Below are 113,182 nucleotides of genomic sequence, written 5' to 3'. Positions count from 1 at the left end.
TCATAACGGAGCTCGGTATTCTGGACGTAGAGCCATTGGAAATCTGTGTCCTGCCGCGCGGTATGATGTTTCGTGTGGAACTGGTGGACGGATCCGCCCGTGGCTATATCTGCGAAAATTACGGCCCGCGGTTCACCCTGCCTGAACGCGGTCCGATCGGTGCGAACAGCCTCGCAAATCCACGCGATTTCAAGTATCCCACTGCCACTTACGAAGAAAAAGAATCTCCCTGCCGGGTTGAAACCAAATGGGGCGGGAAGTTCTATGGCACAGATATCATGCATTCTCCCCTTGATGTGGTGGCCTGGCATGGAAATTATGCCCCTTACAAATACGACCTCCGTCACTACAACACCATCGGGTCGATTTCCTTTGATCATCCCGATCCGTCAATTTTCACTGTCCTGACAGCCCCAACGGGTGAACCCGGGACGGCAAATGTGGATCTGGCCATCTTCCCGCCGCGCTGGCTGGTGGCAGAGGATACCTTCCGCCCACCCTGGTATCACCGCAACATCATGAGCGAGTTCATGGGGCTTATCCAGGGTCAGTATGACGCGAAGGAGGAAGGATTCGTTCCCGGCGGCATCAGCCTGCATAACATGATGCTCCCGCACGGGCCGGACAGCTTCGGGTTCGAGAAGGCCAGCAATGCGGACCTGGCGCCGCAAAAGCTCGACGAGACGATGGCGTTCATGTTCGAGACGCGCCTGCCGCAACTCGTCACCGAATTCGCCGCCTGCCACGACAGCCTGCAAAAGAACTATATCAACTGCTGGGACGGGCTTGAGAAGAAATTTGATGGAACGATCGAGGGAAAGAAATGAAGCTAGCAACACTAAAAGACGACAGTCGCGACGGCTGCCTGGTCGTGGTCTCGAAAGACCTCACCCGCTGCGTAAAAGTGCCAGACATAGCCGCCCATTTACAGGGTGCGCTCGATAACTGGGACGTTTCCTCCCCGAAACTACAGGAAGTGGCGAAACAACTGGAAAACGATAGCTCTTACGGCGAGAAATTCGACCAAAGCGCAGCCCATTCGCCGCTTCCTCGGGCCTTTCAATGGGCGGATGGTTCGGCCTATGTCAATCATGTAGAGCTGGTGCGAAAAGCAAGGCGTGCGGAGATGCCCCCCTCTTTCTGGACCGATCCGTTGATGTATCAGGGCGGGTCAGACAGCTTTCTGGCACCCCATGACCCGATCCGGATGGCGGATGAAGCCTATGGCATCGATATGGAAGGTGAAGTGGCGGTGATCGTCGATGATGTCCCGATGGGCGCAGGTACTGATCAGGCCCGCGACGCGATCCGGCTTGTCATGATCGCCAACGATGTATCCCTGCGCGGCTTGATCCCGGCAGAGCTTGGCAAGGGGTTTGGTTTTTTCCACTCCAAACCGTCGAGCGCCTTTGCTCCCGTCGCTGTGACGCCCGATGACTTGGGCGATGCCTGGGACGGGGCGAAACTCCACCTCCCGCTGCTTGTCGACTATAACGGCGCGCCCTTTGGCAAGGCCAATGCGGGCATCGACATGACCTTCAACTTTGCCGAGCTGATTGCCCATGCAGCAAAGACCCGGCCGCTGTGTGCGGGTTCGATTATCGGTTCAGGAACGGTTTCCAACAAGCTGAATGACGGACCGGGAAAGGCAATTTCCGAAGGCGGGGACGGTTTTTCCTGTATCGCGGAAATCCGCATGATCGAGACGATTAATGGCGGGAAGCCCGTCACACCTTTCATGAAATTCGGCGACACCGTCCGGATTGAGATGAAAGACGCAAACGGCGCCTCAATTTTTGGCGCGATTGAGCAGACTGTCCAAAAATACACGCCCAAGGGCGCGTAACTTCAATAAAGGGAAATCAAGATGAGCAAAGCGTTTGCCTCACAAGGCGACATGGAAGAAAAAACCATTTCATTTACGGAAATCGGTCCCGATCTCTGGGCCTTCACCGCGGAGGGAGATCCAAACACCGGGGTTATAATCGGCGACGATTCCGTCATGGTTATCGATACCCAGGCGACGCCCCGCATGGCGAATATGGTAATGGAGCGCATCCGGTCGGTCACCGACAAGCCGGTCAAATATGTTGTTCTGTCTCATTATCATGCGGTCCGGGTTCTCGGTGCCTCCGCCTATAACGCAGAGGAAATTATCGCGTCCGATAAATGCCGCGCGATGGTCGCCGAGCGTGGACAGGAGGACTGGGATAGTGAGTTTGAACGCTTCCCCCGCCTGTTCGAAGGACATGAAGGCATTCCGGGGCTGACCTGGCCAACCATGACCTTCTCCAAGAAGATGACTGTTTACCTTGGTAAACGGCGGGTCGACCTGATGCATCTGGGTCGCGCCCATACTGCAGGCGACGTCGTCGTCCATGTCCCGGATTCAGGCGTGATTTTCTCCGGCGACGTTGTCGAGTATCACTCCGCCTGCTATTGCGGAGACGGGCATTTCAACGATTGGGGCAAGACACTTGACGCCATAGCCGCCTTCAACCCGAAATCCATCGTGCCCGGACGTGGCGATGCACTTGTCGGGGATGAGCTTGTAAATGCGGCGCTCACCAACACCCGTGATTTCGTCGAGAGCACGTATCGTCCCGTTGCCGCCGTGGTCGCACGCGGCGGAAGCCTGAAGGAAGCCTGGGACGCGGTTCGCGCCGAATGCGACCCCAAATTTGCCGATTATGCAATCTATGAACATTGCCTGCCGTTCAATGTCGCCCGCGCCTATGACGAGGCGCAAGGCATCGACACGCCGCGTATCTGGACGGCGGAACGGGACAAGGAAATGTGGGCCTCCCTGCAAGGATAGTCGGGCAATGCATTATCAGAACAGGAAATATCCATTTCGAACTCCGCCAGAGCTGATGGGCGAGGGCCGTGGCAGATACCCCGTCGCCATCATCGGCGCGGGCCCTATCGGAATGGCCATGGCAATAGACCTTGCCCTGCATGGTATCCGCTCCGTAATTCTGGACGACAATAATATGGTCTCCGTCGGGTCCCGTGCCATCTGCTGGGCCAAGCGCACCCTGGAGATCTTCGACCGGCTCGGTATCGGTGACCGGATGCTGGAAAAGGGCGTGACGTGGAAAGTCGGTCGATTGTTTCATGGGAAGGAGGAGGTCTATAATTTCGATCTTCTGCCCGATGACGCGCATAAGATGCCCGCCTTCGTCAATCTCCAGCAATATTATGTGGAGGAGTACCTTGTTGACCGGATTGCGGATTTTCCGGATCTGATTGATTTACGCTGGCTGAATAAGGTCACAGGTGAAGAGATCACCGACGACGGTGTCGCGCTTCATGTGAAGACGTCGGAAGGTAATTACTGGCTCAGTGCGGACTATGTTCTTGCCTGCGATGGATGCAAATCACAAATACGCCAGCGCATGGGATTGGCGTTCGAAGGGCAGACCTTTGAGGAACATTTCCTGATCACGGATGTTGAAATGCCCGAGCCTCCATTTGAAAGCGAAACGCCAGAGCGCTGGTTCTGGTTCAAGCCGCCCTTTCATTCGGGACAATCCGCTCTCCTTCATAAGCAGCCGGATAATATATACCGCATTGATCTTCAACTTGGTCCGGATACTGACCCCACGGAGGAGGCAAAGCCCGAGCAGGTGATCCCGCGTGTGAAACAGATTATCGGCGACCGTGACTTCAAGATCGACTGGGTCAGCGTGTACAGCTTTACCTGCGCGATGCTGGAAAAGTTTGTTCATGGCCGGATAATTTTCGTCGGAGACAGCGCCCATGTGGTCTCTCCCTTTGGCGCGCGCGGTGGCAATGGCGGCATTCAGGATGTGGATAACCTCGGCTGGAAGCTGGCCGCCGTTCTAAAAGGGGAAGCGGAGCCAGCCCTCCTAGAAAGCTATGATGAGGAACGGCGGCACGGCGCGCGCGAGAATATCAAGAACTCCGCCCGCGCGACCAATTTCATGACCCCGAAATCGAAGATGGAGGCAATGTTCCGTGATGCCGTGCTGAACCTCGCAAGCGATCTCCCCTTTGCGCGACGGCTTGTGAATTCCGGCCGCCTGTCGTTCCCCTGTTCGCTGGAAGGTTTTACACTGCAAAGCCCTCATACCGCACCGCGTGGTCTTGCGCCCGGCACCCCCTGCCCCGATGCACCGCTGGAGGATGGCTGGCTTCTCAATCAGCTCGGAAAGGAATTCATTCTTCTCACTATTGGAGCCAGGGCAAAAGCGCTTGCCCCATCAGGAGTAAAATCCCTGCATTTTGAAAATAGTCCCGGCGTAATCGCCCAATATGGCGACGACATGATCTACCTCATCCGCCCGGACCAGCATATCGCCGCGGCGTTCGAGGCCGGAACGGATAGCAAAGCGATCGAACGGGCGCTTGTTCGCGCCACCGGCAGCCTTGCCCTGGAGACAGCAATATGAGCCAGAATTTAGACCTCCGCGACCGCCTGCATCCACATGGCGATGATTTTTACGAACTGCTGATGGCCGCGCATGACGGGCTGGAATTCGATCAATCTGCCGCGCTCAACGCCCGGCTCGTCCTTATACTCGCCAATGAAGTCGGGGATATCAACAGCCTTACCGCCGCCATTGAGCGTGCGGCAGCCTCTTAATAAAGGGGTTCCGCGATGACAGAAATTATTCTCTATGATTATTGGCGATCCAGTGCGAGCTATCGCGTCCGCATTGCGCTTAATATCAAGGGTATTGCCTATAGAGCCGTGCCGGTCAACCTGCTGACGCAGGAAAACCTGTCCGAGGCTCACCTAGCGCGCAATCCGCAAGGCTACGTTCCCGCACTGGAAATCGACGGGCAGGTCATGACCCAATCCGTCTCTATTATCAATTACCTGGAGGAAACACGGCCAAAGATCCCCCTTCTACCTGAAACACCAACAGCGCGGCAAAAGGCGCGGGCCATGGCCGATGTCATTGCGATGGATATACACCCGGTCTGCAACCTCAATGTGGCGGCCCATGCGGTGGCTTTGATGAAGGGTGGCGATGCAGACAAGGCCAACTGGATGCGCCATTTCATCACCAAGGGCCTATCCGCTCTCGAAATTATGGCAATGGAAGCGAAAAACGGCGATTTCTGCGTCGGAAATCATCCGACAATAGCCGATATCTGCCTGGTTCCGCAGCTTTATAACGCCGAACGCTGGGGGGTCGATATGTCCGCGATGCCGCGACTTCGCGCGATTGGCGATCATTGCGCCACAATTGAAGCATTTCGGAAAGCCACGCCCGAGGCCGTTCATCAACCTGACGCCGGGTAGCAATTGGCCAAAAAGAAATGGGGCGTTACTGCCGTCTAAATGGCGCCAAGCTCACACCGCCATAGCGCAACCGACTCCGCCGAGCCAGGGATCTGCTGCATCGGTTGCTCCGTAAAGCCGTCTTTCAACTGGCCGGTAAGGTCGGTTTCACTGACTTTCGACATCATGTTTTCGGAAACGACCACACCCGCGCCCTTTGCGGCGACGGTCTTGTCCAAGCGGCTTGCGAGCCCGATCGTATAACCGGACAGGCTAACCTCGGGATCCTCTCCGTCGCCATTAAGATGTACCTTTACAGGGCCATAGTCCGCGCAAATGCAGAAATTTGCGGACTTACCCGCCGGAAGGCCCTGCTTCTCCCCCCAGTCGCTAAGAGCTGACGCCAACTCCCGCGCAGCCCGCAGGCTATTCTCGGCATCATCGGAGCTTCCCTCGGGCAATCCGAAGACTGCCACCACATCACTCTCGCCGAACTGTTCGAGAAAACCGGTATGTTTCACCACCGTTTTCTCGATCAGGGTATAAATCGCATGGAGGAACTGGGCCGAACGCGTCGGCCCAAAGCTCTTGGCCAGGGTCTTGAATCCCGACATGTTGATAAACAATACGGCGACATCAAATTCATTGTTAGCCTTAGATGCACTGGACATTTTAGCCGCTGGCGATTTCGCCATTTTTGACGCGGTGGTCAAAGAAATCTTCTCTTCGCGGGCGGGTGTGTCCAATACCGGGATCAGCGATGCCGGCTTTTTATTCTTCTGCGTCGCAGCGGCCGATTCTTTCTGCTTTTGGGTATCCGGTGACTTTGGCACGGTAGGTTTGGGCGGGACCGGTAGGGAGTTTGGACCCGTAGCCGTTTTTCGCGGCGGAAAAGGCGTTACATTTTGTGCCGCGGACACATCCGTCATTTCTTCCTCTTCTTCAAGCCTGTCTACCGTAGCCGCCGAGGCGGTTTCCTTAAGAGGGCGCTCATCCGGCGTCTTGGGTTGCTCGTCGGCAGGGGTGAGAGTTAGATTATTCTCTGTCTCCTCCTCTTCCGGCACCGGTTCCGGTTCCGGCTCAGTATCTTCTTCCTCCGCCTCCGTCGGCGCCGTTTCTTCTGGCGCAATCTTGGCAACACGGTCGAATGTCCAAGGGGCCGCGAATTGCGTTTCCTCCGCCTCCTCCGCGACTTTTAGGGCAGCACGGCGCCGTTTTGAGACATGCTTTGCCGTCATCAGTACGGCCGTGCACAGGATCATCGCCATTAACGGGAAGGTGAGGCCCAGCCATAGGTTAAAGAGAATAAAGGCCTGGATATTCCCGGCGACGAACAATACCGTCGCGATCACCGCAAGGGTCAACACCGCCCAAATGCTCCGTGCAGCGGCAACCAGCGCAAAAAAGAGACCAATCAAAGCGAGCAGCAGAATATCGAAGACAACAACCTGCTGCGAGCGAATCAACGGGTTCATCCGGTTGAGGTTGTCAATGACGTTGGCGAGATACTCAACTTCCGACATCGCCGAGTCAAATGGCGTGGAGACATGGCTGGCGCTAATATTGGCCGCAAGCCCGACCAGCACCAGCTTGTCCTTGAACTTGTCCGCCGGCAGGCTGCCATCCAGCAGGTCGGAAAAGCGGGTCCGTTTATAGCTGCCGCCGGGTCCATGATAGTTGACGGCGAGGCGCATCCTGTTATCCGTTGGCAGATACAGGGAACCGATATTCAGGCTTTCCCCGAAATTGACCTCGATCGCCTCCATCGGCAAACCAACCCACCGCCGATAAGCTTGCACGGCGAGAGAGGGGTAATAGGATCCGCCATAGCCGACAATCGGGTAGGCATATTGCCGACTGGAGGTTTGCAGCGGTTCATTTATGACATGGCCCGGATGGTTCGACTGCAGCAATTCAGGCGATGGTATCAGATATCCCCCTGCCTCTGCTGGCCGCTTAATCGATGCGGATTCGCGCTGACGGAACACGCTATACGCCGTTTTCTGAATGGGAATAGGCAAGGCCGAGCGGGCGCCAGACTGGCGCTGCAAGGAAAAAGCATAAGGTACGATCACCTCGTCGAGGCCGGCAAGCTTTCTGGCAAGGGAGTCTTCCCCGGCAGTATCTGTCACCTCTCCCGGTGCACTCATGGGTAACATGGCCGGATCAAGAACGACAATCCGCGCTCCGTTGGCGGCAATGGCGTCTATTCCCGAAGACAGGTCCACAGCGGCGATCGCCATATCACCTTCCACCTTTTCTGGCGTTTTCTCAATCAGAACGAGTTCGATGTCAGGGTCCACTGCAATCGGGCCGCGTAGAACAAACCGCCAGTCCAGCAGCTGCCCTTCGATGAGCTGAATGAATGGTTTATCGCGCAAGTTTACAAATGCCACAATCAACGCCGCGCAAATCCCCAGAACGATCATCGCCTGGCTCATTCGGGTTATTGGGGAAGGAAGGCTTTTCGTCATTCTCTACAATACGAAGCTGTTGGCAATTTGTTCATTATCTCAAAGAATTGTCCGGGTAATAGAGTGTCTTAGCCTATCAGCATAGAACAAATTTACTACTGATTTTTTGTTTCCCCAAACAAGTAAGGCGTCCTGACGCCATCGACAAGGAGGCCTTTACCTCCTACCATTATTTTGGAATAATGCACCGGCCGGTTAAAAACAATCAACAACAACCGGTCTGTCCCGCCAGGGAGGGGGAAAAAGATGGCATCCAATAACTATGTCCGGCTCCGGCAAATTTGCCTTGTTGCCACCGATATTGCTGAAACAGAACGGGTACTCAGCCAGATTCTCGGCCTTGAAGTCTGTCACCGTTCCGTGCTCGCAAATTTCGGACTGGAAAATATCATGTTTGCGCTGAACGGCTGCTTTCTTGAAATTGTTGTGCCGACGAAGCCCGACACTGCCGTTGATCGATTCCTCGCGCGCAATAACGGCCGGGGTGGATATATGGCTATTTTTGATTGCGCCGATATCGACCGGCATAAATCGCTCGCCGACGAGGTCGGGGTTGCCCCGATTTACGAGCGGCGCAATGAAAAGGCTGACTTGTTGCAGCTTAACCCCAAACAGACGGGTGCCACCATGATGGAATTCGACCACCATTATGGTGATGATACAATGCTAGGCCACTATGAGTGGGCCGGGGACGATTGGCACAAATATGTTAATACCGAGGTGTCGGGCGATATTCTCGGCATTGAAATTTCCAGCCCCGATGCAGCGGTCCGGGCCAAGCACTGGGGCCATATCTGCGACCGGCCCGTGACGATGCAGGACAAAGTACGCGAAATCGGTCTTGATTACGGCTATATTCGCTTTGTCGATACCGCCGGACAGGGACCGGAACTGTTTACCGCCATTGATATGACGACACATAATCCGGAGGCAATGAAAAACCGGGCGAAAGAAGCCGGCTGTTTGGTCACTAATACGGGGTTCGAATTTTGCGGCGTCGAATTCCGTCTCTCTCCCGCCGCCTGAATACAATAACAGTAAACCGCGCCAAGGCGCCAATAATCTCCCGGAAAGGGGAAAATATGACAATTTTGGATCTCGATAATTTCGAAACCGATTTCTGGAAGGACGTGGATAAACGCGCGACCTGGGATCAAATCATTCCCGGCGAATTGCGTGATACAACCCCGGTAACGCTCACTAAAGAAGTGATTGCCCGTTTCGCCAAGGGCGTAGGGGAAGATAACCCGCTCTATTTCGATGAAGAGTATGCGAAAACGACAATCTACGGCGGAATAATCGCCCCTCCCTCCATTCATATCCTTCTGATGTTCGCCTGCACCACGACAGAGGACTGGATGCGCTCCCCCGGCACCATCAATGCGGGACAGAACTGGTCCTATCATGTACCGATCCGCCCCGGCGACACCATCACCATGCGCGGCACCGCGCTTGACCGCTTTATCCGCAAGGACCGTTTATTCGCCGTCCATGAAAACAGCTTCACCAACCAGCATGGCGAAATTGTCTGCACCGGCCGTGGCCAGACCATCCGGCCCGCATAAATAATAAAAAGGATACTAAAATGACGGCAGAAGAACAGTTTAACAAGGTTGACGAGGGCGAGGTTATCACCGGGCGGCCCTTCACGGTCTCGCGCGATACCATCCAGGCGTTCGCGGACGCCTCACTCGACTACAACCCGCTTCATTTCGATGACAACTATATGAAGAACAAGTTCGGCAAGACCAGCTTTGACGGCGTCATTATGCACGGGATGCAGAATTTCGCGCTGATCACCCGTACGCTTACTGACTGGCTGATCCCACGTGGCGGATTTCATCGGCGGCTGGAAACGCGCTGGCTGAAGCCGGTACAGCTTGGCCATACCATCACCCCGGTAGTTACCCTGCAGAGCAAGAAGAAGACGGAAAAGGGATACTGGCTCCTCTTCGATGTGGAAGTGACCAACCAGGACGGCATGCTTGTCGCCATGGGCAACGCCATGGCCGAATTCATCGATATAATTCCTGGAAAAAGATAAGACCGTCGCGTTACGCGTTGGTACGGTTTCTTAGGATGGCGGCCAAGTCATCCAACCCGTATCGTTCGGCATCCTCAAGCGCGGAGGTATAGGCATCGATCCGCGTCTTGAGATGCGGATCGGCGCCGTGCGCGATCAGGATTTCAGCCGCCTTTAGATCCCGCTGCGCGACTGCATAGTGCAGCGGGGTCCAGTCGTTTATTCCCCGCTGATGAATATCGGCTCCGTGATCGAGCATTAGGGTCAGCAGGTCGTATTTATCTTCCCGATCCGTTTCAAGAAGCGTGAAAAGTGCCGGAAACCCATCCACCACACTGTAATTCACATCTGCCCCAATCTCGAGAAGTTCCCTGATCAGGGACGCAGGCGACCAGCAAAATGCGTACTCAAGCGGTGTGCCGGCACACCCCAACTCATAAGGTTGCTGGCTATTGGGGAAACCCGGTGGGTCATCGAGAAGTTTTCGGATCGATTTGAGATCGCCGGCGTGATAAGCGGCATGCAACGCAATGGCCCGCCGCTGGAATTCGGATGGGTCCTCTGCCATGGGCTGTACTATATCAGGTATAAGGGTATAACGCAGCGTAAAATTCGCCTGTGAATTATTCTGCGGTTGGCGCCGGATAAGCACGGGTTATCACCTCTTTCCATGCCGGATCGGTCCAGAAATCAACTGGCCGGGAGACGGAAATTCCACGCGTTGTAAGGTCATCACAAAAGATATCGACAATCAGGTCCGCATTCAGGTCATGACTGTGGTCATCATAGGCCGCAGCTTCCGCTTCATCCTTGAAACAATATCCTTTCCACAGGACGGAAAGCCGCACCTCCTCAAAGGCGAGATCGGCGAAAGGCTTGCCCTGATCCATGACTTGCCAGCGTTTGTCTTCCATCAGGGTGAGCGTCGCGTCATAGTCGAGATTGTCATAGCGATGATGTTCTGCCGCCGGGCCAACGCTGCCAACCCGGTGAAACATATATTCGTTGTCCGCCAGCACGCAGCAATTGTTATAGGGCGGCTGCTCTGTTTTCGAGGGCCCGCCCAGGCCATCCGGCCAGTATTCAAACTCTCCGCCCGCACCGTCATAGAACCAGGTAATCGCCGAGGCAACCGGAACCGCCCAATCGTGAAACAGGCCGGAATATCCCATTGGCGCCAGCATCCAGCTTGGTACCTCTCGGTTTTGGGCGCCCCGGAAAAAAGGCAAGTCCTGATGCGCCGGAAGGCCTTTTGCCGGCAGGTTGAGATTGGTCATCATGGCGACCGGGCGGATTACCTCCGCCGTAAAGGATTTTTTCGCCGCCTCAATAAATTTCTGGTTATAGAAAAACGGCTCCGCCCCATCGAATACGACCCTGCCGCCAAGTGCCCAGAAATTGCGGAACCACCCGCCGGATGTCTCCCCGACGTTCTTGTGTACGGCGGAGAGTGTCTTGTACGGGCTGCCCTTCCTGATGAGATCGACCACGCCTTCTGGATCGTCAAAGGCTGGATCCAGCCGGACCGGCGGTGCCAACAAGTGTTTTGGCCGCACGGTGATTTCAACACCCATGATCGTTCTCCCTTATTCTTGTTCTTTCAGAGAGTGTGCCACAATATTAAATGCCCCGCAAACGCCGGTATCGTTCTTATTCAGCAGGGCTGACCCGTTGTTGTAGGGTCCGGCGGACACGCCCCGGCAGAAGAAGTGCGGCCAGAGAAATAAGCGCGGCAACAATGGCGACAACGGTAATCACGCCAGAGAAACCGGCCCCCGCCTCCAGGATATAGCGTGCTGCCAGCAGGGACAGCGCGCCAATCACCAGATTGAGCAGCAGCTTGACGGACATGACTTTTGCCCGCCATGCATCCGGCACATAACGCGAGATAACGGTATCGGTAATCGGAATTTGTCCAAAGACGAAGGCCATGGCGAGCAGGGTCGCAAAGAACAGCGCATAGTTCACCTGCGTCGCCATAATCCCGATCAGGACAGGCTGCGCCAGTGCAATAATGAACAGTACCGGCTTGATCCGGTATTTATCAATCAAACGACCGACCACAAGCTGGGCAAAAGCGGCAATCGCATAAACCAGTGCTGCCAGCAGCCCTGTCGTTGCGATGTTTGAGGTGACATCCGGCAGGCTGACTTCAAACATCCGCGGGATGACAAAGGTCATGGTACCAAAGACAAACCCGCCAGCAGAAGTGACCAGCGCGATGGCGATCAGGGCCCGCTTCCATCCCGGAGCGAAACCGACAATTTCCTTTTCCCCGGCGGGAAAGGCAGGCGGCCGCGCGCCGCCCCGACGGGCGAACATGTAAAAGCCGATACCGGTCAGAATGGCGACGATTCCCGGAAGGATAAAGGCAAGCTGCCAATTATAGTCCGCGAGGATAAACCCCGTAATCAGGGGCGCGGCGGCAACGCCCATATTGCCCCAGACCCCGTTTATCCCGACGCGCCAACCAACCCGGCCGCCGCCCTGAACCACCATCGCCAGGCCCACCGGGTGATAAATCGATGCAAACAGTCCGATTGCGGCCAGGCCAAGGGCAATTTCGATCGGGGATCGGGCAAAACTGGTGCCAATGGCGGAAAGACCAATCCCGATGAAAAAGACCGTGATCATGCCGACACGGTTCCATTTGTCGGCCAGATGAGCGGCAATTGGCGCCCCGGCGCCGAAAAGGATAAGGGAGGGAATGCCATAGGGCAGCATTTCCGCATACGCACCATCCTCGGCAAGTCCAAAAAACAGCCCCGCGCTGAACGCCGCCTTTGCGAAAATCAGCATAAACAGATGATCAATAAAGTGACCAAAATTAAGAAAGGTAAACCGCATTTGCTGCTGGGTCACGGAACTTATCCTGTTCTGGGGCGCTACCGCCGGTCGGTAACCGCGCTTTTTATTATCCGCCTAATTTATCATAATGACAAACGGTCTGTCACAATAGTTTTTCTACCTTGTCGTGTTAGGAAAATTGTTCCCATTTTCGCATTGCATTGCGAGTCAAAAGTCCTAATATAGCAACTGCTCATCGGGGTGCCTTTAGAGGCTGAGAAGCATTCGCTGACCCGCAGAACCTGATCCGGTTAGCACCGGCGGAGGGAATTGAGGCCGGTTCATCGTAATAAATGCACATCGCGCCCTTCCCTTCAACGAACGAAAGGAAGAATGACGGTATGCACGAGAACATATCTAAACAGCTCTTGCAGGAAATGAAAATCCGCCGTCCGGCTGTTCACTGCCTTACCAATACGGTGGTACAGGCCTTGACCGCAAATACGCTGCTTGCCGTCGGGGCCATTCCGTCCATGTCGTCGGATATTGCCGAGGTCGCGGATTTCACGAAAAGCGCAGACGCCCTTCTTGTCAACATTGGAACCTTGGACGGGGACCTGAAAACCTCGATCAAGGCCGCCATCGCCGCGGCGCGAGACAACAACATTCCCTGGATATTTGACCCTGTTTTTATTGACCGTTCACGGCCGCGCGCCGCCTATGCGAAAGAACTCCTCTCACTGGGCCCGGCACTGATCCGCGGAAATAAAGGGGAGATTGCGCTTTTGGGTGGAAGTCCCGCCGAACTTGCGCGGAAAACCGGAGCCATCGTCGCCATGACAGGCGTAACCGATATCGTCACCGACGGCAACATGGAAATCACTGTAGAGGGCGGGCACGAACTGATGAGTCTGGTTACGGGTATCGGCTGCGCCGGGACAGCTTTGCTCGGTGCGTGTCTCGCTATCGTCCCGCCGGAAAAACGACTGCAGGCGGTTGCCGCGGGCCTTTCTCTTCTGGGCGAGGCCGGAGAAAAAGCCGCCACGCAAGCGGCGGGCCCGGGCACCTTCGCCGCCCTGATCCTCGACCAAATATACCAGATTAGCCAATCCAGCCTTCAGGAAAGGAAGGAATGATGACGAAACAACCATTCTCCCGCCGAAAATTTCTTGCCGCCTCCAGTGTTGGCGTTGCGAGTGCCGGCCTCTTCCCCGCGCCCGCACTTGCCAGCGGAAAGAGGCAATGGAAGATGGTCACCTCATGGCCAAAAGGTGCGCCCGGTGTCGGCGTGACAGCCCAACGCCTCGCGGACCGTATCACCGCCATGAGTGACGGAAAGCTTTCGGTTAAGCTTTATGCCGCCGGTGAACTCGTCCCGGCACTGGAGGTTTTCGGAGCGGTCGGTGGCGGCACGGCGGAGCTTGGCCATACCGCGTCCTTCTTCTGGCAGGGCAAGGCGAAAGCAAGCGTCTTCTTTACCACGGTTCCCTTTGGCCTGACCGCGTTGGAGCATATGGCCTGGGTCAATCAGGGCGGCGGGCAGGAGCTTTGGGACAAACTCTATCAACCCTTTGATATCAAACCGTTTATGGCCGGAAATACGGGCATACAGATGGGCGGCTGGTTCAAGAAGGAAATCACGTCGCTGGACGATATAAGGGGCGTGAAGATCCGCAGCGCGGGCCTTGGCGGGGATCTGTTCGAAGAACTGGGGGCGACGGCCGTGCTCTTGGCGCCCGGCGATATTTTTCCCGGGCTGCAGAACGGCCTGATTGATGCCGCCGAGTTTCTTGGGCCCTGGAGTGACCGGGCTTTCGGTTTTTACAAGGCCGCGCCCTATTATTACTGGCCGTCCTTCAACAAGCCGAACGGAACCGCAGAATGCCTTGTCAATCGCACCGCGTTTGAAGAATTGAGCGGAGACCTGAAAGCGGTTGTCGCCAATGCCTGCCAGTCCGAAAACGCCATCGGGCTCTCGGAATCTGATTGGGAAAACGGCCGCGCCCTCGATGACCTGGTGCAGAATAAGAAGGTGAACTTGCGCGAGTTTCCAAAGGATCTTTTAGCGCGTGCGCGAGAGCTGACTCCGGGTCTGCTGGATAAGTTCGTGGCCGGAGATCCGATGGCGGAGGAGGTTCTTTCCTCCTATCGCACCGCGCTCGCGCTGTCCGAAAGCTGGTCGCGGGTCAGCCGTCAGGCCTTTTTTGCCGCCCGCGATTCCTGAGGTTCCCCTAACCACTATGGTGATCCCGAAAAGCGATTAAGCTAAATACGATACCATTATGGTATAGGTTTGTGCGGGGTCGTGAATTTTTAACACCATAATGGTTGCCTCAAAGCCTTTGTTCAGGCACGGAAATCACTCTTGACACTTGCCCGAACTCCCGTCCTAATGAGGGAAGGCGGGAATTTTGAAAGAGGTGAATCGTCATGGGATTGGAAAGTCTTCTCATCTTCTTGCTAATCGGTGCAGTGGCCGGCTGGCTGGCTGGGCTGATCATAAAGGGCTTCGGTTTCGGCCTGATCGGCAACATCGTCGTTGGCATCATCGGTGCCTTTCTTGCCGGGTTCATCCTGCCACAAGTCGGCATTGACATCGGCGGCGGTATTCTCGGTGCCATCATCCACGCAACGATCGGCGCTGTGCTGTTCCTGTTCATCATCAAGCTCATCAAATCTCGAGGCTGACGCAGCCGTAAATCGCGTTGGAAACTTCCATGTCCTTCCAGAATGGTCTCATACTCATCGGTGGGCTTATTGTCCTTGCTGTCATCGGCGGCTTTGTCGGGATGCACTTTTTCTATAAATCCATCTACCAGTTTGGTCAGTCGACGGATGGCCCGGAAAACTATGGACTTGAGGGCGTTCAAGAAGTGGCCTTTCCCTCGGAGGATGGGACGGAAATAGCCGCCTGGATCAAGCCGCCACAAGGAAAAGCGCCGGTTATTCTCTATTTCATGGGAAATTTCACGTCAATCGGGCCGTCCGTCAGCCGATTGAAACCCTTTCTGGAAAAAGGGTACGGGGTCGCCGCCCTCGTCTATCGCGGATCGAGCGGCAAGACGGGGACCTCGTCAGAGGAGGCTTTTGCCGCCGACGCCCGCGCCCTGTATGACCAGCTTGACATATTGATGAAGGTTGAAATCCCCGAAACCCGGCGTATTGCCCATGGATACAGCCTTGGAACCGGGATTTCTGTTCGGCTCGCGGCAGAGCGCCCCGTCGCCGCCCTGACCCTGGAGGCAGCCTACGCCCGTTTCTGCGATTATTTCACGGATAAATATTATGGCCTCCCGTTCTGCCGTCTCATGACACAGGAACGGTATGATTCAATAGACCGCATTGGCGCGGTAAAGGCGCCGATTCTCATGCTGCATGGCGAACAGGACGACGCCATTCGGATCACCTCTGCCCGGCGACTCTTTGACGCTGCAAACGAGCCAAAACAATTCAGAACCTATACCGACGGGACGCACGTCAATCTCGCGGATCAGGGACTGATAGAGGACAGTCTCGCCTTCTACCGGGTTCATGTTCCGGACGCTAAGTTCACCGATTAAGCAGCAACTCGTTCAGAATCTTGCCGATCTCGCTGATTGTTGGATCGATCATCATGTTGAAGTGATCGCAGTCGAAAATCATTACCTCAATATTTCCGGAAACGAATTTATCCCAGCCGAGGTGCGGGCCGGCTCGCAGGAAGTCCATGCTCGCCTGTCTGCCTTTAAACAGCAGAACATCATCAGGGTAATCCGCAGGTCGATAACGGCTTTCCGCCGTGAGATAGGCGCTGGTCATCCGCTGGCCAACTAGCTCGTCGGGGATTTTCTCCCCCTTTGCAAGTAGCTCAGCGATTTGCGCCATTTCACGTCCGGCAGAGCGACTCTGCCATTTCCGGATTGGCCATTTGAGGGCGAATCCCAGGCTCCAGTGACGTGCTGTCCATATTTTCTCTAGAATACTGACCGGTTGCGGGTCGATGTCCGGCGCGAGAGTATCGAAGAAGATCAGGTGACCCACTTCGTGCCCGGCTGCGCGCAACTGCTGCGCCATTTCAAAGGCAATCACCCCGCCACCGGAATAGCCGGCGAGATTATACGGCCCCTCTGGCTGGCTCTTAAGAATCGCGGCAACGTAGCAACTCGCCATCTCCTCAATTGTTTCGTGAATTTCCGGTTCGCCGTCCGAGCCAAGGGCGCGTAAAGCATAGAAAGGTATCTTGGAATCGATATAGCCAGAGAGCGACCTGAAATTGAGAACATTGCCGCCCGCACCATGGACCAGATAGAGAGGCTTTACTTGCGGTGCTCCCTTCTTGATCCGAACCAGGGGCGACCAGTCTGAATCACTATCTGTAACCGTTACGGTGTCGGAGCCTGCCGACATCTCAATATCGATACCGCCTTTGGAAATCACCATCTCCGAGAGGAGGCGCAATGTTGGCGCCTGGAACAAGGTGGCAAGTGGCAGATCCGTGTCATATTCTTTGCGAATTTTCGCGAAAAGGCGCACCGCGGCCAACGAATGGCCGCCCAGATCAAAGAAGTCGGCATCCGGTTCTGCCTGGTCCACGCCGAGAAGATCGGACCAGAATTCAGCAATTTTTTCCTCGACCGAGTTGGCATATGCTGTCTGGCTGCCGGCTTGTTCTTTGCGCGCTCCGTCAGACTTTTTCCGCCGTTGCGCCCCGATCCGCGCCATCTCGCGGGCAATATCCGTCATTGACGTCGGCGAGACAACGATCGTTTTCGCATCTGAATTAAGGACCCGGCGGAATACCGCAGGCGCATCTTCCGCGGCAATGCCTTGTGCAATCATGATATCAACGAGCTGTTCCGGCGCGCGCGCGGTGTCGAAGCTGGTGCCTTCAACGCGACTGAGCGCGAACCCCTCCAGAATCATGAGCGGCGCGCCCTTCTCATCAGAAAAGACGACATCGAAGCTTGCGAACCGTCCCGGTGTCTCCGCAACCAGACGCGCCCGCGCAACAAAGCGGGGCGTTAAGGGTCTCAGAATACGCAGGCGGTCGATGGACATTGGCGCATAGAACGCGCCCTCGGTGCCAACGTCTGCCAGCAGATTGAGCCCGATCGTCGCCGCCGTATCCGTCAGCCCCGGGTGGGCCGCATAGGTTTCGAGGTCTGCGAGATATGCTTCTGGCAGGGCAAAGTCCGCCTCGACAATCTGGGCGCCAACGCGAATCTCCCCGACATTATCCCAGCGCGGACCAAAATCAATCAGCTCCTCTTGCGAATCCTGGCCGCTGTTTTCGGAGACGGACATATTTGCGGGCGCCTGAAGGCCCGCGGGCAACTTGCGATCCGTCAACCGTTTCAACATGAGATTGGCACGGCAATGCTCGATCAGCGGCGCCTCCGCCGAGGCACTGCTTTGTACCTGGAAGTCATACCCACGGTCTGTCGGGGTCAGGGTGACGACAACGCGCGCCCGAACTCCATCCGGAAATATCATCGGGCTTAACAGGGAGAGAGACTGGATTTCCCATTTGCGCCCGGGCGCGGCCTGTTCCATCGCGGCGCGGACGATCTCGATATAGGCTGTACCCGGCAAAACGGGAACGCCACCGACCACATGCTCGGCGAGAACCCAAAGATCAGCCGGATCGTAATAGCATGTAAAAGAAAGAGTTCCGTTGTCATCCGTCTCGATCGGACCTAGAAGAGGATGCGCGCCTGCCACACCCACTTCCTGACTACGATAGGCGCGGGCGGCCATCCCGACATCACGCCAGACTCCCCAGGAAATCGCGATACCATCGGCGCGCGACGCGGCGAGGCTTTCCAGATAGCTGTTTGCTGCGACGTAATCAACCTGACCCGGCGGGGCCGTAATGACCGAGGTGGAGGAAAAAACCGCAAAGAAATCAAGTTTGCCGGGCGGCAGCAGGGCCGACAGATTTTCCCCGCCCTCCACTTTCGGGGCGAGCACATGATGGGTGTCTTCCAGACTTTTCCCGAGCATCGGCGCATCATCCATGATACCGGCTCCGTGGAACACCCCGTCGAGGCCGCCAATGTCCGCCTTGATCTTCTCAAGGGCCCTACTTAACGCCGGCTTGTCCGAAACATCCGCAGACAGATACAGCAGCTTGCCGCCCGCAGCTTCAATTGCCAGTGCGGTTTTCAGGGCCGCCGCCTCCCGTGAAGACGGCGCTGTCTCAATGACCTTTTCCCACTCGCGCCGATCGGGCATTTCCTTCCGGCCAATCAGGGCGACTTTTGCTTTCGCCGCTGTTCCAAGATAGTGCGCGAGTTCCAATCCGATACCTCCCGCGCCACCGGTAATCAGATACCGACCACCCTCTTTCACCCGCTTGGGCAAGGCATCCGACGTTGTAACCGGCAGGGAGTCCAGTTGCTGCGCATAGCGTTGACGCCCGCGGAAAGCGATGCAGTCGTCCGCGGTGGTTCCGCCCTGTTCATCAAGGATCGCCCGCGCAGCCCAGACCGGGTCTTCCGCCGTTTCCAGGTCTATATACTGGGCGCTCAAGCCCGGAACTTCCCGGGGCGCCACGCGAACTGGCCCGATCAGGGTGCCAAGCGCCGGATAGGGGATCGGCTCCCCGGCGACGGAAAAGCCCCCACTTCCGATAAAGGTCAGGCGTAAATCTTCGGCCGGATCAGCAGACTGTATGGCTCGGGCGAGGCAAAAGGCACTGTCGAACAACCCTTCCTGACCGTCCGCTGCCGCCGCCATTGGCCAGGCATGAATAATATGACTCGGCATGACCGCGAGATCAAAAAAGAGTGCATCATAATCTTGCGCCACGTTTGCCGCGAGGCGATATCCGCCCGCCTCTTTTCGGAATTCATCGCCAGGCCGAACGATGATCACATCCTCCCGCCGTTCGGACAGTTCGGCGACAAGGGCATCCGAGACCGGATCCCCGCCATGAAAGAGGAGCCAGTGGCTACCATGGCGTGGCTCGGCGGGCGGGATCGGCGCAAATTTCCAGCTTTTCGTAACGAACCAGTCGTCAGTATTTTCCTGCCGGGTAAGATGAACGGCATTTGCGCTCTCCGCGTCCTCGGCATTGACCGCGCCGCCAACCCCCGGCTCGATCCAGTGGCGATCGCGCGCGAAAGAGTAGGTTGGCAGGGAGACGCGCCTGCCCTCGGCACCTGGCAGCTTTTCCCAGTCAAGTGTCCCGCCAACGGTCCAGATATGTCCTGCCGCCACTAGTGCATGCGCCATGTCGTCATCCACGTCTTTGGGTGGACGGCCCGAGGAAATCACAGCCAGCGGATCATTCTCCGCCCGGCACATCTCCGCAAGCGGTCCGAGTGTCTGTCCCGGTCCCACTTCCAGCAGGATACGGTTCGGCTTTTGCAGCACGGTTTCGATCGCATCGGCAAAGCGGACTGTATGACGCAGATGGTCAACCCAGTAATCGATGGTCGAGAAGTCGCCGTTTTTCGGCCAGTTGCCACGCAAGGTGGACACAAAGGGAATTTCCGGCTCTGTTAGCTGGATACCCTGAATGCCTTTGCGGAAATTATCAAGCTGGTCATCGAGAATCCGACTGTGGGCAGCAACATTGATACGCACCCGCGTCGCTTCATATTCCGTTCCCTTAAGCTCACTCTCCAGCGCGTCAATTCTTGCAACCTCGCCGGATACCACACAGAGGTCCGGCGCATTGAGCGCCGCGATATCCAGTTGATCACCGATCAGTTCCGACACTTTTTCGCGCGGTGCAGGAATAATACTCATTGCGCCAGCAGCGGCTGCATCCATCACCTTGCCGCGCCAGACGACAATTTTAAGCGCGTCAGCAACCGACATCACCCGGGCGATCACAGCCCCCGCATATTCGCCTGCACTATGACCGAGAACAGCGGCGGGTTCCACGCCCCAGCTCCTGAACATCGTGGCGTAGGCATACTCCAGCACAAACAGCGCCGGGATGGCGTAACCCGACATCTCCATCTTGCCGCGCGCCTCTGCATCCCCGAGGGTTTTCTCGAACATGACGCTGCGAAGATCGGCGGGCGCGTCGGCCGGCATCTGTGCAAAACACTCATCAACCGCCACCCGGAACGCATCGGAACTTGCAAGCAGCCCCGCGCCTGCGCCTGGGTACTGTGCGCCACCGCCCGGAAACATGAACACCACTTCTGCCTTACCGGTGCCAACGCTTCCTTCGGCAACATGATCGGGCTGGTCGTTCCAGAGCCCTGCTTTAAGGTCCTCCACACTTTTCGCGACAAGGACCCGACGCTCGGAAAACTCACGGCGGCCATGGCGCAACGTAAAGGCAGCGTCGGCAAGCTCGGGCATTTCCGGCGACGCAGCAAAATCCCGCCATTTCTCCTGAAGGCCATCCAGCGCCTTCCTGTCCCGCGCCGAAAAGGGAAACAACCGCCAGCTTTCCGCATGGGTAACGACGGGGCGAAGCGGGGCCTCCTCGATTATCGCATGGGCATTCGTGCCGCCGACCCCGAGTGAATTGATCCCGGCGCGCCGCGGAATAGAGCCGCGCGGCCAGGGTTTGGTCTCCGCCACCACATAAAAGGGGCTGTTTGCAATATCAAACCGGCTGTTCGGTGTTTTGTAGTTGAGCGAGGCCGGCAAGATTTCATGGCGCAGCGCCTCCACCACCTTGATCAAGCTGGTGGTGCCTGCCGCCGTATCAAGATGGCCGATATTGCTCTTGACCGACCCGATCCCGCAAAACCCTGTTCCGCCTTCACCATACACCTGCGACAGCCCCGCAAGCTCGATCGGGTCGCCGACCGGTGTTCCCGTGCCATGCGCCTCGATATAGCTGACCGTTTCCGCCGGGACACCGGCAATGGCGAGGGCCTCGGCCGCCGCCTCCGCCTGGCCGTCGACGCTGGGAGCAAGATATCCCGCCTTCTGTGCGCCATCGTTATTTACCGCAGAGCCGATCAGCACCGCCTTGATGTCATCGCCATCGGCCAGGGCATCCTCTAGCCGGCGCAGGACCACAAGTGCCGCACCGGAGCCAAATACGGTTCCCTCACTGTCATTATCAAACGGGCGACAAAGGCCATCCGGCGACTGGATTTCCCCCTCGGCGAATTTATAGCCGTGGCGATGCGGCAGCTCCACCGTCACGCCGCCGGCAATGGCCATGTCACACTCCATGGAAAGGAGGCTGGCCGCGGCCTGATGCACCGCGACGAGCGAGGTGGAACAGGCCGTCTGGATCGCGACGGAGGGGCCCTGCAGATTCAGAAGATAGGACAGGCGGGTGGTGAGAAAATCCTTGTCATTGCCCGTATGCCGGAGCAGGAACAGACCGATTTCCTCCACGAGATCGGGATTGGTGAGCAGATTATATGGCAAATAAGCCTGCATGCCGGAGCCCGCAAAAACGCCGATACGTCCGTCGAAATTCTCGGGCATATGACCTGCATCCTCGAAGGCCTCCCACGCGCATTCAAGAAAATGGCGGTGCTGCGGATCAAGGATTGAGGCCTCGCGCGGGGAAAAACCGAAAAAACCGGCATCAAAGCATTCCATGTCGGAAAGGTAGTTGGCCGCCTTCACATAATTGGGATTAGCCAGCTCCTTAGGGCTGACGCCGTTTTCAAGCATTTCCTCATCGGTGAACCAGCGCGTGCCGATACGTTCGTTTGCCAGCAGATTCCAAAGCTGCGCAACAGAACGCGCAGACGGAAATCGCCCTGCCATGCCGACAATAGCGATCCTCTCAGAAGCCTGAATTCCCTCATTGCTCTCTGTCATTACTTCCGCTCATTCCCGCCGTATTCGGCGGTGTCGTTCATTGTGACAGGTCTATATCCTGCCAAAAATCGAAGTTACTGTACAGTCGTCCCGGTTCGTCGTGTCATGCGGGCGCGCCGCGCCGCTGCCCGTTGGGCACCGCGCATGGCTGCCGTCGATTCTCCCTCTGCTGTGCCACCGCCATCGAGGTGACGGGCCAGTGCCTGTATTGTGGAGAAGCGGAACATGTCCGTAATGGCAACTTCCTTGTCGAACAATTCCTTTAACCGCCGCTGCACCTGCACCACCAGAAGGGAATGCCCGCCAAGATCAAAGAAATTTTCAGTCACGCCTACCTCGGCAAGACCAAGCGCCTCGCACCAGATTTTGGCAATCGCGGCTTCCGTATCGCTCTGGGCCGCCTCCGTCGCAACACTCGCCTGCCCTTGCGGTTTCGGCAGTGCCTTGCGGTCGATTTTGCCGTTCGGTGTCTGCGGCATCACTTCGAGCACGATCACCTGGGACGGCGTCATGAATTCCGGGAGCATGGCGCCGAGTTTCCGACGCACTTCCTGCGGGTCGATCTTATGTCCCGGCGCGGTTGTCGCGAAGGCAACAAGGCGTTTATCACTATCGCCCGTCTCGAACACGGTGACGGCAGCGTCCTTCACCTCGTCCAGGGAGCCGAGTTTTGCCTCGATCTCGCCAAGCTCGATCCGGTGGCCGCGTACCTTGACCTGATTGTCCATGCGACCATGGAACTCAAGCCGGCCGTCCGGCATATGACGAACCAGGTCGCCGGTCCGGTAGAAACGTCCTTCCGCCGTATCGAGGAAACGCTCCGCCGTCAGTTCTTTGCGGTTCCAGTATCCGTCCGCAACACCATCGCCACCAATCCAGAGCTCCCCGGCAACACCGCTCGGCAGCGCCTGGCCGAATTCATTGCGTACAGAATAGATTGTGTTGGCAATCGCCTCGCCAAGGGGGATCGTCTCGCCTACTGTTTTGAGGTTCGCGACCGATGACCAGACAGCCGTTTCTGTCGTTCCGTACATATTAAGCAAGGTTCCCTTGAGATGGGAGCGCAAATTCCGCGCAAGATCGGGCGGGAACCCCTCCCCGCCGACCATCATCACATCGAGTTTGCCAAGCGCGGTCCGTCCGGCCTGCTCGGCCACCAGGAAGGACGCCATTGACGGCGTGCATTGGAAATGGGTGATATCATGCTCGACAATCTGCTCCGCGACGGAGGCCTGGCGGGCCACCCCGCCTTCGGCCAGCAGATTGTTCTTCAGGTCATTGATATAAGGGAGATGCGCCAGCACCATATCCGTATCGACGCCAAAATCAATCAGGCAGGCGATCTCGTCGACACCCATGCGGGCGATTTCCCGCACCAACTCCTGACAGCTGTCTGGGGTTCCGAACAGGCCGCTCGTCTGATAATAGCGTTCAAATGCATGATCAAGGAGCGCGTCTGTCTCTTCTTCTGTAAGTTCCTGTTTTTCAAAGACTTCCTGGGGCGTCAAACCCGTTGCGTCAGCCTTCTGCTTGAAGGTCGGGGAGCTCCAGGACGCCCGGCGGAGAAGATCGACCGAGCTTTTGAGATATCCCTTCATTGGCGCACGCACGGTTTCGCGCACCTGATCTTCATCCTCACCCACAAAGGTATGTAGCATCAGGGAGACCTTACCGTTACCGGGATGACCGGCCTCGCGCCAGGCCATGCGATAGGCGCGGATTTTCTCGGCCACATCCTCAAACTTTTGTCCGAGCAGATGGGTCAGCACATAGCAGCCTTTTCTGGCCGCCGCGGCGAAGGTTTCGGGGTTCCCTGCCGCCGTCAGCCAAAGGGGAATGTCGCCTTTCACCGGATGCGGAAGGGTGGCAACCTCGATCTCCTCTCCCTTGTGATTTGGGAGCTTGATACTCTCGCCGCGCCAGAGCTTGCGCAGTGTGTCGATGCCGTCCAGCATCACATCCTTGCGATTCTCGAAATTCTCCGGTTGCAGCACAAAGTCATTCGGCTGCCAGCCGCTGGCAATCGCGATCCCCGCACGCCCGCCGGAAATATTATCCACCAGCGCCCAGTCTTCCGCGACCCGCACAGGATTATGCAGCGGCAGCACGCAGGAGCCAGCGCGGATATCGATATTCTTTGTCGTCGCCGCAACCGCGGCGGAGCTCACTGCCGGATTGGGGTAGAGGCCGCCAAAGGCATGGAAATGCCGCTCTGGCGTCCAGACCGCTTCGAATCCGTTGTCATCGGCGAATTTCGCGCCCTGCAGCAGGAGACGATAGGCCTCCGGCCCGCTTCCCGCGGCTTCCGAGGCAAAGTAGAACAGGCTGAAACCTGGAACCGCAGTCGAGGCGGCTCCATCCGTTTGCAGCACGATGGTGAAACCGCGCGCCAGCGTCCAGAAAATCTCCAGCACGGAAATATCAAAGGAAACTGACGTAATGGCGAGCAGCCGGACCTCCCCGTCATGGGGCACGGTCAGGTCGGTGCCGGTGAAGAAATTGACAATGTTCCGATGGGTCAACATCACACCCTTCGGCGTGCCGGTCGAGCCAGAGGTGTACATCATATAGGCGAGATCGGACGGCTCACCGGCGGGTTGGGTGAAATCACTCTCCGTCGCGTCCGGATAGACGATCTTTTTCGGATCGAGCCGGAACTTGAACTCGGTCGTCGGGCTGGCCACAATCAGCGGCGCGTTGCTATCCTCTATCATGAAGGCGACACGTTCCGCCGGATAGGCGGGATCGAGCGGCAGGTAGGCCGCCCCGGTTTTCAGGATCGCGAGCAAAGAAACGATCAAGTCGGTCGATCGTTCGAGACATATTCCGACAATCACACCCCGTCCCGCGCCACGAGCTGCAAGAGCGGCGGCGAGCGCATCCGTGCGCGCCTCCAGTTCCGCATAGGTCAGCACATCCGCATCTGCTTTGAGCGCGATGGCATCCGGTGTTTTCGCAACCTGTTCGCGGATTACGTCATGAATACGTTTGTCACGGGGATAATCGACGCCCATGGCGTCCATGCCGGCCTGTTTCTCATTTGGATCGGTCAGCGGGAGGTCTTTCAGCGCAACTTCCCTGTTGGCAACGAAGGCGTTAAGGAAAAACGAAAGATCCCGCCCAATGGCGGCAAGAATATCGCGCGCATAGAGCCCCGTCCGGGCGATAACGCGGGGGCTCTCCCCAAGCGCAAGGATCAGAAGACGGTCGCCCAGAAGATCGACATCCGCCGCTTCTTCCGTAGTGACGGCAATATTCAGCGACCGCAAGGCGACGTCACGCGCCGCAGGATCGGACAGACGCGCAATCAGGTCTACACTGCGTGGGCCTGCGGCCACACTTTCCGCCTTAATTTTGGCGTAGGACTGCATCGTCTCCGTAACGCTTGAGGCCGCATCGACGGGAAGCGTGACCAGCAGATTTTCCGCGATCAGGGGATGCACCGTGTTTTCTGCGTCCGTACCGCAGGAAACCGTTTTCGCCCCCATCAAGAGAGAATGCCAGACAAGAAGGCCGGCCGTGGCCTCGTCCACATTCAAAGGTTGGTTTAGGTTAAGCGGGACGGATACCGCCCCGGAAGCTGTATCCCGGTTTGACGGGTAGGGGGATTGCAATGGCTGTGCCGAGACAAGAGACCTTTGCCAGTAAAGCTCGGCATTAGCGATCGATGTGATTTCGTCATCGGATAGCGGAGAGAGGGCGGGAATCTGCGATCCTACCTGCAGGCCGACGGCGTTTGGATGGCGGGGTTCCCCGGCGAGGCAGCGAAACGCGCCAAGCGTGACGTCATGATCGCTTGCGGAGATAGTGATTCCGGCATCATCCAGCGCGACCACATGTCCCGGTGCGTTGGCGGCCGTGCCATCGTGAATGGTGAGTGAGCCAACCAGGGAAATGGCTTTCCCTGTCCAGAGTTTCGCCGCGCCCAAGGGGTTGGCATAAGTCCCGAAATCTAGCGCCCGGACAAGCCGGTCCAGCTCCGCCGCCGGCTTAGTGAAATCAAGCGCGCCGAGATTTTCGGGTCGTTTCTCGGCGTCATAGCGGGTTTTTTCGCTACCCTGTTCCTGCGGGTGGACAGAGCCAGATTTCAACTCCGCGACCAATTCAGTGAAGGAAGCGAGCCCGGCTTCGTAACATTTCGCGTTGAGACTCATGGAGGTTTCGTCTGGAGCAATCTCGACCATGCGCGATTTCAGGATACGGCCGGAATCCGGAGTGTCCTTCATTTCATGCCAGGTAACCGCGTGGGAGGTTTCCCCGTTCATCAGCGCCCAGGACGTGACATTGACGCCAGTATATTTCGGCAAGGGCCCGTCAAAAAAGTTGATGGCAAATTTGCGCGGACGCTGGGGCAGATGCTGCGGGAATATTGTCAGGTTTACGATACTGAACAGATAATCATAGGCGAGGGTTTCAAGGCCATCGCCATTTGGATCATCAAAAACCGGCAGACCTTCCGCCTCCGCCCAGGCCCGAACGCGAGGTTCACGGGTCAGGATTGCAGAAATTTCTCCGCCGGCACGCCGAAACTCCTCGGCACATTGAACAAGAAGCGTTCCTTCACCAATGAATAGCCCGTTCATTTTTTAAAACCAGGTCCTTCGCCTTCGTCTTTTTGTTATGTTACTGAACTCCTTGACGCCACTTTAAAAATAACCCGTTTAATAACCCTTAACAGGCGGAAATTTTTCCTTGTTATTCGCGTCATTAGTCCGGCTCTGGAATGTCCGAGACGTAATGGGGAATGTGATACCCCTTCTGAACCGCCGGACGACCCGCAATGCGGTTGTACCACTTCTTCACATTCAAATATTGATTGAGATCAATTGTCTGCCACTCAAATCTTGAAATCCACGGCCAGATCGCGATATCCGCGATGCTGTAGTCCCCCGCGACATAGTCACGTTCGGCAAGGGCCGTGTCCAGCACGCCGTAAAGCCGTTTAGCTTCATTGAGATAGCGTTCCTCCGCATATGGCGCCTTGCCTGTATTAAAGCGAACGAAATGGTGCACCTGTCCGGCCATCGGTCCAAGCCCGCCCATTTGCCACATCAACCATTCCATCATCTGCCAGTAGCCCACCTCATCGGAGGGAACCAGCTTGCCCCCCGCCTTCTTTGAGAGATAGAGCATGATTGCCCCGGATTCCATCATCCCAATGCCCGTTTCATGATCAACAATCGCCGGTATGCGGCCATTAGGCGAGATTGAGAGGAACTCCGGCGTTTTCTGATCCCCGGCCGTAATGTCGATCGGCTTAACCTGATAGGGCAACCCCAACTCCTCCAGCAGGATGGAGACTTTCCGGCCGTTCGGCGTGCCCCAAGTATAAAGATCAATCATGCGTTTTGGTCCTTCTTCAAGAGGTTCAAGTTTTCTGCCCCTGCTTTCGCGCGGCCGAAAGGCTCTGTTCCGGGGTTAATACCTCCGGATCAACAACCACCTCGATCACTGCCGCCTTGCCTGAAGCCTGCGCAGCCGCAAAAACAGCTTCGAAATCTTCCGTGCGGGTCACCTTCTCGCCGAAGGCCCCATAGGCCCGGGCGAGTGCGGCGAAATCCGGATTGGCGAGCGTCGTCGCATGTACGCGGGCGGGGTAGGTCCGCTCCTGATGCATGCGGATTGTGCCAAGCATGCCGTTATTGACGATGATGAAGATAACCGGCGCATTAAACTGCATTGCCGTTGCCAGTTCCTGGCCCAGCATCATGAAACAGCCGTCACCGTTAAAACTGACCACGGTCCGTTCCGGCATGGTGAGCTTGGCGCTGATCGCGGCAGGCACGCTATAGCCCATCGCGCCGCTGGTGGGTGCCAGCTGCGTGCGGAATGACTTGTGCTGGAAAAACCGATGCGCCCAGACCGCATAATTCCCCGCCCCGGCGGTAATGATCGCATCCTCGGGCAGGGTTTCATTCAGGTAAGAGACGATCTTGCCGAGATTGACCGGCCCCGGCACTTCTGTCGGCTTGATCCGCTCCAGATAGTCTGCGCGGGCGTTCATAACCCAGCCTTCCCGGGCCTTCACACCCCCTGGCGCCATGGCGCGCGCGGCGGCGGCAAACTCCGGCATGCGGGCATTGATCGCAATATCGGGGAGGTAAACGCGACCAAGTTCCGACGCGCCCGGATGCACATGAACCAGCGTCATCGCCGGATTCGGCACGTCGATCATCGTGTAACCCTGGGTCGTCATTTCACCGAGACGCGGTCCGACAACGAGAAGAAGGTCGCTATCCTTGATCCGCTGGGCAAGCTTGGGGTTGATGGCGATGCCGACATCCCCCGCATAATTGGCATGGCGGTTATCGAAGCAATCCTGGGAGCGAAGGGAAGCCCCGACCGGAATGCCGTGGCTTTCCGCAAACGCCTCGATATCCTTGACAGCCGCCTGGGTCCAGGTCACGCCGCCAACAATCATGAAAGGACGCTCCGCCGCCGCGAGCCGTGCCTCCAGCGCCATCATATCGGCAGGCGCAGGGGCAATGGACGGGGCCTTTGCCGGGTGGGCGATATCCGCGACCTCGACCAAATCTGTTAGCATGTCTTCGGGAAGCGCCAGCACGACGGGGCCCGGCCGGCCCGACAATGCCGTATGGAAAGCACGGCTGATATATTCCGGGATACGGCGGGCATCCTCAATCTCCGCGACCCATTTCGCCATCTCGCCAAAGACGCGGCGATAGTCCATTTCCTGAAAGGCCTCCCGGTCGATAGCATCTCGCCCGACTTGCCCTACGAAGAGAATCATCGGTGTGCTGTCCTGAAAGGCGGTATGCAAGCCAATCGACGCATTGGTGGCGCCGGGCCCGCGCGTCACCATGCAGATGCCGGGACGACCGGTCAGCTTGCCATAGGCCTCCGCCATGTTGGCCGCACCGCCTTCATGACGTGTGTTGATCATGCGAATACTGTTGGCATAATTATAGAGCCCGTCGATCACCGCGAGATAACTCTCTCCCGGGACACAAAAGACGGTGTCCGTTCCCTGAATTGCGAGCTGATCGGCGAGGATTTGCCCGCCCGTCCGTGCTTTCATCGACCCTGTCATTCCCATCCCTTGATCATGCATGTTGTATAGTTGCGTGATCCTAGCAGATTGTTTGGGTAAACCAATGGCAAGATTTACCCTTTTATCGCATTGCGGGCATTCAGGCGCGGCGGCGCACTACCGCAAATGTCGAGAAGAGCGCGAACATGATCGCGGCCGCGGTGACAATGCTCGGCCCAGAGGGTGTGTCGAACTCGACGGAGCCGGAGATCCCGGCAATCACCGCGATGAGACCGAAAACCGCCGCCCAGATGGCCATGCTTTCAGGTGAGGTGACGAGCTGCCGCGCCGTCGCCGCCGGAATAATCAGCATCGAGGTGATCAACAGGATGCCGACAATGCGAATGGAGACGGCGACAACGATGGTCATCAACAACATCAGAAGAATATTTGCCCAGACCGTGTTCACCCCTTCTGCACGGGCGAGATCTTCATGCAGGGTCATCAGGGTGAGCGACGACCAGTTCAGGATCAACAGCCCTATCACCATAAGCCCGCCGCCATAGATCCAGTAAAGATCGCTGATCCGGACAGTCAAGATATCTCCGAACAGATAGCTGTAGAGATCAAAACTGACATTGTTGAGAAAGCTGAGTGCCACCATCCCGATCGACAGCGCCGCATGGGCGAGAATCCCGAGCAAGGTATCAGTCGCCAGCACCCGTCGTTGCTGCAACCACACCAGCAAGAGCGCGAATGCGGCGCATACGATGACCGTGCCGAGATTGATATTGATGCCGTACAAGAGCCCGAGGGCAATGCCGAGAAGCGCGCTATGGGCCAGCGAATCACCAAAATAGGCCATCCGCCGCCACACCACGAAGCAACCGAGGGGCCCGGCAATCAGTGCAACGCCGATCCCTGCGGCCAGCGCCCGCAGGATAAAATCATCAACCATCTAGCTTTTCCATATGTTCGTGGTCGTGGGAATGCCCGTGATCATGAAGAGGGGCCGCCTCGTCATGATTGTGATCATGGTCATGACTGTGGTTATAAACCGCCATCAGCCGCGCCATGTCATTGCCGAACAGGCTGATAAACTCCGGGTCACGGGTCACCATGCTCGGCTCTCCGTGACAGCAGATATGATGGTAGAGGCAAACCACTTCCCGCGTACTTGACATCACCAGATGCAAATCATGGGACACCATCAGGATACTCACGTCCCTCTCGGCGTAGATTTTCTCGATTAATTTGTAAAAGGCGAGCTGCCCGGTCACATCGAGATTCTGCGCCGGCTCGTCCAATACCAGGAGGTCAGGGTCATCCAGAAGTGCCCGCGCCAGCAGGACCCGCTGCAGCTCTCCACCAGAGAGGACATGGATCGGCTGATCAAGGATCTCCTCGATCGCGGTTTCTGCAGCCACTTTCATCAAGGCATCCTTCGCCGCCCTTTTTCGCAGGGTCAGGAACCTTCGGACCCGGATCGGTACCGTGTGATCGGCCACAAGTCGCTGCGGCACATAGCCGATTTTCAGTCCCTCCCTGCGGGCCACATCGCCCCTGGACGGCGCGTAAAACCCCATCATGCATTTCAGCAACATGGATTTTCCCGCGCCATTCGGCCCGATAATGGTAATAAAATCCTGCTTGCCGATGCTGAGCGATACATCCTCAAGGATCGTCTTCCCGTCGCGATACACACTGATGTGATTAGCGGAGAGCAAATCTGTCATGGATTAGTGAACTCCGCGACAATCCCGGCATTCGCCAGTGATCTCTAGGGTGATATGATCTGTCAAAAACTCGTTTCGACGGATTGTCTTCGAGATCACGTCGGTGATTTCCGAATTGCAGCATTCCTTTGCTTCCCCGCAATCGGAACAGATCAGGAAATAGCATTCACGATGCGTCAGCGGATGGCTGCAGCCGACAAAGGCATTCAGGCTGTTGATCTTGTGGACAAGGCCGTTATCGGTAAGAAAATCAAGGGCGCGATAAACTGTCGGCGGCTTGGTCGCCCCAATCCGGTTGTCCAGCTTGTCGAGAATATCATAGGCCTTGATCGGGCCATGGCGTTCCCAGACTAGCTCCAGCACCTTGCGGCGCAATTCGGTAAAGCGCAACTCCCGCGCCTCGCAAATTTCCTCTGCCCGGTGAAGCGCGTCGGCGATACAGTCGTTATGGGACGTACAGTTATGCATCTCGAATTTTTCCAGAAAGGCCGATTGACAATATTATGTTATAATATAACATTCGCGATCCTTCGCAACCCGAAACTTGAGACATGACCTATCATGATGCATTTTCTTTTTCGCCTGATCCTTCTTTTTCTGGTTCCTGCCAGCGCCCTCGCCACGGAAACAAACGCAGTTGTCGTGACCATCAAGCCGCTGCACTCGCTGGTTCAGGGCGTGATGGGCGAGACGGGAAAGGCGACCCTGCTGATCTCCGGAACCGCATCACCGCACGGCTTTTCCCTTAAACCGTCGCAGGTGCGCGGCCTGCAAGATGCGGCTGTGGTGTTTTATATTGACGGGTCGTTTGAGAGTTTCCTGAAAAATGCGCTGGCAGCCTTGCCTGAGAGAGTGCGCAAGGTCTCCCTTTCTCATGCAGAGGGAGTTGAACTCCTTGCGCGGCGTGAGGGCGGCGCCTGGGAGGAGGACGATCACGGACATGAGCACGGCCACAGCCACGCGCATGGCGTTACGGACGATCACGGTACAGAGGCGGATAACCTACATCTCTGGCTAGACCCGGTAAATGCAATCATGATCACCCGTGCCATTGCGGCGGAGCTGGGGCGCCTCTATCCGGAAAACCAGCCGCTCTATGTTCAGAACGCGGAAAACCAGATTGCCAGGCTTGAAATTCTCGACGCGGAACTGCGCACCCGCCTCGCCCCGTTACATGACAAACCCTATATCGTCCTGCACGACGCCTACCCCTACTTCGAGAGCCGCTATGACCTGCAGCCAGTGGGTTCCCTTACGCTGGAGCCCGACGCCCCGGCAAGTGCGAAAAAACTGAAGGAAATCCGGTTGAAAATTCAGGAAACCGGGGCTGTCTGCATCTTCCGTGAGCCGCAGTTCGACGACCGGCTCCTGCAAACCGCGGCGGAAGGCCTGCCGGTCCGGCTGGGCACTCTCGATCCGCTCGGCGCGACACTCGACGCGGGACCGGATCTTTATGTCGAGCTGATGAATGCGCTCGCCCACAACCTTACGGACTGTTTGCAGGACCCGTCCTGACTCGACCTTATGGACTCCCCAGGATTTTTCCGCTTCGCTTCCGCGCACAACTGATGCAGAGCGTTGTATAGGGGAGCGCCTCTAGCCGCGCCTCGTTGATCTGCTCGCCGCAGGACGAACAGCTTTCGTAGTTTCCGGCCTCGATCCGCTCCAGCGCCGCCTTGATCATGTCAATCTCATGGATGATGGTTTCTTCCATCCGCTCGTCGACCTCGTCCCCTTCGCGCTCGATGGCCTGTTCCCCGAAAGAGGGGCTGTGCGTACTACGCAGTCGCTGTTCGATCGCCTCCAGCCTGCGAACCTCTCTGGCCAGCTTGTCCCGTAACTGCGTTTCGGCTGCTTTGATATCCACGGCACACCCTCCTGAAAGAAGTTATTCCCCCATATTATTGGCCTGAGCAATGATTGCATTGATATGGATCAAGGCCGCGGGCAGTCAATCCCGCCCAAGTTACTGAACTGAACCGGCCCAAAGCGTATAGATGCCGGTCGCGATAAAAACAACGGCGGCAACAATCCGCGCCGTGCGAAACGGGATATGCCGCATCAGGGCCGCGCCTAGAAATACTACCGGTACATTAGCAAGCAGCATGCCGACGGTCGTCCCAAGGGTAACGATTACCGGCAGGCTGAAATGCGCCCCCAGCAGAACCGTTGCGATTTGTGTTTTGTCACCGATTTCAGCGAGGAAGAACAGAATGGTCGAGACCAGGAACGCGCCATAGCCGTCCCAGCGTGATGTTGGTGTATCTTCCTTGTCCGGGATCAGAAGCCACAGGCCCACAGCAATAAAACTGCCGCTGATAATCCAGCGCCCTGCCTCGCTTTGAAGAAACTGCCCGAGCCAGGCCCCGGCCCCTGCCGATGCCGCATGATTGGCCAGCGTAGCAACGCAAATGCCTGAAATTATGCTCCAGGGTTTGTTGAAACGGGCAATAAGAAAGAGCGAGAGAAGCTGGGTTTTGTCGCCTATTTCTGCAAGGGCAACGGTAAAAACAGAGGTAAGAAATGCATCCATAATGTTCTTCCAGCGGGACAATAAACCAAAGACAAACAGCGGCCGCCCGCGGATGGGCCGTCATTTGCCTTAGGTCTTGTCGGTATTACGCAGTAACGCAATACGAACCTGCCACAAGCCTTGAGGGCTTGAGTATGTTGACAGGCTCACTCATCAGATGCTGAGCGGACTATTCCCCTATGACCGGCCGTACGTTAGTTTTCTTGTCTGTCTTTGTCCATAGGCTCAGGCGCCAAATTTTGAAGAAACCGGAAAATCGAGTAGATTTATGGTGCCAGTAAGTGGAGTCCTGAGATTAACTTGAAAGGAAGCATCATGATCTGCAATTTTCTCAAAGTAATCTTGCTCTTGGTGACGATCGGCTTTGTTCCTTCAATTTCCGGGTGCGCCGCCGCAGGTGGCAGTGAACCTGGCGAACGTCAAGCTGAATGACCTCGCGAAATTAGAGAACTGATTTCAGATAGTTTTACAATGCCGGGAGTGGCATGGTAGGCGCATCGGAATTTCCGGAAATGAGGGTTGAAGATGTCTTCGCGCGCCTGGGTGATTTTGCTGACGCTGTCTGTTCTCTGGGGCGGTACGTTTTTCTTTATCGAGCTGGCGCTTGTGGATTTCACGCCCTTCACCATCGTCTGCCTGCGCGTCCTGATCGCCGCCGTTGCGCTGTTCGCCTATCTCAAGCTAAAGGGCGAGGCAGTTCCCCGCGATCTTCACCTCTGGGGAATTTTTCTGGTGATGGGGCTGCTCAACAATATCCTCCCCTTCAGCCTGATCGTCTGGGGCCAGACACATATCACGGGCAGCGTCGCCTCAATCCTTAATGCCACGACGCCGCTCTTCGCCGTCATTCTCGCGCATTTCTTCACAGCGGACGAAAAGCTCAACCGCTACAAGCTGCTGGGTGTCCTGGTTGGCTATGGCGGCGTGGTCGTCATGATGCAGCCAAGCCTGGCAGAAGGGTTCAATTTCGAAAGCATCGGACAGCTCGCCATCCTCGGCGCCGCGCTTTCCTATGGATTCGCCGGAATCTGGGGCAAGCGCCTGAAGGGGACATCGGCGCTCGTCAACGCCTTCGGGATGCTCGCCTGTTCCAGCGTCATCATGTTACCCGTGGCGCTGATTGTAGATGATCCCTTCTCGGCCAACCCGAACTGGATCAGTCTCTCCGCTGTTGTCGCCCTCGCCCTGTTCGGCACGGCGCTTGCCTATATCTTCTATTTTCAGCTTCTTGCGCTCGCTGGCGCGGTCAACCTGCTGCTGGTCACCTTCCTGATCCCCGTGACGGCACTGCTCCTCGGGGTGGGTATATTGCAAGAGGCGATCCACCCCCTTGCCCTTCTTGGCATGACAATCATATTCGCCGGCCTCGCCTTGATTGACGGACGGATTCTCAATCTGTTCCGGAAAACGGGAAAGGCATAAGAACCCGGGTTAACAATGGATACCTACACCTTGTAATGCCCATGAACGCTGCCTTAAAAAGGCCGCTCGCCCGCGACTGTCACCCGCTCCATCAGCCTTTGCTCAGGGAAGAAATCCCCGACTGCGTAATGCTGCGTGCTCCGGTTGTCCCAGAAGGCGATGGAATGCGGTTGCCAGCGGAAGCGCACCTGATAGTCCGGCGTCGACGCGGTCCGGTAGAGCCTGGTCAGCAGCTCCATGCTTTCCTCCCTGGTCTTGCCCTTGATATTCGTCGTGAAAGGGTTGTTCACATAAATGGACTTGCGTCCAGATACCGGATGAGTGCGGACGATGGGATGTTCCGACGGCGGATATTTGGCCTTGAGTTCCTTGACCAGTTCCTCGGTGCCCGGCTGGGCATACATCGCCTGACGGAACGGTTTCCAGTCATGCATCGCGGTCAGCCCCTCAATCTCTTCCTTGGTTTCCTCGTCCAGCCCGTCATAGGCCGCCTCCATATCCGCCCAAAGGGTATCGCCGCCCACCTTGGGTGAAACAATGCACCGCAGGATTGACCCGAGCGACGGTTCCTTCCGCCAGGTCACATCGCTATGCCATTCATCCGCCGTGATCGGGGTTTTCGCAGTGCTTTCCACGATCATGATTTCCGGATCGATATCCTGTGTCTTGAACCCTTCCTTATGCTGAGTAAGGGGGTGAATCTCCAGTTCACCAAACCGCCGACCAAAAGCGAGATGCTGTTCGCGCGTAATATCCTGATCCCGGAAGAACAGGACCTTGTATTTAACAAGCGCCTCAATGAGCTGGACGACAACCTCCTGATCGAGGGTTTCCCGCAGATCCACACCCGATACAACAGCGCCCAGTCGCACCGTCATCGGTTCAAAATGCAGCTTGTCCGCAACGATATTCAACATCACCATTTCCCTCTCCCTTGTTTTATTGGCCTTTAATGGGCATTCATTAATTGATACTGATTAATTACTTGTGATTAAATTGTCAAGCCGATAATATGGTGATAGATACAATGGTATTTTGGGAAAACCGCCGCCATGACAAACAGCAATCTTGATAAGCTGACCGTTGAGTATCCGGTCACACCGGACGCTGCACCGGCCGCGCTTAACGGGACAAAACTCAGGATTGTCACCGCCGCGGAGAAGTTGTTTGCCATTCACGGCGTGGACGGGGTGACCCTTCAGCAGATCCTGAAAGGCGCGGGCCAGCGCAATTCCTCTGCCATGCATTATCATTTTGGCTCCCGCGATGCGTTGATTGAGGCCATTCTCATGTGGCGGGTTACCAAGATTGATGCCCATCGCAACCAAATGATTGATGATCTGCTGGCAGAGGGCCGCGGCAATGATATCCGCGGCATTGTGGAGACGGCCGTTATTCCCTTCATCCGCCCGATCGAGGAATCTCAGCAGCCGAGCTATTACAACCGCTTTCTGCTGGAAGTGCATCGCAGCCCGACCGTCAGCTTTGACGACATCATCGCCGGCAAGGCCGACCGGGGCATCCGGCGTATGAATGAGTTGCTGCTGGGCCAGCTTGAGAATATCCCGGCCGAATTACGCATGACAAGGATCGCGACCTTGAGGTCGATGCTGATTTTCGCCGTCGCGGATATCGAGGCCGTGCGCGCCCGCAAGCTCAAGGAAACCGGATCATTCAACTTCGACCGCGCGGTCGAGAACCTGATCGACATGGCCAGCGCCGCCTTTATCGCCCCGGTCTCGTCTGAAACGAGATCCCGGCTGACGGAGAGCCGATAGGAAGCTCCAGTTTTGGGGTGAAAGCCTGATCAGGCTTAGAGGATAAGATCCGCGCAATCAAACGGCTGAGTTGTCTTGCAAACCGGCGCAATATGTTACAATTTGTCCTGTATAATCCAGGTGGCGGGAGGGTTTGCTATGTGGCCGAACGAAAGACTGCTTGATCTTCTTCAACTCGAGGTGCCGATTATCCAGGCCCCCATGGCCGGGGCCAATGGGTCGGCAATGGCCATCGCGGTAAGCGAGGCGGGCGGCCTCGGGTCCCTCCCCTGCGCCATGTTGAACGAGGACAAGATGCGCGCCGAGGCAGGCAATATCCGCCAGCAAACCACAAAACCATTCAGTATGAACTTCTTCTGCCATACGGTCACCCCACCGTCAGCCGCACAACAGGCCGCCTGGACGGAGCGGCTCGCGCCCTTCTACGCTGAATACGGCCTCAACACAGACGACGTTGCCGCTGCCCCCGTCCGCCGCGCCTTTGATGAGGGCATGTGTGAACTGATCGAGGATATCAAGCCAAATGCGGTCAGCTTTCATTTCGGCCTGCCCGATGCTGCCCTGCTCAAACGGGTCAAGGCAGCAGGTGCATGCGTTCTTTCCAGCGCGACAACGGTAAAGGAGGCGCGCTGGCTGGAAGAAAACGGCTGCGATGCGATTATCGCGCAAGGCTATGAGGCGGGCGGTCACCGCGGCATGTTCCTGACCCAGGATATTACGGCGCAGGCGGGCAGCATGGCGCTGTTGCCGCAGGTTGTTGATGCCGTGAACGTACCGGTCATTGCGGCTGGCGGCATTGCCGATGGGCGGGGTATCGCCGCGGCTTTCGCCCTGGGAGCCGCCGGTGTTCAAATTGGCACGGCCTATCTGTTTACCCCGCAATCCCTGATCAGCGATATCCATCGCACCGCCCTTCATCAGGCCAAGGATGACCAAACGGTTTTAACCAATGTCTTTTCGGGCAAGCCCGCCCGCGGATTGATCAACCGGATAATCCGCGAGGTCGGGCCGATGTCGGAAGATGCCCCGCCCTTCCCGACTGCGGGCGCCGCACTAGCGCCCTTGAAAGCGAAAGCAGAGCAGACCGGATCGGTTGATTTCACCTCGCTCTGGTCGGGTCAGGCGGCGGCACTGGGTCGCAATCTGGATGCCGGGGAGCTTACCCGCACCCTTGCGTCGGACGCCCAAAGGCGCCTGAAGGCGCTAGCCGGTAAATAGAGAAAGTTTGACATTCCAGTTAATTAGCGTATAAGTCGCCTCATTGCCGAAGCGATACCAGTAGAGTGTCGCGTTGCAGTCTTTCGCATGGCGCTAATTTCGATCTCTATTAATTAGGCCGTCGAAACCACCCCCGAAACAGCAATACACCCGCATCGATCGAGAAACTCGACCGGTCGTTTGTTTTTGTTTGGATCGTGGAGCGTCTGCGCTGCAACAGGCCTTATAAAAACTGGAAAGTAACTAAAGTAATGACAAAATTTACAGACCTTGGTCTGAACCAATCCGTCCTTCGCGCTGTCGAAGAGGGCGGTTATGAAACCATGACGCCAATCCAGGAACAGGCGATTCCCGCCGTTATGGATGGCAAGGACCTGATCGCAATTGCGCAGACCGGCACCGGAAAAACCGCCGCCTTCTCGCTTCCATTGATCCAGAAACTCCTGACCGGAGAAGGCAAGCGCACCGCAAAAGGTGCCCGCGCCCTGATCCTTGCCCCGACACGCGAACTGGCGATACAGATTTCCGAAAATATCCAAGCTTATTCCAAGTATCTGCACCTGAAGACCACATTGATCTATGGTGGTGCAGGGGCCAAGCCGCAGATCAAGGCAATGACCGCCGGTGTCGATATCCTGATTGCAACGCCGGGTCGCCTGCTCGATCTGATGAACCAACGGCATGTCAGCCTCTCCAATGTTGAATATCTGGTGCTGGACGAAGCCGACCGGATGCTCGATATGGGCTTTATCCGCGATATCCAGAAGATCATCGCGCAATTACCCAAGACGCGCCAGACCCTGCTCTTCTCTGCGACCATGCCAACTTCGGTTGAAAAGCTCGCGAACAGCATTCTCCGGAATCCCCTCCGCATCGAGGTTGCCCCGGCCGCCACGACGGCGGAGAAGGTTGCGCAGCATGTGCTGATGGTACCGAAAGGCCGCAAACGCGAGCTGCTCGCCCATGTGCTGAAGGATCAAAGTCTCAGCCGCGTCCTTATCTTCACCCGCACCAAGCATGGCGCGAACCGTGTTTCGCGTCAGCTCGAGCAGCTGGGTATTTCCTCTGCCGCCATTCACGGCAACAAGTCGCAGAATGCACGCCAGAAGGCACTCAATGATTTCCGCTCCGGCGAGACACGGGCCCTGGTGGCAACGGATGTGGCCGCACGCGGAATCGATGTCGATGGGGTCACCCATGTGATCAATTTCGAGATCCCGAACGAGCCCGAAAGCTATGTCCACCGGATCGGCCGGACGGCCCGTGCCGGCGCGACAGGGGCGTCCCTCTCCTTCTGTGATCATGAGGAACGCGCATTCCTAAAGGATATCGAGAAGAGCATCCGCCAGCCTGTCCCCGTCCTTGAGGATCATCCCTTTCATGCGGAAGGCATCGCCAATGCCCCGGCAGGTGAGGAGAGCAAGCCTTCGAACAACGGAAACGGGCGCCGTGGCGCCAGAAATGGCCGTTCTGGTTCCGGTTCCGGCAATCGGCAAAATAACGGGGGTGGCCGTACCGGCGCACCGAAATCCCAGAACGCCGGGTCGGGCAAGCCCCGCCAGCGCAACCGCCGCCCGCAACGCGCCGCAGCCTAACCAACCAACGCATCGCGTGAAAACGAAAAAAGGCCCCGCTTACCCGGCGGGGCCGTTCTTTTGGGATCGGAAAATACCCATATCTGCGCATTTCTGGCAATCCGGCCCTGAATTTTCATGACATGGCGCGGGAAACTGCTCTCTTATATTTAAGAGCAGGATGCTGTTTTCCTACAATATTTCGCAGATCATTTGTTCAGGGTAAATTCACCTAAAAGGTCTTGATATTCTTTCACCCCTTCTGGGTGTCGGACATTCTCAGCCACAGTTGCGCCGGCGACAAAATCAAAATTAGCCTTTAGGGCCGCGAACAACAAGGGCCTGTCCTCAATGCCAAATGCGTAGCTGCGCAGTCCTTCTTGAACCGCCCGCTTTTTGAAAATGGGAAGTCTTGCCCTTACGTCCCCGGCCGAAATTTCAATTTTCTGGCAATTAAACCCGACCACATCCATACCAATTGCCTTCAAATCCGTGAACCGGGGATTTTTAGAGTCTACTTCCAGCGCAACCAGCCGACCAAACCGCTTCACCGCAGAAACCGCGTTCTGGAGTTGCGAATGCCAAAGTCCGGCACCGCTGCCGATAATCTCCCACATGATCAACTTACGCATGTCATTCGGGATTTTCGAACAAATCCGCACATAGGCTTGCCGATGTGACGAAATGTTCAGTGTGGAAAAATGGACCGGGATAATAATTATATTAAGCAACCCTTTGTCACGACACTCCAAAAGGTCAACAATTGCCCTTTGCAAGAGAAGGCGGTCAAGAGCAGCGACCGTACCGGGCTCCAATTCTTCCGGGAGGTCCTCAAAGGTCCATAAGGATTTATCCAACATAATATTTGAGGTCAAACGATATGAGTGAATGGCAGAGACTGCAGGTTGCAGGACCGGCCAGTAGTAAAGCTCCATTTCTGCTTCGTCCAAGCCATCTTCACTATCGGCTGCCTCTTTGAGTTTGTCTTGCAACTCAAGGCTTGGAATCACGGTATCCTGGATATTATCGTAGAGTTTTTGGGTATCGCTAATCAGAGCATTTAATTTCTGTGATAAGTCACTGACGGTAAAGTCGCCGGCGGTGTGAGAGTCATGAACGAATGACTTCCATTGCGGCGTATTTTTGTTCAGATTTACCAACTCGGTGGTATCGTTGAAATGAGAGACTATTTCGTCAACCCCGTTCATCATGAGCCTGAAATTCTGCAACAGTTTTTCGGGGTCGTCCTCGGCGTCTGTGTGGCCGCTCGGTATTTCAATGGCGTCTATTCTGGCGGAGATATCTTTAAACGCCTTATTTGCAGCTTCCGGCGTGATCGCTTGTAGCGCATTTTTTGGGTTGACCGTATTTGCTGTGAGCAGGCTGTTGGCGATAGAATCCTTTATCGACCGTTCTTCAAAGACAACGCTCCCATCTGTTTTGGTAACGGCAATGGAGGCGCCAAATTCATCCGATGACCAGGCGTCTCCGAATATCTGCTCACCAATTTCCTTCGCAATCAACGAGCATTTTATGATGGCTTCCTCTTCCGTCAGCCGCGCAAAGACAAATACATAGACATCTTCACCAACCCGGTAATAAAGGTCTTGGCTGGTTATTCGGCGTTCGATAACTTTTTCGGCAAATTCATGGACAAAATCGGAATATTTAGGCCATTTCTTGCCCAGTTTTTCCTTGATGCGGCCAAGATTTACGAGGCTAACCTTGCCGTTTACCAGAAAATCATTTTCTGCAATCAGGGCCAGTATTTCCTGATCAATCTCGGAAAGTGAGGCATCGCGTTGTTTCTCTTCTGACTTCTTCCCCTTTTTGCTAGAGCTGGCGTTTGGGGGATCGGTCCCATCAAAGGAAAATATTTTCCGCGATAGTTTTTTCCAATTGGTCTTCAGTATAGAGAAACTTGTGTTTGACAATATCTTCTCACTATTAATTCACGATCAAAATTTACCCTATTAGTTGTATTGATTATTTATATTACTAACTTACAATAGTGCGCGAGGCCGATTTGTCAAAATACATTTTGACGCAGTATTTTCGTGAGTGTTTTTTTCAGCTTTGAGTCTGAGATTCTCCAAAATACCCTGAGAATCCTGTGTCATTAACGCCACCCCCCCCAAAGGGTTGGCACCATATTGCCGCCAGTTTTAGCTTGTAGCAAATTACAGGTCATTGAGTGGTAGGCACAAATGCTTAGCGCTACCTGAAACCTTCTCTGAAGGTAAGTTCAATAGAATAAGGGCCTAGCCGTTTCCGGCTAAGCCCTTGAAATATTGGTGGAGCCAAACGGGATCGAACCGTCGACCTCTTGAATGCCATTCAAGCGCTCTCCCAACTGAGCTATGGCCCCATAATGGCGAGGAATGCCCGCCGCGGGTTCGGAACCTATGCCGAAGCCCGTTCAGATTCAAGTCAAAAATGCAGACCCGCTTAAATCAGCTTTCGTCGTCGCTTTTCGGCTTGATTACGACACCGGAAAGATCGTCGTCATCGTCATCGTCATCCGCAAGGTCAACTGTATCCGGATCGATAAGATCGTCATCAATCTCGTCGTCTACATCCACCTCGAGATCATCATCCACGGCTTCCGCAGCCTTCTTCTTTGCCGCTGCTGCCTTTTTCTCCGCCTCTGACGGTGTTGTCGGCGCCGACCGCCGTGGTTTCAGCAACCGCTCCGGCGTGTTCTCTGCGCCGCATGACGGGCAGATGATCGGCGATTTCTTCATATCGTAAAAAGGCTTGCCGCAAGCACTGCAACGATGCTTTTCGCCCCATTCCGGTTTTGCCATTGTCACCTCATTCTTGCCTGGGCGCCAAATTGCGCAACAGCGCCCTAACTCACCATTGAAGGGGGTGAATTGCCAGAATATAGGATCGCTGTCAAAAGTTTCTTTCATTTCGTGGCAGCTTTATGTGACATGAGCAAAAAAGCTTGCTAAAACCCCGAGGCAGGAGTTTCCGTTTTTTAACAGCCCAAGGGCAAACCCAGCTAGAAATCCATGACCTCTCAAATCTCTCTTCCCGTCCCCGTTACGGCACATCCGACTGGCCCGCTCACCGGTTCCATTATCGTGCCGGGCGACAAGTCAATTTCCCATCGCGCCCTTATTTTTGGCGGCCTTGCGACCGGTACGACGGTAATTTCCGGCCTGCTCGAGGGGGAGGATGTGCTCCGTACCGCCGCGGCACTCCGGCAACTCGGCGCCCAAGTCGTCAAGAATTCTGTCGGCGACTGGCACGTCACCGGTAACGGCATCGGCGCGCTTAGGGAGCCGGAGGAAGTTCTCGACATGGGAAATTCCGGAACAGCGGCGCGACTTCTGATGGGCCTGGTGGCAGGCAGCCCCTTTACGACCATGTTTAGGGGGGACGCCAGCCTGCATAAGCGCCCGATGGGGCGTGTCGCCCGGCCTCTTGAGGAAATGGGCGCCCTGATTACCAGCCGATCCGGGGGGCGATTCCCCCTCGCGGTGACGGGCCGGACCCTGATGCCGATCGATTATGAGCTGCCCGTCGCCTCGGCGCAGGTGAAATCTGCAATATTGCTCGCCGCGCTCGATACGCCCGGCCTCACTCGCGTGACAGAGCCCAAGCCGACCCGCGACCATACGGAAAACATGCTCCGTCATTTTGGGGCGGAGGTAACGGTGACGGATATCGACACCGGCGGTCGCGTGATTGAATACCGGGGACAGCAGGAACTGACCGCAGCCGACATTGTCGTACCGGGCGATCCCTCCTCTGCGGCGTTTATCGCGGTTGCGGCGGCAATCCAGCCGGGTTCAGACGTGACCATTACCAATGTCGGCCTTAATCCGTTGCGCGACGGTCTCTTCATTACCCTGCAGGAGATGGGCGCGAATATAGAAATCATGAACCCGCGCGAACAGGGCGGCGAGAAAGTTGGCGATATCCGCATAAAAGGCGGTTCCCTTCAGGGGATTGAGGTTCCGCCGGAACGCGCGCCGACGATGATCGATGAATTTCCCGTCCTTTTTGTCGCCGCCTCCTTTGCGACAGGAACAACGGTGATGCGGGGTCTGCATGAGCTTCGTGTCAAGGAATCCGACCGAATTGCCGCCATGGCCGCAGGCCTGAAAGCCTGCGGCGTCTCCTTCAAGGAGCTTGAGGACGGCCTGATCATCGAAGGAAGTGGCCGCGCACCCAAGGGCGGCGGCCATATCGAGACCCACCTCGACCACCGCATCGCCATGTCTTTCCTGGTGATGGGGCTTGCCGCACAGGAACCGGTCACCGTCGATGACGGCCGGGTGATGGAAACGAGCTTTCCGGGATTTGTCGACCTGCTCACCTCGCTCGGCGGGAACATGACACGCGGGACGGCGGCATGATTATCGCGATCGATGGACCAGCCGCCGCGGGTAAGGGTACTCTCGCCCGGCGAATCGCACAAATCTATAATCTCAATTATCTTGATACTGGTTCGCTTTACAGAGCCGTCGCGTTAAAATTGTTGCGATTGGGAAGCGACCCGACCAATTTTGAACTCGCGGTTAAAGCTGCGGGTAGCCTAGATGACATTGCACTCGATGACCCCGCCCTTCGAAACGAGGAAACAGCAGAAATTGCTGCCATTGTCGCCGCCAATCAGGCGGTGCGCGCGGCCTTGTTGCAATATCAGCGGGATTTCGCGCAAACGCCCACGGGCGCTGTGCTGGACGGGCGCGATATTGGCACTGTGGTCTGCCCAGACGCCGATGTGAAACTGTTCGTTACCGCCAGTGCCGAGGTGCGGGCGCGCCGGCGTTTCGACGAACTCGCCGCCAAGGGCATCCAGACAACCTATGATGCCGTGCTCAAAGATTTGGAGGCTCGCGACGCCCGCGATCAGGGCCGGGGCACGGCTCCGCTCAAAAAAGCTGACGATGCACACTTGCTTGATACCTCAAAATTGGATATAGAAGCGGCTGTTACTGCGGCTTGCAAGATTATTGACGCCGCCTGAATATGAAGGAGACCGTTCCGACCGCGCCGGAATTTAACATTAACAGCGCTTCTCTTGCGTGCGTATCTTGATTTGGAGAAGCCCGTGGCCATCGATCCGCCGGACGACCGGTTTGGCCTGATATCAGGATCTTGAAGGAAATCAAATATGTCAGATACATCTCTTGCCGATGAAGGCATGCCCGCTGTTGAGGATTTCGCAGCTCTTCTCGACGAATCCTATGGCGCCAGCGACAGCCTCGAAGGCACCGTCATCAAAGGCACCGTTATCAATATCGAAAACGATCTTGCCATCATTGATGTCGGATTGAAGTCCGAAGGCCGCATTCCCCTGAAGGAATTCGCCGCCCCCGGCCAGGAAGCAGACCTTAAAATCGGCGACACGGTCGAGGTATTTCTTGAAAGAATTGAAAACACTGCCGGTGAAGCAGTCCTCTCCCGTGACAAGGCCCGCCGCGAGGAAGCCTGGGAAAAACTCGAAGTTGCCTTTGGCAATAACGAGCGGGTTGACGGAATCATCTTTGGCCGCGTCAAGGGCGGCTTTACGGTCGACCTCTCCGGCGCTGTGGCCTTCCTGCCCGGCAGCCAGGTGGACGTTCGCCCGGTTCGTGACATCGGACCGCTCCGCGGTATTCCACAGCCATTCCAGATCCTGAAAATGGATCGTCGCCGGGGCAACATCGTTGTTTCCCGCCGCGCCGTCCTGGAAGAAAGCCGCGCCGAAGCCCGTTCCGAGCTGATCGGTACCCTCGAAGAAGGCCAGACGCTGGAAGGCGTGGTCAAGAACATCACCGATTACGGCGCATTCGTCGATCTGGGTGGTGTCGATGGCCTGCTCCATGTTACCGATATCGCATGGCGCCGGGTCAACCATCCGTCGGAAGCCCTCACCATTGGCGAGACCGTCAAGGTTCAGGTTATCCGCCTCAACAAGGAAACCCAGCGTATCAGCCTCGGCATGAAACAGCTTGAGGAAGATCCTTGGGAAGCACTTGAAGCGAAATATCCGGTTGGCGCCAAATTCACGGGTCGTGTCACCAACATCACCGACTACGGTGCGTTTGTTGAACTCGAAGCCGGTGTTGAAGGCCTTGTCCATGTTTCCGAAATGAGCTGGACCAAGAAGAACGTTCATCCGGGCAAGATCGTTTCCACCTCCCAGGAAGTGGAAGTCATGGTCCTGGAAGTCGATCAGGCTCGCCGCCGCATCAGCCTTGGCCTGAAGCAGTGCATGGATAATCCATGGGACAGCTTCGCCCAGACGACGCCGGTTGGCACGGAAATCGAGGGTGTTGTCAAGAACATCACCGAATTCGGTCTGTTTGTTGGTCTTGAAAATGACGTTGACGGCATGGTCCACATGTCCGACATCGACTGGACACAGCCAGGTGAGCAAGCCATTCAGGAATACAAGAAGGGTGATACGGTAAAGGCGAAAGTTCTCGACATCGATGTTGAGAAGGAACGCGTGAGCCTTGGTATCAAGCAGCTGAGCGAAGATCCATTCGCTGGCGCGGCTGAAATGCGGAAGGGTGCCGTCGTAACCTGTACGGTTTCCAAGATTCAGGATGCCGGCCTTGATGTTGAAATCAGCGAAGGCGTTGTCGGTTTCATCCGCAAGGGTGAGCTGAGCCGCGATCGCGCCGAGCAGCGTCCTGACCGCTTTGCGGTTGGCGACAAGATCGACGCCAAGATCACGGCTATCGACAACAAGACCCGTAAAGTTACCCTGTCGATCAAGGCACGCGAAGTTGCGGAAGAAAAAGAAGCCGTTGCACAGTACGGTTCTTCCGATGCCGGTGCGTCTCTGGGTGAAATCCTCGGTGCGGCCATGCGTAAGGCCAACGAAGATGACGACACAGGTTCCGACGACAAGACGGACGGGTAATCCGGCCATGACCAAAATCGCTATCGACCTTCATTACATCCATCGAGAGGCTGATAATGTCTGTCGATAGCGAAAACTACGACATCAGGCGCCGTCTCAAGCGGCGCCTGACTTTTTGGCGCCTGCTGGCAATCCTGCTGGTCATTATCCTTGGCGTCTGGATTTTCAACGAGATGAGCGCGGAAGAGGTCACCGACCACGTCGCCCGCCTCGATGTAACTGAAATTATCGTCGAAAATGACCGCCGTCAGGAGGTCATCGACACTGTTATCTCCGATCCCTCTGCAAAGGCGCTTGTCGTCTATATCAACAGCCCCGGCGGCTCCACCTATGGCAGCGAACGGCTCTACAAGGCTCTGCGCCGGGTGGCGGAAACCAAGCCCGTGGTGACGGTGATCGGCACGGTGGGCGCGTCTGGTGGTTATATGACGGCACTTGCCGGGGACCGTATCTTTGCGGGCGAATCCTCCATTGTCGGCTCCATCGGCGTGATCGTGCAATTGACGGAAATTTCCGAACTGATGAAAAAAGTCGGCGTAAGTGCGACTGCCATCACCTCCGGTGCGCTGAAAGGCGAGCCCTCGCCCTTCAAACCGATATCCGAAGCGGGTCGCGAAAACCTGCAGGACATGGTCACCGCCACCTATGACTGGTTCGTTTCCCTGGTGACGGCACGCCGTCCTTTGGCGGAAAATGACGTCCGCGCCCTTGCTGACGGTCGGGTCGTCATCGGCCTTGTTGCGGTGAAAAACGGCCTGATTGACGAGATCGGTGGCATCACGGAAGCGCAAAGCTGGCTGGAATCGGAGAAACAGATTCCCGCCGGACTGCCGCTCCGTACCCTCGATTACAGCGAACCAAAACCTCTGATTGCAAGGCTTTTGGGGGAAATGATGGGGAAAAGCGTTTTATCAGAAAGACTTACACTTGACGGACTGCTTTCCCTTTGGCAACCTGACTGAAATCGGGAAAATGACAGATAATCGATATAATATTTTCGTGACGGGGAGTGTCGAATGATAAAATCTGAACTTATAGCGATCATCGCGGAAAATAATCCCCATCTGTACCAGCGCGATGTGGAGCGTATTGTAACCACCATATTTGACGAAATTTCCGATGCTCTGGCACGCGGCGACCGGGTCGAGCTTCGTGGTTTCGGGGCATTTTCCACCAAGGAACGCGCCGCACGTGTCGGCCGTAATCCGCGCACCGGGGAGGCTGTGCAGGTGGATAAGAAATATGTGCCCTATTTTAAATGCGGAAAAGATTTGCGTGATCGGCTGAACACCGAAGGGTAAGTAAAGATCGCATTTGACTTTAAATTTCGTTAGTCTGGCAGAAACCCATATCTGAACCAGAAAGCCGTCCATGTTGAAATTTATATCCTGGATATTGTTTCTTGTTATCGCTCTGGTGATAGCCGCCTTGAGCATCGCCAATCGGGAGACAGTGACCTTCTCTCTCGACCCGCTCCCTTTCGCGTTTGACCTGCCACTTTTTGGCCTGTTGCTGGCGGCGGGCTTTATCGGCCTGATTATCGGCTCCGTCGTGACCTGGCTCCGAGGACATGGGGTTCGCCATGAAAATCGCGTTCACAAGCGTGAGGTAGAAGAACTGAAGGGCAGGAACATGGCACTCACCCGCGACCTGGAAGAGGCCCGTGCACGCGGCAGCAACGGCCCGACGCCCGACGCTCTCGCGCCGCCCATTACCGATAAACCCCAGATTGAGCATCACACAGGCCCGTAATCCCGAATGCGGATCATTGAAAATTCCGAAATTGCCGCCGCGCTCCATTACCCGGCGCTGATCGATGCACTCAGGGATATGTTTGTCTCCGGTTGCACCCAACCGCTGCGCCATCACCACGGGCTAGACCCGGAAAATGAGCGCAAGGGCACGCTGCTGATCATGCCCGCCTGGCAATCTGGCGGATTTCTCGGGCTCAAAACCGTGACAGTGATGCCTGAAAATGGCGAGAAAGGCCTGCCCTCCGTTCAGGGAACCTATCTTCTCTTCGATGCGGACAACGGCAGCGCCCTTGCCTTGATGGACGCGGGCGAGCTGACAACCCGGCGGACCGCCGCCGCATCGGCGCTTGCCGCCTCCTATCTCGCGCGGAAAGATGCCTCAAAAATGCTGATGGTGGGGGCTGGCGCCATGGCGCCCTGCCTGATCCGCGCACATGCCGCCGTGCGGGATATCAGGGAAGTCACTATCTGGAACCACCGAACGGAAAAGGCGGAGAAACTTGCGGCCGAGCTGACACAAGAAGGGTTTTCGGCTCAGGCTGTGACCGACCTTGAAGCCGCCGCGCGCACCGCCGACGTCATTTCCTGCGCAACGCTTTCCACCGAGCCGCTGATCAAGGGCAACTGGCTGAAACCGGGCGCGCACCTCGATCTGGTCGGGGCCTTCACGCCCGCCATGCGTGAAAGCGACGATGCTGCCGTCGGTATTGCGAGTCTTTTTGTAGATACTCGGGAAGGCGGTCTCAACGAGGCGGGGGATATTGTCCAGCCACTGAAATCCGGCATTATAAAAGAGGGGGATATCCGGGCAGACCTCTATGATCTCTGTCGCGGCATTCATCCGGGTCGTGAGTCGGCTGATGAAATCACCCTTTTCAAGTCGACCGGCGCCGCGCTGGAGGACCTTGCCGCCGCCATTCTTGCCTATCAGGCAAATCGTTAGATTTTCACCTGAAAATTCGGTAATTTGCGCCTCTATCGCTTTTCATTTTAGCAAAAGCCTCTATTATCGCCGCTGAATTCGCCTATATCTCAGAAAACAGGAGGCCCTGCCATGAGACTGACGCCGCAAAACGCCGTTTTCACAGCCATTGATACGACCGACCTTGACGCGGCGATCGCGCTCGGCAAGTCGATTGCTCCCATTTCTGGTGGCATCAAGCTCGGCAAGGAGTTTTTCACCTCTCATGGACCGCAAGGCGTCATGGCCGTCGCGGGCGAGATGACCCCTCTGTTTCTCGACCTCAAGTTCCATGACATCCCGAACACGGTCGCAGGCGGCGTACGCGCCGCGGCGAAATTTATCAAGCCGACCATGCTCACCATTCACGCAAGCGGCGGGCCCGCCATGATCCGCGCGGCAGCCGATGCCTCCGCCGAATTTGGTGAAGGGCGCCCGCTTATTCTCGGCGTGACGGTGCTGACCAGCATGGATGATGCGGACCTGAACGCGGTTGGCGTCGACAGTCCGGCGAAAGACCAGGTCCTGCGCCTTGCGGAACTCGCGCAAAAGAATGGCGCCGACGGCGTCATATGCGCCCCACAGGAAATTCAGGCGCTGCGCCGGGTTTGCGGACCCGATTTCAAGCTGGTGGTACCCGGTATCCGCCCCATAGGCACCGATCATGGAGACCAGAAGCGAGTGAAGACCCCCATAGAGGCAATGACCGACGGCGCAACTTACCTGGTGATCGGCCGCCCGATCACGGGCGCAGAGGATCCCGCCGCCGCCGTCAGCGCAATTGTCGGGGATATTGCTGCCTAAAATGACCATCCAGGCAAAAATATGCGGTCTCAGTGACGTTACCGCCGTTGAGGCTGCTGTCCTAAATGGAGCGGCCTTCGTCGGTTTTGTCTTTTACGGGCCGAGCCCGCGCAATATTACCCCCGATGAGGCGGCCTTGCTTACCGCAAAGGTACCGTCCCATGTCAAGAAGGTGGGATTGTTTGTTGATCCGGATGAAAAGCTGATCCGTGACGTCCTTACGACCGTATCACTAGACTGGATACAGCTTCATGGATCGGAGTCGCCGGAACGGGTGCGCGAAATCAGGGATACTTACAGCCTGCCGGTGATCAAGGCGATCAAGATTGACAGCGCTGCCTCTCTTGATGAGATTGCCCGCTATGACGGTGTCGCCGATATGTTGCTGTTTGACGCGAAAGAGCCTAAAAGCATGAAAAACGCCCTGCCGGGTGGCAATGGCCTGGCGTTTGACTGGGATCTGCTGGCAAACGCAACTATCAGCAGCCCCTGGATGCTGGCGGGCGGGCTCACCGCGGAGAATATCGCCGAGGCGGTCCGTATCTCCGGCGCAAAGATTGTCGACACCTCCTCCGGTGTCGAGTTCGAGCCCGGACGCAAGAACCCGGCGGCAATTGAGGCCTTTATGGCGGCGGTTGCCGCCATTGATGCATAAATTAGGAAGTTTGAGGCAAACCAGACCATGGCGAAACTGAACAGCTATCGCACCGGCCCGGACGAAACCGGTCATTTCGGTATATTCGGCGGGCAATTTGTCGCTGAAACATTGATGCCGCTTATCCTCGAACTGGATGCCGCCTATGAGGCGTCCAAAAAGGACCCCGAATTTGCCAAGGAGCTTTCCGGCCTGCTGAAAAATTTTGTCGGCCGCGAATCCCCGCTTTATTTTGCCGAGCGGCTGACCGAGCATTACGGCGGCGCGAAAATCTACCTCAAGCGCGAAGACCTGAACCACACCGGCGCACACAAGATCAACAACTGCATGGGCCAGATCCTGCTTGCCCGGCGCATGGGCAAGAAACGCATCATTGCCGAGACCGGCGCAGGCCAGCACGGGGTTGCCACAGCCACTGTCGCCGCGCGGTTTGGTCTTGAATGCGCAATCTATATGGGCGAAACGGATATCGAGCGGCAGAAACCTAACGTTTTCCGCATGAAATTGCTGGGCGCAGACGTCATTCCCGTCAAATCCGGCGCGCGTACCCTAAAGGACGCGATGAACGAAGCCCTTCGTGACTGGGTGACGAATGTGGACGATACCTTCTATATCATCGGCACGGTTGCGGGACCGCATCCCTACCCCGAACTGGTCCGCGATTTTCAATGCGTGATCGGCGAGGAAACCCGCCGCCAGATCATGGAAGCGGAAGGGCGGCTGCCAGATACGCTGCTTGCCTGCATCGGCGGCGGATCAAACGCAATGGGCCTGTTCCACCCGTTTCTGGATGACGAAAAGGTCGAGATCATCGGTGTCGAGGCCGCGGGCCACGGTATCGATACCGATAAACATGCGGCGTCTCTGAAAGGCGGACGACCGGGCGTATTGCATGGTAACCGCACCTATCTGCTGCAGGATGACGACGGCCAGATATTGGAGGCGCATTCCATTTCCGCAGGACTCGACTATCCCGGTATCGGGCCCGAGCATTCCTGGCTTAATGACATCGGGCGGGTCAAATATGTAAACGCGACGGACGCGGAGGCACTGGACGCCTTCCAGCTTTGCTGCAAGCTGGAGGGAATTATCCCCGCACTCGAGAGCGCCCATGCACTTGCCTATCTTGAAAAGCTCGCGCCGGACCTCCCGAAGGATCATATCATCGTAATCAATCTCTCCGGTCGGGGCGATAAGGACATTTTCACTGTTGCCGATGCGCTGGGAGTTGAGTTGTGAGTGATACCCGTATTGACCGCCGTTTCAAGGCCTTGAAAGCCGAAGGGCGCGCTGCCTTTGTCACCTATGTCATGGCGGGCGACCCGAATTATGATGCCGCGCTTGAGATTGTAAAGGGGCTGCCCGGTGCCGGAGCGGATATTATCGAGGTCGGGCTGCCCTTCACCGACCCAATGGCTGATGGCCCGGCGATCCAACAGGCGGGGCTTCGTGCGCTCGCCGGCGGAATGACCTTGAAGAAGACGCTGAAACTGATTTCCGAGTTTCGACAGGACGATAACGACACGCCGATCGTGCTGATGGGCTATTATAATCCCATTTATAGCTATGGGGTCGATCAGTTTCTCACGGATGCAACGAGCGCCGGGGTCGATGGGCTGATTGTCGTTGACCTTCCGTCCGAGGAGGACAAGGAACTTTGTCTTCCCGCGCGCGAGGCCGGGCTTAACTTCATTCGCCTCGCGACACCGACCACCGACGATAAACGCCTGCCGAAGGTTCTCGCCAATTCATCCGGCTTCCTTTATTATGTCTCTATTGCCGGAACCACAGGCGCCGCGGCGCCAAAAGCGAGCGATGTTGCAACCGCCCTCACCCGGATCCGCAAGACGACGGATCTGCCGATAGCAGTGGGATTTGGCCTTCGCACCGGGGCGCAGGCTGCGGAAATAGCGAAAATAGCCGACGGTGCGGTTGTCGGCACTGCTCTTGTTGAGCAAGTTGCCCTCGGCAGCAATGATAAGGATTCAGTAAATCGGGTGCTTGAACTGGCGCGCGAGATTTCAGCGGGTATCCGCAGCGTAAAAAAGACGTAACAGGACACAAACATGAACTGGTTGACGAACAAGGTCCTGCCGAAATTCCGGCAACTGACAACGAAACAGGATACCCCCGACAATCTCTGGGTTAAATGCCCCGATTGCGGCCAGATGCTGTTCCATAACGACCTGCAAGCCAACCAGAATGTCTGCACCCATTGCGACTACCATATGCGTATCTCGCCGAAAGAACGGTTCGAGGCGCTGTTCGATGACGCGAAATACGATCTTATCGAACTGCCGGAAGTCCCGGTTGACCCGTTAAAATTCCGTGATTCCAAACGCTATACAGAGCGGTTGAAGGATGCCCGCAACAAGACCGGTGATGTCGACGCGATGAAGGTCGCCCATGGTAAGATGGGTGGCAACCCGGCGGTTATCTCTGTGCAGAATTTCGATTTCATGGGCGGATCCTTGGGATTGGCCGTGGGAGAGGCCATTGTCGCCGCCTCCAAACTCGCAATTTTGCAGAAAGCCCCGCTGATCCTCTTTTCGGCTGCCGGGGGCGCCCGGATGCAGGAGGGGATACTCTCCCTCATGCAGATGCCGCGCACGACAGTCGCGATCCAGCGCCTAAAAGAAAGCCGCCTGCCGTTTATCGTGGTCCTCACCGACCCGACAACAGGTGGGGTCACGGCATCTTACGCCATGCTGGGGGATATCCAGATTGCGGAGCCGGGCGCGCTTATCTGCTTTGCCGGTCCCCGCGTGATTGAGGAAACGATCCGTGAAACCCTGCCCGACGGGTTCCAGCGCGCGGAGTTCCTGCTGGAGCATGGCATGCTCGACATGGTCGTGCATCGCCAGGAAATGCGCGAAACCCTGTGTCGGGTGATCGATTTGCTAGGCACAAAGCTGAAACTGCCGCCCGCGGTGATGAAGAGTAACGGCAAGAAAACTGGCAAATCTTCTGACTCTAATAAGGCGCCGGACGAAAAAGCCACCAGCGCCGGCAAAAAATAGACCGAACCCATTGTGACCGGAACCAACAGCGATCGGATTCTGGCGCGGCTGATGACGCTGCACCCGAAGATCATCGACCTCACCCTCGATCGCATGCTGCCGCTCCTTGCCAAGCTCGATCATCCGGAACGACGGCTGCCCCCTGTTGTTCATGTGGCGGGAACCAACGGCAAGGGCTCCCTGCTCGCCTATCTTCGCGCGATGCTGGAGGCCGCAGGCTACCGGGTGCATGTCTACACCTCGCCGCATCTGGTGCGCTTTGCCGAGCGTATCCGTCTGGCCGGGAAAATCATTGATGAGGAGACGTTGAGCGAGTTTCTCCTGTCCTGCGAAACCGCCAATGGCAATACCCCGATTACCTATTTCGAGATTACTACTATCGCGGCGTTCAAGGCCTTTGCCGAGACACCGGCGGATATTCTCCTGCTCGAAACAGGGCTTGGTGGGCGCTATGACGCCACCAACGTGGTGGCACGTCCGGCCCTCACGGCGATTACGCCCATTTCCCATGATCATGCGGAGTTTTTAGGTACCGATCTTGCCGGGATTGCCGGGGAAAAGGCCGGGATCATTAAAGCCGGAGTGCCGGTTGTGATCGGTCCACAGGAGAAAGTGGCGCTGGATGTCTTGCGTAAAACCGCAGAAAAGCTGGGGTCCACGTCCTTTATACATGGGGAAGACTGGTCCTGCCGGAAAACAACGGACGGCTGGGAGTATGACGGACCGGAGGGTCCCCGTGGCTTTCCCGAGCCTGCGCTACACGGCACTCACCAGATCGACAATGCGGCAACGGCGGTTGCCTGCCTCCACCATATTGGTGGATTTACCGTCTCCGACGCGGCGATCAGTGAGGGCCTGCGACGCGTGGAGTGGCCGGCACGGATGCAGCGCCTGTCAAAAGGGCCAATCGTGGAGGCACTGCCCGCCCATGTAGAAGTCTGGCTCGACGGCGGGCATAATCCGGCAGCCGGGGAGCAGATCGCGAAAAGTTTCGCAAGCTGGAACCGGCAAGACCCGAAGTCCAGCTATCTCATCGCCGGAATGCTGAACACCAAGGACCAGAAATCCTTCTTCTCCCGGCTTGCCCCGGTGATGGAGAAAGGGCATTGCATTACTATCCCCGAGGAAGCGGCGGCCACACCCGCCGCGGATCTCGCCAATATGGCCCGCGCGGTCGGGCTGGATATGTCAGAAATGCCGTCCCTGATGGCGGCCGTGGAAGCATTAAGGCCCACCATGCGGGAAAAACCCTGTCGTCTACTGATTGCGGGGAGTCTTTACCTCGCCGGTCAGGTTCTCAGGGAGAATGGGTAAGGCGGGTCAGGGAACCAGGCGATAGCCACCCGGTTCGGTAATCAGGATTTTGGCATCCGATGGCTCTGTCTCGATTTTCTGGCGCAGTCGGTAAATATGCGTTTCCAGCGTATGCGTCGTCACCCCGGCATTATAGCCCCAAACCTCATTCAGCAGGATATCGCGGGTCACGACCTTTTTTCCAGCACGGTAGAGATATTTCAGTATGGCTGTTTCCTTCTCGGTCAACCGGACCTTTTGCGCCGTTTCCTTGTGCAGCATCAGCTTGCCCGCCGGTCGGAAGCTGTAGGGTCCGATGGTGAAGACAGCGTCCTCGCTCTGTTCATGCTGGCGGAGTTGGGACCGGATACGGGCAAGGAGTACGCCGATGCGGAAGGGTTTCGAGACATAGTCATTGGCCCCGGACTCAAGGCCGAGAATCTGGTCGCTGTCGCTGTCCTGGGCCGTCAGCATAATGATTGGCGCCTTGTTACCGGTCTTGCGGATGAGTTTGCAAGCCTCGCGTCCATCCATATCCGGCAGGCCGACATCTAGCAGGATCAGGTCGAAATGGCTCTTCTTGATCTTGTCCAGTGCCTCGCATGCCGTTGCCGCCTGATGGGTCAGGAATTCCTCATGCAGGTCGAGTTGCTCAGCCAGTGTTTCCCGCAACGCATTATCGTCATCGACCAGAAGAATCTTTTTACCGCCCGTCATTTGCGTATTTCCCCACTGCTGTTGTCCGGTCGACCATCCTGTATGGCTCTCCAGCCTTAAAAGTTGGTATCATATGGCGGTATTCAAGGGCAAGTAGGACAGTTAGCTGCAACTATTCACGTTAAAGTGAAGGTCTGCGAGGCACTAACCGCGACAACCCGCCATTTTAAGTGAGACGCGGCGGAAAAATGCTGGTCATGGGCGATTGTGATAATATAACAATTGCGGCCCGCCACCATCGCCTGCTAATAATCTTGATGCATCGCTGAACTCGCGCACCGGAAAACAGAACAATATGAGTAACAATAACAAAGACAAGACCGAGCTCAAACGGCTGCGTGCTGTTGATCGCGCCATCGCGGACTTACGCCGCGGGCTGAGCGTCGTTGTGAAAGGTGATGGTGAGGCCTCACTCGTGCTCGCCACAGAAATGGCCTTCGACCCGGAACTGGAAACCCTTGCCACGCGAAGCGGCGCGGAGCCGGTCCTGGCGCTCACGGCCCATCGCGCCAATGTGCTCCACATCCAGCCGACAGGGGACGACACTATCCGCTTGGTGATCGAGGATTGGATGGATGCGCCGCTGATGCGCGCGCTTGCCGATGCGGTCCACGATCTCGACCAGCCCTTTCGCGGCCCCTTTACCCGGCTGAAAGAGGGATTACCGCCGACGGTGTCCGCGGCGATCAAGCTGGCCAAACTTGGCCGCCTCCTCCCCTCGGTCCTGGCGGCGGCGCTGCCAATTGACAGGGTGGCGGATGTAACGACGGAACATGATCTGTCGATTGTCACTATTGACGACATTCTCGCCTTTGAAGATACCGCTGCGCTCCAGTTAACGCCGGTTGCTTCCGCGCGTGTGCCTCTTCAGGCGGCGGAGAACTCAACCTTTCACGCATTTCGTCCGAAAGACGGCGGGATCGAGCATCTGGCAATCGTTGTTGGTGATCCCAACCGGCGCGAACCCGTATTGGCGCGGCTGCACTCGGAATGCTTTACAGGAGACCTGATCGGGTCCCTCAAATGTGACTGCGGGGAACAGCTTCGCGGGGCGTTGAAAGCTATTGCTGAGGAAGGCGGCGGCGTTCTCCTATACCTCGCGCAGGAAGGACGCGGCATCGGCTTGATCAACAAACTGCGGGCCTACAAGCTGCAGGAACAGGGCTTTGATACAATTGATGCCAATGAACGGCTCGGGTTCGATGCGGATGAACGGGTATTCCGACCCGCTGCGGAGATGTTGAGATTGCTCGGGTTCAAGAAAATCCGGCTGATGACCAACAATCCGGAAAAGGTCGAGGGTCTGGAACGGCATGGCATCGCGATCACTGAGCGGGTGTCCCACAAATTCCCCTCCAACACCCATAACGAGCTTTATCTTGCCACCAAGAAAAAGCGCAGTGGGCATTATCTATAGGGAATATCGCCCCTAGTCGGCAATTTTTGCCGCCATTTCCGTGTTCTTGCCCGATAGAACCCCGATTTTTGCGGGTCGTTTTGGCACGCTCCTTGCTCATATACCGGGCAAGGAGAAATTTATGTCGATCAACGCTGTTACTCATGATCCCTACGCCTATCTCGATCGGGCCCTGCCGAACGATCGGGTCGCGTTGTATGTACCAAAGGAACGCCTCGATGAAAACGGCAACAAGGTTGCCGATGAAGACGGCTTTGGGGATGATGGCTTCGGGTTCGACGATTTCCTCGATATCATCAACCCGTTACAGCATATTCCCGGCATTTCATCCCTCTATCGGGAGATTACCGGCGATGAAATCAGCCCCGGCGCCCGCAGTATTGGCGGAACCATTTATGGCGGCGCGATAGGATTGGCCGTTTCCCTGGTTAATTCCGCAGTTGAGGAGGCAACCGGCAAGGATGTCGGCGAACATGTGATTAGTTTGTTTTCCACAGACGAGGACGAAGCAGCACCCGTCGAAATGATCGCCTCCACCGCGCCGCCCGCGATAGAAGAGTCACCCGATGCCGCAGTTGCTGCGACCAGAACGTCCCCTGTTGCCCCAGCGCCGGTTGCCGCAGCGCCGGTTGCTGCGGCGCCGGTTGTTAGCGCACCGCTGGAGGCGCCGGTCACGCCCGCACAGGATATTCCGGAAATGCCTGTCAGCGAGAAACTCCCCTTAGCTTCCCCCATCGGGCTGGAATGGAAGGGTGACAAACCGGCACTTTTGCAGCAGCTAGAAAATGCGAAAACACAGAATTTGTCGGAAGAGCAGCTTCACGCTGTCTTCAGAAGCTTTAACACCGCGCCATCCGCACTGGAAATTCCGCCGGCGGATGCGAAGGCCGCCAGCGCGGCCTATCAGAAGGCCGCGTCTGCGACCGAACAGCTTGTACGACCAGATAATCGCACCAATTGGCCCCAGGAACGTCCCGCTCCGTAACCTATTTCCCTGGATGACTTTGGCGTCCTGACGCCGTAAACTTCCTCAATGGATATCGAAATCATCAATATAGATGGGTCCCGGGCCCGCCTTCGCTATGGCGGGCATGAGTTTGGCTGCGCCCTCGGCAAGGCCGGAATCACGGCAGCAAAGCGTGAAGGAGATCATGCCACGCCCGCCGGGCGTTTTCCGTTACGAAAACTCTATTATCGGCCGGATAAATTCAACAGCCCGCCCGAATGCCGGCTTCCGGTAGAGGAAATGGATCCTCTCGATGGCTGGTGCGACGCGCCTGATCATACCCTCTATAACCAGTATGTTCGCCTGCCTTTCAGCGCCAGTCATGAACAGCTCTGGCGCACGGACGATGTCTATGACCTGCTGGTCGTACTGGGCTATAATGACGATCCGGTCATACCGGGGGCAGGAAGCTGCATCTTCATGCATGTGGCGCGCGAGGGCTACGTCCCGACAGAAGGCTGCGTCGCACTTCAAAAAGACGACCTGCTATTGTTGCTTGCCGCACTGGAAGAGCGCACTGCTATTCATATTCCGGAGCCCTGATTACGGGTCGCTACGCGTCCCGAAGAGAGCCGTCCCGACGCGGACCGCGGTTGCACCGAACTGGACTGCCGTCTCGAAATCAGCGCTCATCCCCATGCTGAGACGGGTAAGACCATTGCGCGCCGCAATTTTCCCAAGCAGCGCAAAATGCGGTGCGGGCTGTTCCTCCACCGGTGGGATACACATCAATCCAATAACGTTGAGCCCAAGGTCTTCCCGGCATTCGGTGATAAATGCGTCCGCATCCTCGGGAAAAATGCCGGCTTTCTGCGGCTCCTTGCCCGTATTAACCTGAATATAAACAGGCAAGTTTCGCCCGGCTGCCGTCATTTCCTTTGCGAGAATGCGGGCAAGTTTCGGGCGGTCAATCGTTTGAATGACATCGAAGAGCGCCACGGCGTCTTTTGCCTTGTTGGTCTGCAGTGGTCCGATCAGGTGCAGCTCGATATCTGTGTACCGCGATTTCAGGTCCGGCCATTTCTCCTGCGCTTCCTGGACCCGGTTTTCCCCGAAATGGCGATGCCCATGGGCAAGCGCTGCCTCGATTGCCGACACAGGCTGACGTTTACTGACTGCAATCAGGTCAACAGCGGTCGCTTGCCGCTCCCATTTTCGCGCTGTCTCCTGGATCCGCCCCGTGATGGCATCGAAATTTGCGGCGATATCGCCCTTTGAATTTGAAGTTCCGGATGACATTTAATCAGCCCCAAGCTTAAGGTGTAATTTGCGTGATTTTCCAAAAATAAAAGCCGATTTTTTGCAAAAACCGCCGTTTATGGTTAAAAATATGTAAACTTCGTCACTTATATCCCGGCGGCAGATACTTGAATTCCTTCATTACATCACGATGTGCGGTGACAATTTTTTCAATCTGCTCCGGTGTGAGCGCCGTTTTCCACTGCCCGGCCTTGCCCACACGGAAGAATTTCTCCGCCTTGTCCGATCGCTCGTTAAAGCCGGTTGTCGCTTCCAGTTTCCGCGACGTCTCAAAAGACGAAAACTTGATCGCCCGTTTCAGCCGTTCCTTGGGTGGCCTTAGACCGAGAAATTTCGCAAGTTCGCTGAACGTCTTTTCCGGCTTATAAAGCATATCCTCATAACGCAGGATATGGCGCGCGGATTTATCCATCGCCTGCCAGGAAGTAACATGGTTTGACCAGGAACTCAGGAAATCGGGCACTTTACGATCCGTTTCCCCGCTATAGGCCGCCACATCATTCATCATATCAACGCCCTGATCTATCGTCATGCCGTAATGATCGGACAGGGAAATCACCACATCCAGCGGATTTCGGACAATATAGATGGCCCCGGCGGTAAATTCAGGCGTCACCAAAGGGATCCCATGCTTCTTACCGAGCCAGTTATGGGTTTTGACAAATACGGAATCAGGGCGTGTCCGGGCGTAGGCCTGGTGAACTTTCGGGATCAGGGCCGCATTCTCTTCGTCCGACAGATCGCTATAAGGCTTTCCCGTGACCTGTTCATACCAGACCTTGTTGCCATCCCCGATTGTGAACTTGGTCAACTCATTTATATCCGCCGGCCGGTTGGCATTGAGCAGCAGGTTATGCAGAAAAGTCCGCACCCAGGTATTTCCGGATTTCGGATAAGAGGCCAGCCAGATAATTCCGCCCATAGGTACAGCTTTCCGATTTTAGTATTAACTTACTGGGTTAATCCGGCAGATAACCAAAATACTTCATGGTCACCCGATGGTTATTGATAATCTGGTCAACCTGTGTGTCGGTCAGGATGTCCTTCCACTGCCCGGATTTTCCGACGCGGAAGAATTTCTCATTCATCGCCGACTGCTCCTTGAAGCCCTTTTCATCTTCCTGCTTGCGGGCCACATCGAAGGAGGAAAACTCGATCGCCTTTTTGATGCGTTCCTCCGGTAAGTCGAGGTCGAGGAACTTGACCATCGCCGTGAAGGTTTCTTCAGGTTTTTCCTGCATATCCTCATACCGTACGACATGCATTCTTTCGCGGTCAAAATGCGTCCAGGAATTTGCATGGCCTGACCACGACCCGAAATACTGGCGAATGTTTCCAAGTGTCGGCGCTTCATCCAGGAAAGCGTTCGGATCATTCATCAACTGGATGGCGCCATCGATCGTCAACCCGAAATGAGAAGATACCGAAATTGCCACGTCCAGCGGGTTGCGGATAACATAGATCGCGCCGGCGGTGCACTCCATGGTGATTTGAGGAACGCCATGCAGTTGGCCATAGATCGAGTGCGTCTTTACAAAGACCTTGTCTTCCTGCAGGTCAGCGATCAGCTGATGAACCTTGGGTCGCAAGCTGACAACCTGTCCCATCGAATATCGGTGATAGGGCATCCCGCCCGCCTTTTCGTACCAGGACTTTCGGGCATCGCCCGGAGTCAGGTCGGAAAGCACATTGATATCAACCGGCTTCTCAGGATCAAGCACCAGATTATTTATAAAAGTTCGTGTCCATGTATTTCCCGACTTGGGGTAGGAAGCCAACCAGATTATTCCGCCCATAACGCATCCCGAAAAAGAAGGTTTTCGATAGTAAAATAGTCAAACCGCTACCTGCGGACAACAAAAAAGGAGGGCAGGAAAACCTGCCCTCCTCGATCTCGAAGTTCCTTCAAATTAGAAGGAGAGAGCTGTACCAATGAAGAATGTATTGGTGTCGCCTGCCATGCGAGAAGCTGTACTTGCAGTCAGGTCGTTTTCGTCATACTGCCAACCACCGAATGCGGTGATTCCCGGTCCGAGTGTGTACTGACCGCCGACGAGCCAAGTTGTCTGGTCCGCATCAGCTGCACCAGGTGTCTCAGCTGTAGACTTGGAGTACTGAACACCAACTGACCATGGGCCCATGCCGTAAGTTACGCCAGCGGACCATGCTTTGTTGTCTACGTCTTTTACGCCGCCGATGTCACGGTCAACACCGTAGCCAGCACCAACGGTGAAGCCAGCGATACCAACAGAAGCACCGAAGCTGTATTCGCTCTGGTCTTCGCTAGCAGCAGCTACATCAGCTTCCTGGTAAGCAGCAGAAACAGCAACGTCTACCATGCCAAACTTGTTGACATAGTTGGCAGCTGCTGACCAACCGCGGTCAAGACCAGCTTTGTAAAGCGGAGCTGCATACTGAGAACCGTTTGAACCTGTTTCAGAGTTTCCGTCTGGAACATAAGAAGCACCCAACTGGAAGCCAGCGAAACGCGGCGAGAAGTAGGTGATCTTGTCGGTATCAGCAAACATGTTCGGGCGAGTCGTGTTGCCCTGGCCTGTCGGATAGATGTTAGCTGAGTCAGCGGAATACATTGGAACCGGTGACGGGCTCGTGTAATGCATCAGGTAAGCAGCTGAGTCTTCTGAACCGAGCAGAACGCGACCGAATGAACCTTCTACGAAGATGTAGGTTTCGTCGATCTGGTCAGTAGACTGATAAGCTTCGAGCTGAACGTTGACGCCGAATTTCAGGCCGTTGTCCAAAGTTGTTGAACCGGTGAAGAAGATTTCACCTTCCTGCGTTACTTTATCGTCGATACGAGCAGGCGTGCCAGCTGGCTCGTCAGCGCTCTGATAGAAATAGGTTGACTGCATGTAGCCGCCAACACCAAGCTGAATTTTTTCAGCAGCGGATGCCGGTGCTGCAGCTAGTGCACCAACGGCAACAAGCGCTGTTGTACCCAAGATTGCTTTTTTCATTTTGTCTCCCCTCTGCTCAGAAAGCCAGAGAACTAAGATTAAAATACAGACGCAAGGCCGATTGGCCCGTTAGTCAAGAGGGAGTAAAGAAGGTTAATGGCTATCCGGTCAAGCGCAAGACGATGGCGTTTTTACCAAATTTGCCGGACTGTGCTTTAAAAGTCACATTTGGGCCATGGTTCGCGATGGGTATCCGTGATGCCGTATTAGGAAAAAGGCATAACGATATTGTTTTCATGAGTTTTTAGCGCCTGAATGGAGCGATGATCCCTGTGGCCATATTATTACCTTGTTTTCGGAGTCAAACGGCCCGCACTGGCATAACGAGTAAATCAACGGACGGCACACCAGAATCTGTGACCAACAAAAAAGAGGGCAGAATCTCTGCCCTCTTCCCAGTCTCTCCAAGACGCTGGAGAATTAGAAATTGACCGCTGTACCAACGAAGAAAGTATTCGTTTTTCCGGCCATGCGGGTCGCCGTGCTGGCTGTCAGGTCGTTGTCGTCGATTTCAAGACCACCAAACGCCGTGATTCCCGGGCCGAGGGCATACTGGCCGCCGATTACCCATGTCGTGGCATCCTGGTCTGCTCCGGCAGCAGGTTCAACGGTCGTTTTCGAGTATTGTACACCAACAGCCCAAGGGCCCATGCCGTATTTAACACCGGCGGACCAGGCCTTCCTGTCGCTGTCGGAAACGCCTGCGAGATCCTTATCCATTGCGTAACCGGCACCAACAGTAAAGCCGGCAAATCCGACCGTTGCACCAAGGCTGTAGGCTTTCTGGTCTTCAGATGCGGCCGCGACTTCCGCCTGCTCATAACCTGCAGACAGGCCAAGATCGACTTCGCCGAACTTGTTGACATAGTTGACGGCGACAGAGTAACCGCGGTCAAGACCAGCTTCATAGAGTGGCGCACTAAACGCATTGCCGTTTGAACCTGTTTCCGCATTCCCGTCCGGAACATAGGACGCACCCAACTGGAAGCCGGCGAAACGCGGCGTGAAGTAGGTGATCTTGTCCGCATCAGAGAACATATTGTTATAAGTCGTATTCGCCTGTCCTGTCGGAGCAACGTTGTTCGAATCCGCAGAGAACATTGGAACAGGTGACGGGCTGGTAAAGTGCATCAGGTATGAGGCACTGTTCTCGGACCCGAGAAGCACACGACCGAATGAGCCTTCAACAAAGATATAGGTTTCGTCGATCTGGTCTGTAGAGGTATAGGCTTCAAGCTGAACGTTGACGCCGAATTTCAGACCGTTGTCCAAAGTCGTGGTACCGGTGAAGAAGATTTCGCCTTCCTGCGTCACCTTATCGGAAATACGGGACGGAGTGCCTGCGGGTTCATCACTGTCCTGATAGAAGTATGTGGACTGCATGTAACCACCAACTCCGAGCTGAATTTTCTCAGCGGCGGAGGCTGGTGCGGCGGCTAGTGCACCAACAGCGACGAGAGCTGTCGTACCCAAAACTGCATTTTTCATTTTGACTCCTGGCAGCTCGTGACCGGCTGCATAGTAGATTGAAAATAAAAGAAAATGACCGACGTACTCCAGCGGTCTTGCGCAGTAATGAGGATTGACGCATGTCTCGTCAAGCGAACCCGGATTAGTTAGTGATTAGCATCACAAACTTTCCCATGAACTTTTTGTGACAACAAATTCTGTCCGGTCATAAAGTTCCTGCTATATAATGGTTAGCGGCCATTTTCTCCTGTTCTCAAAGACGGAAAGCTGGCATAAACTCTCCTTTTCATGATTTCGCCCTAATTCGAGCGTTTAGTGGCCAGAAGAAATGAGGATTCTGACAGATATGACACGACAAAAATTATATGCGGTGGCAGCAGGCTGTTGCCTGGCGTTATTGCTGACGGGTTGTGAATCTGATTTGAGTGCGAAATCCAGTTTCCCGGAATCCAACCGCGGCGTCGTGTACCAGACCGGCGCAAAGGATCAGCAAACGATCTTCGGCAAGGGCGGTCTGTTCGGCGGCGATGACAAGGAACTTCAGGACGGTGTTGGCGGTGGCAGCGGTCTCGGGGTGAATGCCTATCTCTGGCGCGCGTCTCTCGACACCATCTCTTTCATGCCCCTCTCTTCGGCCGACCCTTTTGGCGGCGTAATCATTACCGACTGGTACTCGACGGCAGAGTCACCGAACGAGCGTTTCAAGGTTACGGTCTACATTCTTGACCGGCGCCTGCGCGCAGACGGAATTCGGGTGACCGCCTTTAAGCAGAACCTTGATACGGTGAACCAGTGGATTGCCGTACCGCTCTCCCCCAAGGTCACGGCGGATCTTGAAAATGCCATCCTTGCCAAGGCACGCGAACTCAGGGTAGCGCGCGAAGGCGAATAACCTTATAAGAACCGGGCCCGCACGCAGTTAATCACCAATCTTTCCAAAAGATCAGGAAGACGGGCACAGACACCCTTTAGACACACAGATCAGAATGGAACGGGAAACAGCTATGTCCCGCTATAATGCAAAAGAAGTAGAAGCCAAATGGCAGTCCAGCTGGGCAGAACATAAGAGTTTCGAGGTGGAGGCCGATCCGGCCAAGCCGAAATACTATGTGCTGGAGATGTTTCCCTACCCGTCGGGACGTATCCATATCGGCCATGTCCGCAACTACACCATGGGCGACGTGGTGGCGCGCTATAAGAAGGCGCAAGGTTTTAATGTTCTCCATCCCATGGGCTGGGACGCCTTCGGCCTGCCCGCCGAGAATGCCGCCCGTGACAAGGGTGTCCATCCGGCAGACTGGACCTATGCCAATATCGCCCATATGCGGGATGAGCTGAAAGGCATGGGATTGTCCCTCGACTGGAGCAAGGAAATCGCCACCTGCCACCCCGGCTATTACGGGCACCAGCAGAAGCTGTTCCTCGATTTCTTCAAGAAAGGCCTGGTCTATCGCAAGGAAAGCTGGGTCAACTGGGATCCCATCGACATGACCGTGCTCGCCAATGAACAGGTGATCGATGGCAAGGGTTGGCGCTCTGGCGCCGTGGTCGAGAAACGCAAGCTGGATCAATGGATGTTCCGCATCTCCGACTACAGCGAGGAACTCTTGACCGCGCTCGACAAACTCGATCGCTGGCCCGATCGCGTGCGTCTGATGCAGCAGAACTGGATCGGACGATCACAGGGTGCGCATGTTGCTTTCGACATCCTCGGGGAGGACGACCCGCTTAATATCTACACCACACGCCCGGACACCCTCTTCGGGGCGAGCTTCATGGCGGTTTCCGCCGATCATCCGCTGACCCAGCGGCTGGCCAAGGACAATGCGGAAGTCGCCGCCTTTGTCGCTGAATGCCACCAGATGGGCACCAGCGAGGAAGCCATTGAAAAAGCAGAGAAAAAAGGCGTCGATACCGGACTTAAGGTCGCCCATCCCTTCATTGAGGGCAAAACCCTGCCGATCTATGTCGCCAATTTTGTCCTGATGGAATATGGCACAGGCGCGATCTTTGGCTGTCCCGCCCATGACCAGCGCGACCTGGATTTTGCGCGGAAATACGGCCTGGAAGTCACCCCCGTTGTATCTCCAGATGATAAAACACCGGAAATCATCGATGAGGCCTACACCGGCCCCGGAAAAATCATCAATTCCGATTTCCTGAACGGGTTGGAGGTTGAGGCCGCGAAATCCGAGATTATCCGCCGGCTTGAGGAAATGGGCAAGGGCACGGAGAAGATCAATTACCGCCTGCGGGACTGGGGTCTTTCGCGTCAGCGCTACTGGGGCTGCCCGATCCCGATGATCCATTGCGCAAAATGCGGCACCGTTGCGGAGAAGGAAGAAAACCTTCCGGTCAAGCTCCCCGACGATGTCACCTTCGACAAACCGGGTAATCCGCTCGATCATCACCCGACATGGAAGCACGTAAATTGCCCCAGCTGCGGCGGAGAGGCGACACGCGAAACCGACACAATGGACACCTTTGTCGACAGTTCCTGGTATTTTGCACGGTTTTGTTCGCCGCGCGCCGATCAGCCGGTGGAGCGGGACAAGGTCGACTACTGGTTGCCTGTCGATCAGTATATTGGCGGAATCGAGCATGCGATCCTGCATCTCCTCTATTCGCGCTTTTACTCCCGCGCGATGATGCAAACCGGCTGGTCCAATGTAGAGGAACCTTTTGCTGGTCTCTTCACACAAGGCATGGTGACCCATGAGACCTATAAATCCGCAACCGGCGAATGGCTGCTGCCCGACGAGGTGGACCATAACGATGCCGGAGAGCTGATCGAGCTGGCAACCGGCAAGCCCGTCACCGTCGGTGGCGTCGAGAAGATGTCGAAATCCAAGAAAAACGTTGTCGACCCCGGCGCGATTATCGAGAAATTCGGCGCCGATGCGGCGCGCTGGTATGTTCTCTCAGACAGCCCACCAGATCGCGACATGGAATGGACCGACGCGGGAGCAACCGGCGCCTGGCGTTTCGTGCAGCGGCTTCATCGATATATCTCGGAAAACCTGGACATGGCCGCCGCCACGGGCGCGGCAATGCCTGGTGACTTTTCTGAGGGTGCGGTGAAGTTGCGAAAGGCCGCCCATAAGACCGTGGCCCAAGTCACGGACAATATCGAGAATTTGCATTTCAACAACGCCATCGCCCGCATTTATGAGTTCATGAAGGCGCTCAGCGAGCATAAGTTCGAGGAGAATGACGGCGCGAGATGGGCGCTCCGTGAAAGCATGGAAATCATTGTCCAGCTAATCGCCCCAATGATGCCCCACCTCGCCGAGGAACTCTGGCAGATGCTGGACCATGACACCATGTTGGTTGATACTGCCTGGCCGCAGGCAGACCCAGCCCTGATCGTTGAGGACCGGATTACCATGGCTGTACAGGTCAAGGGCAAGCTGCGCGCCACCATAGAGGTGGCACTCGATGAGCAGGCCGCGAAAGTGGAAGAAATTGCACTGGCGCAAAAATCAGTCCAGAATGCAATCGGCGAAAATGCCATTCGCAAAGTCATCGTTGTACCGAACCGGATCGTCAATGTCGTTATTTAGGGTAACCCTTGTCCTGCTGATATCCAGCCTGGTCGCTGCCTGCGGGTTTCAGCCGCTTTATGGCAGCGCCACCCGCAACGCCGGCGTGCAGGAAAAGCTCGCGCAGATCTATGTGGAACCGATTAAGGGACGCACCGGGCAAATCCTTCGGAACGAGCTTCTCGACCTCGCCAATCCGGGGGGCATCCCGACGACACCGGCGTACCGGCTTGCCGTCACCATTGAAGTCCAGTCCGAAGGTCTCGCCATCCAGAATGACGACACCAAGACCCGCTTTAACCTGACCCTCGCCAGCCAGTTTCGCCTGACGGATGCCTCTGGCAGGGAGGTTATCTATTCCGGGTCGACGCAGAATATTGCCTCCTACAACGTGGTGCAGTCGGAATTTGCCAACCTTGCCGCCGCGAATAATGCGGAGAAACGCGCAGCCCTCGTCGCCGCGGAACAGATCAACCAGCAGCTTTCCGTCTTTTTCGCAGGCAGGTGATCCGGTGGAACTGGCCAGCGGTAGAATCCCCGCTTTTCTGAAGTCCCGCGACCCGAAATTCCGCATTTTCCTGTTTTTCGGGGCCGATGAAGGTCTGGTGCGGGAGCTTTCCCGCGCGCTCTGTGTGAGTATCGTCGAGAGCTTAGATGATCCGTTCCGCTTTATCGACATGGAGGCCGGCGATCTATCCGCCGATCCGGCACGCCTGATAGATGAAGTATCGGCTATGTCCATGATGGGAGGGGAGCGCGTCGTTCGCCTGCGTGGCGCAAATAACAACGCAAAAGGCTATATTGAGCCTGTGTTGGAGCTAGATCTCTCGGACAGCATCCTGGTGATTGAGGCCGGTGACATTCGCAAAGACAGTGCCCTCGTCAAGATGATCAACAAGGCGCCAAATGGTGTCGTGACGCTCTGTGCCCATGACAAGGCGCAGGATATTCTTGGCCTGATCAAGGAGGTGCTTGGTGCTGCCAACCTCTCCCCCTCACGCGAGGTCATAGAATATTTGCGTGAAAATCTTGGAAGTGACCGGGCCATCTCCCGCGGGGAACTGGAGAAACTGGTGCTTTATATGCGGGGACGGACGGACCCGATGACGCTCGAGGATGTGCGCGCCAATATCGGCGACTCCTCCGCACAAAGCATCTTCGATGTGATCGACGCAACCTTGCTTGGGGACCTCGACGGGCTGGAAAGATACCTCAATAAGGCCTTTTCCGCCGGGGAAAGCCCGATCGGTTTCCTGCGCATGATCCAGAACCAGCTTAAGCAGTTACACAAGGCCGCGGCAATCCGGGATGGCGGCGCCCGAACCGAGGATGCAATCCGCAAGGCAGGCATTCCCTTTTTCAACCAGAAAAAGGCGGCGGCCGAGATCGGCGGTAAGCCAAGCACCCATTTTGCAACCTGTCTCGAGATAACACTGGATGCAGAAATGAAATGCAAATCAACGGGTTATCCCGATGAAGCCATCTGCCGCCGGGCTTTGATGCGCATTGCCATGGCCAACCGGCGGCGATAGAAGATGCGCCCCGAACTCGTTATTTTCGATTGCGATGGTGTCCTTGTAGATACGGAACCCACATCCAACGCTGTCCTTGCCGAAAACCTCACGCGCCATGGCCTTTCCCTAACCGCGGAGGAATGTACGGCCCTATTCACCGGATGGAGCATGGTGAATGTCGAGAAAGAGGCAAAAAGGCGCGGCGCAACCTTGCCGGAGGGGTGGATTAAGGCGGTTTATGCCGAGGAATTTGCGGCGCTCAGGAAAGGCGTGCCCGCAATGACCGGGATCCATGACATCTTGGACCGACTGGAAGAGACCCGTGTCCCCTATTGCGTCGCCTCTAACGGGAGCGAGGATAAAATGGCCATCACCCTCGGTCAGACAGGACTGCTCCCCCGGTTTAAAGGCGCCATGTTCTCCGCCCATACGCTCAAAACCTCGAAACCCGATCCGGCGCTGTTTCAGGCCGCGCTCGCCGCGTTCAAGGTTGAACCCGCCCACGCCGTGGTCATCGAAGATAGCGTCCTTGGCGCGACCGGGGCGGCCCGCGCCGGTATTCCCTGCTACGGCTTCGCGCCCCATCACGACGGCACCGACCTCGCCGCCGTTGGCGCAAGAATATTCAATAATATGAATGAGTTACCGGACCTGCTAATGCTTTAGTAAACCGAGCTTTCGATAAAAAGAGTTATGTCTCGCTACTGGATCAGGTGAAAAATGCCAAGTTCATATGAAATCACCACAATAGAGGCTCTGGAAGCGCTGTACGACACGGTTAATCCCGTTTCGCTCGCGAAGGAGACACCGGCACTCACACCGGAATACCGTCAATGGATCGAAAACACGCCCTTTTTTGCACTTGCGAGTACAGGGCCCTGCGGGCTCGACTGTTCACCGCGCGGCGACGCGCCGGGTCAACTTTTTCGCGTGCTGGATGACCGGCATATCGCCATACCAGACCGGCGCGGGAATAACCGCATCGATACTTTGCGCAATATCGTCTCTGATCCGAGGGTGGCTCTGCTCTTCCTGATTCCAGGGATTGAGGAGTGCATACGCATCAATGGAAGCGCAAGGATAACGGTAGACCCTCAATTAATTCAAAGCTTTAGGGTTGGCGCCACGATGCCACGCTCGGTTCTGCTGGTCGAGATCGAGGCGGTCTATTTCCAGTGCTCCCGTGCCCTGAAACGCTCTCGCCTGTGGGATCCGGCGGTGCATCTCATGAAAGGGGACGTCCCAACAGCGGGCCAGATGACCAAAGCGGCCAAACCGGACTTTGATGCCGTTTCTTACGATGCGGAGCTCCCCGCCCGCCAACAATCTTCCCTCTATTGAGGAATGACAGGTTGAGTTGGCGGACGGGGTCACCAGACAAGGGCTATTGCGGCCGTTTGGACCCGGCGTCAACCGCATAGTCAATGTCCGACAGGGAAAATAGTCCCTTTGTCAGACCCGTCTGGTGGGAGAAATTCGCGCCGAATTTCCAGGCAAGCCGACGCATTGCTGTGTTGAGCGGCAGGAAATTCACCTCAAGCCGGGCGATCCCGTTATCACGGGCGCAGTGTAGCGCCATCTCCATCAAGCGGGTGCCGACACCGATGTCCTGCCAGTCATCCTCGACACTTATAGCCAGTTCGGCGGTATTTCTTGGACGAGATCGGTCAAACCGCAGTTCCACAACCCCGCGGAGGGTATCCCCGATAAAGGCACCGACAATAATTGGCATCGGTTGGCCTTCGTTCCGGCAGTATTTCTCTATCAACTGCACTGAAAAAGGGCTGCAGAATCGCTTCGCCCGGCTGTCAGAACTTAACCGGAGCAGGTGTCCCTGCAACAGCTCATGCTCTGACGGGCGCAACTCCCGGAAAATCGGGGTTAAAAAATCCTGTCGAGGCGGTAGAAACGCAGATTCCAGGGGTTTAGTCATAATGCACCCGTGTCTGCTGGTGCCGTAGGGTCATGGTCTCCAGTTTATGGATCAACCAGGTACCAAGACGCTTGGCATACCGGAAAAATTCGTTAATTTCTTTGCGGACCCACATGTTGGCAACTCCGAGCAGCCGGTGAATTTCTTCACTTCTCAGCCGCCGCGCCTCCCGAACGCCGCTGTCGATGTCCGCAAGTGTGATATTTCCTGTCGTTTTGTCTTGTAACAAATCAGTCATCGAAATTTCCTCTTTTAATCTTGCGAAATATATAGTCTGCATCCATATTTATGGTGCACTGCAACAACATATGTTGCGTTGCGGCATTTGATAAGGGCAATTCTGGTCATAGCTGCTTTGCCTGAGAGGAATAGGTAAGGATATAGGCATATGGATATCGCCAGTCAGATGATCCTTTTTGCCAATGTGGTGGATCATGGCAGTTTTTCAGCGACCGCGCGCAGTCTTGGTCTCACGCCGTCCGCAGTGAGCAAGCAAATCAGCCATCTTGAAGACAAACTTGGCGTTCGGCTCCTTAACCGCTCCACCCGTCATGTCTCCACAACGCTGGAGGGGCGGACATTCTATGAGCGATGCGCGCGAATTTCGGCCGAAGTCCATCGTGCGGAGGAACTTGCGCAATCCTTCAGCGGCCGGCCACAAGGGAATCTGCGGGTTGCCACGACGGTGGCCTTTGGAAAAGCGCGACTTCTGCCCCTAATTCCCACTTTTACCGCCCGCTATCCAATGCTGAAAGTGACTTTTGAAGTTACGGACCGGCCGATTGATCTTTCTGATTCCGACTATGATGTGGCAATTCGCATTGCTGAACAGATTACAGATACATCGTTGGTCGCCCGCAAGCTTGCGAGTAGCAAACGCCTGCTCTGCGCGGCGCCGTCCTATATTGCCCGGTATGGACGGCCTGAAAAGCCGGAGGACCTCAAGAATCACAACTGTTTGCGTGTTTCTACAGTAAGTCATTGGAATGATTGGCACTTCAATCTTGGTGATAAGACATGGACCTTTACCGCAATCGGCAATTTTGATTCTAATAGTGCGGATGCGGTCTATCATGCGACCTTAGCCGGCCTCGGGATTGCCCAGCTATCATCCTACCTGGTGGAGCAGGATATCGCCGCCGGGCGTCTGGTCACCCTCCTGCCGGAGTATGAAGAGGACCCTACGGACATTTTCGCGGTTTATTCAGACAAGCGAAACCTGTCCCCGAAAGTGCGCGTCTTTATTGATTATTTGGTGGAACACTTTCGGCCCCTGCCCCGACTGGACCTGATCGAAAACATCTGAAAGTTGAATTACTCTTTCAGCGCGTCGCCAAGGGCGCCCTTGATTTCATCATCGTAATCATATTCGGGCTCACCGTCATCCTTGTCGTCCGGTTTTTCAGGAGCGGGATCGACCGGGGTCTCTTCCAGCGCGTTGTCTTCAGCGTCGGCGTCTTTTTGAAAGGCGTCAAACTCATCGCTAAGGTCATCCCCTTCCTCGATCGGGTCTTCTTCCCTGGAGTCATGAAGTGTCGGCAGTGGTTCCCGTGTCAGGCGACGGCAGGCATCATCCAGTTGGTCGAGATTTCCGTAATGGATGGTCACCGTGCCCCGACCATCGGCAAAGTGATTGATCTCCACCGACATACCAATCGCATTGGTGAGATCATCCTCAAGTTCCCGCACATCTGCGCTCTTTTCCATCCGGGAAGACTTGGCGGTGCGCGGCCGTGTCGTCGTATCCTGATCCGCTTTGTCGCCCTTTTTTACCAGTTTTTCAACGGCCCGGACACTCAATCCCTCGTCGACGATCTTCCTCGCGAGCTTTTCTGCATTCTCGTGATTGATCAGGGCGCGCGCCGCCCCCGCGGACAAACTCCCTTCCCGCACCAGTGTCTGGACGGACCCTGGCAGGGTCAACAGGCGCATCATATTGGCCACATGTGTCCGGCTTTTCCCCACATGCTGTGACAGGCTTTCCTGGGTATGGTCAAACTCGCCCATCAACCGTTTGTAGCCTTCCGCTTCCTCGATTGGGGAGAGATCCTCGCGCTGGATATTCTCGATCAGCGCAATTTCCATCGATTCTGCGTCGGTCAATTCCTTGATGATGACCGGGACAGTATGAAGCTGGGCCTTTTGCGCCGCGCGCCAGCGGCGTTCGCCCGCGACGATCTCATATTCACTGTAGCTGCCCGGATTGCGACGCACCAGAATAGGTTGCAGAACCCCTTTTTCGGCGATGGAGGCGGCAAGGCTATCCAGTGCCTCCATATCCCAGTCGAGGCGCGGCTGGTACTGGTTGGCACGCAGCTGCTCCACCGGCACTTCCTTGGTCGAGCGAATCTTGTCGAGATCGGCGTAGTCCGTCGCCGCATCGTCGCCAAGCAGGGCGGACAATCCCCGCCCCAGTTTCTTTTTTGAGGTATCGTCTGACATCACTTATTCACATTCCAGCCCGTCAGGCTGCGTTCAGATGGCGTTCACGTCGAATCACTTCACTGGCGAGGCGGATATAGGCCTGGCTGCCGGCACAGCGATGATCGTAGATCAGCACGGGCTTACCATGGCTGGGCGCTTCCGAAATCCGCACATTCCGGGGAATGACGGTCCGATATACTTTGTCACCGAGAAAATCGCGCACATCCTGCGCCACTTGCAGGGAGAGATTATTCCGCTTGTCGAACATGGTCAAGACAACGCCCTGGATTTCCAGTGCCGGATTAAGGGTCAATCGCACTCTTTCAATCGTCTTAATCAGCATGCTGAGCCCTTCGAGCGCGAAAAACTCGCATTGCAGCGGTACAACAACCGCATGTACCGCCACCATGGCATTGAGGGTCAGGAGGTTCAGTGACGGCGGGCAGTCGATCAGGATATAATCATAGTCGCCGCGCACTTCCGAGACCGCATCATAAAGACGGTGACTGCGACGTGGCAGCTCAATCAGTTCCAATTCTGCCCCGGATAGGTCCGCCGTGGACGGCACCAGGTCGAGTTGGGGAATATTTGTCTTGTGTATCGCCGTCTGAATGGGCGTTGTCCCCATCAGGACACCATAAACATTATGTTCGCGGTCTTCGCGGCCGATACCAAAACCGGTACTGGCGTTTCCTTGCGGATCAATATCCACAATCAGGACCCTCTGACCGACCGCCGCCAAGGCAGTTGCCAGGTTGATGGTTGTCGTGGTTTTACCGACACCGCCTTTTTGGTTGGCTATGGCCAGAATACGCGCCGTTGCCGATTTTCGAAGACTTGCAACATCCTTACTCATGATTTTCTGCCTCTCCTGACGATGATCGGCGGCGTAATCCCGTGATTTTAAGGATGCAGCCGTCTTCACTTGTTAAACTACAGCGTTTTTCGACGTCCATAATCCAACATTTAGAGGCTTTGGTCAATTCCTCATCTACATCTTGTCCCTTTAAAAACAGAATTTCTGTCGCGTCATGGGCAAAGGGCGCCGCGAGGTCAAGCAGTTTGTCGAGGGGGGCCAGGGCTCGGGCAGAGATAATATCAGCAGAAAACGGGGTAATTTCCTCGATCCTCCCCCGGTGAAGAGTAAGATTGGCGGATGTTTCACGTGAAACATTACTCATGAAAAGGCATTTACGCTGGTCACTTTCAAGGGCGTGAACATCGAATTCACTGCAAATCGCGACCACCAAGGCGGGAAACCCTGCCCCACTCCCAAGGTCGATCCAACTTCCGTTTGCTCGATCCACATGGGAAAGTAACTGGAAGCTATCCAGCATATGCCGGCGCCAGAGATCCTTCAGGGTAGACTTGCCGACAAGGTTGATGGCTTTTTGCCACTTTTTAAGAAGCTCCGCATAAACCGTAAGACGGTCCAATGTTTCACGTGAAACATTGGTGGCCGCCTGGAACCCCTCCGGGCCGAGAGGAGAAGGTACATCAGCCATGCTGGCGATGCGCGCCGCGCTTTACATGGGACAACAACGCCGTCAGCGCCGCGGGTGTTACCCCGGAAATTCGGGCGGCCTGCCCCAGTGTCGTGGGTCGGACATCAATAAGTTTTTGCCGTACTTCGTTCGACAGACCGGCAACCTGCTCAAAGCGAAGGGTTTCTGGCAGCTGTAGGGCCTCGTCTTTGCGGAAATCCTGAATATCGGATTTCTGGCGTTCCAGATATCCGCTGTACTGAGCATCAATGGCAAGTTGTTCCAGAATATCAGCCTTTATTTCCTTTACCTCCGGCCAGATACGGGCAATGTCCCCTAAATCAATATCCGGATGGGCAAGCAGACTGGCCGCCGTCCGGCGAACGCCGTCCTGATTGACGTTAAGTCCATGACGGCGGGCCTCATTTGGCGTTAGATTGAGGGTTCCGAAAAGCAACCGGGCCTTTTCCAGGTCTTTCAGCTTTTCCGTAAACTGCAATCCACGGCCAGTTCCCACACAGCCGATTTCCATCCCGAGCCCCGTCAGGCGCTGATCTGCATTGTCAGCACGAAGTATCAGGCGATATTCTGCGCGAGAGGTAAACATACGATAGGGTTCTTTTGTCCCCCGCGTTACCAGGTCGTCAATCATTACCCCTATATAGGCATCCGCGCGATCAAGAATGATATCATCCCCGCCCCCGGCATTCCGCGCAGCATTCAAACCGGCCATCAGGCCTTGGGCCGCCGCTTCCTCATAGCCTGTCGTCCCGTTAATCTGCCCGGCAAGATAAAGATTCTTGAGCTTACGCGTCTCTAAAGTGGGTTTTAGCTCCCGCGGATCAACAAAATCATATTCTATGGCGTAGCCCGCGCGGAACCATTCGACCTTTTCTAGTCCGGGAATGGAGCGCAGGAACGCCATCTGGACGTCTTCCGGCAAGGAAGTGGAAATTCCATTCGGATAGATCGTATCGTCATCAAGCCCTTCCGGCTCCAGAAAAATCTGGTGGCTTGTTTTATCCGCGAAACGAACAACCTTATCCTCGATAGAGGGGCAATATCGAGGCCCCGTCCCTTCAATCTGTCCCGAATACATCGGGGCCCGATGCAAATTATCCCGGATAATACGATGGGTTTCCTCGCTGGTGCCGGTAATATGGCAATTTACCTGCGGGGTCGAAATCTCCGTCGTCAGGAAAGAGAACGGTACCGGTACTTCGTCTCCCGGCTGTTCTTCAAGAATGGACCAGTTAATGGTTTTTCTGTCCAGACGTGCAGGCGTCCCGGTTTTCAACCGACCCAACTCAAATCCGGCCCGTTCCAAAGTAACGGAGAGGCCATTGGACGGCGCGTCACCAATCCGGCCTGCCGGAATCTTCTTCTCGCCCATATGAATAAGTCCACGCAGGAAGGTCCCCGTGGTCAGAATTACTTTTCCGGCGGGAATTTCCTCACCGTCGCCGGTGATTACGCCCCTCACAACGCCGTCCCGAACAATCAGGTCCTCGACAGCGGCGGCACGAATGTCAAGATTATCCTGGGACGCAAGCGCCGCCTGCATGGCCTGCCGATAGAGTTTCCGGTCGGACTGTGCGCGTGGTCCCCGCACTGCGGGCCCTTTTCGGCGGTTCAAAAGACGGAACTGGATGCCCGCAGCATCGGCAACGCGTCCCATCACCCCGTCAAGCGCATCAATTTCCCGAACCAAATGGCCCTTGCCCAATCCCCCAATCGCGGGATTACAGGACATTTCGCCAATGGTTTCCAGTTTATGGGTAATCAGGAGGGTCGCTGCCCCAAGGCGCGCAGAAGCCGCCGCGGCCTCGCAGCCCGCGTGTCCCCCGCCAATGACAATTACATCATATCCGCTCATGACCAAACCCTTATAAATAGGATGCCTTACATATAGAGAGTCACGGTTTTTGACAAGCCGGGAAAAGGGACTTCTTTGAATGTTTCACGTGAAACACTGATTTCCATCTTCCCAAGAGATGTTTCACGTGAAACATCTGCCCGCCGCCCTATTTTCCAATACAAAAATCACCGAAAATAACGTCAAGAATATCCTCCACATCAACACGGCCGGTAATCCGCCCAAGAGACCGGACAGCGAGTCGCGCGTCTTCCGCCGCGAGTTCGGGCTCCCGCGCCGCCTCAAATCGTTGAAGCGCGGCTACACATTCCTCCAGCGCCTGCCGATGTCGCAACCGGGTAAGTGCGGGCGCGCCTGAAAGATCAAGCCGGCGGGTCACATCCGCCTCAAGGGCCGTCATCAAACCATCAACACCAAGACCGGTTTTCACGGACAGCGAAAATATCCGGGACTTTGCGTTTTCCTTTATCCCGATCGTAGCGAGATCGGACTTGTTGACAAGACGGTAATCACTTTCCTCAAAAAGGTCGGCAAACTCGGACGGAATATCAGGCGCATCGGCGGTTGTCATGAAAAGCCGGATATCCGCCTTTTTCGCCCGATCCCGTGCCCGACGGACGCCCTCACGCTCAATTACGTTCTCGGAGTCCCGTAATCCAGCCGTATCCACGATAGTTACAGGATACCCCGCAAGGTCCATCGGTACCTCAATGATATCCCGGGTCGTCCCCGCCTCATCGGAAACAATCGCCGCCTCCCGTCTTGCAAGTGCGTTCAGAAGGCTTGATTTTCCCACATTCGGCTGCCCCAGGATCACCACATCCAGACCATCGCGGATTTTCTCTCCCCTGTGACCATCGGCAAGATGACTTTCAATCTCTCCCCGCAATGCCGCAATCTTCGGCGCGATGGCCGCCGCAACACCATCGGGCAGATCCTCGTCCGGAAAGTCGATATCCGCCTCCAGATGCGCGAGGGAGGAAATCAGCTGTTCCCGCCAACCGTCATATAGCCGCCCCAGTTCTCCCTGCATCTGACGAAGGGCCTGACGGGCCTGTGCCTCCGTCTCCGCATTCACGAGATCACCAAGCCCTTCTGCTTCTGTCAGGTCCATTTTCCCGTGCTCAAACGCCCGCCGGGTAAACTCACCCGGATCCGCCGGGCGAAAAGCGGGAAAAGCCGCCAGTTCAGCAAACAATGCCGCCAGAATAGCGGGCCCGCCATGCAGATGCAGCTCCACCACATCTTCTCCCGTAAAGCTTTTTGGGCCTGGAAAAGATATAGCAAGTGATTGATCTATAAGTGATTTATCTTTTGACCGATATAGCGGTCGCAGAACTGCCCGGCGCGCTTCCGGCCTGGATTGTCCGCTCAGCTCCTCTAAAGCCGCCATGGCGCCGGGGCCGGAAATCCGCACGACAGCCACGCCCGCGCGACCTCGCCCGCTTGCCAGTGCGAAGATGGTTTCGGAAAAATTCATTGCTGTATATCGCCAGGAATACCGCGCCTATTTCCCCTCGTTTTCGCCCTTGTTGAACTGGGACCAAAACATCTTCTGCATCTGCTCGAACCCCTGAATACCGGCAGGTAGCCAGGTTTTCATCATATTCTCGGGATCAAGATTGGCGATATTCTCAAGCATTTTCGCCTGCAACTCCTTCATCACGGCTTCCTGCATTTTTTCAACTTCGGGGAGCCCGAGAAAAGTTCTTGCTTCCTGTGGTGTACAGTCAATATCAACAGTAATCTTCATGAACGGGGCACTCCTCATTGATCCGGCGGCGGTTGCTCTGCTACAACATAGCACGTCAGCCTCCTATATACCGAATTTAGGGGCCAAGAACAGGGTAATAGATGAAAAATTTACTGAAGCTCGAAACCAGCCCTTACCTTCTTCAACATCAGGACAACCCGGTCCACTGGCAACCCTGGAGCGCGGAAACCCTTGCACTTGCCAGAAAAGAAGGCAAGCCAATCCTGCTCAGCGTGGGTTATGCAGCCTGTCACTGGTGCCATGTAATGGCGCATGAAAGCTTCGAGAATGAGGAAACCGCTGCGCTGATGAACGATCTCTTCATCAATATCAAGGTCGATCGGGAAGAACGACCGGATATTGACCAGATCTATCAGAGTGCCCTCGCCCTTCTCGGGGAACAGGGCGGCTGGCCGCTGACCATGTTCCTGAATTCAAGCGGGGAACCCTTCTGGGGCGGCACCTATTTTCCGCCGGAGAATTCTTACGGGCGGCCCGGGTTTCGCAATGTGCTGCGGACGGTGTCAGAAATATTCAAGAATGAACCCGAAAAAGTCACAAAGAACCGCGATGCGCTGAAATCCGCGCTTAAAAGCCTGAATGCAACACAGGAAGGCGACCGACCGAAACTCACTCTAGAGGTCCTGGAGCGAATTGCCGCGCGCTATGCGGAGGAGGCAGACCCGGTTCATGGGGGGATCGGCTCAGCCCCAAAATTCCCGCAGACCTACGTTTTGGAGAATATTTGGCGCAGTTACCTTCGCACAGGCAATGCCGCCCTCTCCGAAGTCGTCATCAAGGCCCTTACCGGCATGTCTCAGGGCGGGATATATGATCATCTTGGCGGCGGCTTTGCGCGTTATTCCACCGATGCGGAATGGCTTGCGCCGCATTTCGAGAAAATGCTCTACGATAATGCGCAAATTCTCGACCTAATGTTAATGGTACATAACGAAACGAAATCAGAACTGTTCGAGGAACGTATACAGGAAACGGTCGGCTGGCTTCTCCGCGAGATGGTCACGGAGGAGGGAGGTTTTGCGGCGACAATCGATGCGGATTCCGAGGGCGTTGAAGGCAAGTTCTATACCTGGTCCAAGACGGAGATTGACGAAATCCTCGGCGAACATGCCCCGCATTTTAACGAGATTTACGGTATCCTGCCGGAAGGGAATTGGGAAAATACCAATATAATCAATCGGCTAAAATATCCTGATCGACTCGACATCCAGGCCGAGGCCGACTTGGCGCCATGGCGCCAGGCATTGTTTGATCATCGGGAAAACCGCATTCGCCCCGGACTTGACGACAAGGTCCTCACCGACTGGAACGGATTGATGATCAGCACCCTCGCTCGCGCCGGACAATATTTCGAGGAGGTCCACTGGATCGACGCAGCCGAACGGGCCTTCGTCGCCATTACCACCCATTCCATGGAACAAAATGGCCGTCTTTTCCACAGCTATCGATTGGGACGGGCATTACATACGGGCCTGCTCGATGATTACGCCAATATGGCCCGCGCGGCCCTTGTTCTTCATGAAGTGACAGGCAAGGCATTTTACCTGGAACGGGCGGAACAATGGGTCGCAATCCTGAACACGCATTTCTGGGACGACAATGGCGGCGGCTATTTCTACACCGCCGATGATGCGGAAGCCCTGATCGTTCGCAGCAAGAACGCCCATGACAATGCTGTTCCGTCGGGCAACGGAACCATGCTGGAAGTTCTGGCGAAGCTGCATCTGCTCACGGGCGCACGGGATCCGTTCGAGAAGGCAACCAACCTGCTACGCTGCTTCTCGTCCGAACTTGCCCGGAATTTCTTCCCCCTCGCGACGCTCCTCAACAATTTCGAAACCCTCGTCAATGCCCGGCAGGTGATCATCATCGGCAACCGAAGTGATGCGGAAGTCATTGACCTGATTAATGTTTTAAAGGATATCAGCCTGCCGTCAAAAGTCGTGAACATTTTGGAAGATACCGACTCCCTTCCCTTCGACCATCCGGCAAAGGGAAAGAAAAAGCTGGAAGGCAAGCCGACCGCTTATCTGTGCACCGGGCCGACCTGTTCGCCGCCCGCCAATTCAGTTGCCGCCTTTGCTACCCTGCTTAAGGAGACAACCGCCCATGGCCCAGCTTAGCCTGCACAGCCCCGTCGGCGATCTCACGGTCACCGAGGAGGAAGGGAAAATCATCTCTCTCGATTGGGGATGGGTCCCATCAGAGTGGCAACGTACAACACCGCTTCTGGAACGGGCTGTAGACCAGCTCAATCGTTATTTTGATGGAGAAATCGGCGATTTCGATCTGCCGCTCGATCCACCGGGAACCGAATTTCAGAAAAAGGTCTGGGCGGAAATGCTCAAAATCCCGGCGGGGAAAACTAAAAGCTATGGGGATATCGCAAAAATCCTCGGATCCGCTGCGCAACCCGTGGGCACGGCCTGTGGGGCAAACCCGATCCCAATCATCATTCCCTGTCACCGTATCCTGGCGGCGGGCGGTAAAATGGGTGGCTATTCCGGCGATGGGGGCTTGGATACAAAGATAGCCCTGCTCCGGCTAGAAAATGCCTTGCCAAATGAGCAACAATCGCTTGATATATAAGGATGTTTCACGGGCGCAATTAAGAAGGACAATAAAATGGTAAAAGCAATCGTACAATATGAACATGGCGGCCCCGAAACCATGAAATGGGAAGATGTGACGGTCGGGAAGCCGGGCCCCGGAGAGGCCCGCGTGCGCCATACAGCTGTCGGCCTTAATTACATCGATGTCTATTTCCGCACCGGCCTTTATCCTGCCCCCCTCCCGATAACCACGGGAATGGAGGCCGCCGGCGTTATTGAGGAATTGGGCGAGGGCGTCACCGGCTTCAAGGTTGGCGATCGCGTGGCCTATGCGGGGCGGCCCATCGGCGCCTATTCAGAGGCCCGGGTCATGCCGATTGATAACCTGATTACCCTGCCTGACAGCATTGATGACCAGACCGCGGCGGCCATGATGCTGCAGGGGATGACCACGGAATATCTGTTGCAACGAACGTTTCACGTGAAACAAGGCGATACCATCCTGTTTCATGCCGCTGCGGGTGGTGTGGGCCTGTTCGCCTGTCAATGGGCGAAACATATCGGCGCAACCATTATCGGTACCGTCGGGTCGGAAGAAAAGGCGGAACTGGCCAAAGCCCATGGCTGCACCCATACAATCCTCTATCGGGAGGAGGATTTTCAGAAAAAAGTCATGGAAATCACCGACGGCAAGGGGGTTCCGGTGGTATATGACTCCATCGGCAAGGATACCTTCGAAAAATCCCTTGATTGTCTTTCCCCGCGCGGTCTGATGGTCTCCTTCGGGAATTCTTCCGGGCCGGTCACGGGTGTCGATCTCGCCATTCTCGGCGCAAAAGGCTCCCTCTATGTTACCCGACCGTCCCTGATGGCCTATAACGCAACCCGGCCGGCGCTTGAAAAATCCGCAGCCGACATGATGGCACTGGTCGGCAGTGGTGCCATCAAGGTCAATATCGGCCAGACCTATCCCCTCTCTGAGGCCCGCAAGGCCCATGAGGACCTGGAAGGACGCAAGACCACCGGTTCGACAGTCTTCACCGTCTAACTTCCTCTTCTTACCAATAAAAAAGGCGCCCGATTGAGGCGCCTTTTTTAGTGTAATACTTTGACTTAATTACGTATTCATGGATTCGAAGAAATCGTCATTGGTCTTGCTTGATTTAAGTTTATCGAGCAGGAACTCCATGGCATCGGTGGTGCCCATCGGGTTGAGAATACGGCGCAGCACCCACATTTTCTGCAAGGTGGCCTTGTCGACCAGCAGTTCTTCTTTCCGGGTGCCGGACTTGGTGATGTCGATGGCCGGGAAAACGCGCTTGTCGGAGAGTTTACGATCAAGGATGATTTCCGAATTGCCGGTGCCCTTGAATTCTTCAAAAATCACTTCGTCCATACGGGAGCCGGTTTCGATCAGGGCGGTGGCGACGATGGTCAGCGATCCCCCCTCCTCGATATTCCGGGCGGCACCGAAGAACCGTTTCGGCCGCTGCAGGGCGTTGGCGTCCACACCACCAGTCAAAACCTTGCCGCTTGACGGCACGACCGTGTTATAGGCGCGGGCCAGACGGGTAATACTGTCGAGCAGGATGACCACGTCGCGTTTGTGCTCTACCAGGCGTTTCGCCTTCTCAATCACCATTTCGGCGACCTGAACGTGACGCGCGGCCGGTTCATCGAAGGTGGAACTCACAACTTCCCCATTTACCGAACGCTTCATGTCCGTCACTTCCTCGGGCCGTTCGTCGATAAGAAGAACGATGAGGTAGACTTCCGGGTTATTGGTGGTGATGGAATTGGCGATGTTCTGCAAGAGGACGGTCTTACCGGTCCGGGGCGGCGCAACAATTAGTGCGCGCTGGCCCTTGCCCTGTGGTGACACAAGATCAATCACGCGGGCAGAATTGATATTATGGGCTGTTGGATCGGGGGTTTCCAGCTTGATGCGCTCATCTGGATAAAGCGGGGTGAGGTTGTCGAAATTGATCTTGTGGCGGGCTTTTTCAGGGTCTTCGAAATTGATCTTCTGCACTTTGAGAAGAGCGAAATATCGTTCCCCGTCCTTTGGACTGCGGATCTGCCCTTCCACCGTATCCCCGGTCCGAAGCGAGAAACGGCGGATCTGGCTGGGGCTGATATAGATATCATCCGGCCCGGCAAGATAGTTCGCATCGGGTGAGCGCAAGAATCCGAATCCATCCTGTAAAATTTCCAGTACGCCGCCACCGGTGATTTCGGCACCGTTTTCCGCCTCATATTTGAGGATGGCGAAAAGCTGTTCCTGCTTGCGCAAGGTGGACGCATTCTCGATTTCGCGCGTTTCCGCCAGTTCAAGGATTTCGGAGGGAGATTTTTTCTTAAGCTCTTGAAGATTCATGTATTTTTCTACGCTGTAATGAGGAAGGTAAGAGGGATTAACAGATCACTGTCGGACGGATATATCGAAAACCGTTAATGATGGGTCTTGTGAAAATTGCGAATATATTTTTGATGCAATGAGACCGTGGAGCAGAAATTGTCCAATGAAGTTACGCTTCTATTGCCAGCATTATGGGAATTAGTCAAATGAAATATGCGGACCGAAATGATTTTCAGAACGGTTTTACGACGACCAGAATAACAATTCCAATGACCAGAACAGTCGGTATCTCATTGACAAGCCTATAGAATTTCGCGGGCCGCTGATTTTTATCCGCGGCGAACTCTTTCCGCCATTTCGACAGATTGCCGTGAAATCCGGCCATCAGGAACACCAATGCCAGCTTCAACCAGATCCAGGGAGCGCCCCAGTCCACAATGCCCGGCGTCAGCAGAAGCAATCCGCCGAAAATAAAGGTCATGATCATGGCCGGATTGATAATTCCCCGCAATAGCCGCCGTTCCATGACCTTGAAGGTCTCCGACAGCTCGGATCCCGGGGCCGCATCCGCATGATAGACATAGAGCCGTGGCAGATAAAACATGCCCGCCATCCAGGCAATGACCGAGATGATATGCAGGGACTTCACCCAGGGATAAATATCGGCCAAAATGTTGTCCAAGGTCAGTCCCTCTTCCTAAATCATCAATCACAACTGATGTTTACGGGATATTGCGTCATGACGCCAGCATCAAACAATCTTTAAATCCCGAAGGGCATATCCGCCCGCCGTTCTCGCTTTGAATGGATTGGCCGGAAAGCTTCAAAACCATCGCCGCGAGACCGGCAATAAAATCTTCATGAACCCCGACCGTATTGACCCGAAGATATTCGTCAACACCCACTTTCTTTGCGAGCTTGGCATATTCGATATCGAGCTCCACCAGGGTTTCCGAATGCTCAGAAACGAAGGCGATGGGGACGATTACAAGGCTGATCCCCTCCTCCCCGGCGCGGTGAATTTCGGTTTCGGTCGAGGGTTCCAGCCATTTCATCGGCCCGACGCGGCTTTGATAGCAGACTTTCCAGTCAAGATTTTCAACACCAAGCTTATCAACAACTTTCTCCGCCGTCCGTTCCACCTGCCATTGATAGGGATCGCCGGCATCGACAATTTTCTGCGGCAATCCATGGGCGGAAAAGAGCAGCCGACACGGTTTTCCTTGCAGTTGCGCGAGTTTCGGTTCAATCAGCTCAGCATAGGCCGAAATCAATCCCGCCTCGGTCGGATAACAGCAGAACCCCGCCGTCGGTGCATTAAGCCCAACACCCCTTGCCGCGCACTGCCAATCCTTGAGGGAGGACGCGCTGGTGGTCGAGGAAAACTGCGGATAAAGCGGTAGCAGGATTACCTCATCAGGGTTCCAGTCCTTCACCTCACGCGCCACATCCGCTGCAAACGGGTGCCAGTAACGCATGCAGATAAAGGTTTTATGGAGATCATCCGCACCGTCATTGAGGCTGTGTTCCAGTGCCTTGGCCTGCGCCTTCGTTTGCGGCAGGATCGGGGAAGATCCTCCCAGAAATGCATAAATCTCCTGTGCAACCGGGGCTCGGCGGCGGGAAATCAGCTTCGCAACCAGCCAGCGTAAAGGCGTCGGCAGCCGGATGATGGCCGGATCATAAAACAGGTTGAACAGAAACGGCTCGACTGCCTCCGGAGCGTCCGGCCCGCCAAGGTTAAACAGCACAACAGCCTTTTTTGCCATGACTTTCCCTTAGTCGCCGCGGACAATCTCGGCCAGCCGGGCGACATTTTCCGGCGGGGTCTGCGGGACGATCCCGTGACCAAGATTGAAGATAAAGGGATTTTTCACAAATGTATCAATAATTTGCCGGATCCGATCCTCCATCGCCACGCCGCCGCTAACCAGCAGCATCGGATCAAGATTACCCTGCACCGGAACAAGGCTTTGAACTTCCCGTGCGGCCCAGTCGAGCGGTGTCCCCGTATCCAGGCTCACGGCCGTCACGCCCGTCTCCCTCACATAGTCGATAATGTTCCCCCCCACGCCCTTGGGAAAGCCAATGACGGGTAATTCGGGATATTGGCTACGTAGCCCCTCAACGATGCGCCTTGTCGGCTCTATGGACCATTTTTTGAATTCATTGTCGGGAAGCACGCCGGCCCAGGTATCAAAAATCTGGATCACCTCGGCACCGGCGGCCACCTGCTTCAGTAGGTATGCCGTTGTCGCCTCGACCAGAATGTCCATCAGCACATCGAATCCAACGGGATCGCTATAGGCCCAATGCTTGATCTTGGCGTAATCCTTCGATCCGCGACCCTCGACCATATAGGTCGCAACGGTCCAGGGTGCCCCGGCAAACCCGATCAGGGTGCAGTCCTTCGGGATCGACTGGCTCAGCCGGGCAACAGTCTCATAGACCGGGTCGAGGGTTTTATGGATATCGGTGACATCCAGCCTGCCAAGCTCCGTCGCCGCGCGGATGGGATCAAGCACCGGTCCCTCGCCTTCCTTGTAGGCAAGCGGCTGACCAAGCGCATGGGGAATAAGCAGAATATCGGCAAACAGGATGGCGGCATCCATGCCATAACGGCGCAAGGGCTGAAGGGTGACTTCCTCGGCAAGCTCCGGGTTGTAGCAAAGGTCAAGAAAACTGCCCGCATTTGCCCGTGCTTCACGATATTCAGGAAGATAGCGCCCTGCCTGGCGCATGAGCCAGAATGGGGGCCTTGATTGCACCTCCCCTGACAGGCTTTTCAGCAGGGGCTTATTTGTTGAAACTGTCACGCCTATTCCCTTCCCGGAAACTTATCCCTTTAAATAATATATTTATATAAAAGGTGGTAGTTGTTGTAGTACGCCGTGGGTAACGGGGATAAAATTCTATCCACGCCCTTTATAGAAACTCTGGGGATAAAATCCAGCATTTCACATATTTGTTGATATCTACGTGAGAAAGGACCGATTGGCTCACAAAAAAATCGGGGATTACGGGGATAACTCATTTGGGTCCGGTTATTCGCGAAAATATACCCGTAATTCAGACAAGCTTCATTTCTTTGCCCACAGCCGTACAAATGTCGGTTAAAAAAAACCGCACCGGGGAGAAAAATTTTGTGATTTTCCAAACAGCCATGTTATCCCTGTTATTCACATTACTCACAGGATAACCACGCAGCAAAATGTCGGAATTTCATCTTCATCTGGTATCGGATTCCACAGGGGAAACCCTGCAATCCATGACTAAGGCCGCGCTGGTTCAGTTTGAGGGGATTTCCCCCGTCGAGCATGTCTGGACATTGACGCGGACTGTCCGTCAACTCGACGATATCCTTGAATCCATTGTAAAAAAGCCGGGTCTTGTGCTGTATACGCTGGTCAGCAAGGAAATGCGCGATGTACTGGAGCTGGGATGCCAGCGTGTCGGAGTTCCCTGCGTTTCGGTGCTCGATCCGGTGCTGGCAGCCTTCTCCAGTTTCCTTGGGCAGGAAATCCGCCGTCTGCCCGGCCGGCAGCATATGCTAGACAAGAATTATTTCAGCCGCATTGAGGCGCTGAATTTCACCATGGCCCATGATGACGGGCAGATGACCGATGACCTCTACGAAGCGCAGATCGTTCTTGTTGGGGTATCGCGCACCTCTAAAACACCGACCTCCTTTTACCTTGCCCACCGCGGTATCAAGACGGCGAATATTCCAATCGTGCCGAATATCAAGCTGCCGGAGTCGCTGTTTAATCTCAGCCGAAAGACGATGGTGATCGGGCTGACGACCAGTCCTGACCGGTTGTCGCAGATCCGCAAGAACCGGCTGCTCAGCCTCAACCAGAAGGTCGATACGGATTATGTCGACCGGGAGCGGATCAAGGAAGAGGTGATATTCGCGCGCAAGCTCTGCACTCGCGAAGACTGGCCGGTTATCGATGTCTCGCGCCGCTCGGTCGAGGAAACCGCCGCCCAGATCATTACCCTTTATAACCGCCGCAAGGAAGAAACCAGGGACAGAATGCTGTGACCGGAACACCCGCGAAATCCCCGAGGTCGGACCTTGTCCTGGCGTCGCAGAGCCCGTCCCGCGCACAATTGCTGACGCGTGCCGGGCTGGATTTTTCCATTCTCCCGGCAAATGTGGATGAAGACGAGGTCAAGCACGCCATGCGGGGTGCCGGTGCGCCCGCCTCGGATACGGCGGTGGCGCTGGCCGAACTCAAGGCCTCGCGCATCTCCGGACAGGCGCCGGAAGCCCTGGTCATCGGCGCCGACCAGATCCTTGACTGCAATAATATCTGGTTCGACAAGCCGGTGGATATGGATCATGCGCGCGCGCATCTCCTGAGCCTGAAAGGCAAGACCCATAGGCTCGCCAATGCGGTCTGCGTCGCCAAGGGTGGGTCTGTTATCTGGCGGCATGTGGATGAGGCGCGGCTGACCATGCGCAATTTCGACGATGCTTTCCTTGATCGCTATCTCGCCGAGGCGGGAGAGGATATTCTCTCCTCCGTCGGGGCCTACCAGCTGGAAGGTCTGGGCGCACATCTTTTTGCCCGTGTCGAAGGGGACTTTTTCTCTATCCTCGGGCTGCCGCTGTTGCCGCTGCTTGATTTTCTGCGTGGCCATAAAATCGGGATAACCGCATGACGGACAAAACAACAAAGATTGCCGGGGTGATGGGCTGGCCGATCAGCCATTCCCTCTCTCCCCGCCTGCATGGTTACTGGATCAAGAAATACGGCCTTGATGCCGACTATCGCGCTTGGCCCGTCAAGCCCGAGGAGCTTGGCGAGACATTCGCGCGGCTGAAACATGAGTGCGCGGCGGAAGGCGGCGTTTTCCGTGGCACAAATCTCACCATTCCATTGAAGGAAACCGCGTTTGAGGTGGTGGATATTCTCGATCCATCGGCGAAACGGATCGGTGCGGTCAACACGGTTGTGGTTGGGCCGGACGGTCGTTTGACCGGAAGAAATACCGACGGGATCGGCTTTACCGACTCGCTGGCCGAACATGTGGAAATATCGGAATTAAAGGGCGGGACCGCGGTTCTTCTCGGGGCGGGCGGCGCGGCGCGGGCCGTTGCGGTGGCACTCACAGATCTCGGCATGGCAAAAATCATTATCTGTAACCGGTCTCTGTCGCGGGCGGAAACCCTTGCCGGACATATCGGGGAAACAGCAGAGGCGGCACCTTGGGATGCCCGCTCAAACCTCCTGGAGGCGGCTGACCTCCTCGTTAATTGCACCAGTCTCGGCATGACGGGGCAGCCACCGCTTGAAATTTCGCTGAACGCGCTAAAAAAATCCGCGATCGTGACGGATATCGTCTATGTTCCGCTTGAAACCGAGTTGCTGTCGGCGGCAAAATCGCGGGGCAGTATCGTGGTTGACGGTCTTGGCATGCTGCTGCATCAGGCGAAGGCGGGATTTGAGGCCTGGTTTGGTATAACGCCCGAGGTGGACGCGGCGCTGCGCCGCCATGTGCTGGATGGATTGAAAGGGAAATAACATGTTGCTTGTGGGGCTGACCGGATCTATCGGCATGGGAAAGTCAACCGTGGCCGAGATGTTTCGTAAACTCGGTATTCCGGTTTATGACGCGGACGCGGAAATTCACAAGCTCTATGCGAAAGGCGGCGCCGGTGTTGAGCCGATCCGTGAGGCTTTTCCCGACGCCGTGCCAGAGGACTATGTCGACCGGCAGCGACTCAGCAAGCTCGTTCTTGGGAATGATGCGGAGATAGAGCGGCTTGAGAAAGTCATACATCCACTTCTTTCCAGTGGTCGCGCGGCCTTTTTCGAGAAAGCGGAGAAAGAGGGCCACTCCCTCGTTGTCCTTGATATTCCATTGATTTTCGAGACAGGCGGTGAAGACCGGGTCCATAAGATCGTGGTCGTCTCTGCCCCCGCCCCTGTGCAGCGGGAACGGGTGCTGGCGCGACCGGAAATGACCGCGGAAAAATTCGAGGCGATCCTCGCCCGACAGGTCGATGACGCGGTAAAGCGCGAGAAGGCAGATTTTGTTATCGACACCCATTGCAGCATGGAGGAAACTTTCGAGCAGGTTAAGAAACTGGTGGAGCAGCTGAAAGATGCGTGAGATCGTCCTCGATACGGAAACCACAGGGTTTGAGCCCGCGGAGGGTGACCGGATCGTGGAAATCGGCTGCATCGAGCTGATCAACCATATCCCGACTGGCGAAACCTACCACCGCTACATCAATCCGGAACGCGACATGCCGGAAGCTGCGTTCAAGGTGCATGGATTGAGCGCCGAATTTCTAAAGGGGCATAACGTCATTGCCGAGGAAATTGACGAATTCCTCGCCTTTATCGGAGACGATCCTCTGGTTATCCACAATGCGGCGTTCGATATGAAGTTCCTGAACGCGGAGCTTTCCCGTCTCGGGCGTCCGGTCCTTCCCATGTCCCGCAGTATCGATACCGTGGCCATGGCGCGACAGAAATTCCCGGGCGCGCAGGCCAACCTTGATGCGCTTTGCCGGCGTTTCGGCATTGATAACTCGGCGCGAACCAAGCATGGCGCGCTTCTCGATGCGGAACTGTTGGCGGAGGTTTATCTTGAACTGATCGGCGGACGACAGCGCGGGCTCTCGCTTGAGGAAAGCGGCGCGCAAATGTCGGCCACTGTTGCCCGGGAAGTCCGGCCGCCCCGTCCCCATAGCGCGAGCGACGCGGAACGTGCGGCCCATGCCGCCTTTCTCGAGAAGATCAAAGATCCCCTCTGGCGGCAGACTTCCTGAACTAGCTGATCAGGCGTGACCGGCAGGCATCTGCTGCGCAGCAAGCTGGTTTTTGTGATCCTGGTACAGCCGGTTGAAATCAATCGGATCGAGCATCAGCGGGGAATAGCCGCCGTCCCGCGTTGCATCGGCAATCACGCGCCGCGCGAACGGGAAGAGGAGCCGCGGGCATTCGATCATGCAGACCATCTCGAGAGTATCTGCCGGAAAATCCCTGAGCATGAACAGGCCACCATAAACCAGCTCAACGACAAACGCCGCTTCCTCGCCGTGATTGCCCTTAGCTTCAATACGCAGTTCCACCTCATAAAGGTTGTTACCGCCGGCACGGGCCTGGATATTGACGGCGAGCTCTACCTGCGGCTGACCCTTTTCGGGATCGAGGCTGGCCGGGGCATTCGGGTTTTCAAAGGAAATATCCTTTACATACTGACGAATAATCGCAAGTGAAGGCTGTGTCTGGGCTTCCTGGCCCTCTGGCCCACCTTTGGCGGTTCCTTCGGTTCCTTCATCTGACATGAACGGGTCACTCCTATAAATATGTCGGCCGTCATGGCCTGCGGATTTTGCCAAAGTGGCTATCATGGATGCGACGGACCGGCAAGTCCGAAGCGGCTATTTTTCTTTTTTCCAGGGACTGTCCGGATTGGGGTTAGTGCGGTTCTCGATCGAGGTCGCCTCCTCGTCAATCACTTCATACTCACCGTCGATTACCGTACCGCTGTTTTTCTGTGTGCGCTGGCGAACGTTGGCGGCGACGAAGTTTGACCGCTGCGCCATATAGGCCGCAAGCGCGCGGCGAAGCGGCGGGATCAGCAGTAAAAAGCCGACCGTATCGGTGACAAAGCCCGGTATAATCAGAAACAGACCGGCCAGCGCCAGGAAAATCCCCTCGAATATTTCATTGACCGGTGTTTCCTGTCGGTCCAGCGTGGCCCGCGCACGCATCAGCACGCCGATCCCCTGGATACGGATCAGTGCGACACCGATAAGTGCCGTGACAACGGTGATAATAACGGTATTGAGCGCCCCGATTTCGCCGCCGACTTTTACAAAGACCAGGATCTCGATAAGGGGAATACCGATCAGGGCCGCCAAAAACAATAAAGCCAAACTTGTTTATCCCTAACAAAGTTTCTATGTATCTAACAGGCGCGCAGGAAGTGGGGGATTGATTAGGTGCTGGACCTATGACATGTAACCCTTTAACTTCTTATACAGACCTATCCTTTACATAAGGGCTATTGGAAATTTTACCAAACCCAATTTGAAGATAACATTATGGACAACGGATTTCAGTTCCTGGACATCATTCTGCTCGCGGCGGTTGCGGGGTTTATTTTTCTGAGGCTTCGCAGCGTGCTCGGACGGCGTATGGGCCATGAGCAATCTCCACCGGAAGAGAAAGCACGGCGCCCGGTCGAAGGGCATAAAGGTGACTTTGAAGATAAACCGGTCGAGGATAATGTCGTCCTGCTTGGTGACAAGACGGGCGCGGACGCAAGCCCCTTCCATGACACACCGCTGATGCGAACGCTGGGTGACATCCGCCGGATTGACAAGACTTTCGACCAGAGAACTTTCGTCGAGGGGGCGCAGGCCGCCTATGAAGCCATTGTCGTCGCCTTTGCCAGGGGTGATCGGGAAACACTGAAGGTACTCCTTTCCGAAACCGTTTATGAGAATTTCGAAAACTCCATCCAGGACCGGGAAGATCGCAATGAAATCATGTCGACGGATATCGTCGCGGTTCATTCTGCCGAAATCACCGATGCGATACTGGAAGGAAAGGACGCTGAAATCACCATCCGGTTTGAAGCCGAGATGATCAGCATGACCAAGAATGAAGAAGGCATTGTCGTTGCCGGGGACCCCCAGCCGCACACAGTGCAGGAACTCTGGACCTTCGCGCGCAACCTTAAGTCCCGCAATCCGAACTGGCTGCTAATCACTACCCGCCGCGCAGACTAGGCCGCGGCGCGGAAACATGGTGTTGCGTTCCCTCTTTTCCGTCAATCGAAAAACCGGCGCTGGCCTGGTTCTGGCCGTCCTACTTCTGGGGGCGATCGGCATCTGGTATTTTCAGGTAAAACCGCCGGCAGAAGACAAGCTTGTTCTTGAAAAATCGACCTTTTCCGCCCTCCCGGGCTGGGACGAGGAAGAGTTTGCGGGAGTCTTTCCCGCCTTCCTGAAATCCTGCGCGAAAATCGCCACCTTGCCGGAAACCCGCCAGATGGGGGGCGTCGGCATGGCAGGAACTGCCGGGGATTGGCAGCCGCTTTGTGCCGCCGCGCTGGCACTACCGCCTGAACCGGACATGCGGAGGCAGTTTTTCGAGAAGAACTTCACGCCGTTCCAGATTCGCAATAATGACGAAAAATCCGGCCTGTTTACTGGCTATTACGAGGCGAGCCTGAACGGCAGTCGCGAGAAAAAGCCACCTTATCTCACGCCGCTATACCTGCGCCCGCCCGAACTGGTGATGGTCGATCTCGGCCGCTTCCGCGAAGAGCTGAAGGGTCAGCGTATTGCGGGCAAGGTTGTGGGGGGCGATCTTCTCCCCTATCCCGACCGCGCCGGTATTGAAAAGGGCGCGCTGGCCGATCGGGAACTGGAGCTTGTCTGGGTGGATAGTGATATTGATGCCTTCTTCCTGCATATTCAGGGCTCCGGCCTTGTGGAAATGGACGATGGCAGCGAACTCCGCGTCGGCTACGCGGCACAGAACGGGCATCCCTATTTCGCCATTGGCCGCGACCTGATTGACAAGGGCTATGTACCGCGCGAAGAGATGTCGATGCAGGCGATCCGGACCTGGCTCGAGGAAAACCCCGATAAAGCGACGGAATTGATGCAGAAGAATGCCTCCTTCGTCTTTTTCCGTGAATTGGCAACGGGCGGCCCGATTGGCGCGCAAGGGGTGGAATTGACGCCCGAGCGCAGCCTTGCCGTCGATCGTAAATGGCTTCCGCTTGGTGTACCTCTGTGGCTGGCGACAGAAGTTGCGCCCGCCAGCAGCCCGGCGGAAATCGAGAAATTCGAGCGGTTGATGATGGCGCAGGACACCGGCGGGGCGATCGTCGGCCCGGTGCGCGGCGATGTCTTCTGGGGCCATGGGGAGTACGCCTATGACATGTCCGGGCGCATGAAAAGTAAGGGGCAGCTCTGGATTTTCTTACCGAACGCATTGGCGGAAAGGATAAATCCGGATCTGTTGTCCTAAGGTATCTGGCGAAACCAGCGTGCAGACGGTATAGTTCGTTGAGAAATAGGGAGAAATACATGTCCGCGCCCAAAGAAAAGAAGAATGTGGCCCTGTTCGTCACCTGCCTTGTCGACCTGAACCGCCCGTCCGTTGGCTTCGCGGCAGTCAAGCTGCTGGAGGCGGCAGGATGCACCATAATGGTGCCTGAGGTACAGACCTGCTGCGGCCAGATTGCCTATAATTCCGGTGACAAGGAAAGCGCAAAAGAGATCGCATCCCAGGTAATCCGGGCCTTTCAGGGTTTTGACTATGTGGTCGCGCCATCCGGTTCCTGCGCCGGCATGGTCCGTCATCACTATAAAGAGCTTTTTGAAGGGGACGACACCATGATGGTGGCGATCGAAGAGCTTGCCGGCCGTACCTATGAGTTGACTTCCTTCCTTCATGATATCTGCGGCTACAGGCCAGAAGATGTCCGCCTTGACACGACCCTTACCTATCATGACAGCTGCAGCAGTTTGCGCGAAATGAAGGTAAGGGACCAACCACGGGCCCTGCTCGGTGCGGTCGAGGGTCTGGAAATTAAGGAGGCGGAGGACCGGGAAGCCTGCTGCGGATTCGGCGGGACCTTCTGCCTTAAATATTCCGAAATCTCTGAATCCATGGTCGACACCAAGATCGAAAATCTTCTGGCGAGCGGTGCGGGTACCCTCGCCGCCGGGGATCTCGGCTGCCTGATGAATATCGCCGGGCGACTGAAGCGCCGGGGCGCCCCGATGAAGGTGATGCATGTCGCGGAAATTCTCGCCGGTATGGGCGAAAAACCCGGCCTTGGGGAGGGGGATAGCTGATGCAGGTCACGAGCCGCCGTTTCAAGGATAGTGCCCATGAGGCATTGCATGACAAGGACATCCAGAGTGCCTTTTCCAAGGTAAAGGGCGGTTTTCCGGTTGCCCGGGCAAAATCCGCCGGGGAACTCCCGGAATTCGAGGATCTGCGCGACCAGGCCCGGGATCTCAAGAACCATATTCTTGAGAATCTCGACTACTATCTTGAATATTTCGAGGATCAGGTCCTTCTTCAGGGCGGCAGGGTGCATTGGTGCAGTAGTTATGCAGAGGCACGGGAGGTGGTGCTGGATATTTGCCGTGATGCCAACGCCAAGACAGTGACCAAGGGCAAATCCATGATCACCGAGGAAATGGCCCTCAACGAGCATCTCTCCGCCCATGGGATCGAGCCGATCGAGACGGATCTGGGTGAATATATCATCCAGCTTGCCCATGAACATCCCAGCCATATCATTGCGCCTGCGCTGCATAAGACAAAAGATCAGGTGACAGAGCTTTTTCACGAAAATCACGGAAAATACGGTTTTACCGAGCGAATTACGGATCCGCAGGCGCTGGTGAACGAGGCGCGCAGCATCCTCCGTGATAAGTACGTCAACGCCGATGTGGGCATTACCGGCGCGAATTTCCTGATCGCGGAGACCGGATCGACAGTGATTGTCACCAATGAAGGCAACGGCGACCTCACCCAGTCCTTGCCCAAGACCCATATCGCGGTTTCCAGTATCGAGAAAGTCGTGCCAACCCTGGAGGATGCGAGTCTTTTCCTCCGCCTCCTGGCCCGGTCCGCGACGGGGCAGGAAATGTCCGTCTATACGACTTTCTCCACCGGCCCCAAGCGGATGGAGGATATTGACGGCCCGGCGAATTTCCATGTGGTGCTGGTCGATAGCGGGCGCAGCGACCTTTTGGGGAGTGACAAGCAGGACCTGCTTCGTTGTCTCAAATGCGGCGCCTGCATGAACCATTGCCCGGTCTATCAGGCCGTCGGTGGTCACACTTACGGCTGGGTCTATCCCGGACCCATCGGGGCGGCGCTCAATCCGCATATGGTCGGGCTGGAGGAGTCACGCCACCTGCCCAATGCCTCCACCTTCTGCGGGCGGTGCGAGGAAGTCTGTCCTGTGCGCATCCCCCTGCCCAAGATTATGCGGCACTGGCGCGAACAGGCCTTTGAAACCCAGGTCACCCCGAAGCCGGAGCGCTGGGGCATTGGTATCTGGGCGTTCTTCGCGAAAAGACCCAAGCTTTATCGCCTGATGACAAGGGTGAGCGCTCGCGCGTTGAAACTAATGGCCGGGAAGAAGGGCGTGATCCGGAAACTCCCCCTGATGAAGGGCTGGAGCTCGGTCCGCGATTTCCCCGCGCCGGAGGGGACGACCTTCATGGATCAGTGGAAAAAGCAGCAGCGGGAGGGGAAATAATGCCGTCTCGCGACAGGATTTTCTCCCGCATACGCCATAATCTTGGCCGCGGCCCGCTAGAGGGAGAGGCGGCACAGGCACTCAAGGCACGGATTGAGGGGCATGCGCCGAATATCGTGCCCAAACGCACCAATATTCCGCATAAAGAACAGGTCAATCTTTTCCAGGCGAAGGCGGAGGCGTTGGCCGCGACGGTGGCGCGCATTTCCTCGTTCGATGACGTGCCGGAGGCGCTCCGTGATTACCTTACGGCGCATAATCTTGCGACCCGGATCAAGATGTCCCCGGATAAATCCCTCGATAGCCTGCCCTTTGACAAGACACCGATGCTGGAGATTAAGCGCGGTGCCGCCGCGCCCGAGGATGAGGTAAGCCTCACCCCCGCCTTCGCGGGGATCGCCGAGACGGGAACGCTTTGTATGGCCTCAAGCCCGGAGACGCCCTCAACGCTCAATTTCCTGCCCGAAAATCATGTGGTGGTAATCAAGGCGAGCCAGATTACCGGAACGCTGGAGGATAGCTGGGAACGGCTTCGCAAGACTTACGGCGCGGGAAACCTGCCGCGTACCGTCAATTTCATCTCCGGCCCATCGCGCACGGCGGATATTGAGCAGACGCTGATCATGGGTGCCCATGGACCGCGCCGATTGCATATCCTGATAGTTGATGATGGCCCGCAAGACTAACCGACCGAAAGGCCTGTCTAAGGCTGACCGTGACCTTTGGGATCATGTGGCGCGATCCGTTGACCCGATAGAGTCAAATCGCTTTACCGGCGAAGAGAACGCCACCATAAAGGTGCCGACTTCGGAAAGAACAGAAAAAGACAACACCACTATGGTATCAATTACGGCAACACCGACCCCAAATACACCCCCGGCCCGCCGTTCCATTGATCCGGTAGCGCTTAAAAAGGCGATGGAGAGCTGGCCCAACGCCCCCCTGGAGCGCAGGGCACAAGCCGTTGAACCGTCCCTCCGGCAGAATGTTCCCGGGCTGGACAAACGCACGGCGGAACGGCTCCGCAAGGGTAAGATGGAAATTGACGGAAAGCTCGATCTCCACGGCCTCACCCGTGCGGAGGCCCATCGCCGGCTCAGAAGTTTTATCACCGCCGCCCAGATCCAGGGGAAGCGTTGCGTGCTTGTCATTACCGGTAAGGGATCGTCGAAGCAAAAATCCGACGACGCCCCCTTCATGAAGAGCGAGAAGTCCGGGATCCTGCGGGAAGCCGTGCCGAAATGGCTGATGGCGCCGGATTTGCGCCAACTGGTTATTGACATCCGACACGCACAGCCGAAACATGGCGGCAGCGGTGCGCTCTATGTCTTGCTCCGGCGCAGCCGCCCCTGAAACACACGAGAAGAAGGACAGTTCCATGACCCCCTTTGGCCTTCGTGTCCGGAAACTGCGCAAAAGCCGCGGGATTACCCTGAAGAAAATGGCCGCCGACCTTGATATCAGCTCGGCATACCTGTCGGCGCTCGAGCATGGTCATCGCGGCCGCCCGTCCTGGTCGCTGGTGGCGCAAATCTGCGACTATTTCAATATCATCTGGGACGACGCGGAGGAATTGCAGCGCCTCGCTTCCCTCTCCCACCCGAAAGTAACAGTGGATACCAGCGGGTTAAGCCCGATTGCGACGGAATATGCCAACCTGCTGGCGAATAAAATCCGAGACCTCCCCGAGTACGCCCTCGCCGAGATGCTGCACTATCTCAAAACAACGCAGCGCGATCATGAGTGACTCCCGCTCCGACAAGGGAACACGCCTCGCCCGCGGGGTGCAGAAGCTTCTCCATGACATGGGCTATGACAGCCTGATGGAGGTAAAACTTCGCATTCGCCGCCGGGTTGACGTTATGGGCATCAACGAAAAAGGGCGGATCATCATTGTCGAGGTGAAATCCGGCCCCGCCGATTACCGTGTCGATGAAAAATGGAGCGAATATCTCCAATTCTGTGATGAATTCTATTTCGCTGTCGATGCGGAATTCCCGCAGGATCTCCTGCCTGACAAGCACGGCTTGATCATCGCGGACGCGTTCGGCGGCGCCATTGCCCGCACCTCCGCTGATTTCAACCTTAATGCCGCCCGGCGGCGGAATGTCACGCTCCGTTTTGCGCGGATTGCCGCGCGCCGCCTACTTGAAACCGAAAACCCGATAAAGGAGAAATTCAATGTGTTCTAGCGCCCCCGACGGTACCGCCATCCCCAGCGTCTTTATCGATAACTCCCGCACCCGCGTTACCGAATGGCGCTTCAAGAACCGTGGCGACGCCACCGGTTGGCATACCCATGAATATGATTATGTCGTTGTGCCGCTGTTCGACGGCTTTCTCGATATCGACCTGCCGAATGGCGAAACAACCCGCGCCGAGCTCAAGACCGGCGTTCCCTATTTTCGGGAGGTCGGCGTCGAACATAACGTGAAAAACGGCAACGACTTCGAATGCGCCTTTATCGAGGTGGAATTCCTGAAGGTGCAGCCGAAGGGGTTTTAGCCCTTACCGATACGGGTCATCTTTAGCGAGGTAGTTGGTGACGTAATCGCTGATGCCATCCTCTAAACTGCGGAAGTTGCCGCCGAAACCTGCGGCTCGGAGTTTCTGCATATTGGCTTCGGTAAAATACTGATATTTATCGCGGATCTCGATCGGGGTATCGACATATAATATTTGCGAGGGCTTGTCGGCGGCCGCAAAAACGGCTCTTGCGAGGTCCCTGAAGCTTCTTGCCTTGCCGGTGCCGAGGTTGAAAAGGCCGGAAACCTTCGGATTATCCAGAAGCCATAGGATAACGTCGACACAGTCTTTCACATAGACGAAATCGCGGAGTTGTCCGCCGTCCTCATAGTCCGGGTTGTGGGACTTGAACAGGGTCACGGCCTCTCCCGCCGCGACTTTCGGATAACACTGGGCGATTACGCTTTTCATGCCGCCCTTATGGTATTCATTCGGGCCATAAACGTTGAAAAACTTGAGCCCTGCCCATTGCGGTGGCGTCATGGCGCCTCGGGAAAGTTCGCGCGCAACGAACTTGTCGAACGCATGCTTGCTCCAGCCGTAGAGATTGAGCGGTTGCAGCTTCCCGAGCGCCGCCTCGCTCTGGTCATCGTCAAAGCCCGCCGCCCCGTCCCCATAGGTCGCGGCGGAGGAGGCATAGATAAACGGAACACCGTTATCCGCGGCGAAACGCCAGAGCAGCTTTGTCGGGCGAAAATTACGCTTCAGGATCAGGTCGCCGTCCGTCTCCGTGGTGGCGGAGATGGCGCCCATATGAATGATCGAGCCAATGCGGCTGTCGTTCTTGTTGAGCCAGCTTTCCAGTTCATCGGGGTCGATAAAGTCGGCAATGGTTGATTTTGCGATATTTTTCCATTTATCGCCCTGCTCCAGCCAGTCGCAGATAACAATTTTCTCGCCGCGCTCAGACAGCGCCGCGACAATATTGGAGCCGATAAAGCCCGCGCCGCCGGTCACCAGGATAAGACTTCCCATTTTCACGCCTCTTTCTTGGTGGCGAGCAACCGCTCGATCGTGCCGGTGGTGCTGAAACCCTCTTTCAGGGATGCCAGATGCACCCGCCCGCCATAGGCCTCGACGATATCCGCGCCGACAACGGTTTCCTTCGTGTAATCCGCTCCCTTGGTGAGAACATCGGGCTTGACCGCCTCGATCAGCCTGATCGGCGTGTCCTCTGCGAAGGGAACGACGAGGTCCACATCGGACAGGCTGGCGAGCACGATGGCGCGGGAATTTTCGTTCGTGACCGGCCGTCCCTCGCCTTTAAGTCGCCGGATGCTGTCATCGGTGTTGAGTCCGACGATCAGCCGGTCGCACTCGCTGCGCGCCTGCCGCATCAGCGAGATATGCCCCGGGTGTACCAGATCAAAGCATCCATTGGTAAAACCGACCTTGAGGCCGCGGCTGCGCCAGTTGGAGACCCGCTCCAGCGCCATGTCAAGATTGACGATCTTCGCCTCCATATCGCCGATTTCCTGGCTATGCAATGCCTGACGGATTTCCGCCTTGGTCACGGCGGCCGTGCCGGATTTCGAGACGGCGATCCCGCCGGCGAGGTTGGCGATGCGCGCCGCGTCGGTGAGCGACGCCCCGGCTGCCAGCGCGAGGGAGAGTGCCGCGATCACGCTGTCGCCCGCACCGGAAACATCGTACACCTCCTGCGCCTCCGCGGCGATATGATGGGCGTCGTCCTTTGTGACCAGGCTCATGCCTGCCTCGGACCGGGTAACGAGGATGGCAGAAACGCCGGATTTGCGCATCACTTCGCGTGCTGCCTGCTCCACCTCGTGATTGGAGCCGCAGGGCATTCCGCTCGCTGCGATCATCTCCTTGCGGTTCGGGGTCAGCAAGGTAACCCCCGCATAGCGGCCGAAATCCCGCGCCTTTGGATCGGCGATAATGGGAATGTTTTTCTCCGTCGCATACGCGATGACATGACGCAGCACCGTGTCGGAGAGAACCCCCTTGGCATAATCGGAGAGGACGATAATGTCGGCGGTTTTCACGGCGCCTTGAAAGGTTTTGATGACATTTCCCGCAGTTTGCGGCTGTAACTGGTGGGTTGCCTCATGATCGCTGCGCAGGAGCTGCTGTCCATCAGCGATGAAGCGGGTCTTGACCGTAGTCGGTCGACCGACCGACTTCACCAGGTGGGGCGTCGTGGCGCCCTGGGTCGCGAAAATGCTTTCAATCTCGCGTCCTTCCGCATCCTCCCCGATGACGGAAATAAGCCGCGCCTTCCCGCCGAGCGAAGCAATATTGCGGACGACATTGCCCGCCCCGCCAAGCATCTGCGACTGGTGCGTAATGCTGAGAATAGGGATCGGCGCTTCAGGTGAAATGCGGGCGGTGCTGCCGTAAACGAAACGATCCAGCATGACGTCGCCAACCACCAGCACATCGACCGAGGACACTTTATCGAGGATATTTAGAAGGGGGGAACGGTTTTCCATGGGCGTCAGACCAGTTTCAGCGATTGTTCAAGGGCGCCGCAGAGCATATGCCCGAAAGTGATATGCATTTCCTGAATGCGTCGGGTGGATTGCGCCGGCACAATCAGGGACACATCCGCGAGTTCCGGCATGAGGCCGCCATCCCGACCCGTGAAAGCGGTGGTAACGAGCCCTTTTTTCCGCGCCATTTCAAGGGCTTTGACCACATTCGGGCTGGTGCCGGAAGTGGTAAGGCCAACAGCAACATCACCGGGCCTGCCAAGCGCGTCGATCTGGCGGGCGAATACCTCCTCGAAGCCGAGATCGTTGGCCCCGGCGGTCAGCGCGGACGTATCGGTATTGAGCGCGATCGCGGCGATGGGTTTGCGATCCTCGATAAAGCGGATAACAAGTTCGGCCGCGAGATGCTGCGCATCCGCCGCACTGCCACCATTACCAAAAAACAGGATCTTGTTGCCATTCTGAATGGCGGTAACCCAGAGCGTGAGCATCTCCTGAAACGGTACGGTGAGCGTAGTCCGGCATTTTGCCAGCACCTCACCATGATCCTCAAGCTCGCGGTTAAAATAGTCTAGCGGATCCAAAATGCCTCGCCTCGAATAGAATGAAGTGTAATGGTCATAATATAATCTCGCCGCCCCTGCAAACACGGAGTTGTCCCGTTGTCAGTTCGATGGCTCCTTCGGTAGGTCTTTTGAGGTCCGGGCGGCGCGCAGGTCCATACTGTCGAAGGCCTCAAACGGCGCTTTCAGGCGGTTTCTTGCCATTTCGATATAATCGGGGTTGATCTCGATGCCGGTGGCGGCGCGGTTAAGTACGGTGGCGACCCGCACCGTGGTACCGCTGCCCAGGAAAGGGTCCAGCACCACATCACCCGGGTTGGAGGAGGCGCGGACAATTCGTTCGATCAGAGCCTCAGGCTTTTGGGTGGGATGGGGCAGCCGCTCCGCCGCGCAGTAATGCACATGGCTGAACTGCCAGACATCGCCCGGGTTCGCGCCCGCCATATTGTTGCGCTTGCGGTAGTATTTCTGCGGCACCCGCACGTCATCGAGATTAAACTGCGCGTCTTCCCCCTTCGAGAACCAGAGAATATCCTCATGTCGCGGGGAGAAACCTTTTTTCCGGCCCATGCCTTGCGTGTAATGCCAGGTAATCCAGCCCTGTGGGGTGAGACCAAAGTCCTCTTCCAGCATCAGGTAGAGGCGGGCAATGAACTTGACGCCCATGAAGCAATAGAGAGATCCGCCGGGTTTCAGGAGGCGCACGGCTTCCCGGAGCCAGCTTTGGGTGAAGGCCTGATATTCAGCGCGGTTCTTGAGGTCGATGTTATTGCCGTAGTTCTTGCCGAGATTATAGGGCGGGTCGGCGATGATCAGATCGATGCTTTCCGCCCTGAGGCCTGCCATTTTCGTAGCGGCGTCGCCGCAGATCAGGGTGCTTTTTGGGACAATCTGATCCATCCGGCTACTGCGGGGACCGTTTCGCCATGATGCGCTGGAGAGTGCGCCGGTGCATGTTCAGGCGGCGCGCGGTTTCCGAGACATTATGATCGCAGAGTTCATAGACGCGCTGGATATGTTCCCAGCGAACCCGGTCGGCGGACATCGGGTTTTCCGGCGGTGTTGGCATCGCGTCCTTGTCCGCAAGCAGGGCGTTGACGATATCCTCGACATTGGCGGGCTTGGCGAGATAGTCGATGGCGCCTGCCTTCACCGCGGCCACGGCGGAGGCAATATTTCCATAGCCGGTAAGCATGACGATGCTGGCATCCTCATTGACACCACGGATGGCCTCTACGACCTCAAGGCCGTTTCCATCTTGCAGCCGGAGATCGACAACGGCGTAATCCGGCGCATTTTGGCCGGCGCATCTCTTGCCTTCAGCCACCGAATTGGCGAGGGTTGGCGCAAAGCCCTTGCGTTCCATCGAACGACCAAGCCGGTTCAAAAATATCTCGTCGTCGTCGACGATCAGCAGTAACTTTTTGTCGTCCATTACCTGTACTTTAATTTGAAAACCCTAATAATCGAGCTACCCGGGGCAGATTAGCATATTTTCTAATTACTGAAAGGATCAGATTTTTCAAGTTCCCGGCGAGACCAGAGGATTTCCACGATCGCGCCGCCATTTTTCTGATTGCGGAAATTCAGCTCCCCGCCGCTTCGCTTGATCAGCATGTCCGCGATAAATACACCGAGGCCCATGCCCCCGCGTCCGCGCCGGGACGACATATAGGGTTCGCCCAGCCGATCAAGAACCTCCTCCGAAAAGCCGGGTCCGTCATCACGGATTTCCGCGCGCACCAGGTTTTCGTTCCAATAGAGGTCGATGGTCACCTTGCTGGTAGCGAACTCGGCGGCGTTGCTGATCAGGTTGCCAAGGCCGTGACGAAGCTCCGCGGTGAGGAACAGCCTTGGAATATCCGCTGTCTCTCCATGGGTCTGAATGACAAATTTCTTGTGGCTGTCCTTGTATTTTTCCGTTGCCAGGGAAAAGAGGTTATCCAGCGATAGAAAGTTGTGGTGGGCGGAATCCTTGATAAAACGCTCCGTCTCCGGCCCCTGGGAGAGTTGTGCCAGTACCTCGGCGCATTTCCGGGCCTGGTCATGCAGCAATGCGGCGTCCTCTGCCGTGTCGCTCCCCGCCGGCAGGGCTTGTTTCAATTCCTCCGATACCAGCAGGATGGTGTTCAGCGGGGTGCCAAGCTCATGAGCGGCGGCGGCGGCAATCCCCCCGACGGCGGAGAGCTGTTGTTCCCGTGCGAGCTCTGCCCGGGCGACGGTCAGCGCGTCCGACATTTTCCGCGAGTCTGCGGCGATCAGCCAAGCATAGCCCGAAAGAAAGGCCGTTCCCAGCACCAAAGCCGCCCAGATTGCCAGTATATAGGTCTGGGAGAGGACCAGCGTCCCCGCAGGCAGCGGCAACGGTTCGTAGAAGAGCGCAAGGAATGTAATACAGGCGAGTGTCGTCAGCCCGAGAAAAAACGTCCCCTGCCGCGTCAGGTTGGTCGCGGAAATCGTGACCGGCACCAGGAAAAGCACTGAAAAGGGGTTGGAAAGACCGCCGGTGAAATAGAGCAGCCCTGCAAGTTGAAGGATATCGTAAAACAGATATAGGAGCGCGCCGCGGTTCGGAAGCCTTGTGGAAGGCTTGCGGTTGAGGCTGACCAGCAGATTGAGAATGGCGCTGGCGCTGATCAGCAGCGCGATGGGCAGAAGCGGCAGGCTGTATCCAAAAACGAAGTGAACCAGGATGACGGTCAGGGCCTGTCCGAGCACCGCCAGCCAGCGAATATAGACCAGCGTTTTCAGCCGCATGCCGCTCGCAGCGAGGTTAATGGCGTCGGACTCAATGCTGGGGATGGACATCAGGGGCGATTTTTCTGACATATTCACTGTTTCATGCGTGCCGGTTAATTTTTCGGAAGATTATTCGACATATAAATGCCATCATTCATGCCCTACTCTATATCAGTATCCTGTTTTCCAATGATGAGTCAAAAAGGATTAAAAAAGATGCAGATGACATTCAGGGCAAGCCGTCGAAAAATTCTGTCGTTCTTGGGCGCAAGCGCGCTCCTTCTGGGATCCGGTAATATTGCTCTTGCCGGTGAAGCACAGGATCAACTGGTTGAAAAAGCGAAGTTCACCATCACCAATGTTGCCGCGCAGGCAGAGATGGATCAATTCCGCAAATTGCTGGCCGTTGCCAAGGGCGTTGTCGTTTTCCCGCAGGTGCTTAAAGCCGGCTTCTTTGTAGGCGGCGCTGGCGGAAGCGGTGTTCTTCTGGGCAAGAATGAAGCAGGGGAATGGTCCTCGCCGGCTTTTTACACCATGGGCCAGGGCAGCATCGGCTTGCAGTTCGGTGCGCAGGCGAATGAGCTGGTGCTGGTGGTCATGACGGAAAAGGGCCTGCAGGCCATAATCAGTAACCAGGTCAAGCTGGGCGGTGATTTGAGTGCGGCCGTCGGTCCGGTGGGCACAACGCTCGGCGCCTCGACCACAACAAACATGAAAGTCGATGTATTCTCCTTCGCGATTTCGAAGGGCCTCTTTATCGGTGCCTCGGTAGAGGGATCTATTCTGTCTTCAAACTCGGATTCCAACGAGTCCTACTATGGCAAGCCTGTCACCTCGCAGCAGATCGTCATCGAGCGAACGGTCGGGAATGCGCAAGCTGATGGATTGCGGGCGGCAATCAAGGCTGCCGAAGCTCCCTAGTCAATAAATAGCTCGATTGCGGCGCCGTCAGGGCGTCGCATCGGACAATAGACGCACCACGTCGGGATGGCGGTTCTGTTTCGCGTGATCCAGGGCCGTTCTTCCGGTGAAGTCCGTCAGGTCAAGAGTCGCCCCTTTTTCCAGCAATAGCTTTACGACTTCCGTGTTTCCGGTTTTGGCGGCCTTGATCAGGGGGGTCTCGCCCTGTCGGTTCTCCTCATCGATATCCGCGCCTCCTTCAATCAGGATCTCCGCTGCGGCGGTTGATCCATAGGCGGCTGCCTGCATCAGGGCTGTATTGCCGAACGGGTCCGGCAAATCAACCTGGGCGCCGTGGCGGATGAGGGCGCGTACTGTCTTCGGTAAACCGGCCATGGCCGCATGGTGCAACAGCGGTATTTTCTTCAAATCACGGATATTCGGGTTATTTCCGGTGAGGAGGTATTCCTCCACTGCCGCGGAATCGCCGCGATCGGCACTTTGAAATACTTCATCCTCTCCCAGGATGGATTGGGCATAGGAAGGCGGAGCTATGAGAAAAACCGTCAAGAATACAAGCCAGTAGAACCGCATTAGACTATCCCTTACATGTAACTATTGTGCAACATTCGACAGAGTGCCGGAGCGGATTATTAATCATTTATCTGTAATATCGTAAAAAATACTGACATTGCGGCGATTTTTCCTATATTATGTTGCACTGCAGCGAAACTCGGCGCAGAGAAACCCGGCAGACTTCAATATCATGACGTCTGTTAATGTAGGAGAGTACGACGTGCTTTACCAGTTCAATGAAATGCAAAAATTGGCGCTTTCACCAGTCCGTATGGCCGCACAAATTTACTCTCAACTTTTGAAGAGTCCGTTCAACCCGGTTTCTGACACGCCCCAAGCGCAGACCTTGGCCGCAGGCCTGGACCTGTTTTCCGAAACGACGCAGTATCACGGCAAACCGGCCTTTGGTTTGACCTCCACGAACATTGATATGCGGACGGTGGCGGTGACAGAAGAGATTGTTCACCGCAAAACCTTCTGCCAGCTCAAGCATTTCAAGCGGGATACGACACGCAAAGACCCCAAGCTGTTGATCGTGGCGCCCATGTCCGGCCATTTCGCGACCTTGTTGCGCGGCACGGTCGAGACGATGATGCCCAATCACGATGTCTATATCACCGACTGGCGGGATGCGGCGAACGTGCCCGTGTTTGAGGGACGGTTCGATCTGGATGACTATATCGACTATATCATCGATTATCTCGAAATTCTGGGTCCGGACACTCATGTGATGGCGGTTTGCCAGCCTGGGGTGCCGGTTCTGGCCGCCGTCGCCTTGATGTCGGAGGATAATAACCCGAATGTGCCACTCTCCGTTACCCTGATGGGTAGCCCAATCGATACCCGCCGTCACCCGACGGAACCATGCAAGCTTGCCATGAACCATTCCATCGAGTGGTTCGAGCATACAGTGATCAGCCATGTCCCGCTTGGCTATCCCGGTGCATTCCGCCGGGTTTATCCGGGCTTTTTGCAACTCAGCGGTTTTGTCAGCATGAATTTCGGCCGCCATATGGAGGCCCATATCAAGCAGTTCGACCATCTGGTTGAGGGCGACGGCGACAGCGCGGATAGACATCGCGCCTTTTACGCCGAGTATAATGCGGTGATGGACCTGACGGCGGAATATTACCTGCAGACGATCGAGACGGTGTTCCAGAAACAGGCGCTCGCCAAGGGTGAGATGATGTACCGTGGTGACCGGCTAGTCCGGACGGACCTGATAAAGAAAACCGCGCTGATGACGGTGGAAGGGGAACTTGACGATATTTCCGGTATCGGCCAGACTGTTGCCGCCCATGATATTTGCACAGGCCTGCCTGACAGCATGAAAACCCATTATGAGCAAAAGGGTGTCGGCCATTACGGTGTCTTCAATGGCAGCAAGTTCAGAAGCACAATTGCGCCGCGTATCAGCGATTTCATCCTTAATCACGAGCCGCACAACCGCGTTCGGTTGGCTCTGGTTCCCAGCAATGAGACCAAAAATGCACCCGCAAAGCCTGCACCGGCAAAGCCCGCTGAGGCAAAGGCAGTTGTGGAAAAAGCTCCTGAGATAAAGCCTGCTGCGAAGAAGACGGCCTCCCCCGAGACATCGACCGGTAAACAGCCGGAGGCGAAGACAACGGTGACTGAAGCAGCTCCGGTAAAAGCGGCTCCGGCCAAAGCTCCGGCGAAAAAGGCACCCGTAAAAGCGGCACCGGCCAAGGCAACTCCGACGAAATCGACGCCGGCAAGGGCCGCAACGGCAAAATCGGCGCCCGCCGCACAGAAAACACAGAAGAAAGCCAAGCCCGCTACACGGGCGCGGCGGCAACCAACAAAAAAGGCCTGATGTGGGGTGAAGGAAAAACCATTCTGGGAGACTGTCGCGCTTGAAGACATGTCGGCGGAACAGTGGGAATCCCTCTGTGACGGCTGCGGCAAATGCTGCCTGCTCAAGCTGGAAGACGAAGACACGCTTGAACTCGCCTATACAGAGGTCGTCTGCCGCCTGCTCGATCTTGGAACCTGCCAGTGCACCCGTTATCCGGAGCGCTCCCGTCTGGTGCCGGATTGTATTACCCTGACACCGGATATTATCCCGACCCTGCGCTGGATGCCGCGAACCTGCGCCTATCGCCTGTTGTCGGAAGGAAAGCCGCTGCCCTGGTGGCATCCACTCATTTCAAAAGATCCTGAGACAGTTCATCAGGCAGGCATCTCGGTCCGTGGGCGTGTGGTATCGGAACGACGTGCGGGCGATCTGGAGGATCATATCGTCGACTGGCCGGATGAAGATGTCGGCTGACCGCCGAAGTCTGGAACTGGTGACAGGGGAATCACCACATTTTGTCTCGGACGGCCGTAAAATTCCGATCGCGGTAAAACGCTCTCCCCGCGCGGCGCGAATAAAGCTTCGAATTGATCCACGGCACGGCGTTGTCCTTCTCCTGCCCAAGCGCGCATCCCTCACGGCGGGGCTTGCCTTTCTGCGTCAGGAAATTGACTGGATTTCCAGTAATATCAATAAGATACCGGCAAGCATTCCGTTTCGTGCAGGCGCCATACTGCCCCTGTTGGGACGGCCGCACCGGATTACCCACGTCCCCGAACAGCGCGGGTTCGTGTGGGCCGAGGACGGGCATATCTATGTCGCCGGCAGGGAAGAACATTTGCCGCGCCGGGTGAAAGACTGGACCCGCAGGATGGCCAAGACGGAAATCAGTGTGTGGGCCGCGCAATATGCCGAGAAAATCGATGTCAGTTACAGCGGTATTACCCTGCGCGACCAGGTTTCGCGCTGGGGAAGCTGTTCCTCGACCGGACGGCTTAACTTTTCCTGGCGCTTACTGCTGATGCCGGAGGAGGTAATGCGCTATATCGTCGCCCATGAAGTGGCACATTTGCGTCATATGAACCATTCCGCCGCCTTTTGGGCATTGGTCGATGAAATGCACCCCGCCGTTGAACCGGCCAAGACATGGCTGAAAAGAAATGGTGCCGATCTACATAAGTATGGCGTTGAAAGAGCGGAGACGGTATGACTTTGGCGATCTCTTAAGAAGGCCGCCCATGAAACGACTAGCCCCCTCCTCTATCCCGTTTACCCTGTATCTCGCTGCCGCCGTGGCGCTCGGTCCCCTATCAACCGACATGTATCTGCCGACCTTCCCGCAGCTTGCGGCATTTTTTAGTGCGAGTGCGGCGGAAGTGCAGCTCACCCTCAGTATTTTTACGTTCGGAATTGGCGGCTGCCAGCTGATATACGGACCGCTGACCGACCGGTACGGGCGCAAATCGATCATCGTCGGCGGGTTGTTCATTTATGTTGTGGCAAGTGTTGCCTGCCTTTTTGCGGTCCAGATCGACCAGCTGGTGATCCTGCGGTTTATTCAGGCGCTCGGCGTTTGTGCGGCCATTGTCGTGCCACGCGCCATGGTCCGTGATCTCTTCGCGCGCGAACAGGCGGCACAGCAGCTTTCCCGCATGGGGACAATTATGGGGCTCGCGCCTGCTATCGCACCGGTACTGGGGGGCTATATCGCCGCTTTCTACGGCTGGCAGTCGGTGTTTTTTGTTCTCGGGCTTGCCTCTTTCATTGTTGGCATGGTGACAGTGCTGTTTGTTGATGAATCCCTCGCCGTGAAAAACCTGAACGCCCTGCGGCCGAGCCATATCGCCCGCAATTATCTGGACCTGATCCGGCATCGCGAATTTTTGGGCTATGCGCTCACGGGGGGTCTTTGTTTCGGCGGTCTTTTCTCCTTTATATCCGGCTCCCCCCTCGTTCTGATCGACGTGTTGGGCGTGCGCGCAGATAATTTCGGCTATTTCTTCGGGATTGTCGTTCTGGGGTATATGAGCGGAACCCTGCTGGGCCCGAAAATGACCCGTGCGAAGGGGCTGTCCTTCTCTGTGGGGATCGGTACGATAATCTGTGCCCTTGGCGGTGGCAGCATGGTGGTGGCGGCCTTGGCGGGGTTCAATACACTGACGGCGATCATTGTCCCGATGATTGTCTATACCGTCGGCATGGGTGTTGTCCTGCCACAGTCACAGGCAGGCGCCATGGCGCCATTTCCCGATAAGGCCGGGTCTGCCTCGGCCCTGATGGGATTTTTGATGCTCGGCTTCGCCGCCTTACTGGGCTTCCTGATCGCCTATTTCTATGACCAGACCCAATTCTCGATGGTCTATGCCATCGGCCTGATGGGGTTAAGTTCCGCCGCTATTTTCCGCCTGACAGCCCATAACGCGCCGACAGAGGGCTGGAAAGAGGATTGACCGCCTACGGTTGCTGTCGCTGCTTGTCCATATAGTCGTAGGAGTTTTTCTGCGTCGAGCTCTTTGGCGTGGCCTCGCTGCCGGGTGCGCTGCTGCCACTTTCGGCGGGGGCGTTCTTGCTCGAAAAGGCGCGGACGATCTTGTCCCAAAGGCTGCCTGCGGAACTTTCCTCCTCGACCCTGTTGAAGGCAACCGCGTGGGATGTCTCAGAATGGGTGATAAAGTCCTTCCAGGTAATGGCAGGCAAATTGCTTCCATTCACCCGCTTGGTGGCGGACCCGTCGTCATTGCCGAACCAGACACCGGCAACAAGATCCGGCGTAAAGCCGATAAACCAGGCATCGCGGTAGTCCTGCGTCGTGCCGGTCTTGCCCGCTGCGGCAAAGCCCGGATTGGCGGCCTTACCGGTGCCCCACTGGATAGTGGCGGTCATGACATCCTGCATTTTATTAATGGTGGCGGCGCTGATAACCCGTCCCTGACCGGAGGTCTGCCGCGAATACAGAACGGGCCCGTCCTTTTCGCGGATTTCAAGAACACCGTATGGCAACACGGCCATCCCGCCATTGGCAATGACGGCATTGGCGGCGGTCATTTCAAGAAGTGACACCTCATTGGTGCCAAGCGAGATGGACGGATGCAGCGGGTAATGGCCGGTAAGACCCAGGTTTTTCGCCATATCGGCGACCTTGTCGCGACCGACCCGTTCTGTCACCCGGACCGCGACTGTATTGATGGAGCGGGCATAGGCTTCCCGCAGGCTCATCTCGCCATTATAGAGCTTGGTGTAGTTTTGCGGGGTCCAGCCGTCGATATTGATCGGGCCATCGTTAAAAATGTCATCCGGAGAAAGGCCATTCTCGAACGCGGCTGCATAGACAATAGTCTTGAAGACGGATCCGGGCTGCCGCCGGGCGACCGTCGCCCGGTTATAGACGGATTCCGCATAGGACCGGCCGCCGACCATCGCGCGCACGGCGCCGTCCGGAGACATGGCGACAAACGCGCCCTGGCTTACGTCCATTTTCGTGCCCTCGGATTTAAGCCGTGCCTCGATCGCCCGTTCGGCGTCGCCCTGCATGGCTAGATCCAGTGTCGTCGTGATAACCAGATCCTTTTCCGTGCGTCCGATATAGGCCTGTACTTCGCTTACCACCCAGTCCGAGAAATACCGGACATTGCGGAAATCCTGGCTGGCATTGATCAGGACCGCAGGACTGGCGCGGAGTTTGTCGGCTTCCGCAGGGGTGAGATAATCCTCCTCCACCATACGGGCGAGGACAACGCTGGCCCGGTCCTGCGCCCGTTGCAGGTTGCGGGTCGGGGCGTAATAGGTTGGTGCCTTCAGTAGGCCCGCCAGCATCGCGGCTTCCGCTGTCGTCAGCTCTGTTGCCGGATGGGAGAAGTATTTTTTTGATGCCGCATCAATGCCATAGGTGCCGGAGCCAAAATAAACCCGGTTCAAATAGAGGGCGAGAATTTCATCTTTTGTATATTCTGCCTCCAGCCAGAAGGCGAGCAGGGTTTCACGGATTTTCCGGCCCAACGTGCGCTCCGGCGTCAGAAACAGGTTCTTTGCAAGCTGCTGGGTGATGGTACTGCCGCCCTGCACGACGCGGCCGGCCTCATAATTGCGCCAGGCGGCGCGGACCAGGCTGACCGGGTTGAGGCCGAAATGGTTATAGAAGTGGCTGTCCTCGGTTGCCAGGACCGCCTGTTTCATATTTTCTGGGATTGCCTCGATGGGAAGCATGTCGCCATAGAGATCGCCATAGGTCGAGTAGCGGATGCCGTCCTTGGTTTGCAGCACCATGGAGGGGCGCTTGTCGATGTCGCCGATACCCGAGATATCAGGTAGCGTATAGGCAAAGTAGCCAATAAAGATGCCACCGATCAGAAGGCCCCACAGAAACAGCGCCCCGCCCCAGTTAATCAGCGGTCCCCACAGGCCGGATTTCTGCGGTGTTTTGCGTCCGCGTCTGGGCGCTGCCTTTTTCGGGCTGCGTCCCGCGGACGCCTTCGCGCTTTTTCTTTTTCCCGCAGGTTTTGGGCGCTGGGGATACGCCTTCGATCTCGCCGCGGTGGCGGACGAACGCCTGCCTGATCCCTTGGATGCCTTCTTCATAATCGAACTCGATCGTTACTCTGCATTACTCTAAATGCGGGCCAAAGGGTGCTTTATCTCCCACATATAAGGCAAAATTGCGATTTTAAACCGCGATTGTTGTCATCAGGCATCCAGAAAGCTCACTTTCAGGGCATTGTCCTGGATAAAGATACGCCGCGGCTCCACCACATCGCCCATCAGGGTGGAGAAAACCTCATCCGCTTCATCCCCGTGGTTGATCCGTACCTGCAGCAATGTCCGCGCCTCGGAATCGAGAGTGGTTTCCCAAAGCTGTTCCGGGTTCATCTCACCCAGTCCTTTATAGCGCTGGATTGCCAGCCCGCGCTTGCCGAGGTTGGTCACGGCCTCCATCAAATCAATGGGAGAATTGATGGTCAATCGTTTGTCCTTATGGATAAAGGTGGAGGATTGTGCGTAAATCGCCTGCAATTCGTCCTTCATGGAATCCAGCTGGCGCGCTTCGGCGGAATGAATCAAGTTGCTGTCAACGATCTGGACTTCCGTCACACCGCGCACTTCGCGACTGAATTTCAGGCTGAAGTCCGGCAATATTTCGCCAGTCCACCCCCGCTCCGTTTCCGAGGAAATGGCATCAAGCCTCTTGGCAACCGTGGCAACTGCCTCGGGTCCGCGGACGGTATCGCTCAGCAGTTCGTCACTCAATGCCCCTACGATGGCAACCTGCTCCACGACGGGCCGGTTCTGGATTCTGGCAATGGATTCAATCAGGTCACGGGCCTGACGGGCGCGACTGACCATCGCCCGCAAATCCTCGCCGTTACGTTGTTCGCCGGTGGCAAGTTCCAGCACCACCTCTTCCATGCCCTGGTCGATCAGGTAGTCGTCCATGGCCTTCTGGTCTTTCAGATAGACCGAGGATTTACCCTTGGTCACCTTGTAAAGCGGCGGCTGGGCGATATAGAGATAGCCCCTCTCGACCAGTTCCGGCATTTGCCGGTAGAAGAAGGTGAGCAGCAATGTGCGGATATGGGATCCGTCCACGTCGGCGTCGGTCATGATGATAATCTTGTGATAGCGCGCCTTCTCGATATCGAATTCCTCCGGCCCGATCCCGGTGCCGAGTGCCGTGATCATGGTGCCGATCTCGTTCGAGGAGAGCATGCGGTCGAACCGGGCCCGTTCCACATTGAGGATTTTACCGCGCAGTGGCAGGACGGCCTGGTTATGGCGGTCGCGCCCCTGTTTGGCGGAACCGCCGGCGCTGTCACCCTCGACGAGGAACAGTTCGGAAATGGCCGGGTCCTTTGACTGGCAGTCGGCGAGTTTGCCTGGCAGACTGGAAATGTCCAGTGCTCCCTTGCGGCGGGTCAATTCACGCGCCTTGCGGGCGGCTTCCCGGGCCGCGGCGGCCTCGAAGACTTTCGTGATGACGATCTTCGCGTCGTTCGGATGTTCCTCAAACCACTGGGTGAGAGCATCATAGACAGAGCTTTCGACGATCGGGCGTACTTCGCTGGAAACCAGCTTGTCCTTGGTCTGGGACGAGAATTTCGGGTCCGGCACTTTAACCGAGACAACGCAGGTCAGGCCTTCCCGCGCGTCATCGCCTGTCAC

The 113,182-nt window shown here is 56.1% G+C and carries 109 protein-coding genes, 1 tRNA gene and 1 riboswitch (2 of these 111 cut by a window edge); of the genes, 64 read left to right on the top strand and 46 right to left on the bottom strand.

The window, feature by feature from the left end; all coding sequences use genetic code 11:
- The 6 genes in view from hmgA to maiA are tightly spaced (at most 21 nt apart) and all read left to right on the top strand, a layout consistent with a single transcriptional unit that may run on beyond the window.
- Positions 1–827, top strand: the 3' portion of a protein-coding gene (gene hmgA / locus J0X12_RS04315) for a homogentisate 1,2-dioxygenase (protein ID WP_237687943.1). It extends 481 nt beyond the left edge of the window; 827 of the gene's 1,308 nt are visible here — the last part of the coding sequence; its start codon lies beyond the left edge, outside the window; its stop codon occupies positions 825–827.
- On the top strand, positions 824–1,846 hold the full coding sequence (locus J0X12_RS04310) for a fumarylacetoacetate hydrolase family protein (protein ID WP_207042601.1): 1,023 nt from the start codon (positions 824–826) through the stop codon (positions 1,844–1,846). The genes hmgA and J0X12_RS04310 overlap by 4 nt, the downstream gene beginning before the upstream one ends.
- 21 nt (positions 1,847–1,867) lie before the next feature.
- Positions 1,868–2,818, top strand: coding sequence for an MBL fold metallo-hydrolase (locus J0X12_RS04305; RefSeq protein ID WP_207042600.1), 951 nt, complete (start codon positions 1,868–1,870; stop codon positions 2,816–2,818).
- Positions 2,819–2,825: 7 nt separating this feature from the next.
- Positions 2,826–4,415: an FAD-dependent oxidoreductase gene (locus tag J0X12_RS04300; protein ID WP_207042599.1), complete on the top strand. Its 1,590-nt coding sequence runs from the start codon at positions 2,826–2,828 to the stop codon at positions 4,413–4,415.
- Positions 4,412–4,609, top strand: a complete 198-nt coding sequence (locus J0X12_RS04295; RefSeq protein ID WP_207042598.1) for a DUF2783 domain-containing protein — start codon at positions 4,412–4,414, stop codon at positions 4,607–4,609. The genes J0X12_RS04300 and J0X12_RS04295 overlap by 4 nt, the downstream gene beginning before the upstream one ends.
- Positions 4,610–4,624: 15 nt before the next feature.
- Positions 4,625–5,275 carry a maleylacetoacetate isomerase gene (gene maiA / locus J0X12_RS04290; protein WP_207042597.1) on the top strand — a complete coding sequence of 217 codons (651 nt, stop codon included), beginning with the start codon at positions 4,625–4,627 and terminating at the stop codon, positions 5,273–5,275.
- Between the two features lie 35 nt (positions 5,276–5,310).
- Here maiA and J0X12_RS04285 read toward each other — a convergent pair whose 3' ends face one another.
- Complete coding sequence (locus J0X12_RS04285; RefSeq protein WP_207042595.1) at positions 5,311–7,728, bottom strand: adenylate/guanylate cyclase domain-containing protein; 2,418 nt, start codon at positions 7,726–7,728, stop codon at positions 5,311–5,313.
- Between the two features lie 246 nt (positions 7,729–7,974).
- Between J0X12_RS04285 and J0X12_RS04280 the strand changes: the two genes are divergently transcribed.
- From J0X12_RS04280 to J0X12_RS04270, 3 genes are read left to right on the top strand one after another with little or no spacing between them, the layout of a single operon-like run.
- Entirely contained in the window at positions 7,975–8,754 is a 780-nt protein-coding gene (locus J0X12_RS04280) for a VOC family protein (RefSeq protein WP_207042593.1), read from the top strand.
- A 56-nt stretch (positions 8,755–8,810) separates the two neighbouring features.
- On the top strand, positions 8,811–9,293 hold the full coding sequence (locus tag J0X12_RS04275; RefSeq protein WP_207042592.1) for a MaoC family dehydratase: 483 nt from the start codon (positions 8,811–8,813) through the stop codon (positions 9,291–9,293).
- Positions 9,294–9,313: 20 nt separating this feature from the next.
- The gene (locus J0X12_RS04270; protein ID WP_207042591.1) at positions 9,314–9,772 is read left to right on the top strand and encodes a MaoC family dehydratase; all 459 of its coding nucleotides are present in this window, start codon (positions 9,314–9,316) and stop codon (positions 9,770–9,772) included.
- Between the two features lie 10 nt (positions 9,773–9,782).
- On the opposite strand, the gene J0X12_RS04265 is transcribed toward J0X12_RS04270, so the two are convergent.
- The 3 genes from J0X12_RS04265 to J0X12_RS04255 all read right to left on the bottom strand — a co-directional run bounded on the left by J0X12_RS04265 (position 9,783) and on the right by J0X12_RS04255 (position 12,613).
- Positions 9,783–10,319, bottom strand: coding sequence for an ankyrin repeat domain-containing protein (locus tag J0X12_RS04265; protein ID WP_207042590.1), 537 nt, complete (start codon positions 10,317–10,319; stop codon positions 9,783–9,785).
- A gap of 55 nt (positions 10,320–10,374) precedes the next feature.
- Positions 10,375–11,325: a hypothetical protein gene (locus tag J0X12_RS04260; protein WP_207042589.1), complete on the bottom strand. Its 951-nt coding sequence runs from the start codon at positions 11,323–11,325 to the stop codon at positions 10,375–10,377.
- 76 nt (positions 11,326–11,401) lie between these two features.
- Positions 11,402–12,613: an MFS transporter gene (locus tag J0X12_RS04255; RefSeq protein ID WP_207042588.1), complete on the bottom strand. Its 1,212-nt coding sequence runs from the start codon at positions 12,611–12,613 to the stop codon at positions 11,402–11,404.
- A 172-nt stretch (positions 12,614–12,785) separates the two neighbouring features.
- Positions 12,786–12,885: riboswitch (TPP riboswitch) on the top strand.
- Positions 12,886–12,939: 54 nt separating this feature from the next.
- Between J0X12_RS04255 and J0X12_RS04250 the strand changes: the two genes are divergently transcribed.
- From J0X12_RS04250 to J0X12_RS04235, 4 genes are all read left to right on the top strand, one after another.
- Entirely contained in the window at positions 12,940–13,674 is a 735-nt protein-coding gene (locus J0X12_RS04250) for a hydroxyethylthiazole kinase (protein WP_207042587.1), read from the top strand.
- Complete coding sequence (locus J0X12_RS04245; RefSeq protein WP_207042578.1) at positions 13,671–14,762, top strand: TRAP transporter substrate-binding protein; 1,092 nt, start codon at positions 13,671–13,673, stop codon at positions 14,760–14,762. The genes J0X12_RS04250 and J0X12_RS04245 overlap by 4 nt, the downstream gene beginning before the upstream one ends.
- 206 nt (positions 14,763–14,968) lie before the next feature.
- The gene (locus tag J0X12_RS04240) at positions 14,969–15,226 is read left to right on the top strand and encodes a GlsB/YeaQ/YmgE family stress response membrane protein (protein ID WP_207042576.1); all 258 of its coding nucleotides are present in this window, start codon (positions 14,969–14,971) and stop codon (positions 15,224–15,226) included.
- Positions 15,227–15,255: 29 nt separating this feature from the next.
- On the top strand, positions 15,256–16,098 hold the full coding sequence (locus J0X12_RS04235; protein ID WP_207042574.1) for an alpha/beta hydrolase: 843 nt from the start codon (positions 15,256–15,258) through the stop codon (positions 16,096–16,098).
- On the opposite strand, the gene J0X12_RS04230 is transcribed toward J0X12_RS04235, so the two are convergent.
- From J0X12_RS04230 to J0X12_RS04200, 7 genes are all read right to left on the bottom strand, one after another.
- Positions 16,088–22,273, bottom strand: a complete 6,186-nt coding sequence (locus J0X12_RS04230; protein WP_207042572.1) for a type I polyketide synthase — start codon at positions 22,271–22,273, stop codon at positions 16,088–16,090. The genes J0X12_RS04235 and J0X12_RS04230 overlap by 11 nt on opposite strands.
- 74 nt (positions 22,274–22,347) lie before the next feature.
- Entirely contained in the window at positions 22,348–26,856 is a 4,509-nt protein-coding gene (locus J0X12_RS04225) for a MupA/Atu3671 family FMN-dependent luciferase-like monooxygenase (RefSeq protein ID WP_207042570.1), read from the bottom strand.
- A 124-nt stretch (positions 26,857–26,980) separates the two neighbouring features.
- Positions 26,981–27,616, bottom strand: a complete 636-nt coding sequence (locus J0X12_RS04220; RefSeq protein ID WP_207042568.1) for a glutathione S-transferase family protein — start codon at positions 27,614–27,616, stop codon at positions 26,981–26,983.
- 25 nt (positions 27,617–27,641) lie between these two features.
- Positions 27,642–29,324 carry a thiamine pyrophosphate-binding protein gene (locus J0X12_RS04215; RefSeq protein ID WP_420497031.1) on the bottom strand — a complete coding sequence of 561 codons (1,683 nt, stop codon included), beginning with the start codon at positions 29,322–29,324 and terminating at the stop codon, positions 27,642–27,644.
- 100 nt (positions 29,325–29,424) lie between these two features.
- Positions 29,425–30,222, bottom strand: coding sequence for an iron chelate uptake ABC transporter family permease subunit (locus J0X12_RS04210; RefSeq protein WP_237687942.1), 798 nt, complete (start codon positions 30,220–30,222; stop codon positions 29,425–29,427).
- On the bottom strand, positions 30,215–31,000 hold the full coding sequence (locus J0X12_RS04205; RefSeq protein WP_237687941.1) for an ATP-binding cassette domain-containing protein: 786 nt from the start codon (positions 30,998–31,000) through the stop codon (positions 30,215–30,217). Before J0X12_RS04205 ends, J0X12_RS04210 begins: the two co-directional genes overlap by 8 nt.
- 3 nt (positions 31,001–31,003) lie before the next feature.
- Positions 31,004–31,468, bottom strand: a complete 465-nt coding sequence (locus J0X12_RS04200) for a Fur family transcriptional regulator (RefSeq protein WP_207042563.1) — start codon at positions 31,466–31,468, stop codon at positions 31,004–31,006.
- A gap of 93 nt (positions 31,469–31,561) precedes the next feature.
- Between J0X12_RS04200 and J0X12_RS04195 the strand changes: the two genes are divergently transcribed.
- Positions 31,562–32,515, top strand: a complete 954-nt coding sequence (locus J0X12_RS04195) for a zinc ABC transporter substrate-binding protein (RefSeq protein ID WP_207042561.1) — start codon at positions 31,562–31,564, stop codon at positions 32,513–32,515.
- Between the two features lie 7 nt (positions 32,516–32,522).
- Here J0X12_RS04195 and J0X12_RS17560 read toward each other — a convergent pair whose 3' ends face one another.
- Complete coding sequence (locus J0X12_RS17560; protein WP_207042553.1) at positions 32,523–32,867, bottom strand: TraR/DksA C4-type zinc finger protein; 345 nt, start codon at positions 32,865–32,867, stop codon at positions 32,523–32,525.
- 99 nt (positions 32,868–32,966) lie between these two features.
- Positions 32,967–33,533 carry a TMEM165/GDT1 family protein gene (locus tag J0X12_RS04185; RefSeq protein ID WP_207042551.1) on the bottom strand — a complete coding sequence of 189 codons (567 nt, stop codon included), beginning with the start codon at positions 33,531–33,533 and terminating at the stop codon, positions 32,967–32,969.
- Between the two features lie 525 nt (positions 33,534–34,058).
- Between J0X12_RS04185 and J0X12_RS04180 the strand changes: the two genes are divergently transcribed.
- A complete protein-coding gene (locus J0X12_RS04180) occupies positions 34,059–34,955 on the top strand; it encodes a DMT family transporter (RefSeq protein WP_237688006.1) in 897 nt (298 codons plus the stop codon).
- A gap of 53 nt (positions 34,956–35,008) precedes the next feature.
- On the opposite strand, the gene J0X12_RS04175 is transcribed toward J0X12_RS04180, so the two are convergent.
- On the bottom strand, positions 35,009–35,878 hold the full coding sequence (locus tag J0X12_RS04175; protein WP_207042547.1) for a TauD/TfdA dioxygenase family protein: 870 nt from the start codon (positions 35,876–35,878) through the stop codon (positions 35,009–35,011).
- A 129-nt stretch (positions 35,879–36,007) separates the two neighbouring features.
- Here J0X12_RS04175 and J0X12_RS04170 point away from each other — a divergent pair, with 129 nt between their 5' ends.
- From J0X12_RS04170 to J0X12_RS04160, 3 genes are all read left to right on the top strand, one after another.
- Positions 36,008–36,733 carry a TetR/AcrR family transcriptional regulator gene (locus tag J0X12_RS04170; RefSeq protein ID WP_207042544.1) on the top strand — a complete coding sequence of 242 codons (726 nt, stop codon included), beginning with the start codon at positions 36,008–36,010 and terminating at the stop codon, positions 36,731–36,733.
- Between the two features lie 138 nt (positions 36,734–36,871).
- A complete protein-coding gene (locus J0X12_RS04165) occupies positions 36,872–37,951 on the top strand; it encodes an NAD(P)H-dependent flavin oxidoreductase (RefSeq protein WP_207042542.1) in 1,080 nt (359 codons plus the stop codon).
- 251 nt (positions 37,952–38,202) lie between these two features.
- Complete coding sequence (locus J0X12_RS04160) at positions 38,203–39,546, top strand: DEAD/DEAH box helicase (protein ID WP_207042540.1); 1,344 nt, start codon at positions 38,203–38,205, stop codon at positions 39,544–39,546.
- 188 nt (positions 39,547–39,734) lie between these two features.
- Here the strand turns inward: J0X12_RS04160 and J0X12_RS04155 are convergent, their stop codons facing one another.
- Positions 39,735–41,048, bottom strand: a complete 1,314-nt coding sequence (locus tag J0X12_RS04155) for a hypothetical protein (protein WP_207042537.1) — start codon at positions 41,046–41,048, stop codon at positions 39,735–39,737.
- 126 nt (positions 41,049–41,174) lie between these two features.
- On the opposite strand from J0X12_RS04155, the gene J0X12_RS04150 reads away from it, so the two are divergent.
- On the top strand, positions 41,175–41,318 hold the full coding sequence (locus J0X12_RS04150; protein ID WP_207042536.1) for a hypothetical protein: 144 nt from the start codon (positions 41,175–41,177) through the stop codon (positions 41,316–41,318).
- Positions 41,319–41,817: 499 nt separating this feature from the next.
- On the opposite strand, the gene J0X12_RS04145 is transcribed toward J0X12_RS04150, so the two are convergent.
- Both J0X12_RS04145 and J0X12_RS04140 read right to left on the bottom strand, forming a co-directional pair.
- Positions 41,818–41,893 (bottom strand) — tRNA-Ala (locus J0X12_RS04145).
- 85 nt (positions 41,894–41,978) lie between these two features.
- Entirely contained in the window at positions 41,979–42,332 is a 354-nt protein-coding gene (locus J0X12_RS04140; protein WP_207042535.1) for an FYDLN acid domain-containing protein, read from the bottom strand.
- A gap of 210 nt (positions 42,333–42,542) precedes the next feature.
- On the opposite strand from J0X12_RS04140, the gene aroA reads away from it, so the two are divergent.
- The 13 genes from aroA to J0X12_RS04075 all read left to right on the top strand — a co-directional run bounded on the left by aroA (position 42,543) and on the right by J0X12_RS04075 (position 54,904).
- Positions 42,543–43,895 (top strand): 3-phosphoshikimate 1-carboxyvinyltransferase, encoded by a 1,353-nt coding sequence (gene aroA, locus J0X12_RS04135; RefSeq protein ID WP_207042534.1) that lies wholly within the window; start codon positions 42,543–42,545, stop codon positions 43,893–43,895.
- On the top strand, positions 43,892–44,509 hold the full coding sequence (gene cmk / locus J0X12_RS04130) for a (d)CMP kinase (protein ID WP_207042533.1): 618 nt from the start codon (positions 43,892–43,894) through the stop codon (positions 44,507–44,509). Before aroA ends, cmk begins: the two co-directional genes overlap by 4 nt.
- A 147-nt stretch (positions 44,510–44,656) precedes the next feature.
- Positions 44,657–46,396, top strand: a complete 1,740-nt coding sequence (rpsA, locus tag J0X12_RS04125) for a 30S ribosomal protein S1 (RefSeq protein WP_237687940.1) — start codon at positions 44,657–44,659, stop codon at positions 46,394–46,396.
- A 56-nt stretch (positions 46,397–46,452) separates the two neighbouring features.
- A complete protein-coding gene (gene sppA / locus J0X12_RS04120; RefSeq protein ID WP_207042527.1) occupies positions 46,453–47,358 on the top strand; it encodes a signal peptide peptidase SppA in 906 nt (301 codons plus the stop codon).
- A 54-nt stretch (positions 47,359–47,412) separates the two neighbouring features.
- On the top strand, positions 47,413–47,697 hold the full coding sequence (gene ihfB, locus J0X12_RS04115) for an integration host factor subunit beta (protein WP_207042525.1): 285 nt from the start codon (positions 47,413–47,415) through the stop codon (positions 47,695–47,697).
- Between the two features lie 70 nt (positions 47,698–47,767).
- Positions 47,768–48,148 carry a LapA family protein gene (locus J0X12_RS04110; RefSeq protein WP_207042523.1) on the top strand — a complete coding sequence of 127 codons (381 nt, stop codon included), beginning with the start codon at positions 47,768–47,770 and terminating at the stop codon, positions 48,146–48,148.
- Between the two features lie 6 nt (positions 48,149–48,154).
- The gene (gene lhpI, locus J0X12_RS04105; protein WP_207042521.1) at positions 48,155–49,093 is read left to right on the top strand and encodes a bifunctional Delta(1)-pyrroline-2-carboxylate/Delta(1)-piperideine-2-carboxylate reductase; all 939 of its coding nucleotides are present in this window, start codon (positions 48,155–48,157) and stop codon (positions 49,091–49,093) included.
- 111 nt (positions 49,094–49,204) lie between these two features.
- Entirely contained in the window at positions 49,205–49,915 is a 711-nt protein-coding gene (gene pyrF / locus J0X12_RS04100) for an orotidine-5'-phosphate decarboxylase (protein ID WP_207042519.1), read from the top strand.
- Position 49,916: 1 nt separating this feature from the next.
- Complete coding sequence (locus J0X12_RS04095) at positions 49,917–50,570, top strand: phosphoribosylanthranilate isomerase (protein WP_207042517.1); 654 nt, start codon at positions 49,917–49,919, stop codon at positions 50,568–50,570.
- A 27-nt stretch (positions 50,571–50,597) separates the two neighbouring features.
- Complete coding sequence (trpB, locus tag J0X12_RS04090; RefSeq protein ID WP_207042515.1) at positions 50,598–51,809, top strand: tryptophan synthase subunit beta; 1,212 nt, start codon at positions 50,598–50,600, stop codon at positions 51,807–51,809.
- Positions 51,806–52,624, top strand: a complete 819-nt coding sequence (gene trpA / locus J0X12_RS04085; RefSeq protein WP_207042513.1) for a tryptophan synthase subunit alpha — start codon at positions 51,806–51,808, stop codon at positions 52,622–52,624. Before trpB ends, trpA begins: the two co-directional genes overlap by 4 nt.
- 12 nt (positions 52,625–52,636) lie before the next feature.
- Positions 52,637–53,590 carry an acetyl-CoA carboxylase, carboxyltransferase subunit beta gene (gene accD / locus J0X12_RS04080; protein ID WP_207042511.1) on the top strand — a complete coding sequence of 318 codons (954 nt, stop codon included), beginning with the start codon at positions 52,637–52,639 and terminating at the stop codon, positions 53,588–53,590.
- 12 nt (positions 53,591–53,602) lie between these two features.
- Positions 53,603–54,904: a Mur ligase family protein gene (locus tag J0X12_RS04075; protein ID WP_207042510.1), complete on the top strand. Its 1,302-nt coding sequence runs from the start codon at positions 53,603–53,605 to the stop codon at positions 54,902–54,904.
- A 6-nt stretch (positions 54,905–54,910) separates the two neighbouring features.
- On the opposite strand, the gene J0X12_RS04070 is transcribed toward J0X12_RS04075, so the two are convergent.
- The gene (locus tag J0X12_RS04070; protein WP_207042507.1) at positions 54,911–55,600 is read right to left on the bottom strand and encodes a response regulator transcription factor; all 690 of its coding nucleotides are present in this window, start codon (positions 55,598–55,600) and stop codon (positions 54,911–54,913) included.
- Between the two features lie 295 nt (positions 55,601–55,895).
- Between J0X12_RS04070 and ribA the strand changes: the two genes are divergently transcribed.
- The 3 genes from ribA to J0X12_RS04055 all read left to right on the top strand — a co-directional run bounded on the left by ribA (position 55,896) and on the right by J0X12_RS04055 (position 58,566).
- Positions 55,896–57,017: a GTP cyclohydrolase II gene (gene ribA, locus J0X12_RS04065; protein ID WP_207042505.1), complete on the top strand. Its 1,122-nt coding sequence runs from the start codon at positions 55,896–55,898 to the stop codon at positions 57,015–57,017.
- 121 nt (positions 57,018–57,138) lie between these two features.
- Entirely contained in the window at positions 57,139–58,002 is an 864-nt protein-coding gene (locus J0X12_RS04060) for a hypothetical protein (protein ID WP_207042503.1), read from the top strand.
- 48 nt (positions 58,003–58,050) lie between these two features.
- The gene (locus J0X12_RS04055; RefSeq protein ID WP_207042501.1) at positions 58,051–58,566 is read left to right on the top strand and encodes a L,D-transpeptidase family protein; all 516 of its coding nucleotides are present in this window, start codon (positions 58,051–58,053) and stop codon (positions 58,564–58,566) included.
- Here the strand turns inward: J0X12_RS04055 and J0X12_RS04050 are convergent, their stop codons facing one another.
- From J0X12_RS04050 to J0X12_RS04030, 5 genes are all read right to left on the bottom strand, one after another.
- Positions 58,567–59,262 (bottom strand): YggS family pyridoxal phosphate-dependent enzyme, encoded by a 696-nt coding sequence (locus tag J0X12_RS04050; RefSeq protein WP_207042500.1) that lies wholly within the window; start codon positions 59,260–59,262, stop codon positions 58,567–58,569.
- A 103-nt stretch (positions 59,263–59,365) separates the two neighbouring features.
- Positions 59,366–60,205, bottom strand: coding sequence for a sulfotransferase domain-containing protein (locus J0X12_RS04045; RefSeq protein ID WP_207042498.1), 840 nt, complete (start codon positions 60,203–60,205; stop codon positions 59,366–59,368).
- A 37-nt stretch (positions 60,206–60,242) separates the two neighbouring features.
- Positions 60,243–61,079 carry a sulfotransferase domain-containing protein gene (locus J0X12_RS04040; protein ID WP_207042497.1) on the bottom strand — a complete coding sequence of 279 codons (837 nt, stop codon included), beginning with the start codon at positions 61,077–61,079 and terminating at the stop codon, positions 60,243–60,245.
- A gap of 114 nt (positions 61,080–61,193) precedes the next feature.
- Positions 61,194–62,261 (bottom strand): porin, encoded by a 1,068-nt coding sequence (locus J0X12_RS04035; RefSeq protein WP_207042496.1) that lies wholly within the window; start codon positions 62,259–62,261, stop codon positions 61,194–61,196.
- Positions 62,262–62,681: 420 nt separating this feature from the next.
- The gene (locus J0X12_RS04030; protein ID WP_207042495.1) at positions 62,682–63,749 is read right to left on the bottom strand and encodes a porin; all 1,068 of its coding nucleotides are present in this window, start codon (positions 63,747–63,749) and stop codon (positions 62,682–62,684) included.
- Positions 63,750–64,077: 328 nt separating this feature from the next.
- Here J0X12_RS04030 and J0X12_RS04025 point away from each other — a divergent pair, with 328 nt between their 5' ends.
- From J0X12_RS04025 to J0X12_RS04000, 6 genes are all read left to right on the top strand, one after another.
- Positions 64,078–64,623, top strand: a complete 546-nt coding sequence (locus J0X12_RS04025) for a DUF3576 domain-containing protein (RefSeq protein WP_207042494.1) — start codon at positions 64,078–64,080, stop codon at positions 64,621–64,623.
- Positions 64,624–64,735: 112 nt separating this feature from the next.
- On the top strand, positions 64,736–67,294 hold the full coding sequence (leuS, locus tag J0X12_RS04020; protein ID WP_207042493.1) for a leucine--tRNA ligase: 2,559 nt from the start codon (positions 64,736–64,738) through the stop codon (positions 67,292–67,294).
- A complete protein-coding gene (lptE, locus tag J0X12_RS04015; RefSeq protein WP_207042487.1) occupies positions 67,281–67,781 on the top strand; it encodes an LPS assembly lipoprotein LptE in 501 nt (166 codons plus the stop codon). Before leuS ends, lptE begins: the two co-directional genes overlap by 14 nt.
- Positions 67,782–67,785: 4 nt before the next feature.
- The gene (gene holA / locus J0X12_RS04010) at positions 67,786–68,805 is read left to right on the top strand and encodes a DNA polymerase III subunit delta (protein ID WP_207042485.1); all 1,020 of its coding nucleotides are present in this window, start codon (positions 67,786–67,788) and stop codon (positions 68,803–68,805) included.
- A 3-nt stretch (positions 68,806–68,808) separates the two neighbouring features.
- A complete protein-coding gene (locus J0X12_RS04005) occupies positions 68,809–69,453 on the top strand; it encodes an HAD family hydrolase (RefSeq protein WP_207042483.1) in 645 nt (214 codons plus the stop codon).
- A gap of 54 nt (positions 69,454–69,507) precedes the next feature.
- Positions 69,508–70,128, top strand: coding sequence for a pyridoxamine 5'-phosphate oxidase family protein (locus J0X12_RS04000; RefSeq protein ID WP_207042481.1), 621 nt, complete (start codon positions 69,508–69,510; stop codon positions 70,126–70,128).
- 43 nt (positions 70,129–70,171) lie between these two features.
- Here the strand turns inward: J0X12_RS04000 and J0X12_RS03995 are convergent, their stop codons facing one another.
- Together J0X12_RS03995 and J0X12_RS03990 are read right to left on the bottom strand one after the other, a co-directional pair.
- Complete coding sequence (locus J0X12_RS03995; protein ID WP_207042479.1) at positions 70,172–70,720, bottom strand: GNAT family N-acetyltransferase; 549 nt, start codon at positions 70,718–70,720, stop codon at positions 70,172–70,174.
- Positions 70,713–70,958, bottom strand: coding sequence for a hypothetical protein (locus J0X12_RS03990; protein ID WP_207042476.1), 246 nt, complete (start codon positions 70,956–70,958; stop codon positions 70,713–70,715). Before J0X12_RS03990 ends, J0X12_RS03995 begins: the two co-directional genes overlap by 8 nt.
- Before the next feature lie 150 nt (positions 70,959–71,108).
- Between J0X12_RS03990 and J0X12_RS03985 the strand changes: the two genes are divergently transcribed.
- Positions 71,109–72,026 carry a LysR family transcriptional regulator gene (locus J0X12_RS03985; RefSeq protein ID WP_207042474.1) on the top strand — a complete coding sequence of 306 codons (918 nt, stop codon included), beginning with the start codon at positions 71,109–71,111 and terminating at the stop codon, positions 72,024–72,026.
- Positions 72,027–72,034: 8 nt separating this feature from the next.
- On the opposite strand, the gene J0X12_RS03980 is transcribed toward J0X12_RS03985, so the two are convergent.
- From J0X12_RS03980 to J0X12_RS03955, 6 genes are all read right to left on the bottom strand, one after another.
- Complete coding sequence (locus J0X12_RS03980) at positions 72,035–73,162, bottom strand: ParB/RepB/Spo0J family partition protein (RefSeq protein WP_207042472.1); 1,128 nt, start codon at positions 73,160–73,162, stop codon at positions 72,035–72,037.
- Positions 73,163–73,184: 22 nt separating this feature from the next.
- Positions 73,185–74,000, bottom strand: a complete 816-nt coding sequence (locus J0X12_RS03975) for a ParA family protein (RefSeq protein ID WP_207042470.1) — start codon at positions 73,998–74,000, stop codon at positions 73,185–73,187.
- Positions 73,993–74,649 (bottom strand): 16S rRNA (guanine(527)-N(7))-methyltransferase RsmG, encoded by a 657-nt coding sequence (gene rsmG, locus J0X12_RS03970; RefSeq protein ID WP_207042469.1) that lies wholly within the window; start codon positions 74,647–74,649, stop codon positions 73,993–73,995. The genes J0X12_RS03975 and rsmG overlap by 8 nt, the downstream gene beginning before the upstream one ends.
- The gene (gene mnmG / locus J0X12_RS03965; protein ID WP_207042467.1) at positions 74,642–76,504 is read right to left on the bottom strand and encodes a tRNA uridine-5-carboxymethylaminomethyl(34) synthesis enzyme MnmG; all 1,863 of its coding nucleotides are present in this window, start codon (positions 76,502–76,504) and stop codon (positions 74,642–74,644) included. The genes rsmG and mnmG overlap by 8 nt, the downstream gene beginning before the upstream one ends.
- A gap of 148 nt (positions 76,505–76,652) precedes the next feature.
- Positions 76,653–77,984, bottom strand: a complete 1,332-nt coding sequence (mnmE, locus tag J0X12_RS03960; protein WP_207042466.1) for a tRNA uridine-5-carboxymethylaminomethyl(34) synthesis GTPase MnmE — start codon at positions 77,982–77,984, stop codon at positions 76,653–76,655.
- Positions 77,985–78,011: 27 nt separating this feature from the next.
- Complete coding sequence (locus tag J0X12_RS03955; protein WP_207042462.1) at positions 78,012–78,257, bottom strand: DUF6489 family protein; 246 nt, start codon at positions 78,255–78,257, stop codon at positions 78,012–78,014.
- 101 nt (positions 78,258–78,358) lie between these two features.
- On the opposite strand from J0X12_RS03955, the gene J0X12_RS03950 reads away from it, so the two are divergent.
- Genes J0X12_RS03950 through J0X12_RS03940 form a run of 3 tightly spaced genes read left to right on the top strand, consistent with a single transcriptional unit; the run spans position 78,359 to position 81,878 of the window.
- Positions 78,359–80,401, top strand: coding sequence for a thioredoxin domain-containing protein (locus tag J0X12_RS03950; protein ID WP_207042461.1), 2,043 nt, complete (start codon positions 78,359–78,361; stop codon positions 80,399–80,401).
- Positions 80,388–80,867 carry a methylated-DNA--[protein]-cysteine S-methyltransferase gene (locus J0X12_RS03945; RefSeq protein ID WP_207042460.1) on the top strand — a complete coding sequence of 160 codons (480 nt, stop codon included), beginning with the start codon at positions 80,388–80,390 and terminating at the stop codon, positions 80,865–80,867. The genes J0X12_RS03950 and J0X12_RS03945 overlap by 14 nt, the downstream gene beginning before the upstream one ends.
- Before the next feature lie 36 nt (positions 80,868–80,903).
- The gene (locus tag J0X12_RS03940) at positions 80,904–81,878 is read left to right on the top strand and encodes a quinone oxidoreductase family protein (protein ID WP_207042459.1); all 975 of its coding nucleotides are present in this window, start codon (positions 80,904–80,906) and stop codon (positions 81,876–81,878) included.
- A 69-nt stretch (positions 81,879–81,947) separates the two neighbouring features.
- Here the strand turns inward: J0X12_RS03940 and rho are convergent, their stop codons facing one another.
- The 4 genes from rho to hemE all read right to left on the bottom strand — a co-directional run bounded on the left by rho (position 81,948) and on the right by hemE (position 86,011).
- Positions 81,948–83,207: a transcription termination factor Rho gene (gene rho / locus J0X12_RS03935; RefSeq protein WP_207042458.1), complete on the bottom strand. Its 1,260-nt coding sequence runs from the start codon at positions 83,205–83,207 to the stop codon at positions 81,948–81,950.
- 214 nt (positions 83,208–83,421) lie between these two features.
- A complete protein-coding gene (hemJ, locus tag J0X12_RS03930; RefSeq protein ID WP_207042457.1) occupies positions 83,422–83,871 on the bottom strand; it encodes a protoporphyrinogen oxidase HemJ in 450 nt (149 codons plus the stop codon).
- A 55-nt stretch (positions 83,872–83,926) separates the two neighbouring features.
- On the bottom strand, positions 83,927–84,958 hold the full coding sequence (hemH, locus tag J0X12_RS03925; protein WP_207042456.1) for a ferrochelatase: 1,032 nt from the start codon (positions 84,956–84,958) through the stop codon (positions 83,927–83,929).
- A gap of 9 nt (positions 84,959–84,967) precedes the next feature.
- Positions 84,968–86,011, bottom strand: coding sequence for a uroporphyrinogen decarboxylase (gene hemE, locus J0X12_RS03920; RefSeq protein ID WP_420497042.1), 1,044 nt, complete (start codon positions 86,009–86,011; stop codon positions 84,968–84,970).
- 389 nt (positions 86,012–86,400) lie between these two features.
- Between hemE and J0X12_RS03915 the strand changes: the two genes are divergently transcribed.
- Genes J0X12_RS03915 through dnaQ form a run of 5 tightly spaced genes read left to right on the top strand, consistent with a single transcriptional unit; the run spans position 86,401 to position 89,976 of the window.
- Complete coding sequence (locus tag J0X12_RS03915; protein WP_207042452.1) at positions 86,401–87,234, top strand: pyruvate, water dikinase regulatory protein; 834 nt, start codon at positions 86,401–86,403, stop codon at positions 87,232–87,234.
- Positions 87,231–87,857: a Maf family protein gene (locus J0X12_RS03910; protein ID WP_207042450.1), complete on the top strand. Its 627-nt coding sequence runs from the start codon at positions 87,231–87,233 to the stop codon at positions 87,855–87,857. The genes J0X12_RS03915 and J0X12_RS03910 overlap by 4 nt, the downstream gene beginning before the upstream one ends.
- The gene (locus tag J0X12_RS03905) at positions 87,854–88,720 is read left to right on the top strand and encodes a shikimate dehydrogenase (protein ID WP_207042448.1); all 867 of its coding nucleotides are present in this window, start codon (positions 87,854–87,856) and stop codon (positions 88,718–88,720) included. The genes J0X12_RS03910 and J0X12_RS03905 overlap by 4 nt, the downstream gene beginning before the upstream one ends.
- Position 88,721: 1 nt before the next feature.
- Positions 88,722–89,312, top strand: coding sequence for a dephospho-CoA kinase (gene coaE, locus J0X12_RS03900; protein WP_207042446.1), 591 nt, complete (start codon positions 88,722–88,724; stop codon positions 89,310–89,312).
- Positions 89,305–89,976 carry a DNA polymerase III subunit epsilon gene (dnaQ, locus tag J0X12_RS03895; protein ID WP_207042445.1) on the top strand — a complete coding sequence of 224 codons (672 nt, stop codon included), beginning with the start codon at positions 89,305–89,307 and terminating at the stop codon, positions 89,974–89,976. The genes coaE and dnaQ overlap by 8 nt, the downstream gene beginning before the upstream one ends.
- Before the next feature lie 9 nt (positions 89,977–89,985).
- Here the strand turns inward: dnaQ and secB are convergent, their stop codons facing one another.
- Both secB and J0X12_RS03885 read right to left on the bottom strand, forming a co-directional pair.
- A complete protein-coding gene (gene secB, locus J0X12_RS03890) occupies positions 89,986–90,495 on the bottom strand; it encodes a protein-export chaperone SecB (protein ID WP_207042443.1) in 510 nt (169 codons plus the stop codon).
- A 96-nt stretch (positions 90,496–90,591) separates the two neighbouring features.
- A complete protein-coding gene (locus tag J0X12_RS03885) occupies positions 90,592–91,089 on the bottom strand; it encodes an FxsA family protein (RefSeq protein WP_207042441.1) in 498 nt (165 codons plus the stop codon).
- 168 nt (positions 91,090–91,257) lie between these two features.
- On the opposite strand from J0X12_RS03885, the gene J0X12_RS03880 reads away from it, so the two are divergent.
- From J0X12_RS03880 to J0X12_RS03840, 9 genes are read left to right on the top strand one after another with little or no spacing between them, the layout of a single operon-like run.
- Complete coding sequence (locus tag J0X12_RS03880; protein WP_207042439.1) at positions 91,258–91,947, top strand: Tim44/TimA family putative adaptor protein; 690 nt, start codon at positions 91,258–91,260, stop codon at positions 91,945–91,947.
- A gap of 16 nt (positions 91,948–91,963) precedes the next feature.
- On the top strand, positions 91,964–93,199 hold the full coding sequence (mltA, locus tag J0X12_RS03875; protein WP_207042437.1) for a murein transglycosylase A: 1,236 nt from the start codon (positions 91,964–91,966) through the stop codon (positions 93,197–93,199).
- A 59-nt stretch (positions 93,200–93,258) separates the two neighbouring features.
- The gene (locus J0X12_RS03870; RefSeq protein ID WP_207042436.1) at positions 93,259–94,032 is read left to right on the top strand and encodes a (Fe-S)-binding protein; all 774 of its coding nucleotides are present in this window, start codon (positions 93,259–93,261) and stop codon (positions 94,030–94,032) included.
- Positions 94,032–95,456 carry a LutB/LldF family L-lactate oxidation iron-sulfur protein gene (locus tag J0X12_RS03865; protein WP_207042435.1) on the top strand — a complete coding sequence of 475 codons (1,425 nt, stop codon included), beginning with the start codon at positions 94,032–94,034 and terminating at the stop codon, positions 95,454–95,456. The genes J0X12_RS03870 and J0X12_RS03865 overlap by 1 nt, the downstream gene beginning before the upstream one ends.
- Positions 95,456–96,142, top strand: coding sequence for a LutC/YkgG family protein (locus J0X12_RS03860; RefSeq protein WP_207042434.1), 687 nt, complete (start codon positions 95,456–95,458; stop codon positions 96,140–96,142). Before J0X12_RS03865 ends, J0X12_RS03860 begins: the two co-directional genes overlap by 1 nt.
- Entirely contained in the window at positions 96,123–96,809 is a 687-nt protein-coding gene (locus J0X12_RS03855) for a Smr/MutS family protein (RefSeq protein WP_207042433.1), read from the top strand. The genes J0X12_RS03860 and J0X12_RS03855 overlap by 20 nt, the downstream gene beginning before the upstream one ends.
- Before the next feature lie 25 nt (positions 96,810–96,834).
- A complete protein-coding gene (locus J0X12_RS03850) occupies positions 96,835–97,203 on the top strand; it encodes a helix-turn-helix domain-containing protein (protein ID WP_207042432.1) in 369 nt (122 codons plus the stop codon).
- Complete coding sequence (locus J0X12_RS03845) at positions 97,196–97,648, top strand: MmcB family DNA repair protein (RefSeq protein ID WP_207042431.1); 453 nt, start codon at positions 97,196–97,198, stop codon at positions 97,646–97,648. The genes J0X12_RS03850 and J0X12_RS03845 overlap by 8 nt, the downstream gene beginning before the upstream one ends.
- On the top strand, positions 97,638–97,961 hold the full coding sequence (locus J0X12_RS03840; protein ID WP_207042430.1) for a cupin domain-containing protein: 324 nt from the start codon (positions 97,638–97,640) through the stop codon (positions 97,959–97,961). The genes J0X12_RS03845 and J0X12_RS03840 overlap by 11 nt, the downstream gene beginning before the upstream one ends.
- 3 nt (positions 97,962–97,964) lie before the next feature.
- Here the strand turns inward: J0X12_RS03840 and rfaD are convergent, their stop codons facing one another.
- The 6 genes from rfaD to J0X12_RS03810 form a co-directional block, all read right to left on the bottom strand.
- Positions 97,965–98,957: an ADP-glyceromanno-heptose 6-epimerase gene (gene rfaD, locus J0X12_RS03835; RefSeq protein ID WP_207042429.1), complete on the bottom strand. Its 993-nt coding sequence runs from the start codon at positions 98,955–98,957 to the stop codon at positions 97,965–97,967.
- A 2-nt stretch (positions 98,958–98,959) separates the two neighbouring features.
- Positions 98,960–100,435, bottom strand: coding sequence for a D-glycero-beta-D-manno-heptose-7-phosphate kinase (gene rfaE1, locus J0X12_RS03830; RefSeq protein ID WP_207042427.1), 1,476 nt, complete (start codon positions 100,433–100,435; stop codon positions 98,960–98,962).
- A 5-nt stretch (positions 100,436–100,440) separates the two neighbouring features.
- Entirely contained in the window at positions 100,441–101,019 is a 579-nt protein-coding gene (locus J0X12_RS03825) for a D-sedoheptulose 7-phosphate isomerase (protein WP_207042426.1), read from the bottom strand.
- Positions 101,020–101,100: 81 nt separating this feature from the next.
- A complete protein-coding gene (locus tag J0X12_RS03820; protein WP_207042425.1) occupies positions 101,101–101,898 on the bottom strand; it encodes a DNA-methyltransferase in 798 nt (265 codons plus the stop codon).
- Between the two features lie 4 nt (positions 101,899–101,902).
- On the bottom strand, positions 101,903–102,433 hold the full coding sequence (locus tag J0X12_RS03815) for an ActR/PrrA/RegA family redox response regulator transcription factor (RefSeq protein WP_207042424.1): 531 nt from the start codon (positions 102,431–102,433) through the stop codon (positions 101,903–101,905).
- A 62-nt stretch (positions 102,434–102,495) separates the two neighbouring features.
- Positions 102,496–103,827, bottom strand: a complete 1,332-nt coding sequence (locus tag J0X12_RS03810; RefSeq protein WP_207042422.1) for an ActS/PrrB/RegB family redox-sensitive histidine kinase — start codon at positions 103,825–103,827, stop codon at positions 102,496–102,498.
- A gap of 126 nt (positions 103,828–103,953) precedes the next feature.
- On the opposite strand from J0X12_RS03810, the gene J0X12_RS03805 reads away from it, so the two are divergent.
- Entirely contained in the window at positions 103,954–104,658 is a 705-nt protein-coding gene (locus J0X12_RS03805) for a lipid-binding SYLF domain-containing protein (RefSeq protein ID WP_207042418.1), read from the top strand.
- 27 nt (positions 104,659–104,685) lie between these two features.
- Here J0X12_RS03805 and J0X12_RS03800 read toward each other — a convergent pair whose 3' ends face one another.
- Positions 104,686–105,231: an ankyrin repeat domain-containing protein gene (locus J0X12_RS03800; protein ID WP_207042417.1), complete on the bottom strand. Its 546-nt coding sequence runs from the start codon at positions 105,229–105,231 to the stop codon at positions 104,686–104,688.
- A gap of 172 nt (positions 105,232–105,403) precedes the next feature.
- Between J0X12_RS03800 and J0X12_RS03795 the strand changes: the two genes are divergently transcribed.
- The 4 genes from J0X12_RS03795 to J0X12_RS03780 are packed head-to-tail and all read left to right on the top strand — an operon-like array spanning position 105,404 to position 109,479.
- Entirely contained in the window at positions 105,404–107,047 is a 1,644-nt protein-coding gene (locus J0X12_RS03795) for a polyhydroxyalkanoate depolymerase (RefSeq protein WP_207042416.1), read from the top strand.
- 6 nt (positions 107,048–107,053) lie between these two features.
- Positions 107,054–107,503 (top strand): YcgN family cysteine cluster protein, encoded by a 450-nt coding sequence (locus tag J0X12_RS03790; RefSeq protein ID WP_207042415.1) that lies wholly within the window; start codon positions 107,054–107,056, stop codon positions 107,501–107,503.
- The gene (locus J0X12_RS03785; RefSeq protein ID WP_207042414.1) at positions 107,493–108,239 is read left to right on the top strand and encodes a M48 family metallopeptidase; all 747 of its coding nucleotides are present in this window, start codon (positions 107,493–107,495) and stop codon (positions 108,237–108,239) included. Before J0X12_RS03790 ends, J0X12_RS03785 begins: the two co-directional genes overlap by 11 nt.
- A gap of 28 nt (positions 108,240–108,267) precedes the next feature.
- Positions 108,268–109,479 (top strand): multidrug effflux MFS transporter, encoded by a 1,212-nt coding sequence (locus J0X12_RS03780; RefSeq protein ID WP_207042413.1) that lies wholly within the window; start codon positions 108,268–108,270, stop codon positions 109,477–109,479.
- A gap of 4 nt (positions 109,480–109,483) precedes the next feature.
- Here J0X12_RS03780 and J0X12_RS03775 read toward each other — a convergent pair whose 3' ends face one another.
- Positions 109,484–111,604: a transglycosylase domain-containing protein gene (locus J0X12_RS03775; protein WP_207042412.1), complete on the bottom strand. Its 2,121-nt coding sequence runs from the start codon at positions 111,602–111,604 to the stop codon at positions 109,484–109,486.
- Positions 111,605–111,709: 105 nt separating this feature from the next.
- Positions 111,710–113,182: the 3' portion of a DNA topoisomerase (ATP-hydrolyzing) subunit B gene (gene gyrB, locus J0X12_RS03770; protein WP_207042410.1), read on the bottom strand. The gene runs 954 nt beyond the window's last position; only the last 1,473 of its 2,427 coding nucleotides appear in the window; the start codon falls outside the window, past its right edge; the stop codon is at positions 111,710–111,712.

The sequence above is a fragment of the Sneathiella sedimenti genome (assembly GCF_017313765.1).
Classification (GTDB): domain Bacteria; phylum Pseudomonadota; class Alphaproteobacteria; order Sneathiellales; family Sneathiellaceae; genus Sneathiella; species Sneathiella sedimenti.
This window is presented reverse-complemented; position numbering and strand designations above follow the sequence as displayed.

What these genes read in the sequence shown, in the direction of transcription:
- J0X12_RS04210 (WP_237687942.1), bottom strand. Translation starts at nt 30,222, where the DNA reads ATGGTTGATGATTTTATCCTGCGGGCGCTGGCCGCAGGGATCGGCGTT.
- J0X12_RS03815 (WP_207042424.1), bottom strand. Translation starts at nt 102,433, where the DNA reads ATGGACGACAAAAAGTTACTGCTGATCGTCGACGACGACGAGATATTT.
- J0X12_RS03985 (WP_207042474.1), top strand. Translation starts at nt 71,109, where the DNA reads ATGGATATCGCCAGTCAGATGATCCTTTTTGCCAATGTGGTGGATCAT.
- dnaQ (WP_207042445.1), top strand. Translation starts at nt 89,305, where the DNA reads ATGCGTGAGATCGTCCTCGATACGGAAACCACAGGGTTTGAGCCCGCG.
- J0X12_RS04230 (WP_207042572.1), bottom strand. Translation starts at nt 22,273, where the DNA reads ATGACAGAGAGCAATGAGGGAATTCAGGCTTCTGAGAGGATCGCTATT.
- J0X12_RS04165 (WP_207042542.1), top strand. Translation starts at nt 36,872, where the DNA reads ATGTGGCCGAACGAAAGACTGCTTGATCTTCTTCAACTCGAGGTGCCG.
- rfaE1 (WP_207042427.1), bottom strand. Translation starts at nt 100,435, where the DNA reads ATGGAAAACCGTTCCCCCCTTCTAAATATCCTCGATAAAGTGTCCTCG.
- J0X12_RS03995 (WP_207042479.1), bottom strand. Translation starts at nt 70,720, where the DNA reads ATGACTAAACCCCTGGAATCTGCGTTTCTACCGCCTCGACAGGATTTT.
- J0X12_RS04280 (WP_207042593.1), top strand. Translation starts at nt 7,975, where the DNA reads ATGGCATCCAATAACTATGTCCGGCTCCGGCAAATTTGCCTTGTTGCC.
- J0X12_RS04310 (WP_207042601.1), top strand. Translation starts at nt 824, where the DNA reads ATGAAGCTAGCAACACTAAAAGACGACAGTCGCGACGGCTGCCTGGTC.
- J0X12_RS03870 (WP_207042436.1), top strand. Translation starts at nt 93,259, where the DNA reads ATGTCCGCGCCCAAAGAAAAGAAGAATGTGGCCCTGTTCGTCACCTGC.
- J0X12_RS03955 (WP_207042462.1), bottom strand. Translation starts at nt 78,257, where the DNA reads ATGAAGATTACTGTTGATATTGACTGTACACCACAGGAAGCAAGAACT.
- hemH (WP_207042456.1), bottom strand. Translation starts at nt 84,958, where the DNA reads ATGGCAAAAAAGGCTGTTGTGCTGTTTAACCTTGGCGGGCCGGACGCT.
- J0X12_RS04295 (WP_207042598.1), top strand. Translation starts at nt 4,412, where the DNA reads ATGAGCCAGAATTTAGACCTCCGCGACCGCCTGCATCCACATGGCGAT.
- J0X12_RS04170 (WP_207042544.1), top strand. Translation starts at nt 36,008, where the DNA reads ATGACAAACAGCAATCTTGATAAGCTGACCGTTGAGTATCCGGTCACA.
- J0X12_RS03850 (WP_207042432.1), top strand. Translation starts at nt 96,835, where the DNA reads ATGACCCCCTTTGGCCTTCGTGTCCGGAAACTGCGCAAAAGCCGCGGG.
- J0X12_RS04035 (WP_207042496.1), bottom strand. Translation starts at nt 62,261, where the DNA reads ATGAAAAAAGCAATCTTGGGTACAACAGCGCTTGTTGCCGTTGGTGCA.
- pyrF (WP_207042519.1), top strand. Translation starts at nt 49,205, where the DNA reads ATGAGACTGACGCCGCAAAACGCCGTTTTCACAGCCATTGATACGACC.
- J0X12_RS04265 (WP_207042590.1), bottom strand. Translation starts at nt 10,319, where the DNA reads ATGGCAGAGGACCCATCCGAATTCCAGCGGCGGGCCATTGCGTTGCAT.
- J0X12_RS03865 (WP_207042435.1), top strand. Translation starts at nt 94,032, where the DNA reads ATGCAGGTCACGAGCCGCCGTTTCAAGGATAGTGCCCATGAGGCATTG.
- mnmG (WP_207042467.1), bottom strand. Translation starts at nt 76,504, where the DNA reads ATGAGCGGATATGATGTAATTGTCATTGGCGGGGGACACGCGGGCTGC.
- J0X12_RS03945 (WP_207042460.1), top strand. Translation starts at nt 80,388, where the DNA reads ATGGCCCAGCTTAGCCTGCACAGCCCCGTCGGCGATCTCACGGTCACC.
- J0X12_RS04275 (WP_207042592.1), top strand. Translation starts at nt 8,811, where the DNA reads ATGACAATTTTGGATCTCGATAATTTCGAAACCGATTTCTGGAAGGAC.
- J0X12_RS04050 (WP_207042500.1), bottom strand. Translation starts at nt 59,262, where the DNA reads ATGTCATCCGGAACTTCAAATTCAAAGGGCGATATCGCCGCAAATTTC.
- J0X12_RS03785 (WP_207042414.1), top strand. Translation starts at nt 107,493, where the DNA reads ATGTCGGCTGACCGCCGAAGTCTGGAACTGGTGACAGGGGAATCACCA.
- J0X12_RS04215 (WP_420497031.1), bottom strand. Translation starts at nt 29,324, where the DNA reads ATGACAGGGTCGATGAAAGCACGGACGGGCGGGCAAATCCTCGCCGAT.
- J0X12_RS04250 (WP_207042587.1), top strand. Translation starts at nt 12,940, where the DNA reads ATGCACGAGAACATATCTAAACAGCTCTTGCAGGAAATGAAAATCCGC.
- J0X12_RS04180 (WP_237688006.1), top strand. Translation starts at nt 34,059, where the DNA reads ATGTCTTCGCGCGCCTGGGTGATTTTGCTGACGCTGTCTGTTCTCTGG.
- J0X12_RS03950 (WP_207042461.1), top strand. Translation starts at nt 78,359, where the DNA reads ATGAAAAATTTACTGAAGCTCGAAACCAGCCCTTACCTTCTTCAACAT.
- mnmE (WP_207042466.1), bottom strand. Translation starts at nt 77,984, where the DNA reads ATGAATTTTTCCGAAACCATCTTCGCACTGGCAAGCGGGCGAGGTCGC.
- J0X12_RS04195 (WP_207042561.1), top strand. Translation starts at nt 31,562, where the DNA reads ATGATGCATTTTCTTTTTCGCCTGATCCTTCTTTTTCTGGTTCCTGCC.
- ihfB (WP_207042525.1), top strand. Translation starts at nt 47,413, where the DNA reads ATGATAAAATCTGAACTTATAGCGATCATCGCGGAAAATAATCCCCAT.
- leuS (WP_207042493.1), top strand. Translation starts at nt 64,736, where the DNA reads ATGTCCCGCTATAATGCAAAAGAAGTAGAAGCCAAATGGCAGTCCAGC.
- J0X12_RS04030 (WP_207042495.1), bottom strand. Translation starts at nt 63,749, where the DNA reads ATGAAAAATGCAGTTTTGGGTACGACAGCTCTCGTCGCTGTTGGTGCA.
- J0X12_RS03980 (WP_207042472.1), bottom strand. Translation starts at nt 73,162, where the DNA reads ATGTCAGACGATACCTCAAAAAAGAAACTGGGGCGGGGATTGTCCGCC.
- J0X12_RS04000 (WP_207042481.1), top strand. Translation starts at nt 69,508, where the DNA reads ATGCCAAGTTCATATGAAATCACCACAATAGAGGCTCTGGAAGCGCTG.
- J0X12_RS04270 (WP_207042591.1), top strand. Translation starts at nt 9,314, where the DNA reads ATGACGGCAGAAGAACAGTTTAACAAGGTTGACGAGGGCGAGGTTATC.
- J0X12_RS04095 (WP_207042517.1), top strand. Translation starts at nt 49,917, where the DNA reads ATGACCATCCAGGCAAAAATATGCGGTCTCAGTGACGTTACCGCCGTT.
- J0X12_RS04110 (WP_207042523.1), top strand. Translation starts at nt 47,768, where the DNA reads ATGTTGAAATTTATATCCTGGATATTGTTTCTTGTTATCGCTCTGGTG.
- J0X12_RS03820 (WP_207042425.1), bottom strand. Translation starts at nt 101,898, where the DNA reads ATGGATCAGATTGTCCCAAAAAGCACCCTGATCTGCGGCGACGCCGCT.
- J0X12_RS03905 (WP_207042448.1), top strand. Translation starts at nt 87,854, where the DNA reads ATGACGGACAAAACAACAAAGATTGCCGGGGTGATGGGCTGGCCGATC.
- J0X12_RS04045 (WP_207042498.1), bottom strand. Translation starts at nt 60,205, where the DNA reads ATGGGCGGAATTATCTGGCTGGCCTCTTATCCGAAATCCGGAAATACC.
- coaE (WP_207042446.1), top strand. Translation starts at nt 88,722, where the DNA reads ATGTTGCTTGTGGGGCTGACCGGATCTATCGGCATGGGAAAGTCAACC.
- J0X12_RS04205 (WP_237687941.1), bottom strand. Translation starts at nt 31,000, where the DNA reads ATGACAGATTTGCTCTCCGCTAATCACATCAGTGTGTATCGCGACGGG.
- J0X12_RS03840 (WP_207042430.1), top strand. Translation starts at nt 97,638, where the DNA reads ATGTGTTCTAGCGCCCCCGACGGTACCGCCATCCCCAGCGTCTTTATC.
- J0X12_RS04225 (WP_207042570.1), bottom strand. Translation starts at nt 26,856, where the DNA reads ATGAACGGGCTATTCATTGGTGAAGGAACGCTTCTTGTTCAATGTGCC.
- J0X12_RS04005 (WP_207042483.1), top strand. Translation starts at nt 68,809, where the DNA reads ATGCGCCCCGAACTCGTTATTTTCGATTGCGATGGTGTCCTTGTAGAT.
- J0X12_RS04140 (WP_207042535.1), bottom strand. Translation starts at nt 42,332, where the DNA reads ATGGCAAAACCGGAATGGGGCGAAAAGCATCGTTGCAGTGCTTGCGGC.
- J0X12_RS04185 (WP_207042551.1), bottom strand. Translation starts at nt 33,533, where the DNA reads ATGGATGCATTTCTTACCTCTGTTTTTACCGTTGCCCTTGCAGAAATA.
- rfaD (WP_207042429.1), bottom strand. Translation starts at nt 98,957, where the DNA reads ATGGGAAGTCTTATCCTGGTGACCGGCGGCGCGGGCTTTATCGGCTCC.
- J0X12_RS03880 (WP_207042439.1), top strand. Translation starts at nt 91,258, where the DNA reads ATGGACAACGGATTTCAGTTCCTGGACATCATTCTGCTCGCGGCGGTT.
- J0X12_RS03805 (WP_207042418.1), top strand. Translation starts at nt 103,954, where the DNA reads ATGCAGATGACATTCAGGGCAAGCCGTCGAAAAATTCTGTCGTTCTTG.
- J0X12_RS03940 (WP_207042459.1), top strand. Translation starts at nt 80,904, where the DNA reads ATGGTAAAAGCAATCGTACAATATGAACATGGCGGCCCCGAAACCATG.
- J0X12_RS04055 (WP_207042501.1), top strand. Translation starts at nt 58,051, where the DNA reads ATGGATATCGAAATCATCAATATAGATGGGTCCCGGGCCCGCCTTCGC.
- J0X12_RS04070 (WP_207042507.1), bottom strand. Translation starts at nt 55,600, where the DNA reads ATGACGGGCGGTAAAAAGATTCTTCTGGTCGATGACGATAATGCGTTG.
- rho (WP_207042458.1), bottom strand. Translation starts at nt 83,207, where the DNA reads ATGAATCTTCAAGAGCTTAAGAAAAAATCTCCCTCCGAAATCCTTGAA.
- accD (WP_207042511.1), top strand. Translation starts at nt 52,637, where the DNA reads ATGAACTGGTTGACGAACAAGGTCCTGCCGAAATTCCGGCAACTGACA.
- J0X12_RS03990 (WP_207042476.1), bottom strand. Translation starts at nt 70,958, where the DNA reads ATGACTGATTTGTTACAAGACAAAACGACAGGAAATATCACACTTGCG.
- J0X12_RS04150 (WP_207042536.1), top strand. Translation starts at nt 41,175, where the DNA reads ATGGACAAAATCGGAATATTTAGGCCATTTCTTGCCCAGTTTTTCCTT.
- J0X12_RS04200 (WP_207042563.1), bottom strand. Translation starts at nt 31,468, where the DNA reads ATGCATAACTGTACGTCCCATAACGACTGTATCGCCGACGCGCTTCAC.
- J0X12_RS04305 (WP_207042600.1), top strand. Translation starts at nt 1,868, where the DNA reads ATGAGCAAAGCGTTTGCCTCACAAGGCGACATGGAAGAAAAAACCATT.
- J0X12_RS04285 (WP_207042595.1), bottom strand. Translation starts at nt 7,728, where the DNA reads ATGACGAAAAGCCTTCCTTCCCCAATAACCCGAATGAGCCAGGCGATG.
- aroA (WP_207042534.1), top strand. Translation starts at nt 42,543, where the DNA reads ATGACCTCTCAAATCTCTCTTCCCGTCCCCGTTACGGCACATCCGACT.
- J0X12_RS04160 (WP_207042540.1), top strand. Translation starts at nt 38,203, where the DNA reads ATGACAAAATTTACAGACCTTGGTCTGAACCAATCCGTCCTTCGCGCT.
- J0X12_RS03860 (WP_207042434.1), top strand. Translation starts at nt 95,456, where the DNA reads ATGCCGTCTCGCGACAGGATTTTCTCCCGCATACGCCATAATCTTGGC.
- J0X12_RS04175 (WP_207042547.1), bottom strand. Translation starts at nt 35,878, where the DNA reads ATGGTGATGTTGAATATCGTTGCGGACAAGCTGCATTTTGAACCGATG.
- J0X12_RS03810 (WP_207042422.1), bottom strand. Translation starts at nt 103,827, where the DNA reads ATGTCAGAAAAATCGCCCCTGATGTCCATCCCCAGCATTGAGTCCGAC.
- maiA (WP_207042597.1), top strand. Translation starts at nt 4,625, where the DNA reads ATGACAGAAATTATTCTCTATGATTATTGGCGATCCAGTGCGAGCTAT.
- cmk (WP_207042533.1), top strand. Translation starts at nt 43,892, where the DNA reads ATGATTATCGCGATCGATGGACCAGCCGCCGCGGGTAAGGGTACTCTC.
- J0X12_RS03795 (WP_207042416.1), top strand. Translation starts at nt 105,404, where the DNA reads ATGACGTCTGTTAATGTAGGAGAGTACGACGTGCTTTACCAGTTCAAT.
- lhpI (WP_207042521.1), top strand. Translation starts at nt 48,155, where the DNA reads ATGCGGATCATTGAAAATTCCGAAATTGCCGCCGCGCTCCATTACCCG.
- J0X12_RS03800 (WP_207042417.1), bottom strand. Translation starts at nt 105,231, where the DNA reads ATGCGGTTCTACTGGCTTGTATTCTTGACGGTTTTTCTCATAGCTCCG.
- J0X12_RS03915 (WP_207042452.1), top strand. Translation starts at nt 86,401, where the DNA reads ATGTCGGAATTTCATCTTCATCTGGTATCGGATTCCACAGGGGAAACC.
- ribA (WP_207042505.1), top strand. Translation starts at nt 55,896, where the DNA reads ATGAGTAACAATAACAAAGACAAGACCGAGCTCAAACGGCTGCGTGCT.
- J0X12_RS03975 (WP_207042470.1), bottom strand. Translation starts at nt 74,000, where the DNA reads ATGAGTAAGGATGTTGCAAGTCTTCGAAAATCGGCAACGGCGCGTATT.
- rsmG (WP_207042469.1), bottom strand. Translation starts at nt 74,649, where the DNA reads ATGGCTGATGTACCTTCTCCTCTCGGCCCGGAGGGGTTCCAGGCGGCC.
- lptE (WP_207042487.1), top strand. Translation starts at nt 67,281, where the DNA reads ATGTCGTTATTTAGGGTAACCCTTGTCCTGCTGATATCCAGCCTGGTC.
- J0X12_RS03780 (WP_207042413.1), top strand. Translation starts at nt 108,268, where the DNA reads ATGAAACGACTAGCCCCCTCCTCTATCCCGTTTACCCTGTATCTCGCT.
- rpsA (WP_237687940.1), top strand. Translation starts at nt 44,657, where the DNA reads ATGTCAGATACATCTCTTGCCGATGAAGGCATGCCCGCTGTTGAGGAT.
- J0X12_RS04025 (WP_207042494.1), top strand. Translation starts at nt 64,078, where the DNA reads ATGACACGACAAAAATTATATGCGGTGGCAGCAGGCTGTTGCCTGGCG.
- sppA (WP_207042527.1), top strand. Translation starts at nt 46,453, where the DNA reads ATGTCTGTCGATAGCGAAAACTACGACATCAGGCGCCGTCTCAAGCGG.
- J0X12_RS04235 (WP_207042574.1), top strand. Translation starts at nt 15,256, where the DNA reads ATGTCCTTCCAGAATGGTCTCATACTCATCGGTGGGCTTATTGTCCTT.
- J0X12_RS03855 (WP_207042433.1), top strand. Translation starts at nt 96,123, where the DNA reads ATGATGGCCCGCAAGACTAACCGACCGAAAGGCCTGTCTAAGGCTGAC.
- trpB (WP_207042515.1), top strand. Translation starts at nt 50,598, where the DNA reads ATGGCGAAACTGAACAGCTATCGCACCGGCCCGGACGAAACCGGTCAT.
- secB (WP_207042443.1), bottom strand. Translation starts at nt 90,495, where the DNA reads ATGTCAGATGAAGGAACCGAAGGAACCGCCAAAGGTGGGCCAGAGGGC.
- J0X12_RS03775 (WP_207042412.1), bottom strand. Translation starts at nt 111,604, where the DNA reads ATGAAGAAGGCATCCAAGGGATCAGGCAGGCGTTCGTCCGCCACCGCG.
- J0X12_RS04040 (WP_207042497.1), bottom strand. Translation starts at nt 61,079, where the DNA reads ATGGGCGGAATAATCTGGTTGGCTTCCTACCCCAAGTCGGGAAATACA.
- J0X12_RS04240 (WP_207042576.1), top strand. Translation starts at nt 14,969, where the DNA reads ATGGGATTGGAAAGTCTTCTCATCTTCTTGCTAATCGGTGCAGTGGCC.
- J0X12_RS04220 (WP_207042568.1), bottom strand. Translation starts at nt 27,616, where the DNA reads ATGATTGATCTTTATACTTGGGGCACGCCGAACGGCCGGAAAGTCTCC.
- J0X12_RS04060 (WP_207042503.1), top strand. Translation starts at nt 57,139, where the DNA reads ATGTCGATCAACGCTGTTACTCATGATCCCTACGCCTATCTCGATCGG.
- J0X12_RS04245 (WP_207042578.1), top strand. Translation starts at nt 13,671, where the DNA reads ATGATGACGAAACAACCATTCTCCCGCCGAAAATTTCTTGCCGCCTCC.
- mltA (WP_207042437.1), top strand. Translation starts at nt 91,964, where the DNA reads ATGGTGTTGCGTTCCCTCTTTTCCGTCAATCGAAAAACCGGCGCTGGC.
- J0X12_RS03845 (WP_207042431.1), top strand. Translation starts at nt 97,196, where the DNA reads ATGAGTGACTCCCGCTCCGACAAGGGAACACGCCTCGCCCGCGGGGTG.
- J0X12_RS04300 (WP_207042599.1), top strand. Translation starts at nt 2,826, where the DNA reads ATGCATTATCAGAACAGGAAATATCCATTTCGAACTCCGCCAGAGCTG.
- J0X12_RS04260 (WP_207042589.1), bottom strand. Translation starts at nt 11,325, where the DNA reads ATGGGTGTTGAAATCACCGTGCGGCCAAAACACTTGTTGGCACCGCCG.